The sequence below is a fragment of the Pontimicrobium sp. MEBiC06410 genome, assembly GCF_053601615.1.
The window spans coordinates 57,672-173,014 of sequence record NZ_JBSHNT010000147.1 but is presented as its reverse complement, the minus strand read 5'-3'; the positions used below and the strand labels follow the sequence as shown (position 1 = coordinate 173,014).

118 protein-coding genes, 1 other RNA gene and 1 CRISPR repeat array (2 of these 120 cut by a window edge) are annotated in these 115,343 nt (G+C 30.9%); of the genes, 55 read left to right on the top strand and 64 right to left on the bottom strand.

The features are described from left to right. Together ACVC08_RS08150 and prfA are read left to right on the top strand one after the other, a co-directional pair. On the top strand, positions 1-650 hold the 3' portion of the coding sequence (locus tag ACVC08_RS08150) for a hypothetical protein (protein WP_452601675.1). 49 nt of this gene lie to the left of the window's left edge; the window shows 650 of its 699 coding nt (coding positions 50-699); the start codon falls outside the window, past its left edge; it ends in the stop codon at positions 648-650. 395 nt (positions 651-1,045) lie between these two features. Then, entirely contained in the window at positions 1,046-2,122 is a 1,077-nt protein-coding gene (gene prfA / locus ACVC08_RS08145) for a peptide chain release factor 1 (RefSeq protein ID WP_452599927.1), read from the top strand. A gap of 90 nt (positions 2,123-2,212) precedes the next feature. On the opposite strand, the gene ACVC08_RS08140 is transcribed toward prfA, so the two are convergent. The 6 genes from ACVC08_RS08140 to ACVC08_RS08115 all read right to left on the bottom strand — a co-directional run bounded on the left by ACVC08_RS08140 (position 2,213) and on the right by ACVC08_RS08115 (position 7,923). Continuing rightward, entirely contained in the window at positions 2,213-2,947 is a 735-nt protein-coding gene (locus tag ACVC08_RS08140) for a DUF6733 family protein (RefSeq protein WP_452601674.1), read from the bottom strand. A gap of 13 nt (positions 2,948-2,960) precedes the next feature. Then, a complete protein-coding gene (locus tag ACVC08_RS08135) occupies positions 2,961-3,851 on the bottom strand; it encodes an alpha/beta fold hydrolase (RefSeq protein ID WP_452601673.1) in 891 nt (296 codons plus the stop codon). 2 nt (positions 3,852-3,853) lie between these two features. Then, positions 3,854-5,434 (bottom strand): class I adenylate-forming enzyme family protein, encoded by a 1,581-nt coding sequence (locus tag ACVC08_RS08130; protein ID WP_452601672.1) that lies wholly within the window; start codon positions 5,432-5,434, stop codon positions 3,854-3,856. Positions 5,435-5,664: 230 nt separating this feature from the next. Beyond that, complete coding sequence (locus ACVC08_RS08125) at positions 5,665-5,925, bottom strand: acyl carrier protein (protein ID WP_452601671.1); 261 nt, start codon at positions 5,923-5,925, stop codon at positions 5,665-5,667. Between the two features lie 10 nt (positions 5,926-5,935). Further along, the gene (gene lysA, locus ACVC08_RS08120) at positions 5,936-7,213 is read right to left on the bottom strand and encodes a diaminopimelate decarboxylase (protein WP_452601669.1); all 1,278 of its coding nucleotides are present in this window, start codon (positions 7,211-7,213) and stop codon (positions 5,936-5,938) included. 167 nt (positions 7,214-7,380) lie between these two features. Continuing rightward, on the bottom strand, positions 7,381-7,923 hold the full coding sequence (locus tag ACVC08_RS08115; RefSeq protein ID WP_452598363.1) for a YybH family protein: 543 nt from the start codon (positions 7,921-7,923) through the stop codon (positions 7,381-7,383). 683 nt (positions 7,924-8,606) lie between these two features. Between ACVC08_RS08115 and pyrF the strand changes: the two genes are divergently transcribed. Together pyrF and ACVC08_RS08105 are read left to right on the top strand one after the other, a co-directional pair. Beyond that, positions 8,607-9,428: an orotidine-5'-phosphate decarboxylase gene (pyrF, locus tag ACVC08_RS08110; protein ID WP_452601668.1), complete on the top strand. Its 822-nt coding sequence runs from the start codon at positions 8,607-8,609 to the stop codon at positions 9,426-9,428. Between the two features lie 24 nt (positions 9,429-9,452). Continuing rightward, positions 9,453-10,256, top strand: a complete 804-nt coding sequence (locus tag ACVC08_RS08105) for an ABC transporter substrate-binding protein (RefSeq protein WP_452598361.1) — start codon at positions 9,453-9,455, stop codon at positions 10,254-10,256. Here ACVC08_RS08105 and ACVC08_RS08100 read toward each other — a convergent pair. Continuing rightward, positions 10,239-10,436 (bottom strand): Lacal_2735 family protein, encoded by a 198-nt coding sequence (locus ACVC08_RS08100; protein ID WP_452598360.1) that lies wholly within the window; start codon positions 10,434-10,436, stop codon positions 10,239-10,241. The two genes, ACVC08_RS08105 and ACVC08_RS08100, sit on opposite strands and share 18 nt — an antisense overlap. 344 nt (positions 10,437-10,780) lie before the next feature. On the opposite strand from ACVC08_RS08100, the gene ACVC08_RS08095 reads away from it, so the two are divergent. The 3 genes from ACVC08_RS08095 to ACVC08_RS08085 all read left to right on the top strand — a co-directional run bounded on the left by ACVC08_RS08095 (position 10,781) and on the right by ACVC08_RS08085 (position 13,223). Further along, positions 10,781-11,284 carry a hypothetical protein gene (locus ACVC08_RS08095; RefSeq protein WP_452601667.1) on the top strand — a complete coding sequence of 168 codons (504 nt, stop codon included), beginning with the start codon at positions 10,781-10,783 and terminating at the stop codon, positions 11,282-11,284. 155 nt (positions 11,285-11,439) lie between these two features. Next, complete coding sequence (locus ACVC08_RS08090) at positions 11,440-12,435, top strand: sensor histidine kinase (protein WP_452601666.1); 996 nt, start codon at positions 11,440-11,442, stop codon at positions 12,433-12,435. A gap of 2 nt (positions 12,436-12,437) precedes the next feature. After that, positions 12,438-13,223 (top strand): LytR/AlgR family response regulator transcription factor, encoded by a 786-nt coding sequence (locus ACVC08_RS08085; RefSeq protein ID WP_452601665.1) that lies wholly within the window; start codon positions 12,438-12,440, stop codon positions 13,221-13,223. Positions 13,224-13,255: 32 nt separating this feature from the next. On the opposite strand, the gene ACVC08_RS08080 is transcribed toward ACVC08_RS08085, so the two are convergent. Next, positions 13,256-13,963: a DUF4197 domain-containing protein gene (locus tag ACVC08_RS08080; RefSeq protein WP_452601664.1), complete on the bottom strand. Its 708-nt coding sequence runs from the start codon at positions 13,961-13,963 to the stop codon at positions 13,256-13,258. 234 nt (positions 13,964-14,197) lie between these two features. Here ACVC08_RS08080 and ACVC08_RS08075 point away from each other — a divergent pair, with 234 nt between their 5' ends. Both ACVC08_RS08075 and ACVC08_RS08070 read left to right on the top strand, forming a co-directional pair. Further along, positions 14,198-17,614: a methylmalonyl-CoA mutase family protein gene (locus ACVC08_RS08075; protein ID WP_452601663.1), complete on the top strand. Its 3,417-nt coding sequence runs from the start codon at positions 14,198-14,200 to the stop codon at positions 17,612-17,614. A gap of 130 nt (positions 17,615-17,744) precedes the next feature. Next, positions 17,745-19,001, top strand: a complete 1,257-nt coding sequence (locus ACVC08_RS08070) for a zinc-dependent metalloprotease (RefSeq protein ID WP_452598146.1) — start codon at positions 17,745-17,747, stop codon at positions 18,999-19,001. A gap of 107 nt (positions 19,002-19,108) precedes the next feature. On the opposite strand, the gene ACVC08_RS08065 is transcribed toward ACVC08_RS08070, so the two are convergent. Further along, complete coding sequence (locus ACVC08_RS08065; RefSeq protein ID WP_452601662.1) at positions 19,109-19,504, bottom strand: hypothetical protein; 396 nt, start codon at positions 19,502-19,504, stop codon at positions 19,109-19,111. A 122-nt stretch (positions 19,505-19,626) separates the two neighbouring features. Here ACVC08_RS08065 and ACVC08_RS08060 point away from each other — a divergent pair, with 122 nt between their 5' ends. Next, the gene (locus ACVC08_RS08060; protein ID WP_452596490.1) at positions 19,627-20,067 is read left to right on the top strand and encodes an Lrp/AsnC family transcriptional regulator; all 441 of its coding nucleotides are present in this window, start codon (positions 19,627-19,629) and stop codon (positions 20,065-20,067) included. 84 nt (positions 20,068-20,151) lie between these two features. On the opposite strand, the gene ACVC08_RS08055 is transcribed toward ACVC08_RS08060, so the two are convergent. Further along, positions 20,152-20,895 carry a DJ-1/PfpI family protein gene (locus ACVC08_RS08055; protein ID WP_452601661.1) on the bottom strand — a complete coding sequence of 248 codons (744 nt, stop codon included), beginning with the start codon at positions 20,893-20,895 and terminating at the stop codon, positions 20,152-20,154. 135 nt (positions 20,896-21,030) lie between these two features. Here ACVC08_RS08055 and ACVC08_RS08050 point away from each other — a divergent pair, with 135 nt between their 5' ends. Beyond that, positions 21,031-22,965: a CocE/NonD family hydrolase gene (locus tag ACVC08_RS08050; protein ID WP_452601660.1), complete on the top strand. Its 1,935-nt coding sequence runs from the start codon at positions 21,031-21,033 to the stop codon at positions 22,963-22,965. 60 nt (positions 22,966-23,025) lie between these two features. Here the strand turns inward: ACVC08_RS08050 and ACVC08_RS08045 are convergent, their stop codons facing one another. Then, positions 23,026-23,406, bottom strand: coding sequence for a VOC family protein (locus tag ACVC08_RS08045; RefSeq protein WP_452601659.1), 381 nt, complete (start codon positions 23,404-23,406; stop codon positions 23,026-23,028). A 236-nt stretch (positions 23,407-23,642) separates the two neighbouring features. On the opposite strand from ACVC08_RS08045, the gene cas9 reads away from it, so the two are divergent. Then, positions 23,643-26,999, top strand: a complete 3,357-nt coding sequence (cas9, locus tag ACVC08_RS08040; RefSeq protein ID WP_452601658.1) for a type II CRISPR RNA-guided endonuclease Cas9 — start codon at positions 23,643-23,645, stop codon at positions 26,997-26,999. Positions 27,000-27,080: 81 nt separating this feature from the next. After that, positions 27,081-30,408: direct repeats of the CRISPR family, unit length 36 nt; unit sequence GTTGTGGTTTGATTAAAGATTAGAAAACACGATATT. 105 nt (positions 30,409-30,513) lie between these two features. On the opposite strand, the gene cas2 is transcribed toward cas9, so the two are convergent. The 3 genes from cas2 to ACVC08_RS08025 form a co-directional block, all read right to left on the bottom strand. Then, the gene (gene cas2, locus ACVC08_RS08035) at positions 30,514-30,843 is read right to left on the bottom strand and encodes a CRISPR-associated endonuclease Cas2 (protein WP_452601657.1); all 330 of its coding nucleotides are present in this window, start codon (positions 30,841-30,843) and stop codon (positions 30,514-30,516) included. Continuing rightward, positions 30,834-31,718: a type II CRISPR-associated endonuclease Cas1 gene (cas1, locus tag ACVC08_RS08030; RefSeq protein WP_452601656.1), complete on the bottom strand. Its 885-nt coding sequence runs from the start codon at positions 31,716-31,718 to the stop codon at positions 30,834-30,836. Before cas1 ends, cas2 begins: the two co-directional genes overlap by 10 nt. Before the next feature lie 145 nt (positions 31,719-31,863). Beyond that, the gene (locus tag ACVC08_RS08025; protein WP_452601655.1) at positions 31,864-33,066 is read right to left on the bottom strand and encodes an MDR family MFS transporter; all 1,203 of its coding nucleotides are present in this window, start codon (positions 33,064-33,066) and stop codon (positions 31,864-31,866) included. A gap of 328 nt (positions 33,067-33,394) precedes the next feature. On the opposite strand from ACVC08_RS08025, the gene ACVC08_RS08020 reads away from it, so the two are divergent. The 4 genes from ACVC08_RS08020 (at position 33,395) to ACVC08_RS08005 (ending at position 36,953) form a co-directional block, all read left to right on the top strand. Further along, complete coding sequence (locus ACVC08_RS08020) at positions 33,395-34,801, top strand: cytochrome P450 (RefSeq protein ID WP_452601654.1); 1,407 nt, start codon at positions 33,395-33,397, stop codon at positions 34,799-34,801. A gap of 27 nt (positions 34,802-34,828) precedes the next feature. After that, positions 34,829-35,455, top strand: coding sequence for a DUF1684 domain-containing protein (locus ACVC08_RS08015; protein ID WP_452601653.1), 627 nt, complete (start codon positions 34,829-34,831; stop codon positions 35,453-35,455). Between the two features lie 12 nt (positions 35,456-35,467). Continuing rightward, positions 35,468-36,316: a helix-turn-helix domain-containing protein gene (locus tag ACVC08_RS08010; RefSeq protein WP_452601652.1), complete on the top strand. Its 849-nt coding sequence runs from the start codon at positions 35,468-35,470 to the stop codon at positions 36,314-36,316. Positions 36,317-36,395: 79 nt separating this feature from the next. Continuing rightward, on the top strand, positions 36,396-36,953 hold the full coding sequence (locus tag ACVC08_RS08005) for a YbhB/YbcL family Raf kinase inhibitor-like protein (RefSeq protein WP_452601650.1): 558 nt from the start codon (positions 36,396-36,398) through the stop codon (positions 36,951-36,953). Positions 36,954-37,177: 224 nt separating this feature from the next. Here ACVC08_RS08005 and crcB read toward each other — a convergent pair whose 3' ends face one another. Both crcB and ACVC08_RS07995 read right to left on the bottom strand, forming a co-directional pair. Continuing rightward, on the bottom strand, positions 37,178-37,543 hold the full coding sequence (crcB, locus tag ACVC08_RS08000; RefSeq protein WP_452599203.1) for a fluoride efflux transporter CrcB: 366 nt from the start codon (positions 37,541-37,543) through the stop codon (positions 37,178-37,180). Continuing rightward, a complete protein-coding gene (locus tag ACVC08_RS07995) occupies positions 37,544-38,569 on the bottom strand; it encodes an SRPBCC family protein (protein WP_452601649.1) in 1,026 nt (341 codons plus the stop codon). Positions 38,570-38,687: 118 nt separating this feature from the next. Here ACVC08_RS07995 and ACVC08_RS07990 point away from each other — a divergent pair, with 118 nt between their 5' ends. After that, positions 38,688-40,736: a dipeptidyl-peptidase 3 family protein gene (locus tag ACVC08_RS07990; protein ID WP_452601710.1), complete on the top strand. Its 2,049-nt coding sequence runs from the start codon at positions 38,688-38,690 to the stop codon at positions 40,734-40,736. Between the two features lie 60 nt (positions 40,737-40,796). Here the strand turns inward: ACVC08_RS07990 and ACVC08_RS07985 are convergent, their stop codons facing one another. The 5 genes from ACVC08_RS07985 to ACVC08_RS07965 all read right to left on the bottom strand — a co-directional run bounded on the left by ACVC08_RS07985 (position 40,797) and on the right by ACVC08_RS07965 (position 46,170). Further along, the gene (locus tag ACVC08_RS07985) at positions 40,797-42,095 is read right to left on the bottom strand and encodes a hypothetical protein (protein ID WP_452601648.1); all 1,299 of its coding nucleotides are present in this window, start codon (positions 42,093-42,095) and stop codon (positions 40,797-40,799) included. A 64-nt stretch (positions 42,096-42,159) separates the two neighbouring features. Continuing rightward, positions 42,160-42,786, bottom strand: coding sequence for a response regulator (locus tag ACVC08_RS07980; protein ID WP_452599200.1), 627 nt, complete (start codon positions 42,784-42,786; stop codon positions 42,160-42,162). After that, entirely contained in the window at positions 42,783-44,507 is a 1,725-nt protein-coding gene (locus ACVC08_RS07975) for a tetratricopeptide repeat-containing sensor histidine kinase (RefSeq protein WP_452601647.1), read from the bottom strand. The genes ACVC08_RS07980 and ACVC08_RS07975 overlap by 4 nt, the downstream gene beginning before the upstream one ends. Further along, positions 44,507-44,977, bottom strand: a complete 471-nt coding sequence (locus ACVC08_RS07970; RefSeq protein WP_452601646.1) for a hypothetical protein — start codon at positions 44,975-44,977, stop codon at positions 44,507-44,509. The genes ACVC08_RS07975 and ACVC08_RS07970 overlap by 1 nt, the downstream gene beginning before the upstream one ends. A 17-nt stretch (positions 44,978-44,994) precedes the next feature. Continuing rightward, a complete protein-coding gene (locus tag ACVC08_RS07965) occupies positions 44,995-46,170 on the bottom strand; it encodes a hypothetical protein (RefSeq protein ID WP_452601645.1) in 1,176 nt (391 codons plus the stop codon). 450 nt (positions 46,171-46,620) lie between these two features. On the opposite strand from ACVC08_RS07965, the gene ACVC08_RS07960 reads away from it, so the two are divergent. Together ACVC08_RS07960 and ACVC08_RS07955 are read left to right on the top strand one after the other, a co-directional pair. Next, complete coding sequence (locus ACVC08_RS07960; RefSeq protein ID WP_452601644.1) at positions 46,621-47,343, top strand: SDR family NAD(P)-dependent oxidoreductase; 723 nt, start codon at positions 46,621-46,623, stop codon at positions 47,341-47,343. Positions 47,344-47,417: 74 nt separating this feature from the next. After that, positions 47,418-47,804 carry a pyrophosphohydrolase domain-containing protein gene (locus ACVC08_RS07955; protein WP_452601643.1) on the top strand — a complete coding sequence of 129 codons (387 nt, stop codon included), beginning with the start codon at positions 47,418-47,420 and terminating at the stop codon, positions 47,802-47,804. 90 nt (positions 47,805-47,894) lie between these two features. Here the strand turns inward: ACVC08_RS07955 and ACVC08_RS07950 are convergent, their stop codons facing one another. Further along, complete coding sequence (locus ACVC08_RS07950; RefSeq protein ID WP_452601642.1) at positions 47,895-48,950, bottom strand: branched-chain amino acid aminotransferase; 1,056 nt, start codon at positions 48,948-48,950, stop codon at positions 47,895-47,897. 117 nt (positions 48,951-49,067) lie between these two features. Between ACVC08_RS07950 and ACVC08_RS07945 the strand changes: the two genes are divergently transcribed. From ACVC08_RS07945 to ACVC08_RS07935, 3 genes are all read left to right on the top strand, one after another. After that, positions 49,068-49,583, top strand: a complete 516-nt coding sequence (locus ACVC08_RS07945; protein ID WP_452601641.1) for a DUF4920 domain-containing protein — start codon at positions 49,068-49,070, stop codon at positions 49,581-49,583. 1 nt (position 49,584) lies between these two features. Next, positions 49,585-50,268: a tRNA (5-methylaminomethyl-2-thiouridine)(34)-methyltransferase MnmD gene (mnmD, locus tag ACVC08_RS07940; RefSeq protein ID WP_452601640.1), complete on the top strand. Its 684-nt coding sequence runs from the start codon at positions 49,585-49,587 to the stop codon at positions 50,266-50,268. Between the two features lie 68 nt (positions 50,269-50,336). Next, entirely contained in the window at positions 50,337-51,239 is a 903-nt protein-coding gene (locus ACVC08_RS07935; protein WP_452601639.1) for a TIGR01777 family oxidoreductase, read from the top strand. A gap of 78 nt (positions 51,240-51,317) precedes the next feature. On the opposite strand, the gene ACVC08_RS07930 is transcribed toward ACVC08_RS07935, so the two are convergent. Continuing rightward, the gene (locus ACVC08_RS07930) at positions 51,318-51,965 is read right to left on the bottom strand and encodes a YceI family protein (RefSeq protein ID WP_452601638.1); all 648 of its coding nucleotides are present in this window, start codon (positions 51,963-51,965) and stop codon (positions 51,318-51,320) included. A gap of 161 nt (positions 51,966-52,126) precedes the next feature. On the opposite strand from ACVC08_RS07930, the gene ACVC08_RS07925 reads away from it, so the two are divergent. From ACVC08_RS07925 to ACVC08_RS07870, 12 genes are all read left to right on the top strand, one after another. Beyond that, complete coding sequence (locus ACVC08_RS07925) at positions 52,127-52,672, top strand: nucleotide exchange factor GrpE (RefSeq protein ID WP_452600029.1); 546 nt, start codon at positions 52,127-52,129, stop codon at positions 52,670-52,672. Between the two features lie 10 nt (positions 52,673-52,682). After that, positions 52,683-53,798, top strand: a complete 1,116-nt coding sequence (gene dnaJ, locus ACVC08_RS07920; RefSeq protein WP_452601637.1) for a molecular chaperone DnaJ — start codon at positions 52,683-52,685, stop codon at positions 53,796-53,798. 332 nt (positions 53,799-54,130) lie between these two features. Next, positions 54,131-55,057, top strand: coding sequence for an ABC transporter ATP-binding protein (locus tag ACVC08_RS07915; RefSeq protein ID WP_452601636.1), 927 nt, complete (start codon positions 54,131-54,133; stop codon positions 55,055-55,057). 5 nt (positions 55,058-55,062) lie between these two features. Next, a complete protein-coding gene (locus tag ACVC08_RS07910) occupies positions 55,063-56,379 on the top strand; it encodes an ABC transporter permease (RefSeq protein ID WP_452601635.1) in 1,317 nt (438 codons plus the stop codon). Positions 56,380-56,391: 12 nt separating this feature from the next. After that, positions 56,392-57,228, top strand: coding sequence for a mechanosensitive ion channel family protein (locus ACVC08_RS07905; RefSeq protein ID WP_452601634.1), 837 nt, complete (start codon positions 56,392-56,394; stop codon positions 57,226-57,228). A 3-nt stretch (positions 57,229-57,231) separates the two neighbouring features. Continuing rightward, entirely contained in the window at positions 57,232-58,125 is an 894-nt protein-coding gene (locus ACVC08_RS07900) for a DUF6268 family outer membrane beta-barrel protein (protein WP_452598499.1), read from the top strand. Beyond that, positions 58,125-59,288, top strand: a complete 1,164-nt coding sequence (locus ACVC08_RS07895; RefSeq protein ID WP_452598500.1) for a sigma-54-dependent transcriptional regulator — start codon at positions 58,125-58,127, stop codon at positions 59,286-59,288. The genes ACVC08_RS07900 and ACVC08_RS07895 overlap by 1 nt, the downstream gene beginning before the upstream one ends. Positions 59,289-59,433: 145 nt before the next feature. Continuing rightward, positions 59,434-60,312, top strand: coding sequence for a PPK2 family polyphosphate kinase (locus tag ACVC08_RS07890; protein ID WP_452598501.1), 879 nt, complete (start codon positions 59,434-59,436; stop codon positions 60,310-60,312). Positions 60,313-60,364: 52 nt separating this feature from the next. Further along, positions 60,365-61,768, top strand: a complete 1,404-nt coding sequence (locus tag ACVC08_RS07885) for a M20/M25/M40 family metallo-hydrolase (RefSeq protein ID WP_452601633.1) — start codon at positions 60,365-60,367, stop codon at positions 61,766-61,768. A 154-nt stretch (positions 61,769-61,922) separates the two neighbouring features. Continuing rightward, on the top strand, positions 61,923-63,227 hold the full coding sequence (locus tag ACVC08_RS07880; protein WP_452601632.1) for a DEAD/DEAH box helicase: 1,305 nt from the start codon (positions 61,923-61,925) through the stop codon (positions 63,225-63,227). 1 nt (position 63,228) lies between these two features. Further along, a complete protein-coding gene (locus ACVC08_RS07875) occupies positions 63,229-63,438 on the top strand; it encodes a DUF6500 family protein (protein ID WP_452601631.1) in 210 nt (69 codons plus the stop codon). Positions 63,439-63,440: 2 nt separating this feature from the next. Further along, positions 63,441-63,671 carry a VF530 family protein gene (locus ACVC08_RS07870; RefSeq protein WP_452598505.1) on the top strand — a complete coding sequence of 77 codons (231 nt, stop codon included), beginning with the start codon at positions 63,441-63,443 and terminating at the stop codon, positions 63,669-63,671. Between the two features lie 6 nt (positions 63,672-63,677). On the opposite strand, the gene ACVC08_RS07865 is transcribed toward ACVC08_RS07870, so the two are convergent. The 16 genes from ACVC08_RS07865 to ACVC08_RS07790 all read right to left on the bottom strand — a co-directional run bounded on the left by ACVC08_RS07865 (position 63,678) and on the right by ACVC08_RS07790 (position 76,673). Next, positions 63,678-63,905 (bottom strand): DUF6576 domain-containing protein, encoded by a 228-nt coding sequence (locus tag ACVC08_RS07865; protein WP_452598506.1) that lies wholly within the window; start codon positions 63,903-63,905, stop codon positions 63,678-63,680. An 18-nt stretch (positions 63,906-63,923) separates the two neighbouring features. Continuing rightward, complete coding sequence (locus tag ACVC08_RS07860) at positions 63,924-64,661, bottom strand: class I SAM-dependent methyltransferase (protein ID WP_452601630.1); 738 nt, start codon at positions 64,659-64,661, stop codon at positions 63,924-63,926. After that, positions 64,661-65,377 (bottom strand): glycosyltransferase family 2 protein, encoded by a 717-nt coding sequence (locus tag ACVC08_RS07855; protein WP_452601629.1) that lies wholly within the window; start codon positions 65,375-65,377, stop codon positions 64,661-64,663. The genes ACVC08_RS07860 and ACVC08_RS07855 overlap by 1 nt, the downstream gene beginning before the upstream one ends. A gap of 39 nt (positions 65,378-65,416) precedes the next feature. After that, positions 65,417-65,875 carry a tRNA (cytidine(34)-2'-O)-methyltransferase gene (locus ACVC08_RS07850; RefSeq protein WP_452596941.1) on the bottom strand — a complete coding sequence of 153 codons (459 nt, stop codon included), beginning with the start codon at positions 65,873-65,875 and terminating at the stop codon, positions 65,417-65,419. 132 nt (positions 65,876-66,007) lie between these two features. Continuing rightward, the gene (locus ACVC08_RS07845) at positions 66,008-66,472 is read right to left on the bottom strand and encodes a GNAT family N-acetyltransferase (RefSeq protein WP_452601628.1); all 465 of its coding nucleotides are present in this window, start codon (positions 66,470-66,472) and stop codon (positions 66,008-66,010) included. Positions 66,473-66,477: 5 nt separating this feature from the next. Then, positions 66,478-67,242: a tryptophan synthase subunit alpha gene (trpA, locus tag ACVC08_RS07840; protein ID WP_452601627.1), complete on the bottom strand. Its 765-nt coding sequence runs from the start codon at positions 67,240-67,242 to the stop codon at positions 66,478-66,480. Continuing rightward, positions 67,235-68,329: a family 10 glycosylhydrolase gene (locus ACVC08_RS07835; RefSeq protein ID WP_452601626.1), complete on the bottom strand. Its 1,095-nt coding sequence runs from the start codon at positions 68,327-68,329 to the stop codon at positions 67,235-67,237. Before ACVC08_RS07835 ends, trpA begins: the two co-directional genes overlap by 8 nt. Beyond that, positions 68,322-69,416 (bottom strand): carbohydrate-binding family 9-like protein, encoded by a 1,095-nt coding sequence (locus ACVC08_RS07830; protein ID WP_452601625.1) that lies wholly within the window; start codon positions 69,414-69,416, stop codon positions 68,322-68,324. Before ACVC08_RS07830 ends, ACVC08_RS07835 begins: the two co-directional genes overlap by 8 nt. Next, entirely contained in the window at positions 69,416-70,597 is a 1,182-nt protein-coding gene (gene trpB, locus ACVC08_RS07825; RefSeq protein WP_452601624.1) for a tryptophan synthase subunit beta, read from the bottom strand. The genes ACVC08_RS07830 and trpB overlap by 1 nt, the downstream gene beginning before the upstream one ends. A gap of 52 nt (positions 70,598-70,649) precedes the next feature. Further along, complete coding sequence (locus ACVC08_RS07820) at positions 70,650-71,294, bottom strand: phosphoribosylanthranilate isomerase (protein WP_452601623.1); 645 nt, start codon at positions 71,292-71,294, stop codon at positions 70,650-70,652. Between the two features lie 63 nt (positions 71,295-71,357). Beyond that, on the bottom strand, positions 71,358-72,140 hold the full coding sequence (gene trpC / locus ACVC08_RS07815; protein ID WP_452601622.1) for an indole-3-glycerol phosphate synthase TrpC: 783 nt from the start codon (positions 72,138-72,140) through the stop codon (positions 71,358-71,360). 58 nt (positions 72,141-72,198) lie between these two features. Continuing rightward, positions 72,199-73,194 carry an anthranilate phosphoribosyltransferase gene (gene trpD, locus ACVC08_RS07810; RefSeq protein WP_452596933.1) on the bottom strand — a complete coding sequence of 332 codons (996 nt, stop codon included), beginning with the start codon at positions 73,192-73,194 and terminating at the stop codon, positions 72,199-72,201. Between the two features lie 73 nt (positions 73,195-73,267). Then, a complete protein-coding gene (locus tag ACVC08_RS07805) occupies positions 73,268-73,834 on the bottom strand; it encodes an anthranilate synthase component II (RefSeq protein ID WP_452596932.1) in 567 nt (188 codons plus the stop codon). A 127-nt stretch (positions 73,835-73,961) separates the two neighbouring features. Further along, positions 73,962-75,359 carry an anthranilate synthase component I family protein gene (locus ACVC08_RS07800; protein ID WP_452596931.1) on the bottom strand — a complete coding sequence of 466 codons (1,398 nt, stop codon included), beginning with the start codon at positions 75,357-75,359 and terminating at the stop codon, positions 73,962-73,964. Positions 75,360-75,624: 265 nt separating this feature from the next. After that, positions 75,625-76,197 (bottom strand): YceI family protein, encoded by a 573-nt coding sequence (locus ACVC08_RS07795; protein WP_452601621.1) that lies wholly within the window; start codon positions 76,195-76,197, stop codon positions 75,625-75,627. 23 nt (positions 76,198-76,220) lie between these two features. Continuing rightward, positions 76,221-76,673, bottom strand: a complete 453-nt coding sequence (locus tag ACVC08_RS07790; protein ID WP_452601620.1) for a MarR family winged helix-turn-helix transcriptional regulator — start codon at positions 76,671-76,673, stop codon at positions 76,221-76,223. Positions 76,674-76,841: 168 nt separating this feature from the next. Between ACVC08_RS07790 and ACVC08_RS07785 the strand changes: the two genes are divergently transcribed. The 4 genes from ACVC08_RS07785 (at position 76,842) to ACVC08_RS07770 (ending at position 78,973) form a co-directional block, all read left to right on the top strand. Next, a complete protein-coding gene (locus ACVC08_RS07785; RefSeq protein WP_452596928.1) occupies positions 76,842-77,414 on the top strand; it encodes a TlpA disulfide reductase family protein in 573 nt (190 codons plus the stop codon). A gap of 69 nt (positions 77,415-77,483) precedes the next feature. Beyond that, entirely contained in the window at positions 77,484-78,104 is a 621-nt protein-coding gene (locus ACVC08_RS07780; protein WP_452596927.1) for a thioredoxin family protein, read from the top strand. A gap of 124 nt (positions 78,105-78,228) precedes the next feature. After that, complete coding sequence (locus ACVC08_RS07775; RefSeq protein ID WP_452596944.1) at positions 78,229-78,540, top strand: rhodanese-like domain-containing protein; 312 nt, start codon at positions 78,229-78,231, stop codon at positions 78,538-78,540. Between the two features lie 19 nt (positions 78,541-78,559). Next, positions 78,560-78,973 (top strand): rhodanese-like domain-containing protein, encoded by a 414-nt coding sequence (locus ACVC08_RS07770; RefSeq protein ID WP_452596926.1) that lies wholly within the window; start codon positions 78,560-78,562, stop codon positions 78,971-78,973. 84 nt (positions 78,974-79,057) lie between these two features. Here the strand turns inward: ACVC08_RS07770 and ACVC08_RS07765 are convergent, their stop codons facing one another. Further along, on the bottom strand, positions 79,058-79,480 hold the full coding sequence (locus ACVC08_RS07765; protein ID WP_452596925.1) for a hypothetical protein: 423 nt from the start codon (positions 79,478-79,480) through the stop codon (positions 79,058-79,060). A gap of 132 nt (positions 79,481-79,612) precedes the next feature. Here ACVC08_RS07765 and ACVC08_RS07760 point away from each other — a divergent pair, with 132 nt between their 5' ends. After that, positions 79,613-79,870 carry a hypothetical protein gene (locus ACVC08_RS07760; RefSeq protein WP_452596924.1) on the top strand — a complete coding sequence of 86 codons (258 nt, stop codon included), beginning with the start codon at positions 79,613-79,615 and terminating at the stop codon, positions 79,868-79,870. 377 nt (positions 79,871-80,247) lie between these two features. On the opposite strand, the gene ACVC08_RS07755 is transcribed toward ACVC08_RS07760, so the two are convergent. From ACVC08_RS07755 to ACVC08_RS07745, 3 genes are all read right to left on the bottom strand, one after another. Next, positions 80,248-81,324 (bottom strand): imelysin family protein, encoded by a 1,077-nt coding sequence (locus ACVC08_RS07755; protein ID WP_452601619.1) that lies wholly within the window; start codon positions 81,322-81,324, stop codon positions 80,248-80,250. A 15-nt stretch (positions 81,325-81,339) separates the two neighbouring features. Continuing rightward, entirely contained in the window at positions 81,340-82,740 is a 1,401-nt protein-coding gene (locus ACVC08_RS07750) for a di-heme oxidoreductase family protein (protein WP_452601618.1), read from the bottom strand. Positions 82,741-82,824: 84 nt separating this feature from the next. Further along, entirely contained in the window at positions 82,825-84,054 is a 1,230-nt protein-coding gene (locus tag ACVC08_RS07745; protein WP_452601617.1) for an imelysin family protein, read from the bottom strand. A 225-nt stretch (positions 84,055-84,279) separates the two neighbouring features. On the opposite strand from ACVC08_RS07745, the gene ACVC08_RS07740 reads away from it, so the two are divergent. Further along, complete coding sequence (locus tag ACVC08_RS07740) at positions 84,280-84,978, top strand: thioesterase II family protein (RefSeq protein WP_452601616.1); 699 nt, start codon at positions 84,280-84,282, stop codon at positions 84,976-84,978. 99 nt (positions 84,979-85,077) lie between these two features. After that, complete coding sequence (locus ACVC08_RS07735; RefSeq protein ID WP_452601615.1) at positions 85,078-85,575, top strand: RDD family protein; 498 nt, start codon at positions 85,078-85,080, stop codon at positions 85,573-85,575. 81 nt (positions 85,576-85,656) lie between these two features. Here the strand turns inward: ACVC08_RS07735 and ssrA are convergent. Continuing rightward, positions 85,657-86,052: a transfer-messenger RNA gene (gene ssrA / locus ACVC08_RS07730) on the bottom strand. A 189-nt stretch (positions 86,053-86,241) separates the two neighbouring features. Here ssrA and ACVC08_RS07725 point away from each other — a divergent pair. Continuing rightward, entirely contained in the window at positions 86,242-87,447 is a 1,206-nt protein-coding gene (locus ACVC08_RS07725) for an NAD(P)-dependent oxidoreductase (protein ID WP_452601614.1), read from the top strand. A gap of 78 nt (positions 87,448-87,525) precedes the next feature. On the opposite strand, the gene ACVC08_RS07720 is transcribed toward ACVC08_RS07725, so the two are convergent. The 10 genes from ACVC08_RS07720 to ACVC08_RS07675 all read right to left on the bottom strand — a co-directional run bounded on the left by ACVC08_RS07720 (position 87,526) and on the right by ACVC08_RS07675 (position 94,748). Further along, positions 87,526-89,415 carry a TlpA family protein disulfide reductase gene (locus ACVC08_RS07720; RefSeq protein WP_452601613.1) on the bottom strand — a complete coding sequence of 630 codons (1,890 nt, stop codon included), beginning with the start codon at positions 89,413-89,415 and terminating at the stop codon, positions 87,526-87,528. 131 nt (positions 89,416-89,546) lie between these two features. Then, positions 89,547-90,197: a DUF1361 domain-containing protein gene (locus ACVC08_RS07715; RefSeq protein WP_452601612.1), complete on the bottom strand. Its 651-nt coding sequence runs from the start codon at positions 90,195-90,197 to the stop codon at positions 89,547-89,549. Further along, positions 90,190-90,585: a ribosomal maturation YjgA family protein gene (locus ACVC08_RS07710; protein WP_452601611.1), complete on the bottom strand. Its 396-nt coding sequence runs from the start codon at positions 90,583-90,585 to the stop codon at positions 90,190-90,192. Before ACVC08_RS07710 ends, ACVC08_RS07715 begins: the two co-directional genes overlap by 8 nt. Then, positions 90,572-91,213, bottom strand: a complete 642-nt coding sequence (locus ACVC08_RS07705; RefSeq protein WP_452601610.1) for a SanA/YdcF family protein — start codon at positions 91,211-91,213, stop codon at positions 90,572-90,574. The genes ACVC08_RS07710 and ACVC08_RS07705 overlap by 14 nt, the downstream gene beginning before the upstream one ends. 21 nt (positions 91,214-91,234) lie before the next feature. Beyond that, a complete protein-coding gene (locus tag ACVC08_RS07700) occupies positions 91,235-91,519 on the bottom strand; it encodes a hypothetical protein (protein ID WP_452601609.1) in 285 nt (94 codons plus the stop codon). Between the two features lie 4 nt (positions 91,520-91,523). Next, on the bottom strand, positions 91,524-91,997 hold the full coding sequence (locus tag ACVC08_RS07695) for a Coq4 family protein (protein WP_452597153.1): 474 nt from the start codon (positions 91,995-91,997) through the stop codon (positions 91,524-91,526). Next, on the bottom strand, positions 91,984-92,364 hold the full coding sequence (locus ACVC08_RS07690) for a hypothetical protein (protein WP_452601608.1): 381 nt from the start codon (positions 92,362-92,364) through the stop codon (positions 91,984-91,986). The genes ACVC08_RS07695 and ACVC08_RS07690 overlap by 14 nt, the downstream gene beginning before the upstream one ends. A gap of 6 nt (positions 92,365-92,370) precedes the next feature. Next, positions 92,371-93,756, bottom strand: coding sequence for a DUF4153 domain-containing protein (locus tag ACVC08_RS07685; protein WP_452601607.1), 1,386 nt, complete (start codon positions 93,754-93,756; stop codon positions 92,371-92,373). A 54-nt stretch (positions 93,757-93,810) separates the two neighbouring features. Then, positions 93,811-94,104 carry a winged helix-turn-helix domain-containing protein gene (locus tag ACVC08_RS07680; RefSeq protein ID WP_452597150.1) on the bottom strand — a complete coding sequence of 98 codons (294 nt, stop codon included), beginning with the start codon at positions 94,102-94,104 and terminating at the stop codon, positions 93,811-93,813. Positions 94,105-94,139: 35 nt separating this feature from the next. Continuing rightward, positions 94,140-94,748: a hypothetical protein gene (locus ACVC08_RS07675; protein WP_452597149.1), complete on the bottom strand. Its 609-nt coding sequence runs from the start codon at positions 94,746-94,748 to the stop codon at positions 94,140-94,142. Positions 94,749-94,912: 164 nt separating this feature from the next. On the opposite strand from ACVC08_RS07675, the gene ACVC08_RS07670 reads away from it, so the two are divergent. Together ACVC08_RS07670 and ACVC08_RS07665 are read left to right on the top strand one after the other, a co-directional pair. After that, positions 94,913-95,272 (top strand): hypothetical protein, encoded by a 360-nt coding sequence (locus ACVC08_RS07670; RefSeq protein WP_452601606.1) that lies wholly within the window; start codon positions 94,913-94,915, stop codon positions 95,270-95,272. An 8-nt stretch (positions 95,273-95,280) separates the two neighbouring features. After that, positions 95,281-95,628 carry a DUF1801 domain-containing protein gene (locus ACVC08_RS07665; RefSeq protein WP_452597147.1) on the top strand — a complete coding sequence of 116 codons (348 nt, stop codon included), beginning with the start codon at positions 95,281-95,283 and terminating at the stop codon, positions 95,626-95,628. Positions 95,629-95,803: 175 nt separating this feature from the next. On the opposite strand, the gene ACVC08_RS07660 is transcribed toward ACVC08_RS07665, so the two are convergent. From ACVC08_RS07660 to ACVC08_RS07620, 9 genes are all read right to left on the bottom strand, one after another. Then, positions 95,804-96,421 carry an arsenate-mycothiol transferase ArsC gene (locus ACVC08_RS07660; protein WP_452601605.1) on the bottom strand — a complete coding sequence of 206 codons (618 nt, stop codon included), beginning with the start codon at positions 96,419-96,421 and terminating at the stop codon, positions 95,804-95,806. Between the two features lie 17 nt (positions 96,422-96,438). Next, positions 96,439-96,906 carry a DUF6428 family protein gene (locus ACVC08_RS07655; protein WP_452601604.1) on the bottom strand — a complete coding sequence of 156 codons (468 nt, stop codon included), beginning with the start codon at positions 96,904-96,906 and terminating at the stop codon, positions 96,439-96,441. Between the two features lie 48 nt (positions 96,907-96,954). Continuing rightward, complete coding sequence (locus tag ACVC08_RS07650; protein WP_452601603.1) at positions 96,955-97,287, bottom strand: ArsR/SmtB family transcription factor; 333 nt, start codon at positions 97,285-97,287, stop codon at positions 96,955-96,957. Positions 97,288-97,387: 100 nt separating this feature from the next. After that, the gene (locus ACVC08_RS07645; protein WP_452601602.1) at positions 97,388-97,558 is read right to left on the bottom strand and encodes a hypothetical protein; all 171 of its coding nucleotides are present in this window, start codon (positions 97,556-97,558) and stop codon (positions 97,388-97,390) included. Between the two features lie 365 nt (positions 97,559-97,923). After that, positions 97,924-98,160 (bottom strand): CDGSH iron-sulfur domain-containing protein, encoded by a 237-nt coding sequence (locus ACVC08_RS07640; protein WP_452597142.1) that lies wholly within the window; start codon positions 98,158-98,160, stop codon positions 97,924-97,926. 93 nt (positions 98,161-98,253) lie between these two features. Further along, positions 98,254-98,784, bottom strand: a complete 531-nt coding sequence (locus ACVC08_RS07635; RefSeq protein WP_452601601.1) for a hypothetical protein — start codon at positions 98,782-98,784, stop codon at positions 98,254-98,256. Between the two features lie 108 nt (positions 98,785-98,892). Then, positions 98,893-99,711 (bottom strand): 3-deoxy-8-phosphooctulonate synthase, encoded by an 819-nt coding sequence (kdsA, locus tag ACVC08_RS07630; RefSeq protein WP_452601600.1) that lies wholly within the window; start codon positions 99,709-99,711, stop codon positions 98,893-98,895. A 263-nt stretch (positions 99,712-99,974) separates the two neighbouring features. Then, on the bottom strand, positions 99,975-101,093 hold the full coding sequence (locus tag ACVC08_RS07625) for a T9SS type A sorting domain-containing protein (protein WP_452601599.1): 1,119 nt from the start codon (positions 101,091-101,093) through the stop codon (positions 99,975-99,977). A gap of 490 nt (positions 101,094-101,583) precedes the next feature. After that, on the bottom strand, positions 101,584-102,657 hold the full coding sequence (locus tag ACVC08_RS07620) for a ligand-binding sensor domain-containing protein (RefSeq protein ID WP_452601598.1): 1,074 nt from the start codon (positions 102,655-102,657) through the stop codon (positions 101,584-101,586). Between the two features lie 511 nt (positions 102,658-103,168). On the opposite strand from ACVC08_RS07620, the gene typA reads away from it, so the two are divergent. The 11 genes from typA (at position 103,169) to ACVC08_RS07565 (ending at position 115,342) form a co-directional block, all read left to right on the top strand. After that, positions 103,169-104,968, top strand: a complete 1,800-nt coding sequence (gene typA, locus ACVC08_RS07615) for a translational GTPase TypA (protein ID WP_452601597.1) — start codon at positions 103,169-103,171, stop codon at positions 104,966-104,968. A gap of 286 nt (positions 104,969-105,254) precedes the next feature. Continuing rightward, positions 105,255-105,497, top strand: coding sequence for a uroporphyrinogen decarboxylase (locus tag ACVC08_RS07610; RefSeq protein WP_452598201.1), 243 nt, complete (start codon positions 105,255-105,257; stop codon positions 105,495-105,497). A 29-nt stretch (positions 105,498-105,526) separates the two neighbouring features. After that, positions 105,527-105,736 carry a hypothetical protein gene (locus ACVC08_RS07605; protein WP_452598202.1) on the top strand — a complete coding sequence of 70 codons (210 nt, stop codon included), beginning with the start codon at positions 105,527-105,529 and terminating at the stop codon, positions 105,734-105,736. Further along, positions 105,726-107,105 (top strand): class I SAM-dependent methyltransferase, encoded by a 1,380-nt coding sequence (locus tag ACVC08_RS07600; RefSeq protein ID WP_452601596.1) that lies wholly within the window; start codon positions 105,726-105,728, stop codon positions 107,103-107,105. The genes ACVC08_RS07605 and ACVC08_RS07600 overlap by 11 nt, the downstream gene beginning before the upstream one ends. 1 nt (position 107,106) lies before the next feature. Beyond that, positions 107,107-108,591 (top strand): hypothetical protein, encoded by a 1,485-nt coding sequence (locus tag ACVC08_RS07595; RefSeq protein ID WP_452601595.1) that lies wholly within the window; start codon positions 107,107-107,109, stop codon positions 108,589-108,591. 17 nt (positions 108,592-108,608) lie between these two features. Beyond that, positions 108,609-109,478: a UbiA prenyltransferase family protein gene (locus ACVC08_RS07590; protein WP_452601709.1), complete on the top strand. Its 870-nt coding sequence runs from the start codon at positions 108,609-108,611 to the stop codon at positions 109,476-109,478. Positions 109,479-109,482: 4 nt separating this feature from the next. Further along, entirely contained in the window at positions 109,483-111,261 is a 1,779-nt protein-coding gene (locus ACVC08_RS07585; RefSeq protein ID WP_452601594.1) for a hypothetical protein, read from the top strand. A 3-nt stretch (positions 111,262-111,264) separates the two neighbouring features. Beyond that, a complete protein-coding gene (locus ACVC08_RS07580) occupies positions 111,265-111,858 on the top strand; it encodes an HAD family hydrolase (RefSeq protein WP_452601593.1) in 594 nt (197 codons plus the stop codon). Between the two features lie 108 nt (positions 111,859-111,966). Then, positions 111,967-112,944, top strand: coding sequence for a GNAT family N-acetyltransferase (locus tag ACVC08_RS07575; RefSeq protein ID WP_452601592.1), 978 nt, complete (start codon positions 111,967-111,969; stop codon positions 112,942-112,944). Then, entirely contained in the window at positions 112,941-114,041 is a 1,101-nt protein-coding gene (locus ACVC08_RS07570; protein ID WP_452601591.1) for a DegT/DnrJ/EryC1/StrS family aminotransferase, read from the top strand. The genes ACVC08_RS07575 and ACVC08_RS07570 overlap by 4 nt, the downstream gene beginning before the upstream one ends. Next, on the top strand, positions 114,041-115,342 hold the full coding sequence (locus tag ACVC08_RS07565) for an O-antigen translocase (protein ID WP_452601590.1): 1,302 nt from the start codon (positions 114,041-114,043) through the stop codon (positions 115,340-115,342). Before ACVC08_RS07570 ends, ACVC08_RS07565 begins: the two co-directional genes overlap by 1 nt. Here ACVC08_RS07565 and ACVC08_RS07560 read toward each other — a convergent pair. Then, positions 115,339-115,343: the final stretch of a glycosyltransferase gene (locus tag ACVC08_RS07560; protein WP_452601589.1), read on the bottom strand. 1,135 nt of this gene lie beyond the right edge of the window; 5 of the gene's 1,140 nt are visible here — the last part of the coding sequence; its start codon lies off the right edge, out of view; its stop codon occupies positions 115,339-115,341. The two genes, ACVC08_RS07565 and ACVC08_RS07560, sit on opposite strands and share 4 nt — an antisense overlap.

The window sequence follows — 115,343 nt, the reverse complement described above, 5'->3', positions numbered from 1 at the left end:
ATAACTGCGTAGGTATTTATTCTTTTAACTTAGAGTATACAAGAGTAATTAAATTAATAAGTACTCTTGTCCTCTTTATTGTATTCCTATTATTTAAAGGCTATAAAAAAAGAAACTTTTTAGTAGCATACATATGTTTTGTAATGGCAGATGGATTTATGCTTTTTTATGAAGAATTTTTCTTTGACAAGCTTACATTACTCATGATTGGGGTGGCCTATATAAGCATTTCCATTTATGTTTATCCCAAAATAAATTTCTTAAGTTTAAATAAGTATGTTATACTAGTACTACTTTTTTTAGTCATTATAAACCTATACTTGTATTTCGAAATATTAAACTTAATTAATATAGCGCATAAAAATATACTGCAAAATATAGTTATGGTTGTATTTGGAATAAGTGTAGTAACTATGGGGCTTTTTGCAAGTATTTATAATTATAAATACAATTCCATCCAATCAGTATACTATATTCTGTTCGTTTTTATGCTTATTTTAAGCATGATATTTAATGCTATTGCATATTACGGAGGTGTAAAAATATTTTTTTACCTTAATAGATCGTTTCATGTTTTAGCATTATCTACAATGTTATTGTATTGTATATTGCCGTTTAAAAAAGAATATAGAGGAGGACAAATTAAATAAATCCTTTAATTAAAAGTAAAAACGAACAAGTTATAAAGCAATCTAAAATATATAAAACAGTAATTAATTTAAAATTAGAAACACCTACCATTTTATAAAACTTCAACTTTTTACGCACTCTGGTATCGTTAATTAAAAACCAGAATAAAACCATTAAAAATAACTTTGTTAATAAAGCAAGAATAAGTTCTGGACCCACTATAGTTAATATAATAGTAACCAAAAAAGACCATAAAGCTAAAGGTCTATAATAATATAATATAGCGCGAAACTGGTTAAGCATATAGTTTATAACGAAAAATAATATAGAATATTTTTCATGTTAGCATAACAAGTTATAAATGCATACAGTTTGAGAAATTATCGTACTTTTGTTTTTACAATTTTATATATAGATGTTAGAAAAATTACAAATAGTTAAACAACGTTTTGATGAGGTAAGCGATTTAATAATTCAACCAGATATTATTACAGATCAAAAGCGCTATGTAGAACTAAATAGAGAATATAAAGATTTACGTATTCTTATGGATAAGCGTAAAGATTATATAGAATTCACTAATAATATTGCAGAAGCCGAAGAAATAATTGCAGATGGAAGTGATGCCGAAATGGTAGACATGGCAAAAATGCAACTAGAAGAAGCCAAAGAAGGCATTCCAAGATTAGAAGAAGAAATAAGAGTATTACTAATTCCTAAAGATCCAGAAGACGCTAAGAATGCAGTAGTAGAATTACGTGCAGGAACAGGAGGAGACGAAGCAAGTATATTTGCAGGCGACTTATTTAGAATGTATACTAAGTACTGTGAAGGTAGAGGGTGGAAAGTAAGTACCGTAGATTATAGTGAAGGAACTAATGGAGGATTTAAAGAAATACAATTTGAAGTTAGTGGAGAAGACGTATATGGAACGCTTAAATTCGAAGCTGGAGTACACCGTGTACAACGTGTACCGCAGACCGAAACACAAGGACGTGTGCACACGAGTGCCGCAACAGTAATGGTGTTTCCAGAAGCAGAAGAATTTGATGTAGAGATTGATCCAAAAGAAGTAAGAGTAGATTTTTTCTGTTCCTCAGGACCAGGAGGGCAATCTGTAAATACAACCTATTCCGCAGTACGTTTAACACACATACCAACAGGGTTAGTTGCGCAATGTCAAGACCAAAAATCGCAGCATAAAAATAAGGAGAAAGCTTTTAAAGTTTTGAGGTCAAGACTTTATGATATGGAGCTAGAAAAGAAAAATGCTGAAGACGCTGCAAAAAGAGGATCTATGGTAACATCAGGAGACCGAAGTGCAAAAATTAGAACGTACAATTATCCACAAGGACGTGTAACAGATCACAGAATAGGATTAACACTTTACGATTTGTCTAATATTATTAATGGAGACATTCAGAAAATTATAGACGAGTTAATGTTAGCTGAAAACACCGAAAAACTGAAGGCTAATGACGATGTAATATAAAATAAAAGCCTCTTTTTTTAGAGGCTTTTATGTTAAAAAGAAAGGCTTGAGAATTTAATTATTCTCAAGCCTTTTTCTACAAAAAAATAATTAAAAAGGAATAAAAGCAGATACTCTATAAAACTCGTCAGATAGCCCCACATCTGTATTTAAGTTTCTACCAGCAGAAATTCTAAAAGCGATACCTTTATCGAACTTCAATTTAACAGACCCACCTAGCCATTGATAAATTTGTAAATTATTTGGAGCATCTTCATTTCTGGTAATGTCTAAAGTTTCATAATAGGCACCAATAACTACCCGTTTTCCAGTTTTAATGCCAGGAGCAAACCAGTTTAATATAAAGTCTCTGGTCTTTATGTCATCATTACCTCTAATCGATTTGTAATATTCTAAAAAACCTTCAATATCAAAAGTAGCATCATTATAATTTACATAAAGACTAGGTATAAAACCCTCACCTACTTTTGTCCCTGTGTCATTAGATAGCCATTTACCAGATGCAAACCCAAGAGAAGGATTGAGGTATAGTTTATTATTCAATAATTTAAATCCTAGACCAGCTGCTACTTCAAATAAAAGGTCATTTCCATCCCCATTACCAAAGGCGCCATTGGTCCAGAAAATACTGTACATTGTAATATCGAAGTTTTTATTGGTTTCAAAGTTTCCAAAGAAAATGGGAAAAAAACCAGCAGCAGTATTTTGCACTATTTTAGTAGCAAAAGTGGCTTTTTTCTTTTTTTCTAATTTTTCAGTTTCTTGACTGTAAGCTAAGCTTATCGGAAGTGAAAGTACTAATAGTATTATAATTAATTTTTTCATTGTAATGTATATTTTAATATTTAAAAAATTGGTTTGTTAATTCGGCAATAGTTTTATGAGCCTCTTCTAAATGCAGGTGATGGTTACCATCTAGCCAATGCGTAGTTGCCTTTTTTAAAAGATTTAACCTAGAATGGAATAGATTGTTAGAAAAAAGACCTTGATTGCCTAATATTAGGAGCGTATCGCAATTTATATGCTTAATAAATTGCTGCGCTTGCGCTTCCGTTATGTTATGAAACTTTGGTAATGCTATTTTGGGATCGTGAGACCAACGATAACCGCCAGAAACTTCTATTACCCCACGTTCTATAAGTGCCTTAGATGCATTGTATGAAATAGGGCTAATAACATTATCCATTCTGTCTCTAATGGCATCTGCTTTAGTTTTAAAAGTTATAGTGTCCTTAGGAGAAAAACCATAAAGTTTGGTTTTTTTTGCCATTTTAAGTTGCTGAAAAGCAGTTTTAAAATCGAGAGCTATTTTCTTTTCTTTTGAAACAAAAGGAGCTCCTAAACCATCTATAAAAACGAGTTTGTCTACACGGTTAGGAAAAGCTCCAGCAATTATAGAAGCAACACCAGTACCTAAAGAATGCGCCAAGATAGAGCACGTTTTCCACCCTAATGTATCTATACAATTTAAAAGGTCTGTAGCGTAGTCCCATAAATAATAATTTCCATTATTTTCACGATGCTGAGACCAACCATGACCTGCTAAGTCTATAGCAACTATATATAAATTGTCATTTAATAACGGAGCAATTTTATTAAACGAATTAGCATTATCTAGCCAGCCATGAATGGCAAGAATAGGCTTGCCGTTAGGTTTTCCCCATGTTTTAGCCTTTAAACAAAATCCGTTAACGGTAATATCTAATCTATTAGAAATTAATGTATCCATAGCTAGATTTGAGTTTTAATATTACTGTTTAAAAATTCTAAAGCCATGGCTTTTAATGCAATAACATTAAACTTCCCGTTTGGTGTTTTGGGCATTGCTGGTATTATAGAAATATGCTCTGGAACTTTATATGCTTCAAGAGCCTTTTTACATTCAAGAATAATAGACATTTCGCTAATATTTTGAGCTTCTTTTAAAACAACAAAAGCAAATAAAGCTTCTCCATAATCTTTGTGTGGTATTCCTGTAATAACAACAGCATTTATTTCTGGAAGCGTTCCAATAAAATCCTCAACCTCTTTAGGACTTACTTTAATACCTCTTGAATTAATCATATGGTCCATTCTACCCTTAAAGTAAAGGTATCCATCCTCGTCTAGGGAGCAATAATCGCCAGTATAGAGTACTTGTTCTCCAGGATAAATTCCAGTTTTTAACTTTTCGGCAGTTTTGCTTGGTTTATTCCAATACCCTTTCATAACAGTAGCGCCTCTAATAACAAGTTGTCCAATTTGATGAGGTGTTGTTATTTTATTGTTATCATCATCTACTAGCCATAATTCGGTATTTGGTATAGCAATACCTACGCAATCTATTTTAGAGTCAATCTCTTCAGGAGGTAAATAAGTGCAGCGCTTACATTCAGTAAGCCCATACATAGAAAAAATTTTTGCATTGGTAAATAACGTTTTTATCATTTCAATATTTGTTCTAGTTAAAGCAGCTCCAGTATTGGTAACAGCTCTAACACTAGAGAGATCGAAATTTTTAACTTTATTTTGTTCATGCAGAAGCATAATCATAGTTGGTACTCCTGGTAATATGGTTATTTTTTTTGTAGCTATTTTCTTTAATAAAAAAATAGGCCATGTAAATTCCTTCTCCAATACCAATGTAGCTCCAGTTGAAATAGACATAATCATTTGGTATAAACCATAATCGAATGAAAGAGGTAGTGCGCAGAGCACCCTGTCTTTATAATTATAACTTAGATAAGTATTTAACGAGTGTGTTGCTGCAAGCATGCTATCGTGCGTATGCATGACACCTTTTGGCTCTCCTGTAGACCCAGAAGTATATATAATGGCAGCAAGGTCTATGCTTATTACCCCTGAAGGGATTAAAGTGTTAGAATTTGTAACTAAAGCATTTTCAAAAGCTTCCATCCAAGGTTCTGGTTGTGCTTTTGTAAGATTAGAAATAAGGACTTTCTTTAACCTATGAGCTTTAAAAATGGCTTTGTTTTCTAGAGCAATAGTTTCGTTTGTAATTAATATTGAAGCTCTAGAATCATTTAAAATATAATCTATTTTATCTGTTTTCATTTCTGTTCCAACTGGAATTACTATAGCGCCAACTTTTAAAATGGCCCAGAAGGAAATAATGGTTTCAATAGTATTACCTAATAAAATAACAATTCTATCACCACGCTGTATGCCCAAAGTTTGAAAATAACAAGCTAGGTTATTAGACTCATGCTCTATGGCTGTAAATGAATAGTCTTTTTTAGAAAAACTAATTGCAGTTTTATCTTGATATTTACTAGCACTTTGCTCTAGTAATTGTTGCATTTGAGTTATCATAATTATTTGTTTTGTAAGTTTGAATTAACTTCAGTTTATGCAATAAAAATCTATGCTATCTAGATATGTGTTTTTCGGTGTATCTAAAATAATCTAGTAGTTAATGCGTGTCTATACTTTATTTTATAGACTGAAGTTGCTTAATTAAATGAATAAAGTAAAGAGTATCTTGCACTATATATAGCAAAAGAACTAAACAGGAAGGCAAGTACTCTTTACTTCTTAAATGATTAAGTTAATTGTTTAACCTCTGATAAAAGATAATCATAAATAGTTTGTAATGTATTAAAATGTTTAGCTTCAATAGTATCTGCATTCACTTCAAATCCATTGATGTTATCTTCCAAATATGTTAAAAAGAACATAGAGGATAAAGAGTCAATTCCTAAATCATTTTTTAAATGCGATTCTAGAGTGATTGAATCTTTATTTAGGTTAGGGATGCTGTCCATTAACCCTTCTTTTATAGTGTTTAATATTGCTGTGTCCATGATGTCTTAATTAATTTAAAATTGGTGTTGGTGTTTTAAAGTCTACTAGTATTTGCATATCCATGATAGTCTTAGTAGTATCTTTTTTACGTATTAAATGAGTTTTACCTTTGTATAACAATACTTCGGCAGGAAACCCATGGCTATGGAAAAGACCTGGTGATGATGTAGGGCCATAGGCGCCTGAAGATTCTACTATTAAAATATCTGAAACTTTAACTTCTTTAAGCTTTATATTTCTACCAATAATATCATCTGGGCTACATAAAGGGCCGGCAACTTGGTATTCTTTTTCTTCTGCGTTTGTAGGAGCTGTAATATTTAACATAGGAAAATTACGCTTTACAACACGGCCTGAACCAGCTGCTGCCGAGTGACAATTTGTACCCCCATCTGTAACTACATAAGTTTTATTGTGGTTAATTTTAATGTTATTGACCTCTACAGCCATGTGGCCAGCTGTACCAATAATATAACGACCAGACTCCATTATAATTCGTGTTTCTGGAAACTCCTCATGGAAGGTATTACAAAGCGGCTTCATTAAATTAGCAAACTCATCAATGTTTAATGGTGTTTGGTTTTGGAAATAAGGAATCCCCATACCGCCACCAATATCTACCATTGTAAATTTTGTATTGTAACGCTTGGTTATAGTGCGGTATAAACCTAAAATATATTTAGTGTTTTCGTAGACAGATTTAGCATCTAATATGCTAGTTCCATTGTATACATGTATGCCTCTAATATTAACATGGGGTGTTTTTAAATAAGTTCCAAAGTTTTCAATAGCATGTTTTTCATCTATTCCAAATTGAGTTGGTCGTCCACCCATTTTCCAAGGAGAACCCTCAGCCGAAAAATCTGGATTTATACGTATTGCTATATTTACAGTTTTATTAGCTTCTTTCGCAAAGTTAGAAATACGAGTAAGCTCATCTTCAGATTCTACAACTAAGGCAAAAATATTGAGATCAATTGCTCTTTTTAGTTCGTAATCTTTTTTGCAGGGCCCTAGAAAAATAATGTCTTCTGGAGTAGAACCAGCTTTTAAAGCTATTTCCATTTCGGTAACAGAGCAAGCTTCTGTACATGCGCCTTTAGAACGTAATAGCTTTACTAAAGACATGTTTGGGTTAACCTTTAGTGCATAGAAAATGTCGACACAATTAGGTAAAGCATTTCTTAACATGTAATAATTGTTTACTAGTTTTTCTCCATCATATATGTATGCAGGTGTGCCATATTTTCTTGCAGCAGATGCAATTTTTGAGTGTTGTGTATTCATAATTGTTGTATTTGTACTAGTCTAATAGATCTTTAAAATTCTCAGTGTAGTCTGCTTTTGAGTAGAAAAAAAGCATAGAAAGTTCTGTGCTTTGTTTTTAAAACAAAACATATAATTGTTTCTTTTAACTGAAACTTTACCTAAAAACTAGTGTATTATTGTTGCTTTTAGTTGTCTGAATTAAACATGTCGTATTCAATAAGCCAATTATTCTTCTCTTTTTTCCAAAGAATAACATAAGAGCCTTCGAATACATGTTCGGTTTTAGAATTAACGTAACCTAGCATGTGGCAACGTTGAAATGCAACGTCCATATCACCAAAAAATTCTAGTTCATCTTGAAAGAATTCTACTCTATCTACAGCCTTTACACTTTCAGAAAACTCTTTTTCAATTTCTTTTCTGCCTAGTCTGGGTTTCTTACCAGGTTTCATAAAAACAGCATCTTTAGTGGTGTATTCTTCAGAGATGCCCTTTGCATCTTTGTTCTGCCATTTCGTTTCAAAACGTCTATCTGCAATATCTATAAGTTTAGCATTTTTTAGTAGCTCTTTTTCTGTTACCGTTTTAGAGCCATAATAGCTTACAATAGAGTTTTTGTATTTTATCTCTATGTTTTTTTTATTTGTAGATGTAGCCTTAAACGAATACATTACTATTATTACAAGCGTAGCAACTAAAATAGTTGCTTTATTTATAAAGTGTTTCATTGTTTTAATAAGTTAAATTAATGTTTAATTACGACAAAAATTTACATAAGCGATACCATTATATTTAGCATATAATACAATGTAAGTAATCTTAAATGTCGTTAAAAATAATAAGGAATTCTTCTGCTCAGTTAGGGAATGAAATATAACTGCATGTGTATTTACATACAATTAATTGGTTAAAGGGATTCCAATTTTAGTACTAAAAAAATCAAAATATTAATATTATTCTGAGTAGCTAAAACAGATAATAGTGAATATGTTGATATGTAAAATTTATTGTGTAGCTGTATACAAAATGTGTCTAGATCACATTTAAATTTTTATCTAGAAAAAACTCAAACAGTTACATCTATAAAATTACAAGATCAAATTTACATAACTCAAATTGCTTTTAATCGTTTAAATATGCGTTTTGTCGAATAAATTAGGTATACATTTTTTTATTTAATATAGTGTTAGCAAGCTGACAATTATGAATATTTAACGATAAAATAACATCAGCATAGAGTAGAGTAAAAGGCTTAAAAACAAAATGTTTTTTTGAAATTGTAAAAGGGTCAAAGTTATGAGCTATATTAAAGTATGATAGCTTGTTTAATACTAGTATATTTGTTTCCATGAATTTTAAAAAAAGAGAATCGTTTTTTTAATATATATAACTTTATATAGAAGCTTAAAATATGACTACTACAGATTTGGTTAACCAAATAAAAACAAAGCAATCTTTTCTATGCATCGGTTTAGATGTGGATTTAAATAAAATACCCAAACACCTTTTACAAGAAGAGGATCCAATATTTGCATTTAATAAAGCTATTATAGACGCCACACACCATTTATGTGTGGGCTACAAACCCAACACAGCATTTTATGAAGCTTATGGCTTAAAAGGTTGGAAAGCACTTGAAAAAACAATTAAATATTTAAATGAAACATATCCAGAGCAATTTACAATTGCAGATGCCAAACGAGGAGACATAGGTAATACAAGTACTATGTATGCTAAAGCATTTTTTGAAGATTTAGCATTCGATAGCGTTACTGTTGCACCATATATGGGGCAGGACTCTGTAGAACCTTTTCTAGACTTTAAAGATAAACATACAATTATGTTAGCTTTAACTTCAAATAAAGGCGCTTTCGATTTTCAAACCCAAACCATCGAAGGTAAAAAGGAAATGTATAAACAAGTATTAGAAACCTCAAAAACATGGCAAAATGCTGAAAACTTGATGTATGTTGTTGGGGCTACCAAAGCAGAATATTTTCAAGAGATAAGAGCTATAGTTCCAGACTCTTTTTTATTAGTCCCTGGTGTTGGAGCACAAGGTGGGAACTTACAAGATGTATGTAAGTATGGTATGAATAAAAACATAGGTTTATTAATAAACTCATCTAGAGGCATTATTTATGCTTCTAATGAAGTTGATTTTGCTGAAGCTGCTGCAGAAAAAGCAAAAGAACTACAACAACAAATGGAACTTATTTTAACAAAGAATTAATCTAGAATCTATTATTTTTTCTAAATGGAAAAAACTGTAAAAATAGTAGATCAAATAGGGAAGGAGCTTGTTTTGAAACAAGTGCCTAAGCGCATAGTGAGTTTAGTGCCATCTCAAACAGAATTGCTTTTCGATCTAGGATTAGAAGAGCAAATAGTAGGGCTTACAAAGTTCTGTGTACATCCATATCATTTAAAAAGTACAAAAGCTATTGTTGGAGGAACTAAAAATATTAAAATAGATAAAATTAAGGCGCTCAATCCAGATATTATTCTATGTAATAAAGAAGAAAATACAAAGGAAATAGTTGAAGCCTGTAACGCTATATGTACGGTACATGTTTCAGATATATTTACAATAAAAGATTGTATAGCGCTAATTACCCAATATGGTGTTTTATTTAATAAAAGAACTGAGGCCAATAAAATAGCCAATAAAATAACATTTAATCTTAATGATTTTCTTGCTTATATAAACAATAAACCATCGTATAAAGTGGCTTATTTTATTTGGAGAAACCCTTGGATGGTAGCAGGTAATACAACATTTATAAACTATTTGCTAACACTTAATAAGTTCGAAAATATTTATGGAAACTTAGAGCGCTATCCAGAAGTAGATATAAACAAAATTCAGTTAGAAGGAGATCCAGAATTAATACTACTGTCTAGCGAACCTTACCCTTTTAAAGATGAACATGCGTTTGAAGTTGGTCGAGTTTCTCACCATGCAAAAACAATATTTGTAGATGGAGAATATTTCTCTTGGTATGGTTCTAGATTAGTGAAAGCTTTCGATTACTTTAAAACTTTAAGAAATAGGCTGTGAATTCTCTCTAGAAAGAAATTTTAATTTATTTAACTTATTAAGCAGTTTCATTGCTTTATATTCAGAGTCATCGCTTAAAGCATGGTCTGTCTGCCTTAAATTATAAGCTTGCTCAACAAGTTGCTTGTAGCGCTTGTTAAGTTTTTGCTGGTGCTGTTTTAATAGATCTTTACGCTTCATTTATTTAGTTGGTTATATTGTATTAAATATACGTTATTTATTGATAATTAAAAAGTTAGCTTTATTTTTTTTTGCTATATGAGGCGCTTATTAGAAAAAGATATAATACTTAGTGTTTTTTTACTAGTATTAATTTTCATTAATATATTACCAAATACACAAAACCAATTCTAGATAGAATTGGTTTTATATTACTAAATTAACTAATTCAAGTAATATGTGAGAAAATCTACTTGCTGTACAAAAGTATATTAGTTTAGTTTTTATAATGTTATGTTAATGTTAGACTTATGTTATATCATTTATAATATTTTTATTAAAACAAACTAATCAAAATAAAACTTATGAAACCTATTATTATAACGTTGTTTTTATGCTTGACTGTAATGACTAGTAAGGCTCAAGAAAATTGTAAATGTTGCACAGAAAACCATAAAGCTTTCGATTTTTGGATTGGAACATGGGAGGTTACAAATCCAGATGGAACACTAGCAGGAAAAAATGTAATAGATAAAATACAGGACGAATGTATTCTTAGAGAGAACTGGACAAGTGCCAAAGGGAAGTATACTGGTACAAGTAATAACTTCTATAATGCCTCAAAAAAGCAATGGGAACAAATTTGGATAGATAATCAAGGCGGAAGCTTGCATTTAAAGGGGAACAGAAAAGGTAACCAAATGATTTTACAAACCGATGTGGCTAAAAACCCAAAAGGGCAACCTTTTATTCATCGGGTTACTTGGACTTTAAATGAAGATGGCTCAGTTCGTCAATTATGGGAAACCATTACCAATGGAACAGAAATTACTGTGGCTTTTGATGGATTGTATAAAAAAAACAGATAATAACGTAATCTATTTTATATAATTATAATATTTTTTAGTTAGAAAAAGAAAATATTTAGTCTGTTCTTTAAATTCTAAGTCATACAAGGCAAATTCTAATTTAAGTATAAGTTTAGGTAAGCTAAATGCTACATTTGTGTATTAACCTTTATAAAATGAAATATTTAAATGTAAGCTTTGTAATTCTAATATTTACCTTTAATGGATTAGAATCTCAGAACAAAATATTAAATACTGTAACTTTTAATCCTGCTGTAGATTTTATTAAGTATACAAAATATGATGCAACATTTACTTCAAAGGTTATAAGAAGTAAACGGGAATATCAAGTAAATAGCTTTAAAAGGGAAAAAGAAAGTATAAAAGACTTAAAAACAGTAAAACCAAAACCAGCATATAATCAATTAACAACAATATTATCTGTAGCATTAATAACAATACTTTTTTTACTTCTCTTTAGTTTATATAAGCTACATTATGATAAATTAAGGTTGCGCAATGAATTAATGACATACAAACAAAAGGCGTTGTATTTGCAAATGAATCCTCATTTTATTTTTAATTGCCTAGGCGCAGTTTCTGGTTTTATGATAAATAATGAAACAGACAGAGGGGTTAAATATCTAGCCAAATTTTCAAAATTAATGAGGTTGACTTTAGAATATTCACAAGAATCATTAATTCCTATAGAAAAAGAAATAGAAAGTCTTCAGAATTACTTAGAATTAGAAGCATTGCGTTTCGATGATAAGTTTTATTTTACAATTAAAAAATCTCAAGATATAGACGATGATATTATGATTCCGCCTTTATTAATTCAACCGTTAATAGAAAATGCAATAAATCATGGCATTATTCCTCAAGAAAAAAAGGGCATAATAGAAGTTAGTTTCACTTTAGATGATAAAAATAAAATTATCTGTAAAATACAAGATAATGGTATTGGTATTAATAATTCTATTGAAAATAAAAAAGAGTATGTTAATGTCCATAAATCTATGGCAATTAGTATTATTAAAAAACGACTAGAGGTAATAGCAAGAAAAACTAAAAGCATAGCAAAATTAGAGACAAATCAAATTAATGATGAGTTTAAAAATAGTAAAGGAACTATAGTAACTGTAATATTACCAATTCAATATACAAGTTAATTATGATTACTGCCGTAATAATAGATGATGATATAAACCTGCGTAATAGCATGCGAGGGTTATTATCTCGTTATGCACCAGATATAATAATTGTAGGAGAAGCAGATAATGTTATAGAAGGTGTAACAGAAATTATATCTAAAAAGCCATTAGCTGTCTTTTTAGATATACAATTAACAAAAGGAACAGGGTTTGATATTTTAGAAAGGATTTCAAAAATTGAAGGAGAAGTAAAAACGAATATTGTATTTGTAACTGCTTACGAAAAATATGCTATAAAAGCATTTCGTTTTAGTGCATTAGATTTTTTATTAAAACCAATAGATCCAGATGAACTAAAAGAAGTTATAAGAAAGCTTAAAAAACAAATTGCTTACACTTCGAATTACTCAAACATTAAGTTGCTTTTAGAAAATTTAAGCAGAAATACCAATACTTTTGAGCGTATAGCATTATCAACAGCTAATGGGATTCATCTTTTTGAAATAAAAAACATTATAAGATGTGAGAGTAAAGATAATTACACACAATTTTATTTTAAAAATCAAAAACCTATTTTAATCTCTAAAACATTAAAAGAGTATGAAGAGTTATTAACGGTTCATGGGTTCGAGCGTATACACCAATCTCATTTAATAAATTTAGCTTACTTAAAATCATATATTAAAAAAGATGGAGGTTATGTCTTAATGAGTGATGGGAGTAATTTACCAATAGCACAACGTAAAAAAGACAGGCTAAAAGAGCTGTTAAATATTAATTCGTTAAAAAAATATAAAGGCTTCTAGGCTGTCTTTTATTTATATAAGTAATAGTTAGCTTAATCCTGTAAAGCAAACACTTTCTTTAATAATGTAGTAGTACGAGACTCTAACTTGTTTCTAATTTTACCTTCTTCAACAGCAATCATTTTATAAACGCCATCTAAAGCCTCGGTAGTAACATAATCTGTTAAATCTGGGTTTACATTATTAGTAAAAGGAATAGAATTGTACTTGTTAATTAAATTTGCCCATATTTTATCGGCCCCAACTTTACTAAACGAGTTTTTAATAACAGGATTAAATTTTGCATATAAAGCAGTTTGTGTTTTTCCAGTTAAGTATTGTGTTGCTGCATCATCATTGCCTAATAAAATGTTTTTTGCATCAGCAAATGTAATATCCTTAACCGCGTTTACAAAAATAGGAGTCGCTTCCTTTACAGCGTCTTCAGCAGCACGGTTTAATACTTTTAAGCCATCGTCTGCCAAGCTGCCTAAGCCAATATCTCTAAGTGCTTTATCTACTTTTTGTAGCTCATCTGGGAGTAAAATTTTCACTAAGTCATTTTTATAAAAACCATCTTTTAAAGTAAGCTTACTTACTTGTTTGTCTATACCAAAATCAAGAGCTTCACGAAGCCCAGAAGCAATATCGGTATTACTTAAAACACCGCCACCTTGTGGTAATTGGTTTACAACCTGTTGTAATTCTGCACAAGCAGTTAAGTTAATAATTAAAAAGAAGGCTAAAAATTTACGTATCATAATTTGAGATTTATATGTTTATCAAAGATATATTATATAACGAAACTATTTCAAAAGACATACCAAAAAAATACTAAACAGAATTTAGTATGCAATTAAAAGTCAATAAACTAAAAATTAAGATTAAAAAAGAGAAAAGAGTTTATATAAGCATCATTAGATAATTACATATAATTCGTCTATTTTTTTGAATATTTCGTAAATTGCAACCTTAAAACGGATTAAAAATCACGAATGATACAAGCAAAACCATATAAGCCAAAGTACAAAGTAAGAATTGTTACGGCTGCAGCACTTTTTGATGGACACGATGCCTCAATTAACATAATGCGTAGAATTATTCAATCTACAGGAGTAGAAGTAATACATTTAGGGCATGATCGTAGCGTAGAGGAAGTTGTTAATACAGCAATTCAAGAAGATGCAAATGCAATTTGTTTAACCTCGTATCAAGGAGGACATAATGAGTACTTTAAATATATGTACGATTTGCTTAAGGAAAAAGGCGCAGGCCACATCCAGATCTTTGGAGGCGGAGGCGGTGTTATTTTACCTTCAGAAATTAAAGATTTAATGGATTATGGTATTTCACGAATATATTCGCCAGACGATGGACGTGAAATGGGATTACAAGGTATGATTAACGATTTAGTAGAAAAATCTGATTTCGCCATTGGCGATAAACTTAATGGAGAGGTAGAGCATTTGTCAGAGAAGAACCCAAAAGCTATAGCAAGAGTAATATCTTCAGCAGAAAACTTTCCAGAAGTGGCCAAAGATGCCTTAGATAAAATACATATTAAAAATGCAGATTCTAAAACTCCAGTTTTAGGAATTACAGGAACAGGAGGAGCAGGGAAGTCGTCTTTAGTAGATGAGTTAGTACGTCGTTTTTTAATAGATTTTCCAGAAAAAACTATAGGGTTAGTATCTGTAGATCCTTCAAAACGTAAAACCGGAGGCGCATTATTAGGAGACCGTATTCGTATGAATGCTATTAACTCCCCTAGAGTATATATGCGTAGTTTGGCAACACGACAATCTAACTTAGCCTTATCTAAATATGTAAATGAAGCCGTGCAAGTTTTAAAAGCTGCAGAATTCGATTTAATTATTTTAGAAACCTCAGGAATTGGGCAGTCAGACACAGAAATAATGGAGCACAGTGATGTGGCATTATATGTTATGACACCAGAGTTTGGAGCAGCAACGCAGTTGGAGAAAATCGATATGTTAGATTTTGCCGATTTAGTAGCAATTAACAAGTTCGATAAAAGAGGGTCGCTAGACGCATTACGCGATGTAAAAAAACAGTACATGCGTAACAATAATTTGTGGGATACACCACAAGACGAGTTGCCAATTTATGGAACCATAGCCTCACAATTTAACGATCCAGGAATGAATACGCTTTACAAAGCGGTTATGGATAAATTGGTAGAAAAGGCAGATTCTCAATTAAAATCTAGCTTTCATATTTCGGATGAAATGAGCGAAAAGATTTTTGTAATTCCTCCAAGCAGAACCAGATACTTATCAGAAATAGCAGAAAATAACCGTGCGTACGACAAAACGGCTAATGCACAAGTAGAAGTAGCGCAAAAACTATACGGAATCTATAAAACATTAGAATCTGTATTAGAAACAACACCAGGTTTAGATAAAGCAGGGATAAATTCAGAATCGCTAAATGAAAGTACAGAAGAAAATAAAGACTTTGTAAAACTATTAGTAGCAGAATTCGATCGCGTAAAGTTAAATCTAGATCCATATAACTGGGAAGTTATCATGGGTTGGGACGAGAAAGTAAACAAATATAAAAATCCTATCTATACCTTTAAAGTAAGAGATAAGGAAATAAAAATAGAAACACACACCAAATCATTATCTCAGTTAGATATCCCAAAAGTAGCATTACCAAAGTACCAAGCTTGGGGAGATATCTTAAAATGGTGTCTACAAGAAAATGTACCTGGAGAATTCCCGTATACATCAGGATTATACCCTTTTAAACGTACAGGTGAAGATCCAGCAAGAATGTTTGCAGGAGAAGGAGGGCCAGAAAGAACAAACAGACGTTTCCATTATGTAAGTGCAGGATTACCAGCAAAACGATTATCTACAGCATTCGATAGTGTTACATTATACGGTAACGACCCAGACCATAGGCCAGATATTTATGGTAAAATTGGAAATGCAGGAGTTTCTATTTGTTGCTTAGACGATGCTAAAAAATTATATTCAGGATTTAATTTAGCACACGTAATGACCTCGGTAAGTATGACGATAAATGGACCAGCACCAATGCTATTAGGGTTCTTTATGAATGCCGCTATAGATCAACAATGTGAAATTTACATTAAAGAAAACGGACTAGAAAAAGAGGTAGAAGCAAAAATAGCTAAACTATATAAAAATAAAGAACGTCCAGTATATAACGGAGAATTACCAGAAAGTAACGATGGTTTAGGTTTAATGTTATTAGGTGTAACAGGAGACCAAGTATTACCAAAAGATGTTTATTTAGATATAAAAACAAAAACCATAGCACAAGTACGTGGAACCGTACAAGCAGATATATTAAAAGAAGATCAAGCGCAAAATACCTGTATATTCTCTACAGAATTTGCTTTACGATTAATGGGAGATGTACAAGAATATTTTATAGATAATAATGTACGTAACTTCTACTCTGTATCTATCTCAGGATATCATATTGCAGAAGCAGGAGCTAACCCAATCACGCAATTAGCATTAACACTCTCTAATGGGTTTACCTATGTAGAGTATTATTTATCTAGAGGCATGGACATTAATAAGTTTGGCCCAAACTTATCGTTCTTTTTCTCTAATGGTATCGATCCAGAATATGCAGTTATAGGTAGAGTTGCTCGTAAAATATGGGCAAAAGCTTTAAAACATAAATATGGAGCCAATGCCAGAGCGCAAATGCTTAAATACCATATACAAACTTCTGGGCGTAGTTTACATGCACAGGAAATAGATTTTAACGATATACGTACAACCTTACAAGCATTATACGCTATATACGATAACTGTAACTCGTTGCATACCAATGCTTACGATGAAGCGATTACAACACCAACAGAAGAATCTGTACGTCGTGCAATGGCTATTCAATTAATTATAAATAAAGAATTAGGATTAGCTAAAAACGAAAACCCAATTCAAGGTGCCTTTATTATAGAAGAATTAACAGAGTTAGTTGAAGAAGCGGTGTTAATGGAATTTGATCGTATTACAGAACGAGGAGGTGTTTTAGGAGCTATGGAAACGATGTATCAACGTTCTAAAATACAAGAAGAAAGCCTGTATTATGAAACGTTAAAACACAATGGCGATTTCCCTATAGTGGGCGTCAATACATTTTTAAGCAGTAAAGGCTCGCCAACAGTAGTACCTAAAGAAGTGATTCGAGCTACAGAAGAAGAAAAGTTATTCCAAATAAAAACATTAGAGAATTTACATAAAGCTAACGATACGAGAGAGCTACTCAAAGAATTACAGCATAAAGCTATAAATAATGAGAATATTTTTGAAGCATTAATGGATGTATGTAAAGTTTGTTCTTTAGGAGAAATTACTTCAGCATTATTTGAGGTAGGAGGACAGTATAGAAGAAATATGTAAGCCATTTATAACATAGGAATAAAAATCCAAAATAGTATATTTTGGATTTTTTTATTTCTTAATAGTAGGGTAAACCATATATTAGCTGTTTTTATTATAATAAAATATAAACTATTAAAAATCATTGAATATGAATTTGAAAACTACTTTTTTATTAGCTTTCCTTTCTATAGGATTAGTTAGTTTTGCACAGCAACAACGTACATGTGGTACAGATGCTTACATGCAAGAACGATTACAAAATCCTGAATTTAGAGCTCAATATGAAGCACGCCAAGCTAAGTTTAAAGAAAACTTAGAATTAAGAGCCTCAGGTGTAAGTAATAGAAGTGCAATGGCCACTTTATTTATTCCCGTAGCTGTTCACTACGAATCAGGAAGTGAGGCAGACAGAGCTTGTTTAGTAGCCTTGGCACAAAGTCAAATAGACATACTAAATAATGATTTTGGAGGAACTAATGCAGATATAAACCAATGGGCAGCAGCAAGTGCTTTTTACCCAGGCGTTAATACAGGAGCTTTAGATGTGCAATTTACATTAGCAACACAAAATCACCCAGCTGGAACAGATCCAGATTTAGTAGAAGGTGAGCCAGCAGTAACTATTGGATATAATTTTGGAGGAGGAGCAGCTCCTGCAGATAACGATGCAAGTTGGGCTGGTTATATGAACTTTGTTGTAAGAAACCTTGGAGGTGGTATTTTAGGATACTCTCCATTAGGAGGTAGTCCAGCAGCAGGAGCAACTGTTGTAATGACAACGTCTGCATTTGGTTCTGGAGCAGGTTGCCCAGGAGTTGTACCTGGAGCACCATATAATTTAGGGAGAACATTAACTCACGAGCTAGGACATTTTTTAAACCTAGATCACACATGGGGTAATGGAGGATGTGGTTCTGATGATAGTGTAGCAGATACACCTAACATTAGTGGACCAAGTTATGGCTGTCCAGCTGTAGGAGGTGTTTCTATGTGTGGAAATACGTCATTGACAATGAACTTTATGGATTATGTAAACGATGCATGTATGTTTATGCTTACAGAGGGTCAAACAAATAGATCTGATGCTTATTTAGATACTATAGAAGGAGAATTTAATACAAATGTACTAAGTGTTGAAGAGTTTGATGCAGATAAAGTATTTGCTATTTATCCAAATCCAGCAGATAACGAAATTACAATTCAATCTACAAGTAATCTTTTAAAAGCAGGAGCAGATATTGAATTATATGATATGTTAGGAAGAAGAGTTATTAATGAAACATTAAACTCTCCAGTAGAAGAACAAAAAGTAAATGTAAGCAGCTTAAATGAAGGAGTATACATTTTAAAAGTGTCTTCTCAAAATGTATCTGCTACAAAAAGAATTGTAGTTAAAAGAAAATAAGATTATTAGATAAATTAATCTATAAATAATAAAAGGGCTTTCATTAATTTGAAAGCCCTTTTTATATTTGAATTAACATTAAAAATAAATAAAGTTTTAATCACTATTTAAAACTTTAAAGTCCATGTATGTTGTAGTTTTTTAAACTTATTAAGCTCTTTTCTTAAAATAGGTAAAAAATCTACTCCATCACTGTTAGATTGCTCTAAACGTTTACAGTTCTTATATAACCTATTAGTTAGTCTTTTTACAGACCTAATGTGTCTATGCTTTTTTTCGGAGTATCGCTCTAATTCAGCTTTAACAATCTCTGGAGCTAATGATTCAGATTGTTGAATAATATCTCCAGAAAAATAAATAGCTCTATCTTCTGTACCATCGTCTTTTAAAGGAGCTAAATCTTTATTCATATACGACGAGATGTGTCTGGATAAAACAAAAATATCCACTGCCTTTTTATAAATAGGAGATTCAGAGAGATGAGATGGGATATTTGGTAACATTTTAAATTTTCATGGATATATATACAAAAATACTCACAAGCTTTAGGAATCAAATTTAATATTTAAAGTAAAATGATATATTTGCTTTAATAATTAATTATTTTATTTAATTTTTGTTTAAAATGAGTATAGATACACTGAATTGGAAAATTTTAAAGTGCTTACAGCAAAATGCAAGGCTTTCAAATGCTGAAATAGGGCGCCAAGTTGGCATTACTTCTCCTGCGGTTTCCGAGCGTATAAAGAAAATGGAAGATTTAGGTATAATAGAAAGTTACAATACATTTATATCTTCATTAGAAGCAGGGTATCAATTAAAAGCAATTATAACATTACGAGCTTTTATGGGTATGTTAAAACCTTTTTTAGAAAAAGTAAAAACCTATGATGAGGTTATTAATTGTTATAGAATTACAGGGAATGAAAATATTGTAATGGAAGTTGTTTTAAAAAACCAAAAGCATTTAGAATCTTTTATAGACGAACTTATTGTCTATGGAGAAACAAAAACGCAAATAGTATTATCTCATGTAGTAAAAAATAATTCTATTACTAAGGTTTAGTCTATTTAATCTTGAATACCTGTATTAATATGCAATTGTAATTTTATAATTGGGTGATAATTAAAAAATGAAAAACAATACTTTTTACTCTATAATTAGATGAGGCACATTATTAATATCCCAATCTATTACTAAACCATTAGCTAATTGCTGAGCAATTTTTTTTCCATATAAATACTCGCATAAATACAAAGCAGCTTCAAAACTTTTAGCACCACCAGCAGAAGTAATATATTTTTTATCATGAACAAATAAAACATGATCTCTTATGTCTAAATCAGGAAACATTACTCTCATGGCATTTATATCGCTAGGGAAAGTAGTAGAAACAGAATGGTTTAATAGGCCCGCTTCTGCTAGAACAAAAGCACCATCGCAGTGAGAAGTAACAAATAAAGCATTTTTATCTACTTGTTTTACAAAATCTAACATTGCTTTGTCTTTTAAATCGCTATCTAAATGATGTTCTGCACTCGGTACAACTAAAATATCAATTTTAGGTAAAGTATCTTTTGTATAATTATAATCAGGTAAAATACGCATCCCTTCAAAAGATGTAATAGCGTTATCAGTATTAGCAACAGTAAAAACATTCATAGGTTTTATACTGTCTCTAAAAATAGTATGCTGAAAAATATCATAAGGAGCCGTTAATTCGGTATTGTAAGTACCATCCATAATTAAAAATGCCACATTATAACGATTAGGTTCTAATTTCGGAAATTGTTTTTGAGTAACTTCTGGTAATGTTGTTGTAACCTTAGTTTCCTTTTCTTTACAGCTTATTGTAAGTAACAAAACTGTTAAAAATATTACGATATGTTTCATAACGGCAAAATAAGTAATTGTTTTTTGTAAATTTAGTCAATCAAAAAAGATTAAAAAACGATTTGTTAAATACGTTTTTGCAAGAAGTAAAAACGAATAAAAACAATCTAATCAACTTTAAAATAAATACAATACATGAAACATCTTTTTAAATTCTCACTAGTATTAGTATTGCTATGTTTTGCTTGCGATAAAAAACAAAGCGAAACAGCAGAAGTAATAGAGAAACCAGAGGTAGATACTTATGTGCAAGACAACTACAATAAACAAGAAGTAGCTATAGAAATGCGAGATGGTATAAAACTACATACCACTATTTATTCTCCAAAAGATACAAGCAAAGAGTATCCTATATTAATGATGCGAACACCCTATAGTAGCAAACCGTATGGAGAAGGTAAATACAAAACAAAAATAGGACCTAACACACATTTAATGAAAGAAGGAAATATTATTGTGTATCAAGATGTTCGCGGACGTTGGATGAGCGAAGGTGTTTACGATAACATGCGTGCATACATACCAAATAAAAAAGATAATAATGATATTGATGAATCCTCAGATACGTATGATACTATAGATTGGTTAATAAAAAATGTAGATAATAATAACGGTAGGGTGGGAACATGGGGTATATCGTACCCAGGGTTTTATGCAACCTATTCCACTATAGATGCGCACCCAGCATTAAAAGCGGCATCACCTCAAGCCTGTATAGGCGATTTCTTTTTTGACGATTTTCATCATAATGGTGCCTTTTTATTAAGTTATTTTAGAGCAATATCTTTATTCGGAACATCAAAAAGTAAACCCACAGATTCAACATGGTATAAATTACCAGAGTTAGGAACACAAGATCAATATCAGTTCTTTTTAGACGCAGGGCCATTAAGTAATTTAAACAGCTATTTTCAATATGAAAAACCAGATGATAAATCAATTTCAAAATCAGACAAAATCGATGATGTATTTTGGAAAGAAATAGTAAACCACCCTAATTACGATACAGTATGGAAACCTAAAGGATTAATACAAAATTTAAAAAATGTAAAATCAACTGTTGCTACTATGATTGTAGGAGGTTTTTTTGATGCAGAAGATTTATATGGACCTTTGGAAACATACAAAACAATAGAAAAACAGAAACCAGACAATTACAATACTATTGTATTTGGCCCATGGGATCATGGACGTTGGGCAAGCTCTCAAACAGAAAACTATGTAGGAAACTATTATTTTGGAGACTCGATATCGTTAAACTTTCAAAAAGATATAGAAACCAAGTTTTTTAATCATTTCTTAAAAGGAGATGGAAGCAAAAATTCAGGATTACCAGAAGCTTATGTATTCGATTCTGGTAGGAAAACATGGAGTAGTTTCGAGTCGTGGCCACCAAAGGCAATTACGAAGCAAACTTTTTACCTTAACGACAAAGAAGTTTTGGCAACAGAGAAAAAAGGAACAACTAAAGAAACGTTTGTGAGCGATTTAGAACGCCCTGTACCATATTCTGAAGATATTAAAACAGTGTTTACACCTAGAAAATACATGACAGACGACCAGCGTTTTGCAGCAAGACGTCCAGATGTATTGGTCTTTGAAACAGATGTGTTAGAAGAAGATTTAACACTAGCAGGAGACATTCTAGCAAATTTAAAAGTAGCAACAACAGGAACCGATGCCGATTGGGTTGTAAAGGTTATAGATGTACACCCAGGAGATATTGAAGAGCAAGAAACAGGTATGCAAGACCATTTAAAATTAAGTAACTACCACATGATGGTGCGTAGTGAGGTCATGCGAGGGCGTTTTAGAAATAGTTTTGAAACCCCAGAACCATTTACACCAAATAAAAAAACAGATGTAACGATTAAATTACAAGATGTATACCATACTATAAAAGCAGGGCATAAATTACAAATACAAGTACAAAGCACATGGTTCCCTCTTATAGATTTAAACCCTCAAACATTTGTACCAAATATATATAAAGCTAAAGAAAGTGATTTTAAAAATCAAACACACACTGTGTTCAATGATTCTAATATAGAATTTTCAATTTTAAAATAAATTAAAAATATATTTTAAAGCGCCGCTGAAATAACCTTTTTCAACGGCGCTTTTTTAGTCTTAGTTTTTTATACGCCAAGGTGGATTTTTTCTGTTTTCTCCAGCGTTATATAAAATAATAGTATTACCATCACAATCTTTTAAATGCGCCTCTCGCCATAACCAAGGCTTATCCTCTGGTAATTGAGTAAAAGAAACCCCTTTTTTTATAAGTTTTTGTACCAATTCATCTAAATTATCATCTTCAAAATAAATGGTAATATTAGTATTTTGAGTCATAGTTTCTGTTTCATGAATTGAAAATGTGGCATTACCATCTGGACATTCAAAACGTACATATCTTGGCAAAGCATCTACTATAAGTTTTAAGCCAAGCGTTTTGTAGAACGCTACAGCTTTTTTTATATTAATAGATGCTATGGTGATCTGGTTTAAATTCATGATATATAACAAATTTAAGCTTAAAGGGATTAAATGAAGATGTAAAAAGTCCCACCGAAGCAGGACTAAAGATTTTCATCTACGGCATATAGCCTTATTGTGATAAGATTAAAGATTAGAAATTTTAATCTAAATCAAAGATACATAAAATTTATGTATCTAATTTTAAGGAAAACCGTAAAGAAACCTTATCCTGTTTTTATTATCTTTAAAATTATGAAATAATAATACATTATATGGAAAAAATATTGGGATTAGATATAGGAACCAATTCTATAGGTTGGGCAATTATACATAATAATAGAATTTTGGGAATGGGAAGCCGTATTTTTCCAATGGGAGTAGAAAATTTAGGAAAAGGAGATCAAGAAAAATCTAAAAACGCAAGCCGTACAGATGCAAGAGGAACAAGACGACAGTTTTTTAGAAAAAGATTAAGAAAGAAAATGCTTTTAAAGACTCTTTCTAAACATAAAATGTGTCCTTTAACTAATAAAGATTTTGAAGAATGGAAATGTACTAAGACATTTCCAGAAGATAAATTAAAAGAATGGTTTACTTTAAATCCCTATTATTTAAGACATAAAGCACATACAAGCGTGTTAACGTTAGAAGAAATTGGAAGAGTGTTTTATCACTTAATTCAGCGTAGAGGGTTTCTTAGTAATAGTAGAAAGGGGGGTAAAAATGATGGTGCTATTTTTAAAGGAGATTCAAAAACAGGGAAAATAGGAATACATGAGACTCAAAAAAATATACATGATAAAACGTTAGGAGCATATCTTTACACAATTCAGCCTAAAGAGAATTTTCCATTTCAAAAAGGATTAGAACGTATAAGGAATAGATATACTACTAGACAAATGTATATAGACGAGTTCGAAATAATCTGGGAGAAGCAAAAACAATTTCATAAAGAATTTTCGGAAGATTTAAAACAGCTTTTAGGGGGCCGTAAAGATGATAATTATAAAATTGATGGTATATTATTTCATCAAAGACCTTTACGTTCTCAAAAACATTTAGTAGGGTGTTGTACTTTCGAAACAGCAAAAACAAAATGTCCATTAAGTGCAATCCCTTTCGAGATGTTTAGAGTATATCAATGGGTAAATACTGTAGAGTGCAATGGAGAAAAACTAAATAAAGAAGAACGGGAAATAATTATTAATGTATTACTAACTAATGAAAAAATAGCGTTTTCGAAATTAAAAAAAGCAATAGATAAAACTAGCGCAGAATTTAAATTTAATTATAAAGGGGAAGATAAAATTGTAGGAACACATACAGTTTCAAATCTATCAAATAAAAAGTTTTTTGGAAAGAAATGGTTCGATTTGTCACATAAAGAGCAAGAAGATATTTGGCATGTGTTGTATTTTTTTGATAGCAAACAAAAAGTTAAAGAGTATGCTTTAAAACATTGGGGTTTTACAGAAAAACAAGCTATTGAAATTTCAAATTTTAATGTGAAAGATGGTTATGCAAACCTAAGTAGAAAAGCAATACACAATATTTTGCCATTTTTAAAATTAGGTTATACTTATAATTTTGCTACGGTTTTAGGAGGAGTTAAAAATGCTTTTGGCAGTCAATGGGAAGCTTTAAAAAATAAAAATGATATAATAGATACCCTTGAAAATATTGTAAACTCTAAAATAAAAGGAGGCTATATAGAAAGTATAAGAAGTTTATTAAAAAAGGAGTACGGATTAAATGCTAAAAAAATAAAAAAACTATACCACCATTCAGCTACTATAGATTCTAAAATGGTTTTAAGTAAATTGCCCGTAGATGAAAGAGCTAATAAAAAAAATCAAGCGATACGTAATCCCGTTGTTGTAACTGCCTTATTTGAATTAAGAAAACTTGTTAATGAACTTATATCAGATTATGGAACATTTAATGAAATAAAAGTAGAAATGGCTCGTGATCTCAAAAGTTCTAAAGCGACACGAAATAGAATACGAAGAGAGCAACAACGATTAGAACGTGAGAATGATAGAGTGAAAAAAGAAGTTGAAAACTATACAAGAGTTACTCATGATAGTATTTTGAAATTTAAACTTTGGGAAGAATGTAAGAAAATTTGCCCCTATACAGGAAAACAAATACCATTAGAAAAATTATTTACAGGAGAAGTACAGATAGAGCACATTCACCCTTGGAGTAGATCCTTAAATGATAGTTATGCGAACAAAACATTATGTTGGGCAGATGAAAATAGAAAGAAAGGAAATAAAACACCTTTTGAGTTTTATGGTGGAGACGAATTAAATTGGTTAGTAATAAAAGAACGCGCATTAAAACTATTTTCAGATACCAAAGAATACCCCAATGCTTACAATAAATTTAAACAGTTTGTAAAACAAAGTTTCGATGATGATTTTACATCAAAACAACTAAACGATACTCGTTATATTTGTAAAGAAGCTAAAGCGTACTTAACCCAAATATGTAGCAAAGTAATAGTCGCCCCTGGGCAAATGACTGCGGTTTTGCGTTATAAATGGGGGTTGAATTCTATTTTAAACGAAGCTAATATTAAAAACAGAGACGATCATAGACATCATGCTATTGATGCTTTAGTTATGGCATGCTCAAAACCTAGCTATTTGCAAGAGCTTTCTAAATGGAATAGATATAATAGAAATTCGCAATTAAAAGCATTTCCAATGCCATGGAGAACGTTTCAATACGATTCAGAAAGGATGGTTGAAACAATTTTAGTGTCTCATAAAAAAATAAATAAGACTATAACTATTAGAACACATAAGACTGAGAAAAATGGAGAAATATATAAAAATAAGGGAGTTGCAGCAAGAGGGAAATTGCATGAAGATACAGTGTACGGAAAACGAAAAGCACCTTTTAGTGAAGAGGCTTACCATGTTAGAAAATCTATAGAGAGTTTAACTACCAAAAAACAGTTAGAGAAAGTTGTAGACCAAACAATTAAACAATTAATACTAAAACGTATTCAGGTGTTAGGAGGTTTTGTAAAAGACAAAATACCTTTAAATACTTTTTTTATTGTAAATGAAAATGGAGAAAAAGTCCCACAAATTGTATTACCTAATAAAAATGGAGACTCTGTACCTGTTTTAAAAATAAGACTAAAAGAGAATATAGGAAGAGCAGAATCATTAAAAGAAGTAGGAAACGAATGGGTAAATCCTAAAAACAATCATCATGTTTTAATTTATAAAGATGAAAAAGGAAACTTAAAAGAAGATGTTGTTACGTTTTGGACAGTAGTAGAACGAAAACTAAAACAATTTCCAGTATATCAACTACCAATCGATGGAAAAGAAATAGTAACTACATTACAAAGAAACGATATGTTTTTATTAGGACTAAGTGAGGAGGAGATAAATTGGGAGCAACCCAATAAGGTTTTATTAAATACGCATTTATATAGAGTTCAAAAAGTAACACCTAAAGATTATTTTTTTAGAAAACATAAGGCTGCCAATCTCGAAAATGATGACTACAAGCAGATTAGAGGTTTTGGGACAGGAAAAACGGGTTGGTACAATTTTAATCCCATTAAAGTGAAAATTTCAGTTTCTGGAAAATTGGAAAGAATTTAGTATGGCAGTCATTAGCATATTAAAAAGAGTAAAGATTAGAAAACACGATATTGTATGAAAAAATATAATCATTACTATCAGGTTGTGGTTTGATTAAAGATTAGAAAACACGATATTTAGTAGAATGAGACGTGTTTATGACGACCCGTTGTGGTTTGATTAAAGATTAGAAAACACGATATTAATCCTTTTATTTTTTGGAATTCAACCTGGTTGTGGTTTGATTAAAGATTAGAAAACACGATATTAATAGGGATACATCTAAGGTTTCTAAGACTGTTGTGGTTTGATTAAAGATTAGAAAACACGATATTAAAACAAGATTTTTTAACTGTGCAACCCAAGTTGTGGTTTGATTAAAGATTAGAAAACACGATATTAGACGGTGTAATTGAATATGTAAGTATATAGTTGTGGTTTGATTAAAGATTAGAAAACACGATATTAAACTAAAGCCAATATCTACTTTGATACGTTGTGGTTTGATTAAAGATTAGAAAACACGATATTTCCGTTTCTAGTTTCTTTAACAGACTGTAGTTGTGGTTTGATTAAAGATTAGAAAACACGATATTTGTTAAGCCTAACCATTTTAGCACTAATAGTTGTGGTTTGATTAAAGATTAGAAAACACGATATTGGTAGCCCAGTGGGTATTGCAGGACGTTGCGTTGTGGTTTGATTAAAGATTAGAAAACACGATATTGACCCAGAACATTATAAACTAAGCGAAACCGTTGTGGTTTGATTAAAGATTAGAAAACACGATATTCTTTTGCACCCGCTAAGTCAAAGAGCTGTGGTTGTGGTTTGATTAAAGATTAGAAAACACGATATTGAAGACTCTAAAGTGGTGTCTTCATTAGCTGTTGTGGTTTGATTAAAGATTAGAAAACACGATATTTATAAATAACCTGTAAAAGATACGTAAATAGTTGTGGTTTGATTAAAGATTAGAAAACACGATATTGTATTGACTTTTATAAATTCTAATGAATTAGTTGTGGTTTGATTAAAGATTAGAAAACACGATATTTTATTAACTCAACATCATTAGGTGATGTATGTTGTGGTTTGATTAAAGATTAGAAAACACGATATTGTTCTTAACGCCAAAGAATACGGTGTGCCAGTTGTGGTTTGATTAAAGATTAGAAAACACGATATTAATGTTATTAGTAGGTCTGATTTACCACCTGTTGTGGTTTGATTAAAGATTAGAAAACACGATATTAAAGTTTAGCTGAATTGGTTGGCGAAACAGGTTGTGGTTTGATTAAAGATTAGAAAACACGATATTTGGAACAGCGGAGACTGGAACAGCGGAGACGTTGTGGTTTGATTAAAGATTAGAAAACACGATACTATAGCGGAAATTCAAATGGACACTTTAAAAGTTGTGGTTTGATTAAAGATTAGAAAACACGATATTAACTTCTGGAATAAATAACTCACTCACTTTGTTGTGGTTTGATTAAAGATTAGAAAACACGATATTAAACAAAATAGTTATTATCTAAGCAAATTAGTTGTGGTTTGATTAAAGATTAGAAAACACGATATTGAACATTTTGGAAGAAGCAATATACTAACAGTTGTGGTTTGATTAAAGATTAGAAAACACGATATTAAGCATAAAAAGAAATTGTGGAAGTTCAAAGTTGTGGTTTGATTAAAGATTAGAAAACACGATATTAATGGGAGTTGATTACAACTTTGCACAATAGTTGTGGTTTGATTAAAGATTAGAAAACACGATATTTATTTGGCTATGACTATGTGCCTTAAAACAGTTGTGGTTTGATTAAAGATTAGAAAACACGATATTGATTACGAGAAGAATACGAACAGAAGTTCGGTTGTGGTTTGATTAAAGATTAGAAAACACGATATTGGTGGTAATATAGAAATACAATACCAACCTGTTGTGGTTTGATTAAAGATTAGAAAACACGATATTAGCTACCATAAGCAATTGTTAACAAAAGTAGTTGTGGTTTGATTAAAGATTAGAAAACACGATATTATTAATTAAGTGGATAGATTCTTATTATCAGTTGTGGTTTGATTAAAGATTAGAAAACACGATATTAAATAAAAGAAAACACAAACAACTCTATTGGTTGTGGTTTGATTAAAGATTAGAAAACACGATATTTAAATGACAGAAGAAAATATTGCCGAGTAGTTGTGGTTTGATTAAAGATTAGAAAACACGATATTGTACCATATATTTTTGTCACATAACTTATTGTTGTGGTTTGATTAAAGATTAGAAAACACGATATTATTAATTAAGTGGATAGATTCTTATTGTCAGTTGTGGTTTGATTAAAGATTAGAAAACACGATATTAATTGGCTTAACTAAGTTTTTAGACGATCTGTTGTGGTTTGATTAAAGATTAGAAAACACGATATTTAAAAAATATTCCGTTCCAAAGCCAATGTAGTTGTGGTTTGATTAAAGATTAGAAAACACGATATTTTTTATAAAACATATAGTTTATGCTTAATAGTTGTGGTTTGATTAAAGATTAGAAAACACGATATTAAAATTAAGAAAAAGGTACGAGATTGTTTCGTTGTGGTTTGATTAAAGATTAGAAAACACGATATTTGCGTTTTACTCTTGTGTGTTCTTCATGTGGTTGTGGTTTGATTAAAGATTAGAAAACACGATATTACGCGTTGCGCAAATGAAGTATGACGACACGTTGTGGTTTGATTAAAGATTAGAAAACACGATATTATTAATTAAGTGGATAGATTCTTATTTTCAGTTGTGGTTTGATTAAAGATTAGAAAACACGATATTACTTTAGCTCAATTAAAAAAAGAAGATATGTTGTGGTTTGATTAAAGATTAGAAAACACGATATTTCTTTAACTCGATTAAAAGTCCTTTGGGTAGTTGTGGTTTGATTAAAGATTAGAAAACACGATATTCAAATGCAAATGTTATGTGCTAGTACTGAGTTGTGGTTTGATTAAAGATTAGAAAACACGATATTTCTTTGTGCTTCATGCTTTTATGATTGGATGTTGTGGTTTGATTAAAGATTAGAAAACACGATATTAATGTCAAGGACTACCAAGTTACCCAAATGGTTGTGGTTTGATTAAAGATTAGAAAACACGATATTAAGATATTAAATATCCATTCTTACTAAAAGGTTGTGGTTTGATTAAAGATTAGAAAACACGATATTTAATTGTAAAATGTTTCATAAGTAATACCTGTTGTGGTTTGATTAAAGATTAGAAAACACGATATTATTTATGAAACTGGTGAATTAGGAACTTTCGTTGTGGTTTGATTAAAGATTAGAAAACACGATATTACAACCTTCAAAGATTAGATTTATATAACAGTTGTGGTTTGATTAAAGATTAGAAAACACGATATTACGTTGCCTGTTATGTGTTGAAAATAAAAGGTTTAACGAGGTGTTGTGTTAAAAAAAATGCTTCTTTTTTGTAGTGATAAGCCAAGATTGAAGTGTTTTTTTAATTTAAAATAATTCTAATTGTGTAGGCTGTAGCAATTTGGGAGTAGCAACTCTACCCCAAAAGTTCATGATATTTCCAAATTGTTTATCTGTAATTCGTAAAATACTTACTTTTCCAAAAGGGGGAAGTAGCCTTTGGATGCGTTTTTCGTGTACATCTGCACTTTCGCTACTAGCGCAATGGCGCATATATACAGAGTATTGCATCATATTAAAACCATCCTTTAATAAGTTTTTTCTAAATCCAGCCGCATTTTTACGGTCTTTAGCAGTACTAGTTGGTAAGTCGAAAAAAACAAATAACCACATAATACGATACCCGTTTAATTCCATAAGTTAGGATAATTAATCTTTTTTCGTGAACCAGCATAGCATTGTTGTAGAGAACTAGCTGTTTTCTGTAGCGCTACCATGAGTGGACTTTTTTCTTCTTTATAAAAAACTGTTTGGGTAAGGATGTTTAAAAGCTCTGCTTTTATAGTCGTATTTAACTCTTGTTCATTATAATGTTGTGTAATGTAAATGACTTTTTCATCTACAATAGGTCTAAAGGGTTCCATAATATCATCAGCGAGAGCAAAAGCATTATATTTATTTTTATGGTGTATACCTAAGGTATTAAGTAGTCCGCTACCAGATAAAGCTCTTGCCGTAGCAGCTCTTAAAATGGAATAGCCATAGTTTAAAAAAGAATTGGGGTAATTGCCAAAACGTTCACGTTTAAATTGGGTAGCAAAAATAAGTTTCCAATAGGCACTAGCAGCAACAGCCTCCATATTGCTTGTGTCTCCACTTAAAACTTTACTAGCTAAAAAATCAAAATGATTTTTAGTACCTGTTGCTTGTTCTAGTAGTAAACCTTGATTTTTAATTTTTTCAATAATAGTTTGTTGCCATAATTTTTTTCTTAAAGGTAAACTAGCATCAATTTGAACTTTAAAAATTTGTTGTTGTATGTGGTGGCTATTAAGGTTTAAAAACAGTCCATTTGGTAAGTGAGATGTATTACAAACAATTACAGCAGTATTATTTTGTATTAATAAGTTTAAAGCGGGTAAACTAATGTAGATTTCTGGATGATCTAAAACGATAAAACCAATATCTTCTATAGGAATATTGCCTTCTCTAGAATCATTTTTAATGACTAACTGTAAGTTCTTGCAAGTAATACTACTCTTTTTTTCTACTAAAATAGATTTTTTTAACATACTTTTTTGTTCTAAAGTATATATAATCAGTTAAATATAGATATGGAAAACCATAAGGGGCCAATTTTTATAAAGAGTTAAATGATTAATTTTGTTAATAAACCTTACTCTTAATGTAGGTATTTTAAGAGTAAGACTTATTATACTATTTTTTAGCTTTCATATATAAATTCAATCCCAAAAGTAAAATGGCACATAAGGTACTCACAGCAGTCATAATAAGCCAAGTATCATCAAAACCAATACCTTCAGCTAATTGTAAACCAGCATTATGGGCAAATATACCTGCAAAAGAAAATGTCATAGCATATAAGGCCATGTATTCTCCTTGATTTCCTTTTTTTGCGCGTTCCATAGCAAATGCATTGGCAAAGGGGAAGGCTATCATTTCTCCAAAGGTCATTAAAAACATACCAATGATAATAACACCTACCCAACCGCTAACAATAAGAATTAAGAAACTTAATCCAGTAAGTATTGCTCCAAATAATACATAACCAATTTTAGAAAAAGATTTACTCTCTAGCCATTTTATTAAAGGCATTTCAAATAGAAAAATAAGAAAGCCATTAGCCCCTAATAATAAACCTACTTGCAATTCACTGAGTAAATGTGTTTTTCTGTAATAAATTGGCATGGCTGAGAAGTATTGAAAAAATATAAAGCCAAATAACACTAAAGCTAAACAGAATAAAATAAAAGGAATATCTCCATAAGCCGATTCTGGGTTACCATTTTTAATATCGTCTTGCACTTTTGCCTTCTTTGGGTTTAAAACATTTATTAAAAGTAAAGTAGCCGCAATACACGTAATACCATCTACCCAAAATAAGCCTGCATAGCCAAGAGTAACAATAATTAAACCACCTAAAGCTGGCCCAGCAGAAAACCCTAAGTTTATAGCTAAACGAATTAAAGTTACACTTCTAGTTTTATTTTCAGGTTTGCTATAAGCACTTAGCGCTACAAACATGGCGGGTCTAAACATATCTGCAAATAGCGTAAGTATAAAAACCCCAATACATAACAATTTAAAAGAGGTAAGGTACTGCAAGCCTATAAATAAAAAACCAGTAAGCAATAAACTAAATACCATTATCTTGTAATACCCCATTTTGTCGGTTAGCTTGCCGCCAATCCATGTGCCAACTAACGAGCCTATACTAAAGCTAGTCATAATCCAGCCAACATTAGAAAAAGATAAATTTAAATCTTCTGTTAAATAAATAGATAAAAATGGAATTACCATAGTGCCGGCTCTATTTATTAAAGTAATTAAAGCAAGCCACCATACTTCTCTAGAGAGTCCTTTAAAAGAATTAAAGTAATTGTTAAATAACGTTTTCATTGGTTTGTTTGTTTTTTTTGATTGATTTTGGTTAAGTCATATTAAAAAGTTTAATTCGTTATGGACTAAAAATAAAAAAGTCCAACTGCGAAGTTGGACTTTTAATATTGTATTAATTGATATTTACATCATCATAAAATATAATAAGTCCAACTCACCGTATAACGAGAAGTACATTGCTTATAATTTTTGATGACTAAATTCATTTTATTCTTTTTTTGATTCCCCAAAACTAAACAAAAAAAGTATTAAGTTGTATTTTTGAATAGAAAATATTTTAAAATTTCAAAAATAAAACCTTTTCCAGTATATAAAATCGCTATATCATATGTCTGAAAATGAAATAATTACAATTAAAGATTTAAAATCACCCAAAGGTGCTTTTTTATTAGGTCATTTACCACAGTTTAATACCTATAATAAACATCAGGTGTTAGAGCGTTGGGTTGAGGAAAGTGGCGAATTGTTTAAAATTCATTTTGTAGGAAAAGAATTTGTAGTGTCCGCTAACCCCGATTTTAATAATAAAATATTGAGATCTAGACCAGAGACTTTTAAACGATTTTCTAAAATAGATGAAGTCTTAAAAGAAATGGGAGTAGATGGGGTTTTTAATGCAGAAGGTGTAAACTGGAAACGCCAAAGAAAGCCAATAGCCGAAGCATTAAGTGTAAAAAATATAAAGTCCTTTTACCCTATTATATTAAAAAAAACAGAAACCTTATTAGATAAGTTTAAAGCATATTCTAAAACTAAAACTATAGTAAATGTGCAAAAGGAATTTATGGCGTTTACCATAGACATAACAACAGAGATTGCATTTGGACATAAGTTAGATACTATTAATAATAAATCGAATAGTTTTCAGAAGCATTTGGAAGTTATTTTTCCAATGATTAATGAGCGTGTTACAGCACCAATTCCTATTTGGCGGTATTTTAAAAGAAAAAAAGACAAGGCGTTGGATGAAGCTTTACATGCTATTGAAAAGGTAATCTATAAATTTATAGAAGAAGCCAAAGTTAGAATAGAAAACACTCCAAAACTAAAAGAGCAACCTTCTAATTTTTTAGAAGCCTTACTAGTAGAAAATAAAGATGCTAATTTTACTAAAGAAGAAATTTACGGAAACGTTTTTACTATATTATTGGCGGGAGAAGATACCACTTCTAATTCCTTATCATGGACTTTATTCTACTTAGCTCAGCATCCTGAAGTTGTTGCTAAAGTTAGAGTAGAAGCAGAGGCAGCATACAAAAATAAAGACGTACCAGATGCATACGACGTTGTTGAACAATTAAAATATGCTAATGCAGTGGTGCAAGAAGCTATGCGTTTAAAACCAACAACTCCGCAACTATATTTAGAAGCAAATACAGATACAGTAATAAATAATATTGCCATACCTAAAGGCACTAGTATAATTTTACAAAATAAAGTGGCACAAACACAAGACGCTTATTTTTCTAACCCAAACACTTTTGAGCCAGAACGTTGGATGATTAATCGTTGTCCAATGCACGAAAACCACTCACCAAATACTATGAGAGCATTTGGAGGTGGCGCCAGATATTGTCCAGGAATGCACTTAGCAAAAACAGAAATGATAGTTTTAATTTCTACATTGTGCAAACATTTTAATTTTGAGTTAGAAGTAACACCAGAAGAAGTAAAAGAACGCTTTGAGTTTACAATGTATCCAGAACCTTTAAAAGTTACTTTTAAGTCTGTGTGATAATACTAATTAATAAAACCCTAATGAATGGGAATAAAAAACGTTATGAAAATAAAAACAATACTTTTCGTTTTACTTTTTAGTTCTTTGCTAAGCTGTGGGCAAGAAAAAACACCAATACAAGGAGAAACAGAGTTTCAACGCACTATAAATGCAGAATATAAAGATGCCAGTAAGTCTCCATTAAAAGCTAAAGATTTAAAAACATTTAAAGGGTTGGACTTCTTTACATTCGATTCAACTTATGTCGTTACTGCAAAATTAAAATTAACACCAGATACCAAGTACTTTAATATGCGCACAACAACAAGTAGAGTCTCTCAAGAGCGCATATACGGTGTGTTATCTTTTAAGCTAAAAGGGAAGCCATTTCAATTAAATGTATACCAAGGTAAAGATTTAATGAAAACAGAGGGCTATGAAGACTATCTGTTTTTACCTTTTTTAGATGATACAAATGGCGAACTTACCTATGGAGGCGGACGCTATATAGATTTGCGTATCCCAGAAGGAGATACAATAATTATAGATTTCAATACAGCTTATAACCCTTACTGCGCATATAACAGTAAATATTCATGCCCGATAGTGCCAAGAGAAAATTATGTAGATATTGCTGTTGAGGCCGGAGTGAAAAAATTTAATAAACACTAGTAAAGGCTTATAATGGAGGTTTATACGCTACCAGACTATTTCCAAATTGAAAATGCTAGTACATTTAAGGTTTTCGATTACAAAACCACTGGAGAGTGTTTAAAACAAATGGTAGCATTAAAACAAAATACATTTAGTTTTTTAGTAGAAGGACATAAAGAGGTTTTTGCAGATAATACTTCGGTAGCTATTAAAAACTCAAGTTTTCTGTTAATGAAATCTGGACACTGTTTAATGACCGAAAAACTAGCCAATAGCATTACTAATTACAGAAGTATTTTATTTTTCTTTTCAGAAGCATCAGTTTTAAAATTTATTCAGAAGCATAAAATAGTTAAACCTAAAAATGAAAATAAGTTTTCTGTTTACGCTTTTAAATATGACGAATTTTTAAAAACCTTTGAAAAAGGGCTAGTAAACATAAGCAAGCTAAAGCCAGAATTGCAAAACGCATTATTAGAACTGAAGTTTGAAGCGTTAATGCTGTATTTAAAAGAGACCAGAGGTGTTGACTTTTTATTTTCTTTATTAACAAATAACAATAGTAAACAACAACATTTTGTAGATATAGTAGAATCTAATAAACTAAATAAATTAAGTTTAAGCGAGTTGTCCTTTTTGGCCAACATGAGTGTGTCTACATTTAAGAGAGAATTTAAAAAACAGTTTAATGTACCGCCAATTAAGTGGTTTCAGGATAAACGATTAGAGCACGCTGCGTATTTATTACAAGATAAATCAAAAAGACCTTCAGATGTATTTGAAGATGCTGGGTACGAGAGTTTATCGAATTTTATACAAGCCTTTAAAACAAAGTTTAAAATAACTCCAAAACAATACCAATCTAATTTGACCTTTTAGCAATGCTTTTTGAGCTAAATTAGATATCCCTTTTTACAATTAGCAGCTAAATTTGTCGTCATAATTAAATCTATAAATTATGAAAAAATCAAGTTTTATTTTTGCAATGTTATTAGTAGTCTCAAGTATATTATATGCTCAAGATACATTTACGTTAACAAGTAAAAGTTTAGGAGGGCAAGCTACAATTAACGAAGAGTTTAATGGTTTTGGTTGTGTAGGCAAAAATCAATCGCCACAATTATCATGGACAAATGCTCCTAAGGGAACTAAAAGTTTTGCAGTAACTATGTACGATCCAGATGCACCTACAGGAAGTGGTTGGTGGCATTGGGTGGTATTCGATATCCCAAAAAACACAAATGAACTCGTTTCTAATGCAGGCAATGTAGCCCTTAATTTAATGCCAAAAGGAGCCATACAAAGTATTACAGATTATGGTGCAAATGGCTATGGAGGGCCTTGTCCACCAGAAGGACACGGGTTACATAAATACATTATTACTGTATACGCATTAAAAACAGATAAGTTAGGGTTAGCGGCCAATACAAATCCAGCGGTTGTAGGTTATTATCTATGGAGTAATACATTGGCTAAAGCAACAATAGTGGCGTATTATAAACGAGAGAAAAAATAATTTTAATGTCCGTATCATAAAGTCTACCATCTACCTGAACTAGTTTCAGGCTCTCACTAAGAAGCGTTTCAGTTTTTAGATGTTATGCGATGCAGAAACAAGCTATACATACCGCCATAAACAGCATTATGATACAAAACAGAGAATTAGAAAAATAATAAAAGAGACTGCTTAAACTAAAAACAGGTAAAGCTATTTAAAAAATCATATAGCTTTACCTGTTTTTATTTCGCTAAATATAAACCTAAGAAAACAGCTAAAAAACCAAGCACAATACTAGTAATAGCATAGATAGCAAAACTAGTAAAATCTCCAGATTTTAAAAACATAGCCTTTTCGTAAGCAAAACTAGAAAAGGTAGTAAAACCACCACAAAAACCGGTAGCAAGTAATAGTGTTTGGTTCTGGGACAAGGCATTATTTTTTGCAGCCAACCCTAGAATAATACCAATTAATAAACTCCCTATAATATTAGCCGCAAATGTGCCATAGGGAATTCCTGTTTCAGGACTATTTAATTGTTTTCCAATAATGTATCGTAATACACTACCAAAGCCTCCACCTATAAATACAAGTAGTAATTGTTTCATTTAGTCTTCAATAGGAATGTAAACCTCTGTTACCCAATTTGCAGGATTTGGAACAATCATTGGGTCGTTGGTATATATTTCAAAAGGCTTAATTTCGGTAGATTGTTTAATATTATTTTTCTTAATATGCTCCATGGCAGTCTCCCAAGCTTTAGGTAAATTAGTATAATTTCCGTTTAAAGTTACTTTTAATGCTTTTGTTTTTGGTGTATAGCCACATAGTACTTGGCTTTCTTTTTCGACTTCAACCTTATTTCTTACAGGTATGGCATTACTCATAATAATATTACCATCCTTAGACGCAACATCATCATAAATGGTAAATGGCATTCCAGTAGAGATGATATTGTTTTTTGCCATGTAACCCATAATTTCTCCATACTGTTTGTCCATAATTTGGCTAATGTTGGCTCCAGTAGCAGCAGTAGTTTTATACATGTAAAAACCGCCGCCATATTCGGTAATACCATTTACAGTTATCTTATAAGCTTTCATACTGTTTATAACAATACTATCTAATTTTTCTAAACTACGCTCATACTCAGGTCCAATTTGTTTTTCCATACCACCCATAAAAGCAGTAAAAGCCTTAAAACCAAAAGGTAAGTCTTTTCCAGAAATATCCCATGTTACATCTGTAGAACCATCTGCATTTTGGTTAAAAGCCCACGAAACATCAGAGGATGGAAATTCTGCATATTGCATTTCTTGTGTAATACTTTCATTAGCTTTTAAAGCTATTGTTTTCATGGTTCCTATACCATCTTCATCTTCCCATGAGTACGATCCTCCTATGCCTTTTGTTTGCTCTGCTAAAGTAATAGACATATCAGGGTCTTTTTCGGCCCACGAAGACCACGCTTCCCAGTTTTTAAAGTCGCTAACATTATCGTAAATAACGGCAGCGGGAGCTTGTATGGTTCGTGTTCTAGAGACTTTAAATTCATTAGGTTGTACAGCAATAAAAATAGCTAGAGCAATAATTGCTATTAACAGTAAAAAGAAAATGTATTTTACAGCTTTCATGATTGGGAATATTAATAAAGTTTAATAGATTTATTTGGCTACTAGCTTCAAAGATAATGAAAATTTAAAGTTTGATAAATAATCTTATTTTTGTTACAAACTAAAATAAAGTATAATGATGAAACTAAAACCATTATTAGGAATTGCTTTAACGGCAACATTTCTATTGTCTTGTGGTAATGACGCAAAAAAAGCAGAAGATAAAAAAGAAGAGAAAACAGAAGCTATACAAGCAAAACCATTTAACTACAATGTAGAAGAGTTTGCAGATATAAAAATATTACGCTATCAAATTCCTGGGTGGGAAAAACTAACACTAAAAGAGCAAAAATTGGTGTATTATTTAACACAAGCAGGTTTAGCAGGTAGAGATATTATGTGGGATCAAAACTACAGGCATAATTTACAAATTAGACGTGCTTTAGAAAATGTTTATACTAATTACAAAGGCGATAGAACAACAAAATTATGGGGAGATTTTACAACCTATTTAAAGCGTGTCTGGTTTTCTAATGGAATTCACCATCATTACTCTAACGATAAAATAAAGCCAGAGTTTACCATAAAGGAACTAAGTGGATTATTAAAGGAAACGAATACTGTAATAGATATTGATGCTTTTGAAGTTATTTTTAACGATAAAGATGCTAAAAAAGTAAATCAGGCCAAAGGAGTAGATAACGTAGCATTATCGGCTATAAACTTCTATGGATCTAATGTAACAAATAAGGATGTCGAGTCTTTTTATAAAAAAATGAAATCTCCTAACCCAGAGAAACCATTATCGTATGGACTTAACTCGCAACTAGTAAAAAAAGATGGCGTTTTAAAGGAGCGTGTGTATAAATCTGGAGGTTTATATGGTTCTGCAATAGACGAGATTATAAAATGGCTAGAGTTAGCTAAAGGCGTAGCAGAAAATGAAGCACAAGCTAATGCATTAGGTTCATTAATTAAATATTACCAAACAGGAGACTTACAAACATGGGATGATTATAATGTAGCATGGACAGCAGCAACCGAGGGTAATATAGATTATATAAACAGTTTTATAGAAGTTTATAACGATCCGTTAGGGTACAGAGGATCTTATGAAACGATTGTGCAAATTAAGGATTTCGATATGTCTCAGAAAATGGCTGTGTTATCTGAAAATGCACAATGGTTTGAAGATAATTCGCCATTAATGGACGAGCACAAAAAGAAGAATGTAGTAGGGGTAACATACAAAGTAGTAAATGTAGCAGGAGAAGCTGGAGATGCCTCGCCAAGTACGCCAATAGGTGTAAATTTACCAAACGCTAACTGGATTCGTGCAGCAGTAGGAAGTAAATCTGTATCCTTAGGAAACATTATTCATGCATACAATAATGCAGGAAGTACAGGACGCTTAAAAGAGTTTGTACATGATGAAGAAGAGTTAAAACTTGAAGAAGAGTTTGGGCAATTAGCAGATAAATTGCACACAGCATTACATGAAGTTATTGGGCATGCCTCTGGACAATTAAATCCAGGAGTTGGAGAAACAAAAGAAACACTTAAAAATTATGCTTCTACTTTAGAAGAAGGACGTGCAGATTTAGTAGGGTTATACTATTTATACGATTCTAAATTACAAGATTTAGGTTTAGTAAAAGACTGGAAAAAAGTGGGAATGGCTGCTTACGATGGCTATATCCGTAATGGATTAATGACACAATTAATTAGGTTAAACTTAGGGGATGAAGTAGAAGAAGCACATATGCGTAACAGACAATGGGTAAGTGCTTGGGTTTTTGAAAAAGGACAAGCAGATAACGTTATAGAAAAAGTAACTAGAGACGGAAAAACCTACTTTAATATAAACGATTACGATAAATTGCATGAGTTATTCGGGCAATTACTACGCGAAACACAACGTATAAAGTCGGAAGGCGATTATAAAGCAGTAGAAGCTTTAGTAGAAGGTTATGGCGTAAAAGTAGACCAAAAGATACACGCAGAAGTTTTAGAACGTAACAAGCAGTTTCCATCACCACCATATAGTGGTTTTGTAAACCCTGTATTAGTACCAGAAACAAATGAAGCAGGTGAGATTACTAAAATTAGAGTAACACAGCCAGAAACATTCGATAGCCAAATGTTATATTACAGTAGATTATATAACTTCTTACCAGAAAAAAATTAATGTAAAATATATTTTGTACTTAAAAGCCTTAATCTTTTACTGGATTAAGGCTTTTTTTTATTAATCTTCTTTATTGGAATCTAATAAAGCATCTAGTTTTATCCGTTTAGAAAGGTTTACTACAATAAAAGGGTCTTGGTTAGCATTAAAAAACTTTCTTATTTCTCCATTTAATTTGATACCATGTTTTTTTTCAATAATATGAAATTGAAATAAACCGAAGAATTTATTTGACTTATCACTCCTTCTAAATGGAGCGGCGTCCCCCATCCCTATAACTGGGTTAAAAAAAATCTCTACTCCTTTATTATTATAAAAGGTAGGTAACCCTAAGCCAAAATACGAGTTGTAATATTTTACAGTACGTTCTCTATTTAAAGCTAAAAGTGATCTAATAGTTCTATCGTTTAAGCTATCTCTTGGTATAGTTTCTGTTCCAAAAGATATAAAATCTTCAACATCGTAACTAGTTGTTTCTATTCGTTGTATTACCTCGGCTCTAGGAGCAAGAAACATTTTGAAATCATGATTTTTAGATTTGTATATTTTTAATAAAAGTTCTGCATAAAAACCAAGGTTATCGTAAGATGTTTTTGGAGTTCTAATAATTCTTTTGTTTTCAATAGTAACAGAATCACTTTCAGGAGAATTTTCAATAATTTCAATAAGAGGTGTGTCTGCTGTTCTTTCTTTTGAGGTACTTAAAGATCTGTTTTTATACATTCCGGCTCTAATACCCCCAAAATAGTTTCCTTTTTTATTTTTAAAAAATAGGTCAGGTAAATAGGCATCAATTTCAGAATAAAAACTATTAGCCTTTATATTATTTTCTAAATCAAAATTAGTTCCTAAATAAAAGTTGTAAGCACTGTTAAATGTTTCTTTTTCAAGTTTTAACAGGATATGCTTTTCAGGAGAAACTAAATTTATGGAAATAGTATTACCATTTAAAGCAAAGCTTTTTTGTTGTACAGGTTTAATAATTAATGATAAGATGCCTTTTTGAGTTCTAAATGATTCTACTAAGCTTTTAAAATTGGCAATAAGTGGGTTCGAATCGTTTATAAATAAGAGGTTATCTTCTAGTTTTGAACTAGATATAATAAATTTGTTCTTTTTCTTATCTAAAAATAAGTTGAGTTCGTCATTATTAGAGATGATTTCTACTTCAATGTTGTCTGACTTACTGGGTATGTAGTTTCCTTTAAGTTGAATAGAAAAAGGAATGCTGAGCGTGTCGCTTTCCTTATAAGAAACAATTTCAGAACTTTTCTCAAATCCTAAATCGATACTTTGCGCTTTAGATAGTAGACAAAGAAGAAAAAATAGCGGTAGTAAAATACTTTTTTGCGTTTTCATATTTAGATGGTAATTATGTTTTATCAAAATTAATTACCAGTCTCTAGTGAAAACATACCCAATATTAGGTAAATGTGTACTTCTTTTCTAGAGCATAACGTAGTAATTCGCCTTTACCTTTTAAGCCTAAAATACGGACCATGTTTTTTCTATGGGTGTCTACAGTATGTACGCCAATAAAGAGTTGTTCTGCAATTTCACGAGAGGTTTTACCTTGAGCAATTAAGCCTAGAATTTGAGTTTGACGTTTGGTTAGTACCCCTTTTTTTGAAGATTTAGCAGAAGCTTGTAAGGCATTAGTATCTATATTAGCATCATAATAGGTTTCGCCACGTTTTACAGCTTCTATAGCTGCTTTCACTTCTGTAAGCGATGAGTTTTTAAGTAAATAACCAGAAGCTCCAGCTGCAAGCATTTGCTCAACAGCATCGTTTTGATCGAACATCGTAAAGGCTAATACTTTTATTTCTGGGAACTCTTTTTTTATGTGTTGGGTTGCTGTAATACCATCCATTTTTGGCATTCTAATATCTGTAATAACAATATTAGGGCGTTTTAAACGTACAATGTCTAATAGCTCTTCTCCATTATTTGCAGTCCCTACAATAGAGAAGCCTTCTTCATATTCTAAAAGTAATTTAATACCATCTATTAACGATTGATGGTCTTCTGCAATGGCTAGTCGTATCATAATGGAATATCTATTATTATGGTAGTACCTTGGTTAATTTGCGATTCTATTTTAAGTTCGCCTTCTAAATGCTCTACACGTTTTTCAATACTATGTAAGCCCATACCATTGTTTCTAACCACTTTATTAGCATTAAACCCCTTGCCATTATCTTCTATCATAATGTTTAAACTATTTTCATGATTGGTTAAACTAATAGTTGCATGAGTAGCTTCGGCATGTTTTATAATATTGGTAGTAAGTTCTTGTATTATTCTAAAAATACTGAGCTCTAAACTGTTTTCTAATCGGCTTTCTAAACCAAAATCTGTAACTTCTATGTCAATGACATTAGCAGAAGACACATTATGCGCCATATTTTTAACCGCCTTTAATAATCCTTGTTTAGCAATAACTCCTGAGTTTTTTGCATGAGCTATAGAACGTATTTTATTATAAGCTTGGTCAAGAAGATTATTGGTTTTATTAAATAAATCTGGTGTTTGTTGCTCTTGTAGAGTGTTAAACTGTAACTTTATTGTAGCCATTAAACCGCCTAAATCGTCATGTAAATCGTTAGCAATACGTTGGCGCTCTTTTTCTTGACCTTCTATCATAGCGTTTATATTATTGATTTCTTGGTCTTTTAATAATGTGGCTACTTTTTGGTTTTTAATTTCTTGTTTTCTTTTGTTATTTTTTTGGATTAAGATGAAAAGTATAATGCCAAAAAGTAAAGAAATGCCTAGTCCAATTGCTATATTTCTATTAATGATTTTTTGTTTTTCTTCTTCTGATAAATCATATTTTTCTTTTATTTCTGCGATTTTTAAATTCTGACTAATATCGTTAATACTATCTTTTAATTCATTTGCTTTTTTTAGGTAAGTGGCTGCGTTTTCGTAATCCCCTGTTTTATAATATAAATCAGAAATATTATCATAAAATATAATTTTTGTTTTTATTTTATTATCTTTTAAGTCTATTGAATCGGCTTTTTTATAATATTTAAGAGCCTCTTTAAAATTAAAAATGGCTTTATATTGTTGCGCTTGATTATTGTAGTTTGCGGCGAGAGTGTTGTAGTCGTTACGATTTTTAATTAAGGGTACTGCTTTTTTGTAGTAATATAGTGATGAGTCTGGGTTTTTGATAATTGAGTAATATACAGTGCCAATGTTTGTGTATGCTTGCCCTACTTTCAAAGTGTCTTTTTTTGCTAAAGCTATGGGGATTGTTTTTTTAAAATATTTAAAAGCATTTTTATCATCGTTAATGTCTAAAAATGTAGCTCCTATATTATTATAAGTAGTGATGAGTGCGCTTGAATCATTATATTTAATAGCATCTTTCTCTAATTGATTTAGAAAATCATTTAGATTAATTTTAAGGTTATTTTGATGACTAAGAATTCTTATTAAAAGTAAATTACAGTCAAAAACATCACTTTTTTCATTTAAAGATTCAAATATTTTTTTTGAATCGATTACGCTCTCATAAGCATTATGTTGATTATCTATTTTCATTTGATAATCAGCAAAATAAAAAAGCCAAGTTGCTTTATCGTAATTGCTTACTGCTGAAGTGTCTATTTTTTTTAACTCCGCTCCAACTTTTTCATAATTTTTAGATTGAAAAGCATCTAATAAATTATTAAAGTTCTGATTTTGAGAAACGCAAAAACCAGTAACGAAAAACATTACTGGGAAAAAGCAATTTATGGTTATATTTCTTTTAATCATTAGGTTCCTACAACTATTGCTCCGTCTTTTGTTTTTGGTGTGCCCATTTGCATTGTACAATCTAAATCATTTTGTTCTTGGGGAACACTTAATAAATATTCTTTAAAGAAGAAAATGGTAACGCTATTTTTCTTGAAATCAAGTTTTCTTATAAGATTTGCATTATAATTTGCATCAATTTTAAAAGATATGTTACCATCTGGTATCCCAGTTTTATCGATATGAATTAAAAACCTATCACCCCAGTCAAAATTATTACTTTTACAATATGTTACATGTTTAATTGTATAACGATTACCATTCTTGTTATGACCACTAAATATCATATTTTGAATATTAGATTGTGAATCATATGTAACTTTGGATTCTATTTTTATAGTAGAGTCTTCAAAAAGTAAAAATCTATTTCTGCCTTGATTTTCACATAATAAGATTTCAATATTTTTATTGAACATTAATTTGTTTGCCATAATCTATGTTTTAAATTTTAATAAAATGTATTTTTACTTAGTGTAAATTGATTAGTTAAATAGGTTTTTTTTAAGTTTTCAGTAATCTCTATAAATACCTCTTGTTTTTCATGAAACCTCTTGTTAAAAATAAAATTAAGGTTGTTAGCTACAGATATAGATGTGTACTCAGATGAATTAATCGGTTTAGAATTACGTACAGCAAATAATAAACCTACCGCAGTCTTTTTAATTTCTCCTTCTCTTTCCGTAATTACTAAAGCTCCAGAATCTCCATCTTCAGAAAAATTTTTTATTAAAAGTTGATTTTTAAATATTCTCATATTGTTTTCAAATGCATCACAATATGTTTTTATTGTAGCGTTATTAGAGTGTATTTTAGACCTTTTATTTAAAAGATTGTTTATTCTATAGCTGCCATACCCTTTATGGAAAACCATATCACCAATTTTAGGTGTTCCAAGTGACCAAAGACTATTCTTATACTTACATTTTAATTTTTTTGACACTTCTGGAGTAAATTTAAGAAAAGCACTTTCAGAATATATGTTTAACTGTTGCCAAAAAGCTTCCCCAATTTTTTCTCCATTGTTAGAATAAACTGAAACACCTAAGTCTCTCTCTACAGTTAAAATATGCCAATTTGAAATTCCGAAAAGTGAATTAGGAAACTCATCCAATTCAAAAAAACCACCTAAAGTTCCTGTACATCCATTTAAAGTTTTAATAGGTTGCCTTCCATAGTCATAACTATACCAATCTTTCTCTTCTAGTAATATTTCTTCTTGTTTATTAGGATCGATATTAATGTCAATACCATCAAAAGTTACGAGTTCTGTTTGTACAGTGCTTCTCGTATTACTAAATAAATTTTTAAATTCTTTATCTGTTAAAATGTTTTGAGAAACATATTCTGAACCTTTACTATATATTGAAGGTATTGGAAGATATTCTGGGATAGAATTCTGAGGAAAATCATGGTTAAAAGCTCTTTCTTGAGTAATAAATTTATCTATATGTACATTCTCATAATTTGACATTATACCAATTTCTAGCCCATAACATTCATTGTCACAGCTTTTTTTTACAACGGCCACATAAAAAACATCGATGGATCTCATCAATAAATTTTCATAATATTCTAGAGCTTCAGTTGCATGAGCTTCAGTAGCGTATTTCCAAAGTGAACTCATTAATTAATTGTGTTAGAATAAAAAATAAATGCATAGGTTATAAAGTATTGGTGAAATCTCATATCAGACATAGTTATTGGTTAATAGCTCAAAATTCAACAAAAAAGCAAAGTAGAGACATACCCAATACTAGGTATATTTACTAAAATGTTGAAATTTCTGATAGAAAGTTAAGAAAAAACCTTGTTTAAAAACAAAAAGACTATTTAAAAATTAATTTTATAGCAACGATAAAACCAATAAAAGCTAAAAAAGCTAAAAGTACCCAAAGAACCCCTTTATAGTTTTGTTTGTGGAGTTTTAAATCTTTTCTATAAGTATAAGCAATGATTATAATAAAAGCAATAGCAAATAAAACGGCAAAAACTAATTGTCCTGTAGAAAACATATACTTATTTTTAGAATCTAAATCATGTGCTAAATTTTTAGCGCCACAAAAATAAGTATAATATGCCTAATGCCATAATTTTTGGAGCCACATCTGGAATAGGAAAACAATTAATACAGTACCTTGTAAAAGAGGGCTATACAATAGCTATTACAGGACGCAGACAAGAGTTGTTAGAGCAAATAAAAAAGGAACATCCTAATAGTATTTCAATATATAAGCATGATGTGCAAGACATAAATGCTTCGTTTGAGGTATTTAATACCATTGTTTCAAGGTTAAAAAACATAGATTTAGTAATACATAGCTCGGGAGTGGGTTACGAAAACCCAGAGCTTGAATGGGAAAAAGAACAAGATACTATACAAACTAATGTATTAGGAGCAACCAGAATTTACGATTTAGCCTTTAATTTATTTAAAACACAAGGCTATGGGCATTTAGCAGCCATATCATCAATAGCTTCTTTACGAGGTAATCGAGAATCACCAGCTTATTTTGCATCAAAAGCCTATCAAGTTAATTATTTAGAGTCTTTATATTTAAAAACCAAAGAAATAAAAGGAGGGAAGGTATATATTACAGACATTCGTCCAGGATTTGTAGATACTAAAATGGCATTGGGAGATGGTATTTTCTGGATGGCATCATTACCAAAAGCAACACGTCAAATCTATAAAGCCATTAAACGAAAAAAACGACGTGTTTATATTTCTAAACGTTGGATCTTAATAGCATGGGTTTTAAAAATCGTCCCGTCTTGGTTAATTAAAAAAGTAATGTAAATTTGGGGTTTAGAGAATATTAAGAAGACTAACCTTATAAAATATGAGATTCCCGTTTTTACGGGAAATATATTATGAAAAATAAAATAGAAGCAGTAAAAGCATTTCATACCGCCTTTAAAATTGGCCATAGAGAAACACCAAAAGCAGATTTAGGGAGCGATAAAAACACGCTACGTTTTAACTTAATGAAAGAAGAAAACGAAGAGTATTATGAAGCAGCCAATAATAACGATTTAGTAGAAGTTGCAGATGCCTTAGGAGATATGTTATATATATTGTGTGGTACTATTATAGAACACGGCATGCAACATAAAATAGAAGAAGTATTTAACGAAATACAACGCAGTAATATGAGTAAATTGGGAGACGATGGCGAGCCTATTTACAGAGACGATGGCAAAGTGTTAAAAGGCCCTAATTACTTTAAACCCAATATTGCAGGAATTTTAGAAGAGTAACAAAAACAAAAAAGCAACCAATTAGGTTGCTTTTTTAATATATGTATATTTGCTAACTGCTAACTGCTAACTGCTAACTGCTATGCTAACTTATACTTTGTATCTCCATCCATGAGGATCTTCGGCAGTATTATACTGTATAGCGTTTAATTTTGATTTAAACATAGAAGCATAAGTGCCTTCTAATTTAGGTAACTCATGTTTAAAATCTTGATGCTTAAACCCTAAAATAGGATTGATAACAGCAGCAGTACCAGAACCAAAAATTTCTTTTAAACTCCCATTTTTAGCAGCCTCTTTAAGCTCACTAACTTTAATAGGTCTAACCTCTACAGGAATTCCGTTGTCTTTAGCCAATTGTATAACACTTTTACGAGTAATACCATCTAAAATTCTATCACTAGTAGGAGCCGTAACTAAGGTGTCATTAATTCTAAAAAACACATTCATCGTACCAGCTTCTTCTAAATACTCATGCGTACTAGAGTCGGTCCAAATAATTTGTTGGTAACCTTCATCATTTGCCAATGCAGTTGGGTAAAACTGAGCCGCATAATTACCAGCAGCTTTAGCATAACCAACACCACCACTAGAAGCACGACTAAATTTTTCAGCAATTTTAACACGAACCTCACCTGCATAATACGATTGCGCTGGAGATAGTATAATCATAAACTTATACTCAGCCGCAGGCGATGCAGAAATAGCAGGTTCTGTAGCAATAACAAAAGGTCTAATATACATAGAGCTTCCTTCTGTGTTTTTAATCCATTGGTCGTCTAACTTTAATAAAGAAGTTAAACCATCAAAAAAGAGGTCTTTAGGAAAAGCAGGCATAGCTAACCTAGAAGACGATATGTTAATACGCTCTAAATTATCTTCAGGTCTAAATAACCAAACATCATTTTGTTGGTCTTTATACGCTTTCATACCTTCAAAAACAGCTTGTCCGTAATGGAATACTCTAGCCGAAGGATCTATAGATAAGGGACCATAAGGCATGATTTTTGGCGTTTGCCATTCACCATTTTTATACTCGCATGAAAACATGTGGTCGGTAAAAACCTTTCCGAAATTTAAATTGTTAAAATCTACGCTGTTAATTTTAGAGTTTTCAGCTTTTACAATGTCTATTTTAGTATCCATTTGATTAGTTTCTTTTTCAGGGTGCAAAAGTACAGAATTAAGACCGATTAAATGCTAAATTAAGCTTAAAATACTATCTTTGTTTATATAATTCACCAACTAATAAAAAATAAAACAATGAAAAAATACGTCGTATTACTTGTAATAATTATTGGACTATTATCATGTAAGAATGAAGAGAAGAAAGAAGAAGTAAAAGCAAAAGCAGAAATAGAGACTGTAAAAAATGTAGAGTACAAATCTTTTGGAAAAGAAATTATAGCAGATGATGCAGTTGCAGCAAAATCAATGATACAACATTATGAAGGATTAAAAGTAGGAGACAGTTTAGATACTAAAATGGTAGCGAAAGTAGAGGAAGTATGTAAAAAGAAAGGCTGCTGGATGAAATTAAACTTAGATAATGGAGAGCAAGTAATGGTTAAGTTTAAAGATTATGGATTTTTCATGCCAAAAGATATAGCAGGAAAAGAAGTTATAGTTAATGGAAAAGCCTTTGTAGAAGAAGTATCGGTAGATGAGCAACGCCACTATGCAGAAGATGGAGGAGAAAGTAAAGAAGCTATAGCAGCCATTACAGAGCCAAAACGTACGTATTCTTTTGAGGCCGATGGAGTGCTATTAAAACAATAGTTTGAAACGCGAAATAATAACAACGCAGGATGGCTCTAAAACCATTCAAATTACAGAATGGAATGAGCAATACCATTCCAAACATGGTGCAATACAAGAAGCCAATTATGTCTATTTAAGTAAAGGACTTCAGTATTATGTTGAAGAAACAAAACAAGAAAGCATTCAAAATGTATCAATCTTAGAAATAGGATTTGGTACAGGATTGAATGCTTTTTTAACATTGTTACAAGCAAAAGCTTTAAATATAAATGTAACATACGTTGGTGTCGAGGCTTACCCTATTGCTCCAGAAGAATTGGAAGCATTAAACTATATAGAAGCCTTACAAGCACAAGCACATACCGAAACATTTAAAACACTACATTCTTGTGATTGGGGAACAGAACATCAAATCTCAAAACAGTTTAAGTTAAAAAAGGAGCAAAAATTGTTTTCTGAAATAACACATATAAACAGTTTTGATATTATTTATTACGATGCCTTTGGACCAAGAGTACAACCAGACTTATGGACAGAGCAAATTTTTGAAATAATGTATAAAGCATTAAAATCTAAAGGCGTTTTGGTAACTTATTGTGCACAAGGCAATGCTCGAAGAGCTATGATTAGTGTTGGGTTTACAGTAGAAAAATTACAAGGGCCACCAGGAAAACGACACATGCTTCGTGCAGTAAAACAGTAATAATGTTAAAGCTTACTTAAACCACTTGAGAAGCGGTTTACTATTTTGTAAATTTAAATAAAAAAGAAATGCGTGTTTTAATAACAGGAGCAACAGGTTTAATAGGAAAGGAGATTGTAGAAAAATGCCACAATAAAGGTATTGCAGTTAACTATTTAACAACCAATAAAAGTAAAATCTCTAAAAAAGAGAATTATAAAGGATTTTATTGGAATATAGAAACAAATACTATTGATGTAGACTGTATAAAGGATGTAGATGTTATTATCCATTTGGTAGGAGCCAGTATTTCTAAACGTTGGACAGACAAACAGCGGAAAGCCATTTTAGATAGTAGAATAAAAACAACAGCACTATTACACAATACACTTAAAAATAACGAACACAGTATTTCGCACATAATATCTGCAAGTGCTATAGGGTATTACCCAGACTCTTTAACAAAGTATTATACAGAACAAGATAAAGACGTAAATACTTCTTTTTTAGGAGAAATAGTACAAAAATGGGAAGCAGCGGTAGATGATTTTAAAACGTTAAATATTGCAATTGCTAAAATACGAATAGGTATTGTATTTTCTAGTAAAGGAGGAGCATTTCCTCAGTTATCTAAGCCTATAAAATATGGTGTTGGAGCAGCTATGGGAACAGGAAAACAATGGATGTCTTGGATACATATAGCAGATTTAGCCAACATATTCATGCATGTTTTAGAGCATAAATTAGAAGGCGTGTATAATGCAGTAGCACCTAACCCTTCAACCAATATGGAAGTAACCAAAGCTATAGCAAAACAAGTAAAACGCCCATTGTTGCTTCCAAACATACCAAGATTTATAATGGCATTAGTGTTGGGAGATATGCATGCTATTTTATTTCAAAGTCAAAGAGTAAGTTCTCAAAAAATTGAAGAGAATGGCTTTAATTTTAAATATTATACATTAAATACCGCTTTAAGCGAGTTGCTCTAGTAAAGTAAAAGAAGTACTTAAATAAAAACGCCATATTTAATTATAAATATGGCGTTTTAAATTGTAGTGAAAATGCAATTAAGCTTTCTTAGCCTTAACAGATATTTTAATTTCTATATCATCCTTAATCATATAATCTCCAAGCTCTGCAGGATCCATAAACTTACCAGAGTTATGTTTTATATCCCATTCTGTTCTATCTATAGTAAAAGTATCACTAGTAATAGAAAGGTCATCACCCATAACAGCTACCTTAGCATTAAAAGTTACATTCTTTTTAATTCCTTTTAAAGTTAAATTACCACTTATTTTATTACCAACAACAGATGTTATTTCAAAAGTAGCATTAGGGAACGCTTCAGCATTAAAAAAATCAGGGCTTAATAAATGCTTAACTAATTTAGCATTACCTTCATTTTCGGTAGGAATATCTGTGTTTTTTAGAGTATTTATATCAAAAATAAAAGTACCACCCACTAATGTTTCTCCCTTTAATTTCGCTTTTCCTTTAGAAACGTTAATTGTTCCCTCATGTCCACCTACAACTTTATTTGCTTTCCATGAAATCATAGATTCTTCAGGAATTGCATTGTAGCTAGATTCGCTAACCACTACTTTTACTTCTTTAGCTTCCTGTGTTTCTGCTTTTTTTACATCGTCCTTACATCCATTTGCAGCAATAGTTATAGCAACTAAAACAAGACTATTTAATACGCATTTTTTCATGTTATATTTATATTTAGGTTAAGAATTTCAAAAATAAAGAATTTCAATAATTAAATAGGGGTAAAAAAACTTTAAAAATTATGTGTGACATTTTGACATTTTTATAATATTGGCAGTACTTTTGCCAACATTTAAATGTATTTAAAATTATAAGATACAAAATGAGCAAAGCAAAAGATAATAAGGAAAACATAGTAGAAGAACAAGTTGACGCTACACAAACAGAAACAACAGAAGCTACAGAAACAGTAGAAATGACCGCCGAAGAAAAGCTAAAAGAAGAATTAGGACAGGAAAAAGATAAGTTTTTACGGTTATTTGCTGAGTTTGAAAACTATAAGAAAAGAACGTCTAAAGAACGTGTAGAATTATTTCAAACGGCAAGTAAAGATGTCATGGTGTCTTTATTACCCATTTTAGATGATTTTGACAGAGCATATTCTGAGATTTCTAAAACTAAAGAAAAAGAACTTTTAAAAGGTGTTGAATTAATAAGTCAAAAACTTAAAACAACATTAACTCAAAAAGGACTTTCGGAAATGGAAGTAAAAGCAGGAGATGTTTTTGATGCAGATTTTCATCAAGCTGTAACCCAAATCCCTGCACCAAGCGAGGACTTAAAAGGTAAAATTGTAGATGTTATAGAAAAAGGATACAAATTAGGAGAAACGGTAATACGTTTCCCAAAAGTAGTTACAGGTCAATAAGGCAGACAAGATGGCAAAGAAAGATTTTTACGAAATATTGGGGCTAAGCAAGAATGCTACAGCGGCAGAAATAAAGAAAGCTTACCGAAAAAAAGCAATAGAATTTCATCCAGATAAAAACCCAGATGATAAAAGTGCAGAAGGTAAGTTTAAAGAAGCTGCAGAAGCTTATGAAGTATTGAGGGATCCAGATAAAAAAGCACGATACGACCAATTTGGACACCAAGCTTTTGAGAATGGAGGCGGTGGTTTCGGCGGAGGCGGAATGAATATGGATGACATATTTAGCCAATTCGGTGATATTTTTGGAGGCGGCTTTGGAGGCTTCGGCGGAGGAAGCCGAGGTGGCGGAGTTAGAAGAGTAAAAGGAAGTAACCTACGTATTCGTGTAAAATTAACATTAGAAGAAATTGCTAATGGTATAGAGAAAAAAATAAAAGTAAAACGTAAAGTTCAAGCCGAAGGTACAACTTACAGAACATGTTCTAGTTGTAATGGTTCTGGGCAAGTAACACGAGTTACTAATACTATTTTAGGAAGAATGCAAACAGCAACCACTTGTACAACATGCGGTGGAGCTGGGCAAACTATAGATAAAAAAACATCTAACGCAGATGCGCAAGGATTTATAACTAAAGAAGAAACCATTGCAGTAAAAATACCGGCAGGAGTAGTAGATGGTATGCAACTTAAAGTCTCTGGTAAAGGAAACGAAGCACCAGGAAATGGTGTCTCTGGAGATTTATTAGTAGCAATAGAAGAAGAAGCACACCCAACATTACAAAGAGAAGGCGATAATTTACATTACGATTTATATGTAAGCATATCTGATGCCGTTTTAGGAGGCTCTAAAGAAATTGATACCGTTACAGGAAAAGTACGTATTAAAATAGAAGCAGGGATGCAGTCTGGTAAAATATTACGCTTACGCGGAAAAGGAATTCCAAGTATTAATGGTTACGGAAAAGGAGACCTATTAGTCCATGTTAATGTTTGGACACCAAAAACCTTAAGTAAATCTCAAAAAGAATTTTTTGAGAGCATGAGAGAAGATGAACATTTTGCGCCAAAACCAGAACGTTCAGATAAATCATTTTTTGAAAAAGTAAAAGACATGTTTTCATAGAAAACACTCTAATAAAGACCAAAATCCCGCTTTTTAGCGGGATTTTTTGCAATAAATAGAAGTTATTTAGGGTCATTTTATGATTGTCTCATAAAAAAGAGTATATTTGATTTATCGCTAATGAAAGTTAGCGGTAATTTTTCTTTTTCATAGCAATTTTTTCCCATCCTTAGTTTACTAAGGGTGGGTTTTGTTTTTTTATCTATTGTTAAAATAAATGCAAAGAGAGAAAGTTCTACACATTACATTTTTTATATTTACACGATTTTCACTATTATATTACTTTACCTAAAATTACTTAAGGTAAAAGAAAATAATTCTAATAATAAACTATGAGCAATCTGTTAGAAACACATTTGGTTTCTAAAAAATTCGGAGATTTTACAGCACTAAATAATGCGTCTATAACTGTGCCAGAAGGTAGTGTTTTTGGACTCTTAGGGCCCAATGGAGCTGGTAAAACAACACTAATACGTATAATAAATCAAATTACAATGCCAGATACAGGGCATGTATTATTAGATGGGAAACCATTGCAACCTCACCATGTAAAAGATATAGGATATTTACCAGAAGAAAGAGGATTGTATAAATCAATGAAAGTAGGAGAGCAAGCCTTGTATTTAGCGCAATTAAAAGGCATGCAAAAGGCAGAAGCAAAAAGACGATTATTACAATGGTTTGAGCGTTTGGAAATAGGAGACTGGTGGAATAAAAAAATACAAGAACTCTCTAAAGGAATGGCTCAAAAAATACAATTTGTAGTTACTGTATTACATGAACCTAAACTACTTATTTTCGATGAACCATTTTCAGGATTCGATCCTATTAACGCCAATATTATTAAAGATGAAATATTAAGATTAAAAAATGAAGGTGCTACAGTTATTTTTTCTACACACAGAATGGAATCTGTTGAGGAGTTATGCGATCATATAGCATTAATACATAAGTCTAATAAAATCTTAGAAGGAAAATTAACAGATATAAAAAAACAATATAAAACTAATACTTACGAGGTAGGACTTAATACAAATAATCATCAAGTAGTAGAGCAAGCTTTATCTGAAAAATTTATAGTTTCTCCTGCAGATTTTAGAACCATAGGAGACGAACTAAAATTAAATATAAAACTATCAGAAACAGAATCGGCTAACGATTTATTGCAATATTTAACAACACAAGGGCAAGTATCTCATTTTGTAGAATTAATACCAAGTGTAAACGATATTTTTATTCAAACAATAAAGGATAATTAAAGACTATGAATCATTTACCACTTATTATAAAACGAGAATATTTAACAAAAGTTAAAAATAAATCGTTTGTTATTATGACATTTTTAAGCCCGTTAATTATGATAGGGCTTGTACTTTTAGTTAGTTATTTGTTTCAATTAAATAATAATAAAGTTAGAACCATTTCAATTTTAGATGAGTCAGGACAAGTTAAAGCATTTTTTAAGGACAGTAAAAAAACAAAATATCATATATTAGATGATAATATTACTTTAGAAAATGCTAAAAAAATCTCATCAGAAAGCGAGTATTACGGTTTATTGCATGTCGATAATTTTTCAAATTTAGATAGTCTTTCTCAGCATATAAGTTTTTATTCAGAAGACTCACCATCATTAACCTTAATGTTCGATTTAGAGTCTAAAATAGAAAAAGAACTTACCAATATTAAAATGCGTAATCAAGGCATAGATATTAATAAAATAGAGAATTCTAAAATAAGTATAAATATAAACCAAGAAAGTTTTAGTGGAGAAAAAACATCAAAAATAGATGGTTATACTAAAATAGCGTTTGGTGTTGCAACAGGTTATTTACTTTTTATGTTTATAATTATTTACGGGAACATGATTATGCGGTCTGTAATAGAAGAAAAAACAAGTAGAATAATTGAAGTTATTATTTCCTCTGTAAAACCAGTACAATTAATGCTAGGAAAAATAATAGGAACCTCTTTAGCCGGAATTACTCAGTTTACTATCTGGATTATTGTAGGAGGTGTTTTAATAATAGTGCTTCCCTTAATACTAGGTATAGATATGTCGCAGATGCAATCGCCTCAACAGCAATTAATGCAACAAGCCATTACAAACCCCAATAGCGGTTTAGAAATGCAAAATATATTATTAGCTATAAGAAGTTTACCTTTAGCAAATTTGGCATTAGCTTTTATATTATTCTTTGTAAGTGGTTACTTATTATATAGCTCATTGTATGCAGCCATTGGTGCGGCAGTAGATAACGAAACAGATACACAGCAATTTATACTGCCAATAATAATGCCTTTAGTAATAGCAGTATATGTAGGTGGTTTTACAGTAATAGAAGACCCGCACGGTACAGTATCTACTATATTTTCTTTTATACCATTTACATCACCAGTAGTTATGTTAATGCGTATTCCGTTTGGAGTTCCAATTTGGCAACAAGTAGTATCTTTAGTAATACTAATAGGTACATTTACATTTACAGTATGGCTGGCAGCAAAAATATATAGAGTAGGTATTTTAATGTATGGTAAAAAGCCGAGTTATAAGGAATTAATAAAATGGATTAAATATTAATAAAATTAGGCAATGTTAGAGAAAATAAAATCGTTTTTAGCTTACAGTTTTGAGCCAACTAAAGATATTAAAATAACAATTTCTGCTATATTAATACTATTAACAACACTAGTAATAACGCATTTTATATTACGATTTATTAGGCAAATAGCCAGTAGAAAACTTAATGAATACGATAGAAATCGCTTTAAAACAGTATTTACTTTCGTAAAATATATTATCTTTTCTATTGTAATAATAGGTACTCTAGATGCATCAGGAGTAGAAGTTACTACACTGTTAGCAGCATCCACAGCTTTTTTTGTAGCTCTAGGGCTAGGAATGCAAAAACTAGTACAAGATGTCATTTCAGGAATTTTTATTTTAGTAGATAGAACGATTACTGTTAACGACATTATAGAAGTGAGTGGTAAAGTAGGAAAAGTAACTAAAATTAGCCTTATAACCACCAAAGCCATTACTAACGATAATAAAATATTAATTATCCCTAATCATAAATTTTTAAATGAAGTAGTTTATAATTGGACTCAAAATAGCGATATAACACGAGAGTATGTAGATATAGGTGTTGCTTATGGCACAGATATTGAATTACTAAAGACGTTATTATTAAATATTGCAGACGAAGATAATCGTATTTTAAAAGAGCCTACTCCTGGGTTATTATTTTTAGAATTTGGAGATAACGCATTACAGTTTAGATTGCATTTTCATGTACAAGATAGTTTTGCAGTACCATTATTAAAAAGTGATTTAAGATATAAAATATATAACGAGTTTAAAGACAATGCTATTAATATTCCGTTTCCGCAACGTGATATTCATATAATATCTAACCCAGAAAAGTAATCTATGAAAGAAAATACCAAAAGAGTTTTTAAAATAAGTGCTTTAGTTGTATGCTGCCTTATAATGAATACAATACAAGCACAATTAACCGATTTGGCTAGATTAGAGTATTCTTTTATTCCCAAAAGCAATTCTGAAGATGAGTATACTAGATTTAGAGGAAGTTTTAATATTCCGCTACAAACTTCCGAAGATTGCTATTTTATAGTAGGAGCAGAATATAATCGTATTATCTTAGAGTTAGAAGATCAATACCCCTTTTCTACATCGGCATTAAGGCGCGTACATGTAGCAGACTTAAATTTGGCTTATACATTTAAAACAAGCGAAAATTGGAGATTAGGGCTTCGTTTTTCGCCACGTATAGCCTCTACATTAACAGGAAGCTTAAGTATGGACGATGTATTCTTTAATGGAGGTGTTTTTGCTATTAACGATAAAAGAAAAGATACAACACTTAAAAGACCATACCGTTTAATTTTAGGATTAACATATAATAGTACAACAGGACTTCCTTTTCCTTTACCCTTTATAAGTTATTTTAGGCAAGTAAATGAGAAATGGTCATTTAACTTAGGAATCCCAAAAATAAATCTAAAATATTACGTTAACGAGAAGAATAGCATACAAAGTTTCTTCTCTATAGATGGCTATTATGCGCACATACAAGATAGAATTACTATAAACGGTAAAGAAGCGCAACATGTTTCTTTATCTGCAATTGTTGGAGGATTAGGTTATGAATATGCCTTTACAAAACATTTAGTAGCATACGCATACACAGGTTATACTTTAAGGTTAACAAATATAATACGAGATAATAATCGCGATAAATTATTTAACTTAGACAATGTGAATGCGTTTTATTTAAGAACAGGACTAAAATTTAAAATATAATGTCAAAAATATTAGTAATAGAAGATGAAGCTGCGATAAGAAGAGTATTAGTAAAAATACTTTCTGAAGAGAGCGATAAATACCAAGTAGACCAAGCAGAAGACGGTTTAGCAGGAATAGATAAAATAAAGAAAGAAGATTTCGATTTAATACTATGCGATATTAAAATGCCAAAAATGGATGGTGTTGAAGTATTAGAAGCAGTAAAGAAGATAAAACCAGAAATTCCAATTGTAATGATTTCTGGACACGGAGACTTGGATACAGCCGTAAATACCATGAGGTTAGGGGCTTTCGATTATATATCTAAACCGCCAGATTTAAACCGATTATTAAATACGGTACGCAATGCTTTAGATAGAAAAGAGCTAGTAGTAGAAAATAAAAAATTAAAGAAAAAGGTTAGCAAAAAGTATGAAATGATTGGAGAAAGCGATGCCATTTCTCAAATTAAAGATATTATAGATAAAGTCGCGCCAACAGATGCAAGAGTATTAATTACTGGCCCAAATGGAACAGGTAAAGAGTTAGTAGCACATTGGTTGCATGAAAAAAGCGACCGCTCTAAAGGCACAATGATAGAAGTAAACTGTGCCGCAATACCTAGCGAATTAATAGAAAGTGAGTTGTTTGGGCACGTAAAAGGAGCATTCACCAGTGCGGCAAAAGACAGAGCAGGAAAATTTGAAGCAGCAAATGGCGGTACCATTTTTTTAGATGAAATTGGAGATATGAGTCTATCTGCACAAGCTAAAGTATTAAGAGCCTTACAAGAAAGCAGAATTCAGCGTGTAGGAAGCGATAAAGATATAAAAGTAGATGTACGTGTTATAGCGGCAACAAACAAAGACTTAAAAAAAGAAATAGCCGATGGTAAATTTAGAGAAGATCTATACCACAGACTAGCAGTTATATTAGTAAAAGTACCAGCGCTTAACGATAGAAGAGAAGATATACCATTATTAGTAAAACATTTTTCTAAAAAAATAGCAGGAGAACAAGGTACAATACAAAAATCATTTTCAGATAAAGCCATTAAGTTATTACAAGAATATGATTGGACAGGAAATATTAGAGAACTTCGTAACGTAATAGAACGTTTAATTATTTTAGGGGGCAATGAAGTAAGCGAGCAAGATGTAAAACTATTTGCATCTAAATAACAATAAAAACCAGCTACATAGCTGGTTTTTTTTATGAATTTATTTAGCTAAATATCGTTTTGTAAATTAAGATTATTATTGTGTAATACAGAACTATAATACATAAAAAATGAATTTGTATATTTAGCATTATAACAAAACAATAATGAAAGAAATAGAAATAAAAGACTTTAAAATAACCTCTAAGATTACTATTGCTAAACAAGCTACCAAATATAATCTTGACGTTGAAGAAGAAGATGTAGAAAAAGAATTAAAGCGTGTACGAAAAAAGCTAGGAAAACTACAAGATACCATGTATGCACACGGTAAATACGCAGTTTTAGTATGCTTACAAGGTATGGATACCTCTGGAAAAGATAGTTTAATAAGAGAAGTATTTAAAGATTTTAATGCAAGAGGAGTAGAAGTACAAAGCTTTAAAGTACCAACAGAATTAGAGCTAAAACACGATTACCTATGGCGTCACTATTTAAAACTACCCGCAAGAGGTAAATTTGGTGTACATAACCGTACCCATTATGAAAACGTGTTAGTGACAAGAGTGCATCCATATTATATTCTTGGAGAAAATATACCAACAGTAACATCGGTAGATGATGTAAATGACACCTTTTGGGATAAGCGATTCGAACAAATAAATAATTTTGAAAAACATATAGCAGACAACGGCACTATTATATTTAAGTTCTTCATGAACCTATCAAAAGAAGAACAAAAAAACAGATTATTACGACGCCTAGAAAAGAAAGAAAAGAACTGGAAATTTTCAGCAGGAGATTTAAAAGAACGAAAACTATGGGATAAATATCAAGATTGTTACGAAGATGCTATAAATAGAACCTCTAAAGCACATGCACCATGGTATAACATTCCAGCAGACGATAAGCCAACCGCTCGTTACATAGTAGCAAAAATACTGTACGATACCTTAAAAGAATATGCAGATATAAAAGAGCCTGAGTTGGACGACGAAACAAAAGCTAATTTAGAGTTGTATAAACAAGAATTAAATAATGAGTAATGTTTCATAATTACTAAAATAATTATCCGTAAAAACATCAAAATATAACGTAATGAAAAAACTAATACTACTAGGAACATTGTTGTGTTCATTTGCTATCCATTCGCAAACAGACGAAGAAGTAGTAAAAAAAATATATAAAACATCATTAACCAATGGTAAAAGTTACGAGTGGTTAGATCATTTGTCTAATAAAATAGGAGGCAGACTGTCTGGATCATTAAATGCAGAACGTGCTGTAAAATGGGGGAAAGCAGAATTAGAAAAATTAGGTTTAGATAGAGTATGGTTACAACCCGTAATGGTTCCTAAATGGGTAAGAGGAGCAAAAGAATATGCTTATTTCGAAACAGCTTCTGGCCAAACAACAACAGTTAATATATGTGCATTGGGAGGTTCAATCGCAACAAAACCATTAGGAGTAAAAGCAAGTATAGTAGAAGTTCAAAACTTTGAAGAACTTAAAGCATTAGGAAGAAAAAATATAGAAGGTAAAATAGTGTTCTTTAACAGGCCAATGCAGGAAGATTTAATAGAAACCTTTAATGCTTATGGAGGATGTGTAAACCAACGTTATGCAGGAGCAATGGAAGCAGGTAAATATGGTGCAGCTGGTGTAATAGTACGTTCTATGAATTTACGACTAGACGATTTTCCACATACAGGAAGCATGAGCTATGGAGATTTACCAAATAATCAACGTATACCATCGGCAGCCATAAGTACCAATGATGCAGAAAAACTATCTAGTATGATAAAACTAGACAAAGACCTTAAATTCTACTTCAAACAAAACTGTAAACAATTAGACGATGTACTCTCATATAATGTTGTGGGAGAAATTACAGGAAGTGAATTTCCAAAAGAGTACATGGTTGTTGGAGGGCATTTAGACTCATGGGATTTAGGAGATGGCTCACACGATGATGGAGCAGGAGTAGTACAGTCTATGGATGTATTACGCTTATTAAAAGAATCTGGAATAAAACCAAAACGAAGTATTCGCGTTGTGTTATTTATGAATGAAGAAAATGGATTACGAGGCGGAAATAAATATGCAGAAGAAGCTAAAAAAAATAACGAAAAGCATGTTTTCGCATTAGAAAGTGATGCAGGAGGGTTTACACCAAGAGGCTTTAGTTTCGATTGTAGTGATGCTAATTTTAACCAAGTATTAAGCTGGAAACCATTATTTAAACCCTATTTAATACATTACTTCGAAAAAGGAGGAAGCGGAGCAGATGTTGGCCCATTAAAAAGCGATAGTAATGTTTTGGCAGGATTACGCCCAGATTCGCAACGCTATTTCGATCATCATCATGCTAGTAATGATACGTTTGATGCGGTAAATAAACGAGAGTTAGAATTAGGAGCAGCAACCATGACAGCACTAGTATATTTATTCGATAAGTATGGGGCAAACCCAATGCCAGTTGATAAAAAAATTAAGGATTAATATCTCTAAAATATAAAAAAATCTATAAGGCTTCTCATTGATATGGGAAGCCTTTTTTATAAACATAAGTTTTAACGAATAAATTAGATGTATCTTTGGCTTTTAATAAAAAATGACACTAAACACATAGATTGTCATTTACCAAACAATTTATATGTCATTTAAAGCATTAGGTTTATCTGAAGCCATACTAAAAGCAATTAGTAAAAAAGGATACGATACGCCATCCCCAATACAAGCAAAAGCCATTCCACCAGTTTTAGAAGGAAAAGATGTATTAGCATCTGCCCAAACAGGAACAGGAAAAACAGCAGGTTTTACTTTACCATTATTGCACCTTTTATCTCAAGGGCAGACCTTAAGAAAACGACCAGTAAGAGCATTAATTTTAACACCAACGCGAGAATTAGCAGCGCAAGTATATGCTAATGTAAAAGAATATAGTGAATTTTTAGAGTTACGTTCTGCTGTTATTTTTGGAGGAGTTAACCAGAAACCACAAATAGCAAATTTACGCAATGGTGTAGACGTTTTAGTGGCTACTCCAGGTCGTTTACTCGATTTACATGGACAAGGTGTGTTATCTTTATCTAAGGTAGAAATATTTGTTTTGGACGAAGCCGATCGTATGTTAGATATGGGGTTTTTAAGAGACATAGAACGGGTTATAAAACTAATGCCAGAACGTAGACAAAATTTAATGTTCTCTGCAACGTTTTCAAAAGACATAAAAAAGTTAGCACATGGTATTTTACAGCACCCAGTACAAGTAGAAGCCCAACCAGAAAACTCTACAGTAGATGCTATAAACCAAAAAGTGTACAGAGTAGCAAAAGGTAAAAAAACAGGACTGGCAATTAAACTAATTTCTGAAGGAGACTGGAAACAAGTACTTGTATTTACAAGAACAAAACACGGTGCCAATAAATTATGCAAAAAAATGATAAGTGCTGGTATAACAGCAGCTGCTATACATGGTAATAAAAGTCAAGGCGCAAGAACAAAAGCTTTAGCTGGTTTTAAAAATGGAAGCGTTCGTGTTTTAGTTGCTACAGATATTGCAGCAAGAGGCTTAGATATTCCGTTATTACCACATGTAATTAATTTTGAGATTCCTAATATCTCTGAAGATTATGTACACCGTATTGGTAGAACAGGACGAGCAGGAGCTAAAGGAGAAGCTATATCTTTAGTGAGCGCAGATGAAACATCGTATTTAAAAGCCATTCAAAAATTAGTGGGAATAAAAATTCCAGCAGAAGTTATTGAAGGTTTTGAGCCAGATCCTAATGCTTCAACAGAACCTATTAAACAAGGACAAGGAAGGCAAAAGCAACAACGACGTTCTAAACCTAAACAGTCTAATGCAGAAGGCTCAAATAGAACGAGTAGAACTAAGAATAATAGGTCTAGAAAACCAAGACGCAATAATAGAAGAACTAAAAATAACAAAGACTAGAGTGACACCAATATTAAAGGAAAAAATAATTGCAGTTTGTAATAAAAAAATAGCACAGAAAGGTCATAATGTAGGCGTGTCATTTTATGCCTTTTTCTCTAATAAAAATGATAATCCAGAACTTTTAATGGAAGCAGCTACATGGTGGATTATGACCCACAAATTAGATCATTTTGAAAAGGCTATAAAAATAAAACAATTAGTAAGCTAATTATGGAAACGCAGCCTAATAATCTTTTACATGGTATAAAGCTAGCGCAAATAGTAACAGAATTGCAGGAGCATTATGGATGGGAATATCTAGGATACACCATAAATATAAGATGCTTTACACATGACCCATCTGTAAAGTCAAGTTTAAAGTTTTTGCGACGGACACCATGGGCTAGAACAAAAGTGGAAAATTTGTATTTAAAGATGCTAAAAAATAAAAACAGAGACTAGAAGGTTTTATTTAGAAAGTTCATCTAGGCGTGCTTTCTCTTTTTTAGACAAACTATTAATACCTTTTTTATTTATTTTCTCTAACAATTTATTTAGCTCTTTTTCGTTTTTTACACGCTTTTCATTGTATTTGTCATCTATAGTTAAATGTTTCTTTTTAGGAGAAACAGGTGTTTTTTTTGTTAAAAAATAAACAAAAACAGCAATGAGTAGTATAACAAGTATAATAGCCATATTCTAATTAATTTTTTTCTATTTTCTACCTACAATTATAGTTGATAATCCAGCTTTATTTAAAATAACTTTATCTATTATTTTAAAGATAGGGACTAAAATGTTGTATAATTTCATTTGATTTCCTGGTATTGTCTCTCGTTTTAACAAGTTACCAGTTACATACCAGCCAAAAATCCCCATAAAGTTAAAGTACTGCTTATGTATAACTTTAAAGTTGGTTTTAGAAAAAACACGAGATAATGTAGATTTCGTATATCTACGATAATGCCCTAATTCTTTATCGAAGGTATTGAAAAGTTTTTTATAAGAAGGTACTAAAATTATGACTTGTCCATTTTGTTTTAATAGCTTATAACAATTATTTAAAGCCAAGGTGTCATCATAAATATGTTCTACAACATTTAATGCAAAAACAGTGTCGTATTGATTAAAGTAGTTGTTAAATTTAGTATCGAAATCTGGATCTGTTAAGTTAATTATTTCAGTCCCTAAAAAACAAGGGCTATGTTTAAATTTTGTTTCTAATTTAGAGCAGTAGCCCTCTCTTATATCTGTAAGTAATATTTCGAATTTATCTTTAATAAAAAAGTGAGAGATATTACCTAAACCACTGCCAATTTCTAAAACTTTACCCTTACAGAATGGTTTAATAGTTTCATACATCCATTTATTAAACTTGTCAGCATCAGCAATTACGTTTAATGTGCTTTCTCCTATAACATCATTCTCTTCAAATTTTATTTGAGTAGGCATTAGGCAAAGAGATTATATTTTAAAATACAATAAATGGCTCTAAAACCATCTTTCCATCCTATTTTTTTTCCTTCTTTATATGTTCTTCCATAATATGAAATACCAACTTCATAAATCCGGATATCTTTTATTTTCGAGATTTTTGCAGTAACCTCTGGTTCAAACCCAAATCGATTTTCCTTTAAAGTCAAACTTTTAATATGTTCTGCTTTAAAAAGTTTATAACAAGTTTCCATATCTGTAAGGTTAATTCCTGTAAGAATATTAGAGAGTGTTGTTAAAAATTTATTCCCAATAGTATGCATAAAAAAGAGAACGCGATGCGGGTTTGCTCCTACAAAACGAGAACCATATACAACATCTGCAAACCCTCTTTCTATAGGCTTTAAAAGTAAATTATATTCTTCAGGATCATACTCTAAATCGGCATCTTGTATAACAATATAATCGCCAGAAGCTTTAGCTATCCCTGTATGTAAAGCTGCTCCTTTTCCTTTGTTTTTTTCATGATTATACAACGATATGGGCATGTTAGGGTGCGCTGTTTGGTATTTTAAAATAGCTGCCTTTGTATTATCGGTAGAGTAATCGTTTACAATAACTATCTCTTTCCTAATGTCGTTAATTAATTGAACGTCTTGTATTGCATTTAATATTAAATGTATAGTATCTTGTTCATTATAAACTGGTATTATTATGGAGAGTGTTTTGGACATTGTCTATTTTTAAAACGAAGCGAAGTTAACTCTTTTTAGTTAAAAATGTTGCATCTGTTTTAATCCTTCATAAACCACAATACTAACAGCATTAGCAATATTTAAACTTCTAATGTGTTCACTGTATAATGGTATTTTATAGAGTTTATCTGTGTTTTGTTCTGTAATAGATTTTGGTAAGCCTACAGATTCCTTTCCAAAGATTAGAAAAATGTTATCCTTGAATGGAATATCCCAATGTTTTTTTGTTCCGTGACTAGATAGGAAAGCCATATCTGCATTTTTGTTTTTATTGAAAAAGGCTTCGGTATTATCATAATAACGAATGTCTAAATGTTTCCAATAATCTAGACCTGCACGTTTTAATCTAGCATCTGTAATTTCAAAACCAAAAGGTTTTACTAAATGTAAAATAGAACCTGAAGCCAATGTTAGTCTTCCTATATTTCCGGTATTATTGGGTATTTCAGGCTCTATTAATACTATGTTTAATGGCATTTTAACTATATTAGTTTTGAAGCTATAAGTCTTTAGCTTCCGTTTCAAAAATAAAGCTTAGTGATTGTAAAAAATCAAAAAGAAATATTAAAATTTTAATTTTAACAAAAGAGAACATTAAAAGATTATTAATTAGGAAATGTTTACACGCATTTCTATCATATGTTTTTTAAAACCAGATTTTTCATAAGCTTTAATGGCTGGAGCATTATCGTTATAAACCTCGAGCCTCACTTCAGAAATAGATTTGGACTTAGCCCAAGATATTAACGTATCTGTTATGTTTTTTATTATTCCCTTACCTCTGTATTCTGGTTTAACATACATAAACCCCAAATAAGCGTAATTATCATGTTTATGATATGCTTTGCCTTTTATAATTTTAGCATAACCAGAAGCAATTACTTCTAGACCATTGTGCGCAACCATGACTTCTACTTCATTAGATAAAATAAAAGCTTTAAGATCGTAATAGCTTATAGGGTCTGGTTTTAAGGTTGGATCAAAAGGGCGTTCTGCAGTTATAATACCTTGCTCAAAGGAATATAATGTTGGCAGGTCTTCTAGTGTTGCTTGTCTATATTGAATACTATTCATAAGTATTAATTTAAAATACTTTTTACAAATTGAGAGCTATTATTAGCACCTGTGCTCGTTAAGTGTTTTATAAAAGCACTTCCTATTATTGCCCCTTTTGCATATTGCGTGGCTTGTGTAAATGTTTCATTATTAGAAATACCGAAGCCAACAATTTGTGGGGTTTTTAAGTTCATGTCTGCAATGCGTTTAAAATAGGCTGTTTGCTCGTCTCCAAATCCAGATTTACTTCCAGTAACACTTGCACTACTTACCATATAGATAAAACCATTAGAGATAGAATCTATAAATTGAATCCGTTCAACAGAGGTTTGTGGTGTTATTAAAAAAACATTAATAAGGCCATATTTTTCAAAAGTAGCTTTATAATGTTCATTATAAACCTCTACAGGTAAGTCAGGTATAATTAAACCGTCTATACCAATGTCTTGGCAGGTTTTGCAAAAAGCTTCTACGCCATATTGTAACATTGGGTTAAAATACCCCATTATTATTAAAGGGATAGATACGGTTTGTCTAATATTCTTTAATTGATCGAAAAGTAATTGTGTTGTCATCCCATTTTTAAGAGCTTTTGTAGAGCTATCTTGTATTGTAGGACCATCAGCTAAAGGATCGCTAAACGGGAGGCCTATTTCTATCATATCTACACCACTTTGTTCTAAATTTTGAATAATAGTAGAGGTATCATTAAGGTTTGGGTACCCTGCTGAAAAATAGATAGATAATAGTTTCTTGTTACTTTGTAATGCTTTGTTTATTCTATTCATTGCTAAACTCTTTAGTCAATTTTATAAATATGTCTTTTTGTGCTTTGCTAAGATTATCTGCTGTAAAAATAGAAATGCCTGTTGCGCCTTTTTCTTTTGCTAAACGAATTGCTTTTTCTAAATCTTTAGGGTCTTGTAATGCTGGAGCGTATAACCCCGTGTTTATTGGGAAATCGACATCTTTTACACCTTGCTCGGTTGCAAAACCTATCCAGTTAACATTTTCTCTATAAAAGTTATTATAAATCATTGGGTATGCAGCATCTAGATTCCAATCGTTCCAAGCTTGTCTAACCATTTGTCTTGACATTTCTGGAAACGGAAAAACAGCAGCCGTGACGTTTTGATTTTTTTCGTGGGCTATATCTACTATTTCATTTACTAGAGTAGTAATAGCGTTTAGACGATATTGCCTCCATTCTGTACTTAATTCTGGGTGTTCAAAGCCTTGTGGGTCTTTATTAAAAATAGCTTTAAATCCTTCTCTAGCAATAGGGTGATAGCCATAATCGTACTCAGGCATTTCGGTAGTTTGTACAAGATTGTATTTGGGTTGTAAGTCTGCACCGAGTATAACATCTACATAGCGCACATAGTCTAAATGAATAGAGGCTAACCCTTTTACTTTTGTTAATTGTCTAACATTATTTTTTATGTGCTCTCTAGCTTCAGGATGAAAAGGACTTAACCATTGGTAATAGTCTACATAGGCTCTATATTCTAAAGAGTTTTTTCCAGCTCTATTTACTGCATACCATTCTGGGTGTTTATTCGCTATTGTATCATTAGGGCGATTTAAGGTCCACATCCAAGCATGGATTTTTATGTTCTTTTTAGTCGCCAATGGTACTAATTGAGCTAAAAATTCTGGACTACCACCAACTAATGCTTCGGTAATTCCTAAAGAGTCATAAAGAGCTAGTTTTGTTTCCCATTTGTCTTTGTTAAATACACCTCCAGCGTGCGTCCATGTTGCGAATGTAAAGGACGCTTTTGGAGACTCAATAATTGTTTCTTTAGTTTTGTTATGTTGTTCTGCACAAGAAAATAATACTATAGCTAGTATATATATAAATACCTTATTCATAATATTTTAATGCTCCTTCGTTATTAATGATGTAAGTTTTATTTACAGTTTTTATTTTATATTCAAACCCTATATTAGTTTTATAAAAGCTAACAGGAATTGTTTTGTTTTTTGCATAAGTTACATGTAACGGTTGTGTAAATCCATAATCATGCTCTAAAAGGTGTTTTAAGTCTCCATATCTAGTTTTTCTAAATAAAGCAAACAGGGTTTGTTTAATGTCTAGGTCTTTATCTTCTATAAATATAATGTCTTTAGAAGATGGAGCTTCTGTAAATTGAAGATATCCCCATTTTTCTGGTTCGTGCATGTTAATTACTTTTTGATTACTCCATACCCAATTGTACTCTCTTAAATACGTATTATTTTCTTTTTTACGGCTGTAAACTCCATTTGTAATATCGTGATCCCATTGTACGCGAGAGAAATTAATACGCCATTGTTCTCCTTCTGTAGGTTTTCTTTTTGGGTTGTTTTTTAACCTAATAAAAGGTTTCAGTGGAATGGCCATTTCAACAGCCCAAAGGGAGTCTATATCTTTAGGGTTATTTACTGTACCATGTATTTTTACGTCAGTTTTTAATTGGTTTAGATTCCATTCAAAATTTGCATTTCCACCTATACGATAAGGCTTATCTAAAAACAAATCCCATACGGTATTTAAGGCATTAATTTCAATTTCTCCGTATCCAGTTCCGTTTCCAGAGGGGTCTATAAAAACTTCAAAATCGTTATTATAATAAATAATAGCATCACGTTGTGTAATGTCTCCCCAAATATGAGGCTCTTCTAATTCTGAATAGACATAGAGGTAATTATCGTCCCAAAGCATTTTTACTTTAGTATTGTATTTTGGTGTTTTAATGCCTTCAATATCTATAAATTTATCGGTGTATAATGCAGTTTTCCATGCCGCTTCGTTAGCGTTTCCATCTATAGTTATATTGGCTTGTGTTTTTGAAACAATATAGTGTTTTGGAGACACAATATCTTTTGATACGTCTACAGATAAAATAGGCTTCGTTTCTTTTTTCTTAGTGCAAGAAAAACAAACAAATAGAATTAATAGAGCGATTAGCTGTTTCATTATAATTTAAAATAATCGATATAATTTTGTAAATCTTTATCACCACGCCCAGATAAATTAATAACTACAATATCTTCTGGTTTAAAGTTTTTTTGATGGAAAACAGCTAGTGCATGTGATGTTTCTATGGCAGGGATAATACCTTCCAATTTACTTAACTCTAAACCTGCAGCCATGGCTTCATCATCTGTAATAGAAATAAATTCTGCACGACCAGTTTTGTACAAATGGGCATGCATTGGGCCAACTCCAGGATAATCTAATCCCGCAGATATTGAATAGGGTTCTGTGATTTGGCCATCATGGGTTTGCATTAATAGTGTTTTACTACCATGAATTATTCCCTCTTTTCCTAGTACCGAAGTCGCTGCACTCTCGCCAGAATGTATGCCTTTTCCTGCTGCTTCTATTGCAATTAAATTGACATTGGTATTTTCTAAATAGTGATAAAAAGCTCCTGCCGCATTACTTCCGCCACCAACACATGCTATAACATAGTCTGGTGTGTTACGACCTTCTTTGTCTTGTAATTGCCATTGTATTTCTTCTGAAATTACTGCTTGAAAGCGAGCAACCATATCTGGATAGGGGTGAGGGCCAACCACGCTACCAATAATATAATGGGTATCTACAGGGTTATTAATCCAATCTCTAATAGCTTCGTTTGTAGCATCTTTTAGGGTGCGACTTCCAGATAATGCAGGGATGACTTTAGCTCCTAACATTTTCATTCTAGCCACATTTGGCGCTTGCCTAGCAATGTCTATTTCGCCCATATAAACAATGCACTCCATACCCATTAATGCGCAAACAGTTGCTGTTGCTACACCGTGTTGTCCTGCGCCTGTTTCTGCAATAATTCGTTTTTTACCTAAACGTTGCGCCATTAAAATTTGCCCAATGGTGTTGTTTACTTTATGCGCTCCTGTATGGTTTAAATCTTCTCTTTTTAAGTAGATTTTAGTATTGTATTTTTCACTTAAACGTTTTGCAAAATAGAGTGGAGAAGGTCTACCAACGTAATCTTTTAATAATTGATTGAATTCTTCTTTAAAAGAAGGTTCTGCCATTATTTTTAGATAGTTTTTACGTAATTCTTCTACATTGGGGTATAACATTTCGGGAATGTATGCACCTCCAAACTCTCCGTAATAGCCTTTGTTGTTAATATTATATGTCATAATCTTAATTCCTAAATAGTAAGATTTTTTTTAATTAAGTTTTAAAGTTCTTCTAATTTTGTTGAACTATGTACCCGTGTTTTACTAATTGATATTTAAAATCTTTTAGTTTTTTTAGGTCTTTAAATCCTGATGCGGTTTCAAATTTGCTGTTTAAATCTAAAGTGCAACATAAATCGGACTCTGGTCTTTTCAAGAATAATAATAAAGTATCGAGTTCATCTGGTCCTATGCCTCCACTTAAAAAATAGGATTTATTAGATTTATATTTTTTTAATACATTCCAGTTAAAAGTATAACCATTTCCTCCTGGTTCTTTACCTTTTGTATCGAATAAATAATATTTACATACGTCTTCGTACGGCTCTAAAACTTTAAAATCGAATTGATTTTTAATAGAAAATACTTTTATAACAATTAAGCCTTTGTCTTGCAATTGCGCACACAGCTCTGGTGTTTCATTACCATGTAATTGTACGCCTTGTAAATTATATTGCTCTACTTTGCTTAATATAAAATCGAGTTTTGAGTTAACAAAAACCCCAATTTTTTCAATGCTATCAGGTAAGTCGGGCATCTCACCGTTAAAATTACGGGGAGATCGTTCGTAAAAAATGAATCCTAAGTAATCAGGTTGTAATTCTGCAACATCTAAAATGTTGTTTTCAAGCTTCATTCCGCAGACTTTTAGTTTCATAGAAAATTTATTTTTAATATTATTTATGTGATGCTGAAACTAGTTCAGGCATGACGACTATTTTTACTGTAATTGTTTTATAAATTGCTTAGCGCTTTCTCCGGCATTATCTGTTTTCATAAAGTTTTCACCTATTAAAAAACCTTGATATCCATAGGGTTTTAATGTGTTTATAGCATCTACGCTACTAATACCACTTTCGGAAACTTTTACAAAATCGTCAGGGATTAATTTACTTAATGTTTTGCTAGTTTCTAAGCTAACTTTAAAAGTTTTTAAATTTCTGTTGTTTACGCCTAACATATCTAGGCTTGGCATTATGGACTTATGTAATTCTTCTTCGTTATGTACTTCTAGTAAAACCTCTAAATCTAGCTGTTTTGCTAGTTCTGAAAACTGTTTTATTTCGGCTTTAGTTAAAATGGCTGCTATTAATAAAATAACATCTGCACCATAAGCTTTGGCTTCTAATATTTGATACTCGTCTATAATAAATTCTTTTCTTAAAAGGGGTAAATTGCAACTGGCTCTTGCGGTTAATAAATCGTCTAAAGCACCTCCAAAATATTTTGTATCGGTTAAAACAGACATGCCACTTACGCCTGCATTTTCGTAGCCCTTTGCTACATCGAACACATTAAAATTTTGATTTATTATGGCTTTAGATGGTGAACGGCGTTTATGCTCTGCAATAATTCCTGTGTTACTAGACCTTAATCGTTTTGCTAACGATATTGTTGTTCTGTTAAACAATACGGAAGCTTCTAATTGTTTTACAGGAATAAGCTCCTTACGAAAGTCTACCTCTTTACGTTTATCTATTACTATACGTTTTAATATGTCCATTTTTTGAAGTTTGCAGTTTTTAGTTAGTAGCCTACAGTGGATAATACTAAGGGCTAATTTATTTCCTGCTTAATTGTATTAATGTATTTAAACTTTTTTTTGCATTTCCGCTTATTAAAGACTCTTTTGCTAATTTAAAACCTTCTTTATGCGAGATTTGTTTTGCTGTTGCTATTGCTAAGCCTGCATTTGCGAAAACCACATTGTTTTGTGCTTCTGTTCCTTCTCCGTTAATAATATCGATAAATATTTTTGCTGAAGATTCTACTGTATCTCCTCCAAAAATATCACGTTGTTCTATTTGATCAACTTTTAAATCTTTTGGGCTTAACATGGTTTCTTTAGCATTAGAGATTATTTTAGTATTTCCTGTTAATGAAATTTCATCATAACCATCTAGCGCATGTACTATACTATAGTTTTTATCTGTGTTTTGGTATAGGTAGCTATATAATCGTTGCAATTCTAAATTAAAAACACCTACCATTTGGTTTTTAGGAAACGATGGGTTTACCATAGGCCCTAGCATATTAAAAAATGTTTTTACGCCTAAAGCTTTTCTAATTGGTGCAACATTTTTCATAGCTGGATGGAATAAAGGAGCGTGTAAAACGCAAATACCAGCTTTGTCTATAGATTTCTGTAAGAAGCTTTTGTTGTTGGTAAACTTAATACCTAAGTGTTCCATTACGTTAGAGGAGCCACAGGTAGATGAAACACCATAATTACCATGTTTAGTTACTTTTACACCTGCGCCTGCCGTTACAAAAGAGGATAGTGTTGAAATATTAAAAGTGTCTTTACCATCTCCTCCGGTTCCGCATAAATCTATAGCGTTAAACTCGGAAAGGTCTACAGGAATGCATAATTCTAATAGGGCATCTCTAAAGCCCTGTAATTCTTCTAACGTAATGCTACGCATCATAAATACAGTAAGAAACGAAGCTATTTGACTTTGGTTATAATCTCCTTTTGATATGTTTACTAAAATGTTTTTAGCTTCTTCACTAGAAATATTTTCTTGGTTTATAAGCCTGTTTAATATGTTTTTCATTAAAAACTAGTTTTTGTTTCCTTAACAGGAAAAATATTTTTCAAAATATTAAGTTTCTTAAAAGTTATATTAACTATGAGTTTACCCAATTTTCTAATATTTGTTTACCATTTGGGGTTAATACAGATTCTGGATGATATTGCACGCCACGCACATCATAAATTTTATGACGTAGGGACATTATTTGTCCATTACTATCAAAAGAGGTTGCTTCTAACTGTTCGGGTAAATTAGTATTTACTACCCAAGAGTGATAGCGCCCCACCTCGATAGTTTTGTCTAGATTTTTAAATAATATTTCGTCATCTACTGTAATATTTACTTTAGTTGCTACGCCATGAAATACCGTGTCTAAATTTACTAATGTACCTCCAAAAACTTCACCAATAGCTTGTTGCCCTAAACAAACTCCTAAAATACTTTTTGTTGGTGCATAGTGTTTTATAATAGTTTTTAGTAACCCTGCTTCATCTGGAATTCCTGGGCCTGGTGATAATACTATTTTCTCGAAAGCGTCTACTTCGTCAAGCGTTAGTTTATCGTTACGTTTTACAGTGACTTCGCAGTTTAAATCTTCTAAGTAATGTACCAGATTGTATGTAAAACTGTCGTAATTATCTATTACTAATATTTTTTTCATAATATCTTGCTTTTGCGTTAAGGATTACTCGTTCACTTTTATTTTTTGGAACTCATCATTGTTTCACAGTTGAGGCATGGTTGGAGCTCCTTGAAAAGAGCGACTGCCGAAAGCCTGACCCTTAATTTTATATCTCTTTTGCTAGTTCTATAGCTTTGGTTAATGCTCCTAATTTATTGTATACTTCTTGTAGTTCATGTTCGGGATTAGATTTTGATACCAATCCAGCACCAGCTTGCCAATGTAGCTCATGGTTTTTACTTAAAAAGGTTCTTATCATTATGGCGTGATTGTAATTACCATTAAAATCCATAAATCCTATAGCTCCGCCATAAAATGCTCTACTCGTTTTTTCGTACTGCTCTATAAGTTGCATGGCTTTATGTTTTGGTGCGCCGCTTAATGTTCCTGCTGGAAAAGTGTCGGCAACAACTTGCATAGTCTCTGTATTATCATGTATTTTTCCTGTAACTTTACTAACAAGATGTATAACGTGAGAGAAAAACTGTGCTTCTCTATAGGTTTCTACTTGTACTTGGCTTCCATGTCTACTTAAATCGTTTCGTGCTAAATCTACGAGCATAACATGTTCTGCATTTTCTTTATCGTCTTGTGCTAGTTTTTTTGCAAGTTCTGCATCTTGTTCGTCGTTTCCTGTTCGTTTAAACGTACCAGCTATTGGGTGTATTTCGGCAATACCATTTGAAACTACTAATTGCGCTTCTGGTGAGCTACCAAAGATTTTAAAATCGCCATAATCGAAATAGAAAAGGTAAGGTGATGGGTTTATACTACGTAGGGCACGATAGACATTAAATTCATCGCCTTTAAATTCTTGAGAGAATTTTTTAGATAATACTAATTGGAACACATCTCCTCTGGCACAGTGTTTTTTTGCTAGTTCTACATGCGATTTGTATTCGTCATCTGTAAGATTAGATGTTATGTTAGAGTTTGTAGAAAACTCATAAGAGGCAAAGTTTTTAGATTTTATAAGGTGTAAAACATCGTCTATATTACTTGCATTATCGTTAAAACAGTGTGCAAAAACATAGGCTTCATTTTTAAAATGATTGATGGCTATTATGTTCTGGTATACGGCATAATAAATATCTGGGATTTCTATAGAATTTGGTTTTTTAGAAATTTCAACATCTTCAAAATACTTTACTGCATCATAAGCTGTGTAACCAAAAATACCATTATTAATAAATTTAAATTTCTTTTCGGAGGTTACTTTAAAGCGCTGTGTGAATTTATGAATTCTATTGGCTACGTTTTTTGTTCTATTGGTTAATGTACTACCATCTGGAAAGGTTTCGTAAATAGACTTTTCTGTTACTTTTATAGAGGCTATAGGGTTAAAACAGATATAAGAGAAACTATTATCGTTAGCATGATAATCGCTACTTTCCAGTAGAATACTGTTTGGGAATTTATCTCTTATTTTTAAATAAATACTAACAGGCGTTATTGTATCTGCAAGTATTTTTTTGTAGTGTGTATATAGGCTAAATGTTTTCATTTTGCAAAAGCGTAATTTTTTTAAATTAAAAAAGGCTTGTCGTGAATGACAAGCCTTTTTTGTATGTTAATGTTAAATATACTTATAGGTTTAGATTCACGAATGTTGTTTTCGAGAATTCCACCACCAAGTTGTATTTAATTTTGTGTTCATAATTATAAATAAAGTTCAAATATATAAATGAAATTTTAGTTTACAAAACCATTTAATAAAAAACCTCTTAAATTAATTTAAGAGGTTTTTCTGCTATTAATGAAATCCTTAATTAAAAAGATAATTTAATGTCTAAGTCGAACTCGTCTGATATTACTTTGTCTTTTAAGTTATCGTAAAAGCTAGAAGAACCGTACTTAACTTTGTATTTAGCTCTATTTACTTTTAGTTTAGCTGTAGCTGTATGCTCTGTTACATTCATATTAAACGTAATTGGGTGTGTAATGCCTTTAATTGTCATGTCTCCAGTTACAGTATAATTACCTTCTTTTCCTTTTAAGGATACTGCTGTAGTTTTAAATGTGGCTGTAGGGAACTCATTAACATTGAAAAAGTCTCCAGATTTTAAATGTCCATCTAAATTTGCTTTTTGTTCTCCTTCTAGATCTGTTGTGTTAATAGAAGTCATATCTATAGTAAAATTAGCTGCTACTAATTTTTTTGCATCTAGAGTTAAGGTGCCTTCTTTTAAGTTAATTGTTCCTTCATGCTTTCCTGTTAATTTATGACCAGTCCATGTTATTGTACTGTTTTTTACTTTTACCTCTTTATTGACTAGGCCAGTAGTAAATGATACTAATGTTAAAGCTAATGCTATTACTAAAGTGTTTTTAATTGTTTTCATTTTTTATTAATTGTTATTTAATTTTAAAGTCTAATTTTATCTAATAAGTTGTTTAGTGTTTCTAGTTCGTTGTTAGTTAGGTTTTTAGTAAGGTTGTTTTCTTTTATATCTAATTTATCATCAATCTGCTTCATTATATTTAGCCCCTTGTTGGTAATTAAAATTTCTATTTTTCGTCTGTTACTAGGGCAAGTATTTCTGGTTACTAACTCTTTTACTATTAATTTGTCTACTAATCGAGTTGTATTGCTCATTTTATTAATCATACGCTCCTGAAGTGTACTCATGTTTGCAGGTGTTCCTTTTTGCCCACGTAAAATTCTAAGAACATTATATTGTTCCATAGATAAACCATAACTTTTAAAGAAGCGACTAAAATCCTCTTTAATAGAATTACTGGTATAAAAAATATTAATAACGGTCTTTTGTGGGAGCGGTATTGGCTTTGTACTTTTTATAGCGTGTTCTATTTTCATTTGTTGTTACAATATTTGTATATACAAATGTATGTTTATTTTTATACTGAAACTATAATTTTGTGTTAAATTTTAATTTTGCTTGAAAGGAGTGTAATAACTTTATAAAAATAAAGATAGTATGGCCTTTAAATTAATAGGAACTAATACTAAATACAATTATATTTTATGAAACAACTAGTTTTAATGTTATTACTAACAGTGATAGTTTCCTGTAAAAATGAAGAAAAAGATATAAAAATTGTTGAAGCCGAAACCAAGGAATTATTGGCTAATGAGGTAATCTCTGAAGAACTTGTAGCAGAAGATGTGTCTAACTCGATAGAATTTCCTATATATAATTTTAAAGAATTAGAACCTTTACTAAATAAGGAAGATGATAAAATATATGTTATAAACTTTTGGGCAACTTGGTGTGCTCCTTGTGTTAAAGAACTTCCTTATTTTGAAAAGTTAAATACAGAATACAAGTCTAAAAATGTAGAGGTTATTTTAGTTAGTTTAGATTTTCCTAAACAGTACGAAAAAAAGTTAAAACCTTTTATACTAAAACACAAATTGGCATCTAAAGTTGTAGCACTAAATGATACAGACTCTAACACGTGGATACCTAAAGTTAATAAAGATTGGTCTGGTGCTATACCTGCTACTATAATATATAATAAAGAGAAGCGCCAATTTTATGAACAGTCTTTTAATTATAAAGAATTACAAACAGAAGTAAGTACGTTTTTAAACTAACCTTTTTTATATGCTATAGCGGTTAGGTTTAATACAAATAAATTATTAATAAAAATAAAACAGTTAGTCATGAAAAAAATAGTACAATTATTATGTGTTGCCGTTGTAATATTAGGTGTTAGCGCTTTTACAAATGGAAATAAAGAAGATAATACGGGTTATAAAGTAGGCGACATTGCTACAGATTTTAAATTAGAAAATATAGATGGTAATATGGTATCTTTATCAGATTTTAAGGACGCTAAAGGGTTTATTGTAACCTTTACTTGTAATACATGTCCTTATGCAGTTGCTTACGAAGATAGAACTGAAGCTTTAAACAAAAAATACGCAAAACTAGGTTATCCTGTAATTGCTATTATGCCTAACAATACAGAGGTTAAACCTGGTGATAGTATGGAAAACATGAAAGCTAGAGCAAAAGAAAAAGGGTTTACATTTCCATATTTAATGGATAAGGGACAAAAAGTATATCCGCAATATGGAGCAACTAAAACGCCACACGTTTATGTTTTAGAAAAAACTAAAAAAGGTAATGTTGTAAAATACATTGGAGCTATAGATGATAATTATAGTGATGCAAGTTTAGTAAAAGAAAAATATGTAGAAAATGCAGTAGATGCATTATTAAAAGGGAAAGCTGTTAAAGTAAAAGAAACACGAGCTATAGGGTGCTCTATTAAAGTGTAGTTTCTTTAAATATTAAATAAAATTTTAAAAAAAGAACCCGAAGTGTGTAACACTTCGGGTTTTTTATCGTCTATTTCTTAAAGAAAAGTTAATTTTGATTAACTTTGTACATAAAAACTTAAAAATGGCAGATTTATCTCAGGACGCTTGGGCAGAGCAACTTAAAAACGACGACAACGCTTTTATATTGGATGTTAGAACGGAAGAAGAGGTTGCAGATGGACATATTCCTAATGCTAAAAATTTGAATATATTTAAAGGTCAGGCTTTTATATATGAGTTAGAAGAACTAGACAAATCAAAAAACTATTATGTGTATTGTAAGTCTGGTGGAAGAAGCGGACAAGCCTGTGTTATAATGAATCAAATGGGGTTTGAAAACACTTATAACCTTGCGGGGGGATTTTCGCAATGGAATGGGGAGAAAACCCAGTAATTAAATAACATCATCAATCATGAAACAATTATCAATTACATTTAGTCTTTTGTTAGTACTGTTTTTATCTAGTTGTTCAGATCAAGCAGCTGGAGAAATAACAGTAGTTTCTACAGAAGAAATGGAAACACTATTAAAACTGGACGACGTTCAGTTAATAGATGTTAGAACAGAGAGAGAGCACAAAAATGGGCATTTGGCTTTGTCACAAAATATAGATTTTAACTCTCCTACGTTTGAAGAGGATATTAAAAAGTTAGATAAATTAAAACCGGTAATATTATATTGCCAAGGTGGCGGAAGAAGTGCTAAATGTGCAAAAAAACTTAAAGATGCTGGTTTTGTTAAAATTTACGATTTAGAAGGTGGTTTTTCTAAATGGCAACACCATAATTTAGATCTTAAATTAAAAAAGAAAGCTAAGACCTCTTAAATAAAACAAAACCTTTAAAATAGTACTATAAAAAAGCCTTGTAATTAATCACTACAAGGCTTTTTATGTTAAATAAGTTTAGTTTTATTTATCTACTTTCTTTTTTATGTCGTTTATACTCTTCTTAATATCTGAAATGGCTTCGCTTAAGTCTGTTAGCTTTTTATCTTGAGCTTCTATAAAACTATGCATTTTTTCTTCAGCTAATTTTTCTATAATTTCTTCAATTGGCCCCGTTTCTTTAGTGATATAATGAGATCTACCTTCACTAACTTTGTTAACTTCTACACCTTTGTTGTACCGATCTCCTTTTCCTGTCATAATCCAATTAAGATTATATTCTGGATATATTTCAATTATTTTAAGAATTAAATCTACTCCGGGCGTACTTTTATTTCTTCTTATTACATTAAAATAACCACTAGTTTTACCTATGCTTAATTCAAAAGAACGCTGACTTTTAGTGACTTCTTTCTGTATTTCGAGTATTCTATCTACTATTTCCATTTACAAGGTTTACGTATAGTTATTCTATTTTGTGTGTATAATATTTTACATTACAAAATATTATTTGTATTTTAGTAAAACGGTACACCTCAAATGTACCAAATATTTACCTAGAAATCAATAATACATTTTATGATAACCACAGAAGAGACGAGAACGTTAAAGGTTCATCTTAAAACGAACTATATAAAAGATGTTTTAAAAGAGTTAGAGAGTAAAAATATAACCAGTAAAAGTGGAGAGCCATTTAGCGATACTTACATAAGTGCTGTTTTAAATGGTAGAAAGGAAAACCTTGATATAGAGGACGCCATTTTTATGGTATATCAAAAAAGAGTTTATGAATTTAATAAGCGTGAAAAGGCTAAAAGTAGATTATTATCTAAATAACAATACTATAACTATCTAGTTATTGGTATGCTGAAAACAATTAATGATAGGTTGATAAATTGTTTTTTAAGTTTGAGGCCGCCTAGATACCCAAAAGTTTAGGTAGCCTCTTTTTAACTTATTTATGCTAAACCCTTTAAAAAAATATTTTATGTTGGTTTGGTAATGCTTTTACATCCTTGTATTAGTATGTTTGGTATAACAATTATATTAACGAATATTGTGGCAAAATTTAATTTTTTGAGCACAAGTTATAGTTTCTCGAAATTGATAGTGTAGAAGGCATAGTAGTTACAGTAATATTGCTATTTCGGTATGTAATAATTAACCTCTGTAATTACTTGGGGTAATCCCTCCATGTCATTTAAAGAATTTTTTTAATCACCATCGTTATCTGTAGTAGTAATAATTATAGATAATATACTACGTACGTCTACACTAAATAAAATTTCTAGAGCTTCTATTTCATTATACAGAGCTTCTACTTCTGTAGGGTGAGTACTTATTGCATTGTATAAAGGTACAGGTATGGCATTTATAGCAGTTTTAATATCGTTTAATTTATTTTGTACGTTATTATTTAAAATAGAATTATTAGTAATAGAAAACACATAATCGTCTATGCCAAGACCATTAGGGTTAAAATAAGTGTTTTCTACACTATTAATATTTTCCATTAAAATATTTAAAGATAACTTACTAAAGTAGGCTTGTAATAACTCTGGGTTTGTGTTTGTAGAATTTTCTAAACCAGCAGGTTTTCCTACTTTTTTAATTTTAGCGGTATCTATAAGGTTATATAAACCATTATATAGTTTATTAAAAGAGCCTTGAATACCTTCAGCATTATTATTTATAAATGTATTAGCATAATTTTCTGGAGTTGTCCATATACCATTAAGTCTTTCGGCTTGTGCCTTAAATTCCAGAGCTGTATATTTTAAATAATTTTTTCTTTTTTGGGAAGTAAAAAACTGAGTGTTAACGGTTGTTACATCATTATTAAATAATAAATATTCTAAAGCAGAAAGTGTTTTTATTTGTGGACTTAAACTAGAGACTAATTCTTCTGTAATTTCAGTATTGTTAATCATTACATTTTCTAAAGCATTAGGTAATGTTGGCCAGTTGTATAAGGCTTGATGCATAAATTGATCTCTAACAGAGCCTATATTAAAAGCGTAAATATTTGCGTAAGCAAGAGCGGTTTGTTGCCATTGGTTTTGTAAAGATGCTAGGTTGGCTTCGTTTGTAGAAGTTAAGTAATTTTCAACTTTTAGATTAAGTGTATTGGCTTGGTTTTTAAACTCTAAAACTGCTGGTAATATTTGCTGATTTGTAAGCTCATTTAAAAGTGCTTTAACTTGAAAAGTAGAGGGTTCTGTAGTATTGTCTGTTTTAGAATCGCAAGTAAATAATAACAAGGCGATTAGTATTAAATTAATTTTTTTCATTTTCATTTTCATTTTTTAGAGAGAGTTTACAAAAGCAATAACCTGTTGGCGTTTATTTAAAGGAAGGTTTTTAAAGGCTTGTTTACTATTTTCTGCTTCACCACCATGCCATAATATGGCTTCTTCTATATTTCTTGCTCTTCCATCGTGAAGTAAGTTTGTATGTCCGTTTACAGTAGCAATTAGTCCTATACCCCAAAGTGGTTGTGTACGCCATTCGTTTCCGTTAGCGAGAAAGTCTGTTCTATTATCGGCCAGTGCATCACCCATATTGTGCAATAAGAAATCGGAATATGGTTTTATTGTAATGTCGTTAAGAAGCGAATTGTTTGTTGTTTCTGTTTTTTGATTTATTGCATGGCAGCCAATACAGTTAAGATCGTTAAATAATACTTTTCCTTTTAATACTTCTTCGTCTTTAAAATTACGGCGATTGGGTACGGCTAAATGTTCTTGATAAAATACAATTTTATCTAATTGAGTATCTGTTACCTCTGGAGTTCCACCATTAGGAGCGTCTATGCAGTCTTGTTGAGGAGAAGGACAATTATTATCTGGAAAAAGACTTGTTGTTAACCCCATGTCTCCATGAAAAGCTCCTGCTACTTGTTGTTTTAGTGTTGGTGCATTAGCTTTCCACCCATATTTTCCTAATTGAGTTGTATTTGTTTCTTGGTTGTAAACATAATTGGCACGCCCAGAAATTCCATCATTATTACTATCATTAACGTCTTCATATTTAATAATTTCAATATCTGGTAAAGCGCTTATTAAACCTAAGCCTATTGTTTGTTGTGCTACTCTAGGTGACGTTTTAACTCCAGATAGAGAACCAAAAGCTTCTTGCTCAAAACTATAAATAGGGTTTTGTAATTGGTATGTTGTTCCATCTGGATAACTCTCTGTAATAGTTTCGTATACAACTTTAACTTTTGCTTCAAAAGGAATGCCGTTATTTGCTCTATTTTGAATTTGTGCGCCATAACCAGGAACTGGTATTGCATTGCCATTACTATCTTGCCCAGGTAAACTTACCCGCATTAAAAAACCGCTAGAGCCCACATTATTTACTAGTGGCTTGCCTCTACCATCTTTAAAATGGCATGTAGCACAAGCTCGGGCGTTAAATGTTGGACCTAAACCATCTCTTGCTGTTGTAGAAGCAGGAGAGGAGACCCATGTTTGGTTAAATAAAGAATTACCTGTAGCAAATTGTGCTTGTTCTTGAAAAGTTAATCCATCAATTTCAAAGCCAAATGCATTTTGGCTTGTTGAGAAAACTCCTAAAGGTCCAGTTAATAATTCTTCTCCTTCTTCATATAATGAAGTAGTGTTTACAGGCTCATAATCGTCTTTACTACAATTAAAAAGAATTATGCTTATTAAACTAAATAAGAGGATAATGTTATGTTTCATTTTTTATTTCAATGTGAAAATCCCGATATAAAAAATAGCGGGATTTTCTAAAAAAAATTAAGAAAAATATGTAATATTTAAGTACTATAAATTAATTCCTATTGCTGTTGCCGAAGCACTAATTTCATCTGCTAAATCTTGTAATGCTTTTACACTTTGCATAACAACACCAAAAGTAGCATCTGTTGAGCTTTCTTGAGTTATTAAATAATCGAAAGGTTGCGCATTATTTGCTATAGCATTAACTTTATTCATAGCATTATTTGCAGCAGTTTTTAATGTTTCTGCTTGTGTAGGATTAGCTTGTTTTACTAAATCGTAAAAAGAGGCTCCAGAGATGGTATTGTATTCTCCAAAAATAACATTGTAAACTCCTTTGGCATTTGCATAAATGTCTCTATGTGTATTGTCGCTAAAGCAAGAATGCTCATCTTCTTGTCCCAATCCATTAATTCCATCTGTAGAATCTACAGGAGCAATAATACGCTCAGAACTTAACTCATCTCCAGCTATAAAAAAGGCTCCATTTATTAATTGGCGTAATGCAACATTTTCGTCTAAGTTATTAAATACAGTTCTGTATGCTCCATTAGTATTCCATGTGTTTACTAATGCTTGTAAATCGTTTATTAGTAATGTTGTTGCTACTTGTAAGTATTGTGTACGTCTATCTGCATTAGTTGCCGTTGTATAATCGGTATATGCTCTTAAACCCGCTTTATCTTCGTTAGGTAAAGTATTGTCTTGTCCCCAAAGTAAAAATTCTATTGCATGCCAACCAGTACTAATGGATTTATCGTTTTGTTCTTCATTTAAACTTGCAATAGTAGCAGCATCTATAGTTACACTTGTGTCTGCTATTATACTAGAGTAACTACCTGCATAAGGCTCTGTCCCAGAAGCAACATAATCTATATAACTTTCATCAATTGGCCATGCATTCATTTGCCCTTCACTACCAAGTGCCCAAGATGGGCCTCCTGCTGTAGCTTCTGTATCTACAGGACCATTGCATTCTCTATAAGCCTCAGTTTGTCCATAAGCTTCTCTTGCAGCTAACCATGCTTCTTTTGCAACAGTAAAGTTTGCGTCATTTGGCGTTGCAATAAATGTATTAATAGCTGCTTGTAAGGATACAGCACCATTATAACTATCTAGGTAAGATTGATAAACAATGTTTGCGTAATTTTGTATTACTGCAGATTTTGTAACAGTGTTTGTTGTTGTTGGTGTGCTATCATCGTCTGATGAACACGAAATAAATACTAAAGCTAATAGAGCAAAAGCACTTAAAAATTTAATTGTAGATTTCATTATATTTTATTTAGACTAATTATAAATAGATGGCAAATGTATTTTTTAGATTTGTAAAAAACAAGTTTATTTTTATTTATTCTAAATAAGAATAATGTATTTTTTATTTAAGCGTTGTTAATCAGTATTTTATTTGTTTTTTTTAAAATGAATAGTGTATACCTTTTTAAATGTATTTGCAGGTATTATCTTTGAAGTAATTAATCGATATAAAATAACCCTCTTATGAATGCCTATTTTTTGCCCTTTGCAGGCGGTAGCGAAATTTCTTATACACCATTAACCAAATTACTATCTCTTAAACAAATTGCATGTTACCAATGTAGTTTGCCAGGGCGAGGGAAACGAATTAGAGAGCCTTTACTGGAAAGTGTTGAAGATATGGCAGAAGATATTTTTAAACAGCTACAAGATCGGTTTTTTAAGGGTGATTATGTGCTTTTTGGACATAGTATGGGAGCGCTATTAACGGTACATTTATTATCTTTAATAGAAAAATACAAGGCACCAATGCCTAAACATGTTTTTTTATCGGGTAGAGGAGGAGAAATAAAAATGCCTGAGCCTCCACTTAAAAGTGAAATGGATTCTAAAACATTTAGAGCTGCTTTAAAAGCCTTTGGTGGTTTACCAGATGAAATTTTAAAAGAAGAGGCAATAATGTCTTTTTTTGAGCCAATAATTAAAGCCGATTTTAAAGCTATTGAGCATTATTTGCCTATAGATGTTAGGTTACAAGGTTTACCAGTTACTGTTTATTATGGTACGGAAGACGATTTTAATTTACAGCAAATAGAATGTTGGCAACGTATTACCGATAAAAAAATTACAACTAGAGCTTTTAATGGAGGACATTTTTTTGTTTTAAATAAGCATGAAGCTATTGTTGAGGATGTTTTATTTGAAGTTATACAATTGACTTGATAAATAATACAGTTCATCCTTAAAAATAGACTGTTCGGTAACTCTCTTTTTTTAATTAATAATTAGCCATAGATATTTGGTAAGTAATTAAAAAGAGATATGATAAAAAAACGGATCATTGCCTATATTGTTGATTATCTGGTTATAATGTGCTATGCAATAATTTTGTTTTTAGTAACTTATACAATTCACGCTGTTAATAATAGCCCTTTAGAGCCTCAAGATCCAATTACGGGTAATATAATTAGCTTTTTAACATTAACGCTTCCAGTATTCTTGTATTTTTATTTTTACGAAATTGGTAGTGAAAGGGGGACATTAGGCAAGCAGTTACAAAGTATATATGTAGAGAATAATACTCGAAAAAACATATTTGTTAGAGTCTTTTTTAAAATAATACCATGGGAAATTGCTCATTTTGGAATTCACTGGTCTGTTCATTATTCTACAAATAATATAGAAATTCCTATGTGGAATTTAATTGTAAGTGTTTTTCCAAACATTATTGTAATAGCTTATTTTATAAGTATTGTGGTTACAAAAGGAAAGTCTAGTCTCTATGATAAAATAGCCTGTACTTCTGTAATGTTAAAATAAACAATAGCATATTAATTATTAATTTATAAATACAAAAAGAAATAAAAAAACGCCCTAAAGAAAATTCTATAGAGCGTTTTTTTGTGGAGTCGCCGAGAATCGAACTCGGGTCCAAACAAGTAATCAAAGGGCTTTCTACACGTTTAGTTTTCGATTAGGTTTTCGATAATAAGCTGGCCAAAAACAGCCTACTTATTACTTATCTTTTTTAGTTTCGATGGTGTACCAAAGCATTACACTATCTATATTGACATTTACGATGCCTCAAAATGGAACGCCGTCAATCAAGGCTTTCCGGAGACATAAAGCTTGTACACCTTGTGTACCGAGGCTTAATCCTACTATAATTCAGATTAGGCAGCTAAAGCGTAGTTATTCTCGCCGTTTAAAAAGTTGACTTAGCGTTTTACGAGTTCAAAATCATTACTCGACGTGCTTACCGTTTCATTAATCTCGCTGTCAAAACCAGTCGACCCCGTTTTTAATGCAAATGATTTGCTTTTGTAGTATGCAAAGTTACCAAAAAGTTTGTATAAGCTTGCAATTCCTACTATTTTCGTGCAAAAATTATTCCATACCATTGCTTTGTCAGTCGTTGTCAGTAATTTAGAACAAGAAATAACATAAGATTTCCGTTGTAACGGAATGAAAAATAAACCATTTTTTATGAAATTTGCACTAATAAAAGAACGTAAGAACCCACCAGATCGCCGAGTTGTATTTTCTCCACAAGCTCTAGAAAAACTAAAAACTGATTTTCCTGAAGCAGAATTAGTTATAGAATCTTCAGATATTCGTGTGTTTAAGGATTCGGAATATTCTAATTTAGGGTTTACAGTTTCTAACGATGTCACAGATGCAGATGTAATGCTAGGTGTTAAGGAAGTGCCTATTTCAGCTTTAATACCTAATAAGTCGTACTTTTTCTTTAGTCATACTATAAAAAAGCAGCCTTATAATAGAGATTTATTGCGTGCTATTTTAGATAAGAATATTACAATGTACGATCATGAAACTATTGTAAATGAAAAGAACAATCGTTTAATTGGTTTTGGATATTATGCAGGAGTTGTTGGAGCATATAATGGTTTTAGGGCTTATGGGCTTAAATATGGTAGTTTTAACTTACCTAAAGCAGAGACATTAAAAGATAGAGATGCTTTAAATGCAGAGTTAGACAAGATAGAGGTCCCTAAAATGAAGATTGTTTTAACTGGAAGTGGAAAAGTAGGAACGGGTGCTAAAGAAATTCTAGATCATTTAAAGATTAAAGAGGTTTCTGTTGATGATTATTTAAATAAGACTTTTGACGAGGCTGTTTATGTGCAAATAGATGTATTAGATTATAATATTCGTAAAGATGGACAAGATTTAGGAAAGTACGATTTTTATAATAATTCTGAAGACTACAATTCTAATTTTATGCGTTTTGCAAAGGTTAGCGATGTCTTTATAGCTGGTCATTTCTTTGGTGATGGGGCGCCTTATTTATTTACTAGAGAAGATGCTAAATCACCAGATTTTAATATAAAATTAGTTGCAGATATTAGTTGTGATATAGATGGGCCAGTGGCTAGTACTATTAAACCATCTACAATAGCAGACCCTATATATGGGTACGACCCACAAACAGAACAAGAAACAGATTATAAAAACGATAATGCTATTGTTGTTATGGCTGTAGATAATTTACCATGCGAGTTACCTAATAATGCAAGTCGTGGTTTTGGATTTATGTTTTTAAAGTATGTTATTCCTGCTTTTTTTAATGGCGATAAGGATGGTATTTTAGATAGAGCAAAAATGACAGAAAATGGAAAGTTAACAGAGCGTTTTGCGCATTTACAAGATTACGTAGACGGTAAAGAATAAGTTTAATAAAGGTGATAAAATAAAAAACGTTTATAGTAACATACTATAAACGTTTTTTGTTTTGGAATAATGTGTTTCTTATGGGTTTAATAGTCCTACCATTAAATCTATTTCTCTCATCATTTTATCATTTTGTCCACTAAAACCAACAACTTTAAAGTTCATTTTTCCATCTGGACCAATAATTACTTTGGTTGGAATACCATCTACTTTATAACTAGACGCTATATCAAACTCATCTGTGTCTTTATTTTTAGTATCGAAAATGACATTAAAATCGTATTTGTTTTTAGCAATAAAGTCTGCTACTTTTTGCTCTCTGTCTTTTCCATCTTCCATAGTGTCTACAAATAATAGTACAACATTTTCATTGTCTTTATATTTTTCAACAACTTTTTGCATACCTGGAAAAGAGGCTTTACAAGGGCCACACCATGTTGCCCAGAAATCTAAAATTACTGTTTTTCCTTTTAAAGATGCTAGCGTTACTTCTTCACCTTCAAGGTTTTTAAGAGCAAAGCCAGGAGCGTCTTCATTTAACATTGTTTTTTTAAGATTAGCCAATTCTTTTTCATGGGCTTTCTTTTCTATTTCTGCAATAACAGCATCGAAGTCTCCATCTTTATTGGTTTCTGTATATGCTGTTTTGTAATAGTCTACCATTTTTTCAGAGCCTTTTCCATCGTTTAAAAAGGCATTAGCTTCGTCTGCAGCTAATTTATATTGCTTATCTGCAACTAAAAATTGAATGTAACGTTCGTTTATATCTGCATTATTTCCTTCTCCTACAGCTACTTTTTGGTACTTAATAGCGTCTTTTAATTTATCTTGTTTAAATAAAATTAGGGCATAAGTATCTGCATACATATTATAAGAACTTTCTATGTTCTTTTTGTACTGGTTAGGTGTTAAATATTGAGGTTTATCATCTAAAGAATTCTCTGATTTTTTTAATAAATCTAAAGAAGATTTAGAAATTTTTGCTGCAAAATCTAAGTCTTTACCATCTTCGGCTAAAGGCCAAGCTATACTGTTATATAAACCAGCTTTATCTTGTGGTTTAGTCATCATAGCAGCATATTTTTCAAAGGCCTCCATGTTTTTAGCTTTATAACTTGCAGAGGCTAAGTTACTAGTAAAGTACCCTAAATTAGGGTTTTTACTATCCATGGTTTTAATGTCTGTGAATATTTTTTCTTTTTCAGCAAAATCTTTAGCTTCAAAAAAAGAGTTCATTAAAGCGCTTGCTTTCATTTTTCCATTAGGAAACTTTTCTAAAGCAACAGTTCTAACAGAATCGGCTAGCTTTCTCTTTTTAATCATTCCGTAAAGGTTTGATAGTAAAGAGTAATCTTCTTCTGTTAACGATGCTTTTCCTTTTAATTCTTCTATTTGCGATAATGCAACGGCTTTTCCTTTTGCTTTATCATTTCTAAATAATGTACGTAAATAGTTATTTCCCCATGCCTCTTTTAATTCTGGATTAGCTTTAATATCTGCCTCCATAGCTGCAATTAATGCAGCTTTATCTCCTTCTAGTCCATACTGGCCTCCATAAGTGGTTGGATAATATGCTACACTTGTGTTACTTCCTTTTACAGGATTACCTTCTGCATCATGTACTTTTAATATGTAGCCTTTTTTATTATTGTCATCAAATTTACCATCTATGTTAAAGTTAAATGCAATGGCCGAAATAGAATCGGGAATTGTTATTGTTGCTTCTTTATTAGTAAAATTAATGTCATACGGGTAAGCTTTTAATTGATTGATTTGATGGTAAAAGCTTTCCATCTTTTCTGCATCTCCATTATATTTAATGGTAAAGGGTTCGTTTTGTGTAACCTTATCTGTAGAAATTTCGAAATCTCCAAGAGTAAGGGGCGTTGTCACAGGTGCTTTGTTTTCTTCTTTACAAGAAAAAAACGCTAAAACTGTAACCAATGCGCAAAGTGTTAGTTTTTTCATTGAATGAGAGTTTATATGTTTATTAGCTTTAAAATTAGTGAATACTTTTTAAATAGGCTAACTATTTGATAGTTAGGATTAGTATAATCCTGCTTTTTGAACGTTTAATGTGTTAAAAAATTATATAACTCCTACTTTTTATCTTTAAATATAAGAAAACCAATACTTAAAGCTAAACCAAAGCACAACGTAAATAACCACGCATTATAATGTTGGAAAGGGTGTGCTATAATGTTTATAACATCATTAAATAGATGTTTGGGGTTGCTTAATATTTCCCAAGAGTTATAGCGAAGAAAGCGACCTAAGTACATGCCAAAGCTAGTTAAAAAGAATACTGCAAAAATTATAACATAACTTATGGTGGAATTAAAGTGTTGTTTTAATAGGGTTTTAAAATCTGAAAGCGATAGGTAAAATAATAAGAGTCCATTTATTGCGAAAAAAGAAATCATTAAAACGTCTAGCCATAACATTGTAGAGCCGCTAGTTTTTAAATGTAATAAATCGGTAATAATATACGGTGCATTGGGTAAAAATAACAACCAAATAATAAAGTACACCGAGAGCTTTAACAAGTTTATTTTTTTTAAACTTACTAAATAGGTTGTAATGGTATAAGGCACAATAGCCAAAAACAAATTCCACATTAAAAAACGATAATACATGGTTTGTGTAATTTTCATTCTAATATATAATAGCGCAATACAGAAGCTTAATGATAAAAATAAAAGCGATAGTATTTTAAATCGTTTTTGAAATAGTGTTATTATATTATGCATGTTTACTTAGTTTTTTATCTATTAAAAAAGAGCAAATAACTCCTAAGGTATAGGCTATTAAATCTTGGATGCTAAAATGGCTACCTAGTATTAAATTTGCTAATAGATTATCTCTTAGGTTTAAATAATCTAAGAGGTTTGCAAGTTGTAAAAACTCAATACTAAAAGCAATTATTAAAACTGCTAATGCTATATATAGAGATTTAGTTTTTAGAATACTTTTTATTAAAGTATAGAGTAAAATAACAACTAAAAAGTCTCCAAAAGTATGCCTTATAAAACCACTTTTTAAGAAAGTAGCTATAAGTATTTCTATAATTAATAGAATGAGAAATAGTATAGAATAAATGATATTAAAGCGAAACACCATAAGCTTAAATGATTTCAATTTTTTTGCCTAAAAATTTAGGGTCTACATTAAAAATAATATCTGTTACTGCTTTTGTTTTTGCAATGTATTCTCGTAATCGAGTCTTTAATCCATAACGTCCAGTAACGTCTTTTGCATTAAACCCAATAGCTTTAATGCCATGGTGTTTTGCCAAATAAATAGCTCGTTGATTATGAAATTCTTGTGAGATTACAATAAAAGCATTTAAACCAAAAACTTCTTTAGCTCTAACAACAGAATCTAAGGTTCTAAAACCAGCATAATCTAAATAAATCTTAGACTCTGGAACACCATGTTTAATAAGATCTTCTTTAAAAGTTGAAGGCTCATCATAGTTTTTTCTACCGTTATCTCCACTAACTAAAATATAATCTATTTTATTAGCTTTATATAAAGCAACTGCCGCTTCAACTCTATACTTATAGTATAAGTTTAATCTACCATTAGAGAGTGTTTTTACAGCTCCTAAAACTAAGCCAACTTTATGCTTTTGTACTTGAGAGACTGTATTAAAGGTCTTATATTCTGCACTATGTTTTACAATGTTATTAGAAAGAATAATAAAACCAAACCCTAATATTGCTATAAAAAATAATCGTTTTAAGTATTTTATAATACGTTTCATGTAATGTAGTGTTTTAAGTGTTTATAAGGAGTCTATAACCATTTGAAAGTAGACAAAAGCTATAGGGATATTTAATGTGAGTACACCAATAGATTTTAATGTTTCTAGTTTTTCTTTATCTATAAATAAAGCAACGATGAGTATAATTAAAAGAATACTATTTATAACTATTGCTAGTAATACATACATATAACCTAACCAAATAATAAAGTTGGAAGTGTTAAATATAAAATGTAGTATTAATAACAACGTACCTATTGTAAAAAATAGAAGCGCAATTTTTATAGTTGCTTTTAATCTGTTCATAATTTTAATAATTAAGGTTTATAAATATGGCGCCTCTTATATCGCTAATAGAAACATGAAGCATATTTTTAAAGTTTAGATTATAAAACGTATTAGCATTTTTACCAATACGATATGATTTTAGATAGTATTTAATATAATCTGGAAGTAAAATTGTACCTAAAATAATGGCTCCGTATAAATAGGGGCTATGTTTTCCATTGCCAAGACTTAAATATTGTAATGCTATTTCATCTTCTACCTTAGTACCATAACCAGTAAGAACATGGTAAGCATCATGGCGTTCTACTTTTGGAATTAGTTCAAAGTTGTTTTTTTCTAAAAATAAACCTAAATGTTTTCCAAAAGATGTGTCTGGATAGGTTAGCAATTCTGCTTTATAAATTCCCCATGGTTTATGGTTTTTAAAAACATAGGTATATAGTGTTTTTGATACCTCAAATAGCCATATAATAAGTTGTTTTCTATATTTTTTCATGAGCGTTTAGTTTAGAGTACCATACCCAAGTTTGTAATAGTGTGAAAAAAGCAGATGCAAAAAAGGCTATAGCAAATAACTCATAGTTAAATAGATTTATAGCAAATAAACAGATGCTAAAAATTAATATCGCGTAGTAAGGAAAGTATGTTTTAAAAACCTGTTTTTTGCCCAGAGTATCTTCAAAAAACCAAAAAAATGGAAACACGGTAAATACTATTGTAAGTAAACAACAAATAAATATGGGGATTAGGGACAATAGTATAGATATAATTATTGAAACGGTAGGATATTCTGGTAATAGAATGATCCAAAATATACTAGTGGCTAAACCTGTAGCTTTTATTAATGTGTTTCCAATATTCATAATAAATTATTTTAAAGTCATGTTATCGTATACATACTCTTGCCAAGAATTATCTTCTAGTCTTTTTACATAATCTGCATGTTTTCTATAAATAGCGTGTTGTTGTGTTTCAGAAAAAAGTGGGGAATTTACAGAGGCTTTTAATAGCACAGTATTGTTATCTGATAGTGATATTAAGTAATTTGTATCTGTGCGTTCTGCATAATTTAGATTGTAATGCGTAATTGCTTTATCCCAATTAAAAGTGCTAGATATAATTAAAATAGCAAATGCTATTTGGGTATTTAACCTTAATAAATACCATAGATTTTTTATGTTTAGTACTTTAATAAAAGTGGTACATAAACCAATAAGCGTTAGTAGTAAATAAATATTAAGTCCAATGCGTTTATAGGTTAAACCGAAAGAGGTGATGTATTGGTAATTTTTAATACAAATAATAATAACCAATAAACTATTTAACATAATCCAAACATAAGTAAGTCGTTTTAAGCTTTTGCTTTTTTTATAAAAGTTTAAATCTCCTCTAAAAAAGTAAAGAATAATTATAATGGCTAGTAGTATTGAAGCAATTAAAGCATTAACACCACTATGTACTATATTAGAGAATTGCGAGGCAGCTGTAATATTGGTTTTAAGTACATATACAATATCGGTAATTAAAAAAAGAATAATTAATGTATTTAATAAACTCATTAAAACAACACCCAATTGTTTTTCGCTTTCTAATTTTTCTTCTAAAGAATTACTAGTTTCTATTAAATTATTCCCTGTTGCCAAATCTGAAGCCGTTAAAGGCTCTATTGCTATAGGTTGCGAAATATTACTAAAAAGATAGTAACCAAGTACGCTAAACAAAAGCCAGTGTAAATTGATAAAGCTAAAATCTATTTTAGAAATTAAATCATCAAACACTGGGTTTCCATTTCTATACAAACCAATAAATAAAGTAATAACTATAGCAGGAATCCCTATAATTTTAATCCAGTACCAATAATCAATTTTCTTTTTTGTGTTAGAATCTTCAATAGGTCTAGACTGTATGTTTTGGTTATAACGGTAAAAAAAAGCAGCGATAGTAGTGTAGCAACCATTTAACCAATTAACATAAATAGAAGCTTTATGTTCTGAAACTGTACCAATAAGAATAAAAAAGGACAATAAGTTAGCTATAATGGCTAAGTCAGACTGGTATAAAAACACTGCGATACTGCTTATTAAATAGCCCAATGCGATTACTACAATATTAACTTTAAAAAAAGCTTCCTTTTTATTAATATATAAAATGATTATAGTTAAAAGGCTAAATAATACAAGGTTTAAACCTAATCCTTGTTTATAAAATAAGGTGCTAAATCCTATAGCGGCAATACTATTGACTATTTGTTTCATATTTGTGTTTATAAAGTACTTTGAATTTCAAAGTAAATGATTAAAAAAAATGTGCTATTGTTTATTTATTAATTTTTCTAATGCGTTTATGTGTTTTTTAAATTCTATTTTACCTAAAGATGTAGCACTATAGCGTGTATTAGGTTTACGGCCAATAAACTGTTTCTCTACAGCAATATACTCAGCTTTTTCAAGCGCTTTTGTATGGCTTGCTAAATTGCCATCTGTAGCACCAAGCAATTCTTTTAAAGTCTTAAAATCGGCATATTCGTTAACCATTAAAACAGACATAATGCCTAATCTTATACGATGATCGAATACTTTATTTATGTTATTTATTATACTCAAAACAATAATTTAAGTTACTATTGTGCAATGCATTTCTATTTTGCATCGTACTTAAAATGCATCCATGTACCATAAACAATATGCATAACACCAAAGCCTAACGTCCATAGCCAAAAACCATAACCTGGGTACGCCGCACATATTAAACCTAAAACTATTTGAATAAATCCTAAATAACTAATATCTCCAATACTAAATTTAGAGGCGTTAACTAAAGCTAAACCATAAAAAATAAGCATTAAAGCAGCGGTTTGCCCATATTTATGTTGATTTAGAATGATAAGTATATATAAACCTCCCGTTATTAGCGGTACTAAAAAATTAAAGATTAAACGTTTGGATGAACTATCCCAAAAATTTTCACCATTTTTTTTAGCCTTTCTAATGGTTAAGTAAATACCTGTAACGATACTAAAAAATGCAATTAATATTAAATCTAAGACTACTAAATTAAAAACAGTACCATCTAAAAGTAATTTACCATAACTATAGTTATCTACTAGCCAATAAGCAACAGCCGCGCCAATTAGAGCATAAATTCCAGCTAGTATACCAGATAAGCCACTAAGAGAAATAAAACGCGATGATTTGTTCATCAGGTTCTTAATTTCACTTATATCTTTTAAATAATCTTGCTCACTCATAGTTAAAGTACTTTGAAATACAAAGTAAGTTAATTTTACTAAAACTAACAAGTTAAAATTTTATTAATTTTATGAAACATTATTTATTGTTATAAGACTAATATATTGAGCGCATTTTTATATGGAGTAATAAAGGTGTTTAACCAATTAAAAAATAAAAGAGAATGATAACATTATTATTAAATATAGCAAACGTAGCTGGTGGCATTTTACTAGGGTTAGCTACATTAGACAAGTGGGATGGCGAAAGTAATTTTTTTAATAAAATTGCAGGTGTTTTAGCACCATTTCAAACCATTATTGGTGGTACTTTAACTATATTAGGTATTATGAGACTTCTAGGAGGGCATGGTATATTGTTTAATATAGCAAGTATATTAGGTGGCTTTTTATTGCTAACACATGTTATAGGAAAAGCACCAGCGTTTGGAGACTCATTACAAAAACTATCGGATAAATTAATGCCTTTTAAAGCTATTATTGGTATTGCTTTAATTATAATAGGTTTAATAGGAATTTTTTAAAGTAGTAAATGAATCCGGCTGAAAATTACATAATAAATCAACCCGAACCTTACCGTTCTATATTATTGCATATACAAGTTATAATAGAACACACGGTTCCTGAAGTAGAATTAAAATACAAATACAAAATACCGTTTTATTATATAAACAATAAACCTTTATGTTACCTTAATGCAAGTCATAAAAAGCAATTTGTAGATGTTGGTTTTTGGATGGGAACGAAAATAAAATGCCATAAAGAGCATCAAGTTACCGAGAAGCGAAAGCAAATGTTTTCTTTACGATATACAAGTCTAGAAACTATAGACGATACTGTATTAATAGAAGTACTACAGGAAGCTATTACATTATATTAAAACAAAAACTGCTTATATAGAGTAAAGAGAGGGTTTAAATAGTAATTTTTTCGTTAAACCAAACTTGTTTCGGTATTTTATAATAGTTTGAAAACGTCATTCTTAAATAAATTCAGAATGACGTTTTTAATATTTTTCAGACAGCCTTTGTATTTTTAGTATAGATTGTTTTTGTTTAAGCACATGCTTTCGAGAATACATAAAACATCTCTGTGGCTATTTGTAAACTACGTTCCTTATATTTTTCTGCTTGTTGGGGTGTGTTATCGAAAGCTTTTGGGTCTTCAAATGTAATAGGAATACGTTTTTCTGCACCCACTATAAAAGGACAACCGCCATCGGCTTGTGAACAGGTCATAACTGCAGCAAATTCAGATTTTGGATTAAAATTATTGTCTAGTTCTTTAGAAAAACCAATAATTGGGTGCGCATTATCTGTATATTTTATACTGTATATAGGGTTATTACCTTCAGCAATGGTTTCTACTTTAAAACCAGTTTGTTCTAGTGTTTTTGCTACCATAGGAAAAAGAGCAGTAGACTCTGTACCTCCCGAATAACAGAATACATCTTTTATATTAAAATGAGCAGCTATAGTTTGCGCCCATATTTGAGACAAATGGCTTCGTCTAGAATTATGTGTACAAATAAAATTTATGCGTATAGCTTGGTTGGATGCTATTTTGTCTTTAATAAAATCTATTAAAGGTTGTAAGACCTGTTTACGCTCATCCGTAATAGTTTCTGGTTTTAAAATAGAAATTACTGTATTAATTTTCTTGTAGGTTTTCATCTGTTTATAATTTTAGTTTAGCAACAACCACTCTCTGGAGTACAACAACTAGATTCTTGTAAACTAGACATTTTTATTTTAGGTTTCTCTGTAGGAATACCACATTGGTCTTTTGCTAAACAGTCTGTTTGTTTTGTAGTTAGTATAAAATTAGTACCATCGAAATCTAAGCCAAACTTACCTATAGTTTCTGCCTGATATTCTACTTCTATTTCTAGATCTTCAATACCTAACACTTTCTCAGATAATTCTATAATATCAACTAGTTTTTCTGGGTGTAATCTATGGTCATAATCATTGGCATTCCATAGTTGAAAATTTACAACATCTTCTCTACGAACAGTTCCACCACAATCTATAAAGTGTTTTGTTATTTTACCAACTTCGGTAACGTGAAAATGATTAGGAACTAAATCTCCATTAGGTAATTTAAAAGTAATAGTCTCTAATGTACTTAAAGCTGATTTTATTTCTGATAATTTCATAACTATATTGGTTTATTGCAATTTAACGATTAATTGTTTCAAATTTTTTTAACAGCATTCTTCTTTTTTATGATTATCTAAATTTAGAAATTGAGACATAACGTTTTTCATAGTTATCCAATTTTCTTTATTTATACAATAGCAAACACTGGTGCCTTCTACACTTCCTTTTATTAAACCAAGATGCTTTAATTCTTTTAAGTGTTGCGAAATGGTAGGTTGTGCTAAGCCAATTTCGTTTACTAGATCTCCACAGAAACAGGTGTTAATTTTAAATAAGTGTTGCAGGATAGCAACTCTTGCTGGGTGCCCAAAAACTTTTGCATAGCCTGCAATTTTGTTTTGTTGATCTGTAAACATTTCTGTTTTTGCTAATCCCATTTTTATTTATGTATTTGTACATTGCAATATTACGATTAATGATTTTAATATTATAATAAATTCAAAAAAATATTAAAAGAGGTTTTTTTTTATCTGTATGTTAGCCTTTTACCTTAATAAGTCTTTTGCTATTTTCTAGTTGTTCAAACCAAATAGCGCCATCTAATTCTAGCTTTACCGTTTCTAGAAGGTAACATTCTCTTCTGGTTTTATCATCATTATAGGTGTAGAATAGTTCTTCTTCTACATCCATAATATAACCTAATTGCAAATTTTTATCAGCGAAAATACGGTACACTACTTTTTCATCTAAAGTAAATGGGCGTGTGTATATTATGTTTTTAATTTCTTTTTTAATGGTATCGAAAACAACAGGTTCGCTTTCAACCCAGATGTTTTTTATTATGATTTATGAAGACATTGATATGAGAAAATAGGTTGTTCTTTAATCGATGTTTGAGAGAATAGAAGATTAAATGTTAGAACGAAAAGTGAAAATTATAGTTTTTTGATGGTTAATGTAATTTTAATTTTTTGATTGATGATGTTAGTATTATTGTAGCAACCAAATACTAAAAATAACACTAGACAATATTGTCTAGTGTTATTTTTATAATACTTTAAATAGAATAATAGTTAATTATGAGATCCATCGCAATAGGGTGGATTTTTAGTTTGTTTGCAAGTGCATAAGTATACCGTTTTATCTTCTTCTACTGCAAAACGCATAGATGGTGTTGCTTCTGCTTTTCTGTGCGAACCGTTACAAAATGGTTGGTCTTCGCTATGGCCACAGGTACACCAAGCATATTTTTTACCAGCTTCTAATTCGCATTTTATAGGAGCGTCTCCGCCTCGTACATTATTTTCCATAGTATTTATTTTTGTGTTATAAATACTAAAATAAAAGATATTAGAGACTATTAATAACCTTTCTAATAGAAACAAGGTTAGTTAATAATGATTCTAAATTGTTAGATGTATACCTTCTATATTAGAATTGGCTTGTGCTGCGTAAAAAGGTTTGCCGTTTCTATAGTTGCCTTTTTTTAAAATGCGGTATTCTTGCGCAAGTTTCCAAATATAATCATAGCCGTCGTCTCCTATTTCTTTTTTCCTTTTTTCTATTGTTGTGTTACTATTAGAAACAAGATTAGCAATTATAGGGTGTACTACTGTCCACATGCCAAAATTATCTTTACCTGGAATTAAATCAGATTGTAATTCTGGAGCATCTCCAAATGTATTAACGCAGATAAGTCGGTCTTTAATTTTAAAATTATATTTGTTTTGAATTTTCTGTTCAAACATTAACATTACAACACAATCAATATCTTCATTATAAGCCGCAATTAAAAGGGGGTAAGTGGCTACAACTATAGCGCCTTGACTATCGCCAAACTTTATATGTTCTTCAATACGTTCAATGTAAGAAGCTATTCCCCATCTCCTCAATTTATATTTAAGCCTTTGTATAAGATTTAATAGTTCAGGCATGAGAAACTTTAACTTCTTTAAGTCTAGTGCAATCGCAATCGAATTGCTAGCAATAGTTGAATCGTCATGATATTTCGTACCCATTTATTAGTGCTAAAAGATGAAATATTAAAGAGTATTAACAACCTTTCTAATAGATACCAAATTCGTTAGCAATGATTCTAAATTATCTAAATGTAGCATATTAGCGCCATCACTTTTTGCATTTGCAGGATCAAAATGCGTTTCTATAAATAAACCATCTACATTATTTACTACTCCAGCACGTGCAATAGTTTCTATCATGTCTGGTCTGCCTCCTGTAACCCCAACTGTTTGATTTGGTTGTTGTAACGAGTGTGTAACATCTAGAACCGTTGGTGCATATTCACGCATGGTAGGAATGCCTCTAAAATCTACAATCATATCTTGGTAACCAAACATAGTACCACGGTCTGTTATCCAAGCTTTATCACTTCCAGAATCTTTAACCTTTTGTACTGCATGTTTCATCGCTTCCGGACTCATAAATTGCCCTTTTTTTAGGTTTACTACTTTTCCTGTTTTTGCAGCAGCAACTACCAAACTGGTTTGGCGTACTAAAAATGCAGGAATTTGTAAAACATCTACATATTGTGCAGCAAGAGCCGCATCGCTACTTTCGTGAATATCGGTTACGGTTGGCACGTCAAATTTTTCAGAGACTTTAGCTAAAATTTCTAATGCTTTTTCGTCCCCAATGCCTGTAAAACTATCTATACGACTTCTATTTGCTTTTCTAAAACTACCTTTAAATATGTAAGGGATTTCTAATTTGTTCGTGATTTCTATAACACGTTCGGCAATTCTGTAAGCCATATCTTCTCCTTCTATAGCACATGGGCCACATAACAAAAAGAAATTATTAGAATCTGTGTGTTTTATTTTAGGAATGTCTTGAAGTTGCATGTATAGTGTATTTCAAAATTAGATTGCAAAGATACTATTAATTCGGAGTTTATATTATGAAATAGAAATTATAGAAGGTAAAGTAATAGTAATTTTTAATATGGATGTTGTCTTTTAAATACAAACTAACCTCTCAAAAAGCTTGTAATAGATATTTGCAAAGAGACTCAACTAGCAATAATATGTACGACTTAAGTTATTATTTAATTCTTATTTCTGATATGGTTAATCGTATTTTATTGAGTTATTTAATATTTCTATAGTCATGATTTAATGATTTTTTTTACATCATTAAAATTTTTAGCTTTAAACTGTATAAAATAGATTCCAGATTTATAATTGCTTAAATCAATTGTTTTTTCATGGGTCGAGTATTTTTTTATAGCTTTTCCAGATATATCGAATATACTAATTTCTGTTAAAGAATCTATTCCTGAAAAATTAAGTTTGTTTTTTACAATTGTAGGATAAACAGTAACTTTTTTTATTGTAAATTCATCTACAGACAAAGAGTTGCAAGTTGAGTTTATTTGAGTAATACTGTTACAGCCATTACTATTATTTGTTACAGTAGCGGAGCCACCATTACTCAAATGAGCACAAATGTTATCTGTAGAACAAAATGCCAAGTTAGGGTTATATTGCATTTCTATACTTAAAAAGCTTTCAACATTTTGAATTCCGTTGAGAGTTTGAATATTGTCATTTAAATTAACTTCTAAGCGACTTAAGGAGTTTAAGTTTTCAAGCCCTTCTAAAGAAGTTAATTCATCATTATTTATAATATATAATGTTGAAGCAATAGAGTTTAGAGAAGAGAGTCCATTAAGGTTTAAAATAGAAGAAGTAGTTATTTCTAAATTACCACCGATATTAACAATATTATGAAGCCCATTTAGATTTTGTAAAGAAGGTTGTTCTCCTAAAATTTTCACATTACTATTTATTGAAGTAATTTGACTCAAAGCCGAGATATCATTTAATGAGTTATTATAAATTAATTCAAGAAACCCACCAATACTACTCAATGAGTTGAGGCCTGTTAAAGAAGTTAATACCACATTATTAGCAATATATAAATTACCACCAATAGTCGTTAAAGAGTTTAGGGCAGTAAGGTCATTTAAGTTATTATTAAATGAGATGTTTAAATTCCCATTTATTGTGTTAATATTATTTAACCCATTTAAATTTACAATATCATTTCCACTGATTTCTACACTCCCTAAAATTTGAGTGCAATTAGGATAATTTAATGGGAAATCATCGATTTGTAACTGGCTGGAAAAACTCACACCTCCTGATAAACATGTTTGTGAAAAAAACAAACAAGGTGAAAGTAATAGAGCTACAAATAAAATAAAATTAAAATGTTTTTTCATTATCCAAATGTTTTTAACATGCATATGCTTTTTAATCTTCAAGTGGTATCTTTCTGAGTTCGTTTCATACAATCACACTAGAAACATAGCCTAAAGGCAAAAGTACAACCTTTAAATTAACTTAATATAAATAGGAACTACAATAATTTAATAAAAACAGTGTTCATAGTTTTTGCAAATTCTTAACCAAGGTTTAACTGCAAAATGTAAGTCGTATAAAAAGACGGTCATGAATAAGCAAAATATGAAATCCTTAACTTATAAAATCACTATTTATACATAGTTTTACACCTGTTATTATAATCGAGTATAGAAGTATTTTTCGAGTAGCATCAAAAGAAAAAGTAAGAAGTTTAAACTAATAGCAGAGTAAAATAATACTATTAAAAAGCAGAATACCTCATGATGATGGTTAAAAAACACTTTTTTAATAAACTGTAAATTAGTTCTATTTGTCTATCACCTCATTTCTCTGCCAGCCTTCGTTATTTTAATCCCAAGGTCCATTTGTAGTCACATTTTTTGCTTTCCTATTCTTGTCAATTTTGTATAAACCGCCTGCACATCCTAACCAAATGGTTCCTTTTGTATCTTTTAAAAAAACCATTGTTGCAGTTGGTACTTTATAATTTACAAATTTATTATCTATATAATTGTAAACACCATTACTTGTTGTACTAATCCATAAATTGTTTGAGTTGTCTTTGTAAATCGTAAAAACATCATTTTGGTTCAATCCTTTCATTTTTGGGAAACTAATGAATTTGTGGTCGTTATATATGTTTAATCCGCCGTTACCAAATCGTTTTTTGGTATCAGAGTTATCTTTTTCTGCTACTCTTGTTCCAATCCAAATATGTCCTATTTTGTCTTCCACAATTGATTGAACATTATTAGAACTTAGTCCTTCTTTTGTTGTTAAATGTATAAATGTGTGTCCGTTAAATTTACTGGCTCCGTAACCATCTCTTCCAAACCACATATTTCCTTTTTTATCTTCTGTAATAGCAGTTATCCAATCTTTTGTGTCTGGGTTGACTTTAGTTTCTATTTTGGGGTAAGAAATAGGAAATTTTTTAAATCGAGTGCCGTTAAACTTACAAACTCCATTCCATGTCCCAATCCAAAAAGATCCTTTACTATCAATAAATAAATTGCTTATCATATTGCTGCAAAGCCCATCTTTTTCAGAATAATTTGTAAAATGGTCTCCATTAAATTTAGATAATCCCGCACCAGTTCCAAACCATAAGTTTCCTAAATTATCTTCAATAACGCTCGTTATTCGATTACTAGGTAAACCATCTTTTGTTGTTAAATATTTCAGATTGTTTCCATCAAATCTTGCAACTCCTTTTTCTAAAGTTCCAAACCAAATGTTACCCTTAGAGTCTTGAAATATTTCTACAACATATTCGCCAATTTGCGAACCTATGTTTTTAGGTAGCTTATTAAAGATATTATCATTGTCGTTATTTGAGTGAGATTGTCCTCTACATGAAGTTATAAAAGAGATAACGAAAATTAATAAATAGACTCTTAAAAATAAATAGGATTTTTTCATATTCGTTTTTTTCTCAAACTTAAGACGAAAGATGCTCTTTTGTTATTATGAAATGTAAAATTATGTCAAAGAAGTGTGAATTTTTTAATAAAGGAACTCGATTTGAAAGATTGTAACCAAATAAAAACTAGTTGTCTCAAAATTTTACAGTTGAATAATTAAAATGCACTCCTTAAAATCTAAAAGAAGTATAAAAAAGTATACTCAAAATTATTGTTAGTTCGGCTGCACTCTATCAATATCTTCTACAGTTTGCGTGCCTCCGTAAATAGTATTCATTTGTGCTTGAGTTAGTGGTTTAAATGTCTTTAACATGATATTATAGATTTATAATTAATAATAGAGAAGGTATAAAAATAAATTGAGTATCGTTATTGTTAATGAGAGACTTAGCTTAATTTTAACAGTAAATAAGCGTTGTGAAGTAAGAGAATATTCAAAAAAAAGATAAAATCTTATAAATCCATAAAAATTAAGTACCTTTGCACGCTTAAAATAAGGCACAAAGATTATGGCTAATATTAAAAACATCGCAATTATTGCGCACGTAGACCACGGTAAAACCACTTTGGTAGATAAAATTATGTACCACTGCCAGTTATTTCGTGAGAATGAAAATACTGGAGATTTAATTCTAGATAATAATGATTTAGAGCGTGAGCGTGGTATTACTATTACATCTAAAAACGTTTCTGTAATATATAAAGACACAAAAATTAATATTATCGACACACCTGGTCACGCCGATTTTGGTGGAGAAGTAGAGCGTGTATTAAACATGGCCGATGGTGTTTTATTATTAGTAGATGCTTTTGAAGGGCCAATGCCACAAACGCGTTTTGTATTACAAAAAGCGATAGACTTAGGGCTTAAGCCTTGCGTTGTTGTAAACAAAGTAGATAAGGAAAATTGTACACCAGACGAAGTACATGAGAAGGTATTCGATTTAATGTTCGAATTAGGAGCAGAGGAGTGGCAATTAGATTTCCCTACAGTATACGGTTCTGCTAAGAACAACTGGATGAGTGACGATTGGCAAAAAGAAACAGAGAATATCGAGCCATTATTAGATATGGTTATAGAGCATATTCCTGAGCCAAAAATTCCTGAAGGAAACACACAGATGTTAATTACATCGTTAGATTTCTCTTCATTTACAGGACGTATTGCTATTGGGCGTTTAACTAGAGGAGAATTAAAAGTAGGGCAGCAAATCTCTTTAGTAAAAAGAGATGGTTCTATAGTAAAAAGTAAAATAAAAGAACTTCATATTTTTGAAGGATTAGGCCGTAAAAAAGTAGACGAAGTACAAACAGGAGATATTTGTGCAATAGTTGGTTTAGAAGGGTTTGAAATTGGTGATACAGTTGCCGATATTGAAGCACCAGAAGGTTTAAAAACCATTGCTATCGATGAGCCAACAATGAGTATGTTATTTACAATTAACGATTCGCCTTTTTTTGGAAAAGACGGAAAGTTTGTAACATCTCGCCATATTAAAGACCGTTTAACTAAAGAACTAGAAAAAAACTTAGCATTAAGAGTTGAAGAAACAGGAAGTGCAGATAAGTTTATGGTCTTTGGTCGTGGAGTATTACACTTATCGGTTTTAATAGAAACGATGCGTCGTGAAGGTTACGAATTACAAATTGGACAACCACAAGTAATCATTAAAGAAATTGATGGTGTAAAATGTGAGCCAGTAGAAGAAATGACAATAGATTTACCTGAGCACGTTTCTGGTAAAGCCATTGAAATGGTAACACTTCGTAAAGGAGAAATGCTAAGTATGGAAGCTAAAGGTGAGCGTATGGTTTGTGAGTTTATAGTACCATCTAGAGGTATTATTGGTTTACGTAACCAATTACTAACAGCAACTGCAGGAGAGGCTATTATGGCACACCGTTTTAAAGAATACCAACCGTTAAAAGGAGGGATTCCAGAACGTCAAAACGGATCATTAGTCTCTATGGAGAAAGGAACAGCAATTCCTTATTCTATAGATAAATTACAAGATAGAGGAAAGTTTTTTGTAGATCCAGGAGAAGATATTTACGAAGGTCAAGTCATTGGAGAAAACTCTCGTGGAGATGATATGACAGTGAATATTACTAAAACGAAAAAATTAAGTAATGTCCGTTCATCTGGAGCAGACGATAAAGCGAAGATTGTACCAGCAATTAAATTCTCTTTAGAAGAAGCTTTAGAATACATCCAGAAAGATGAGTATGTAGAAGTAACACCAAACTTCTTAAGATTACGTAAAATATACTTAACAGAAGTAGAGCGTAAAAGAAATAAAATTATCTAAAATAAAAATACGTTTATAGTTTATTTTATACTATAAACTTTACACTATAAAAAAAGAGAGATACTGAAAAGTATGTCTCTTTTTTGTGAAAAGTAATACTAGTTTTTTTAGTTTAAAATATATCTAAGACGACTATTAGTACTTGAAATTCCGATGCAATTTCCTAATTTTGATTTGATTTTTTTGCTTGGTTTATCCTGAGCGAAGTCGAAGGGTTTTGTATCAAGACAAAATGAACAGAATTAAATAAATTAAACTAAAAGATTACCGCCTTCGCGGCAACAAGATGGAATTATTTGGAATCACTGGAACAGAATACATTGGCTACTTAGCTTCTTTTATGGTATTACTATCGTTTACCATGAAAGATGTTAAAAAACTAAGGTTAGTAAACATGACGGGTTGTATACTATTTATAATTTATGGGTTTTTAATGCCAACATTACGTATTGGTTTACCTATAATTATTGCAAACGCAGCAATTTTACTAGTAAACGTCTACTATTTATTTTTTAAGAAAGTCGCTTAAGTTTTTCTATATTTACAAAAAAAATAATAATGCACTTTCTATATTTCGATCCAGGATTAGGCGCTATGATAATTCAAGCTGTAGTTGCAGCGGTAGCAGCAGTTGTTCTGTTTTCTAAAAATGTAATGTATAAAATAAAACTATTTTTAGGACTTGTTAAAGAAAGTGATAATGAATTATTTGACGATATTAACGTTGAAGATTCCGATATAGAAAATAAAACAAATAGTGACGAATAGAAAAGCACACTCGTCGTCGTTTAGAGATCCTTCTGGCTATATTTTTACAGAACAAGGCTGTATTAAACGTGTTATAAACCCTATTTACTTTAAACAATATCAAAAATTAAAAGACTCTGGAGTTTTTAATACTCTGTTTAAAAGCGGGTTGTTAATTCCTCATAAAGAGTGTTCCGCATCCAATGAGGCTATTATTATTCAGCCAGAAACTATTCCATTTATAACCTATCCTTACGAGTGGAGTTTTAATCAATATAAAGCAGCAGCCTTACTAACGTTAAAACTTCAAAAGTTTTGTTTAGAAAAAGGGTTTTCTCTTAAAGATGCATCTGCCTTTAATGTTACATTTCATAAAGGAAAGGCTATTTTTATAGATACTCTATCTTTCGATTTTTATGAAGAAAACACGCCATGGCGCGCATATAAACAGTTTATAACTCACTTTTTTGGCCCTTTATTATTAGCACATTTTCATGGTTCGGAAGTACTAAAACTAATAAGCAATTTTATAGATGGTATTCCTGTAAAAACGATAGCATCTATGCTACCATTTAAAACAAAATTAAATCCGTTTTTATACTCTAATATCCATTTATTAGCAAAGTTTGAAGCAAAGCATAACGAAGATTATAAGGGAGAAACACAAACAAGGGCACTATCTAAAAAAGGGCAACTAAATATTATAACGAGCCTCTATAATTATATTAAAAAATTAGAGTTAAAGGAGCAGAGCGAGTGGGGAGAATATTATAATAAAACTAATTATTCTGATGCAGCTTTTAATATAAAAGCAGATATAATAAATAACTGGATAACAAAGTTAAATGCCAAAACAGTTATAGATGTTGGAGGAAACGATGGTACCTTTGTACGACGCATAAAAACTAATTTAGTACAAGCTTTAGTATGCGATATAGATAACAATGCTGTAGACTATAACTATAAACAGATAAAACAAAACAAAGAGCAGTTTATAACACCATTTGTTTTAGATGTTTTAAACCCATCGGCAGCAGTAGGATTTAATAATGCCGAGCGTTTTTCATTTTTAAAACGAATTCAAGATTTTGCTCCAGATGTTACTTTAGCGTTGGCAGTAATACACCACATGTCGTTATCAGGAAATATAACCTTTAAAATGTCGGCTGCATTTTTTGCCTCTTTTTCAAAGCAACTTATTATAGAATTCCCGAAGCGAGGAGACTCATGGGTAGAACGCTTGCTAAATAGTAAAGGAGAATTTAAAGACCACTTTAATTTTTATAATATTGAAACCTTTGAAGAAGCCTATCTGTCGTATTTCGATATTGTAGGAAAACAAGATATTGGCGATTCTAAACGTGTACTATACCTTTTAAAAACGAAATAAATTGCGTCAAAAAATTATTCAATTTGTAAATAATAAAAAACAATACCCAATTATTACAGGGGTTGCTTCAGGATTATATCCTATGTTATATTATTACAATTCTAATTTTACTTACATTAATTCATTAGAGCAATTTTTATTCTGTTTACTTACATTTTTAGTTATTCCTATAGTTGGGTTTTATATAATAACAAAGCTTGTTAATCAAATTAAAATTTTAAATAAACTGGCAAAATTTAGTTTACCAATATTAAATGCATGCTGGTTTAGCCTATTAATGTTAGTAAGTAGCTATGGTATAAAACGAAGAACTTTACTGTTATTAGTATTAATGATTGCAACAGGAGTAGCCATTGTAGTGCATAAACATTATAAAAAAATTGTTGTTCTACAATTTTTAATGGCAGTTACGGTTTTGGTTACTTTATTACCACAAGTATTTAAATATGCTACAGCATCTAACCAATGGATGGAACAAACAGATGGTATTACGTCTGCAGTTTTTAAAGCAAAGCCAAATATTTACGTAATACAAGTAGATGGTTATGCAAATAAAGAAGAATTAAAGAAAGCACCATATAATTTTGATAATAGTACTTTTGAAAAAACGTTAGAAAATAAAGGCTTTAAATGGTATGCTAACTACCGAAGCAATTATTATTCTACACTAAGCTCTAACACTTCGTTTTTTGCAATGCGACACCACTATCATCAAAAACCAAATAAACCCTATCAAGAGTTAATAAATTCTAGAGAGATAATAGTGGGTGAAAACCCTGTAATCTCTATTTTAAAAAAGAATAATTACAAAACACATTTACTGTTAGAAAAGCCTTATTTTTTAGTAAATAGACCAAAAATAGCTTACGATTATTGTAATATTAGTTTAGATGATGTAGACTACTTAGGAAGAGGGTTCGAAATTAAAAAAGACTTAGAAACTGAATTAAACAAACTTTTAGAAACTAATAAAACGTCAGAAAATTTCTATTTCATTCAGAAGTTATTACCAAGCCATATAACAAATGCTACTGACTCTTCAAAAGATAAGGAAACGGAAAGAACGTTATATTTAAAACGATTAAAAGAAGCTAACGTTTGGCTTACAGAACTTATAACTAATATTGAAACAAAAGATAAAAATGCACTAATAGTAGTATCGGCAGATCATGGTGGATTTGTAGGATTCGATACAACTAAAGAAAGTACCGTAAAACAAGAAGCCGAAGCGTTAGTAAAAACAATTTTTACCTCTACATTAGCAATAAAATGGAGCACCAAAGCCCCAGAGTTTGATGATGCTTTTAAAACACCGGTAAACTTTTTTAGAATTTTATTTGCACACTTAAGCGAAAATAGAAGTTACTTAGAACATCTGCAAGACGATAAAAGCTATATTATAATAAGCAAAGGCGCACCTTTTGGCGTGTACGAATATATAGATGAAAACGGGCACGCCGTTTTCAATGCTATTGCTAACGATTAACCTGAGTATGGGAAAACATTATAGTAAATGTATTTACTTTAATTCGCATTAATCAATGGATTAAAAATGCGTTTGTTTTTCTGCCTATATTTTTCGATCAGCAGTTTACCTCTTTTTCAGCATTACTAGATGGAGGTATTGCTTTTTTAGGCTTCTCATTAATAGCCAGTGCTATATACTGTTTTAATGATTACATAGATGTTGATTTCGATAAAAATCATCCTGAAAAGAAGCACAGACCTATTGCAAGCGGTGCTATTAAAAAACAACAAGCTATTGTATATATGTTGTTGCTGCTATTAAGTAGTATACTAATAACATATTGTTTTAATGGTATGAAGTTAACCACTGTTGTACTTATTTACTTTGTGTTGAATATATTATATACTTTAATACTAAAAAAAATAATAATTATAGACGTTATTACTATAGCTTCAAGCTTTGTGCTACGTATTGTAGCGGGTGGAGTAGCAGCTAGTATAGTATTATCGCATTGGATAGTAATTATGGTGTTTTTACTGGCCCTTTTTTTAGCACTAGCCAAACGTAGAGATGAAGTGTTGATTTATAAAGAGACAGGAACAAAAGTTAGAAGCAATATAGAAAAGTATTCGTTGCCACTAATTAATACAATACTAATAATTATAGTTATCATAATTACGGGAGCTTATATATTATACACCCTATCTCCAAGCATTATTGCGCAATTTGAAAGTAAGTATATTTATATTACATCAATATTTGTTATTTTAGGATTTTACAGATATTACAAACTAATTCAACAAAGAGTGAGTTATGCAAATCCAACAAAAATTCTACTAAGCGATTTAAAAATGCAGCTTATAGTTTTAGGATGGCTTGTTTGTTTTTATGTGTTAATCTATTAAAAAAATGACAACCTTGTTAAAAAATATTGTTACAATTTGGAATAAGTATGCACTAGGTATTACTGTGTTTTTTGTTGTATGCCTATTAAGTTTGTTATCCTTTCAAGGATTCGATATGTGCGACGAAGGTTGGTATATGACGTTCTACCAGCAAATATTTAATGCGCCAGAAACAGTAGAGTATAATTTTGCATTTTGGTTAACAGGAATTGTGGGTGGTATTTGGTATGAGCTATTTTCAGAAGGCGGTATACTATCTTTTAGAGTGCTAAGCATAGTAATAATAGTAGCTACAATAATAATAGCCTATATGCTACTAAGTCGATACATAAAAAAAGAGTATGTTATCGTTGGATTACTAATGGTTATGTTAGTTAATGATTTTGGTTATCTCGCTTTTTATTACAATCACTTATCTGGGTTTTTAGCAGTATGTATCGTCTATTTTATAGATAAAGGTTTAAGAAAACAAAGCCTATTAGAACTAGCTATAGCAGGACTTTTAACAGCAGTTAATGTCTTTTCTAGATTGCCTAACGTCACGCTATTTGTGCTATTATTAGTATTTCCTGCTCAATATTTTTTCGATACAACAACGACTAAAAAGTACATTCTAAAACAAATAGTCGCTTTTTTAGGCGGGTCAATACTAGGATTCGTAATCGTGTATTTAGTTATGCTAAGTTTAGGACATATAGACGTTTTTAAAAACGCCGTTTCTGGGATTATTAATAAAGGTAGCAATGCAGACAGTAATCATAATATTACGCGATTACTAGGCTTTTATGCTAAGGAATATATTAAAATAATAAAATTTAGCCTTAATATTATACCCATAGCAATTGTAATTGCTATAATGAGTAGTTACTCAAAACGAGTTTCCTTTTTAAAACCACTTGCATATATTATTGGTGTTGGAATCATTGCCTTCTTATTTAGAAAAGATGCAGTTTACAGTTTGTACTGTTTAGGACTAATGGGAGCAATCTATTTAATACTAGCAAAAACTATAACACCAGCAATTAAAAGTATTGCCTTTTTAGCATTAGTAATTGCTGTATTATTACCAATGGGTAGTGATGGCGGTATACATAATGCAGGTTATGTTTGTATTTGGTTAATATTACCTGTTTTTATGCATGCATTTGCAACATTACAAAGAGCAAACATGCAAATAAGTTTAAGCCATGGAGATGTAAAATTAAACGTTTCTAAACATGACTTTAATACATTTTTAATAATACTAGTCATTTCGTTTTTTATAGTTAAAGGCTATAAAATTTCTAAAGAAGCTTACTTTGATGCGGGCAGCCGTTTACATAAAACATATACTATACATAATACATTAGCTAATGTGTACACAACAAAAGAGCGAGCAGATATAACAAATGCTGTTTTGCAAGCACTAAAGCCACATGTAAAACCTGGCGATTATCTTTTGGCTTACGATAATATACCAATGCTTAATTATTTAACAAAAACAAAACCCTACATGGGTATTTCGTGGGTTTGGGTATACGATAGTAAAACGTTTGAAACTAAAATAAAACAAGCGGAGGAAACTATTCCCTATTTACCAATAGTTGTGCAACAAAAATTTAGAACTATTGTGTCGTTTACAGAGCCAGATGAAAACTATATGAGTGAAACCAAAGAAGAAAGTTACATTTATAAAAGAGGACGCGTAATAGCTATGAATAACTTCTTAAAACGAAATAATTACGAAGTAATATGGAGTAACTCTCATTTTAATATTTTAAAATCAAATCCATCAAAATACTAACTAATGACTACTATTGTTGCTTTTGATTTTGATGGAACACTAACTAAAAAAGACTCTTTCCTTAGATTTATAGCATTTAGTAAAGGAAAAGCAAGTTTGTATTTAAGCTTACCCTATATTTCAATTTTGTGGGGATTATTTAAATTAAAAATTTTAAAAAGACAATACGCTAAAGAAGCTATTTTTAGTTATTTCTTTAAAGGAATGTCTATTGATGATTTTAATACAGCAGGTGTAGCATTTTCAAAGGATATTGATAACATGTTAAGGGCAGATGTAAAAAACAAAATAGCATCGTATGTAAAAGCGAACTATAAACTAGTTATAGTAAGTGCCTCTATACATAACTGGATTGCACCCTGGGCCAAACAAAATAATATAGAAACCGTTATTAGTACACAAATAGAGGTAGATGGTTCAGGATTAATTACAGGAAAGTTTAAATCCTTAAACTGTGTAGGACAAGAGAAAGTAAACCAGTTTCTAAAAATGTTTCCAGACAGAACCGATTATAAACTTATTGTTTATGGCGATACAGAAGGAGACAAAGCATTAATGGATTTAGCCGATGCAAGTTATTTTAGGTATTTTGAGTAAACTGTAATGTCTATTTTTGTATTGTAATAGAATAATTAAAAAGCAATAGTGTTTTTTTTAATAAAAGAGTTATATTTCAAATTCTATAATCAATAGATTAAATCAGTATTGATCTACACCATTCAAAAATATAAAACGGACCACAAACAACTTTGGAATACATTCGTTTCCGAAGCCAAAAATGCTACGTTTCTATTTCAACGTGATTTTATGGAATACCATAGTGATCGTTTTGTAGATTATTCCCTGTTAATTTTTAAAGCAGAAACTTTAGTCGCAATATTGCCTGCAAATAAAGAAGGAGAGACGATACATTCGCATCAAGGTCTAACCTATGGCGGCTTGGTAATAAAGGATGATTTAAAACTAAAAGACACCTTAGAAGTTTTTAAAAGTTTATTACAGTTTTTAGAAACCGAAAAAATTACAAAGTGTAACATAAAACTATTACCACCTATTTACACAACAGCGCCAAGTGAAGCACTAGAGTATTTATTGTTTATTCTGAAAAGTGATTTATATAGAAAGGATGTATTATCTGTTATCGATTATAATGCTTTCCCAAAAACGCTATCTAAAGTTCGTAAACGCGGTTTAAAACGAGCTGAAAAGCATGGTTTAACAATAAAAGAAGAACCAAATTTTGAAGGGTTTTGGAATACCGTTTTAATACCAAACCTAGAAAAACGATTTAATAGAAAACCTGTACATAGTTTAGCAGAAATAGAAAAATTACATCAACAATTTCCAAATAATATTAGACAATTCAATGTTTACTATAATGGAACTATAGTAGCAGGAACAACTATTTTTGAAACCAAAACTGTTGCACACGCACAATACATTTCTGCAACCGAAAATAAACAAGAATTAGGAAGTTTAGATATGTTATTTTATCATTTAATACATGCCGTTTTTAAAGAGAAACACTACTTCGATTTTGGAATTTCTAACGAAAACCAAGGAAAAAATATAAACGAAGGCTTATTATATTGGAAAGAAAGCTTCGGTGCTAGAACAATAACACAAGATTTTTATAGTTTAAATACTACTAACCATAACCTTTTAGATGGAGTATTGCTATGATAAAGTTTCTAGATTTACATAAAGTCAATGCGCGTTTTGAAGCCGAATTTAAAAATCAGTTTCAGCAATTTTTAGACTCAGGATATTACATTCTAGGAAAAGGTGTATCTACATTCGAAACCAATTACGCTAACTATTGTGGAACCAAACACTGCGTAGGCGTTAGTAATGGTTTTGATGCTTTGGTATTAATCTTTAAAGGCTATATCGCATTGGGACTATTAAAAAAAGGAGATGAGGTTATTGTGCCCGCCAATACTTTTATAGCTTCAGTTTTAGCCATTTTAGAAGCAGGCTTAATTCCTGTTTTTGTAGAACCCAATACTAAAACATATAATTTAAACCCTTTAGAAATAGAACAGCACGTTACTACTAAAACAAAAGCAATTTTAGTAGTACACTTGTACGGCCAGTTAGCAGAAATGAAGGCCATTAAAAATATAGCAGATAAACATAATTTAATACTAATTGAAGACGCCGCACAAGCTCATGGAGCAACAAATGCTAATGGAAAGCGAGCAGGAAATTTAGGAGATAGTGCAGCGTTTAGTTTTTATCCTGCTAAGAATTTAGGCGCATTAGGAGACGGAGGAGCCATAACAACAAATAATGATGCATTAGCAGCTATTATAAAACAGCTACGTAATTACGGAACTGTTTCTAAATATGAAAACGAACGAATAGGAGTTAATAATCGTTTAGACGAAATACAAGCCTTGTTTTTAAATGTAAAACTAAAGCAATTAGATAAAGATAATTCTATAAGACAAACCATAGCAAAAGGGTATATAAAAGGTATTGAAAACGATAAAATAACATTACCATTTTATAATGATTCTAAAAATCATGTATTTCATCAATTTGTAGTTTTAGTAGATGATAGAATAGCCTTTATAAACTATTTAAAATCAGAAGGCATAGAAGCATCAATACACTACCCAATACCACCACATAAGCAAAAAGCCTTACAGCAATACAAAAGTTTAAAATTACCCATAACAGAGCAGATTCATAGTACATGCGTAAGTTTACCAATTAGTCCTGTATTGTCGTTAAATGATGCTACCAATATTGTTAACGTAATTAATAATTTTTAATGGCCTTTAAAAAATTACTTACGTATTTTAAACAGCACACATTACTTAAGATAACATCGCTTAACTCTATAGTTATAGCTATTAGGTTAGTTATTTCTTTTTTCATACAAAATTTATTAGCAGAAACTATAGGAGCAGCAGGAATTGCTAAAGTAGGACAAATTAGAAGTGTTTTAGCAATGTTAACAAGTGCTTCTTCCTTTGGTATTTTTAATGGGATAGTAAAATATACAGCAGAGTTAAAAGACGAAAAAGAGCAATTACAGAAAATGTTCTCCATGGCATTTATATTTCTACTGTTAGGAACTATAATTTCGGCCTTTATTTTATTTGCGTTTTCAGAAAGTATTTCTGTATACCTTTTTGGCAATAATAACTATGTGTCTGTTATAAAAATATTAGCTTTTATAGTACCGGCAATAGCATTAACAGTTCTATTTAAAGGTATTTTAAATGGCTTAACAGCCTATAAAAAGTATGCGAAGATAGAACTCGTTTCCTATTTACTATCTAGTATTTTATTAATAGCCTCTTTGTTAAAATTTAGCTTATTGGGGGTTTTAATAGCTATAGCACTAACACCATTATTACAGTTGTTAGTTATTGTGTTTGTTTTTGGAAAAACATTAAAACAACATATAAATTTTAAAGGAGTAAAATGGAATACCCCGTTTGCTAAAGCATTATTAACTTTTACCATAATGTCTGTAATCTCTACAATACTATTAAACTATATAGAGATTGATATAAGAGCGCAAATTACAGATAAAATAAACGAAGCCGAAGCGGGGTATTGGACAGCAATGTTGTTTATCTCTAAAAACTATATGGTATTTTCAACAGGATTATTTACGCTATATGTAATGCCTAAATTTGCAGGAATATACGATGGGAAGACTTTTAAAAAACAGGTTATTTATATTTATAAAACCCTATTGCCATTGTTTGGGTTAGGGATGTTACTAATCTACTTGTTTAGACATTTTTTAATAGCTATAATATATCCAGGTTTTGAAGCCATGGAACCATTATTTAAATGGCAATTATTAGGAGACTTTGTAAAACTAATAGCTGTGGTATTATCATATCAATTTATTGCTAAAAAGATGTTACTTAGTTTCGCTATTACAGAAATTACATCATTATTAGTATTTTATTTTTTATCGATGCATTTAGTCGATTCGCATGGAACAGAAGGTGTTGCAATGGCTCACTTATATAGGTATATTGTGTACTTTATACTTGTTTTAATAGCTATTTGGTATCATTTTAAAAATAACAATGTTTTAGAGCATAATTAAT

Bases quoted from the DNA above. Each gene is read 5' to 3' on its own strand.
- ACVC08_RS08105 (WP_452598361.1), top strand. From the start codon at position 9,453: ATGGAAAAAACTGTAAAAATAGTAGATCAAATAGGGAAGGAGCTTGTT.
- ACVC08_RS07910 (WP_452601635.1), top strand. From the start codon at position 55,063: ATGAATCATTTACCACTTATTATAAAACGAGAATATTTAACAAAAGTT.
- lysA (WP_452601669.1), bottom strand. From the start codon at position 7,213: ATGAATACACAACACTCAAAAATTGCATCTGCTGCAAGAAAATATGGC.
- ACVC08_RS08115 (WP_452598363.1), bottom strand. From the start codon at position 7,923: ATGAAACACTTTATAAATAAAGCAACTATTTTAGTTGCTACGCTTGTA.
- ACVC08_RS07955 (WP_452601643.1), top strand. From the start codon at position 47,418: ATGAAAAATAAAATAGAAGCAGTAAAAGCATTTCATACCGCCTTTAAA.
- ACVC08_RS07865 (WP_452598506.1), bottom strand. From the start codon at position 63,905: ATGGCTATTATACTTGTTATACTACTCATTGCTGTTTTTGTTTATTTT.
- ACVC08_RS07705 (WP_452601610.1), bottom strand. From the start codon at position 91,213: ATGAAACGTATTATAAAATACTTAAAACGATTATTTTTTATAGCAATA.
- ACVC08_RS08055 (WP_452601661.1), bottom strand. From the start codon at position 20,895: ATGAAACATATCGTAATATTTTTAACAGTTTTGTTACTTACAATAAGC.
- ACVC08_RS07915 (WP_452601636.1), top strand. From the start codon at position 54,131: ATGAGCAATCTGTTAGAAACACATTTGGTTTCTAAAAAATTCGGAGAT.
- ACVC08_RS08010 (WP_452601652.1), top strand. From the start codon at position 35,468: ATGGAGGTTTATACGCTACCAGACTATTTCCAAATTGAAAATGCTAGT.
- typA (WP_452601597.1), top strand. From the start codon at position 103,169: ATGGCTAATATTAAAAACATCGCAATTATTGCGCACGTAGACCACGGT.
- ACVC08_RS07835 (WP_452601626.1), bottom strand. From the start codon at position 68,329: ATGAATAAGGTATTTATATATATACTAGCTATAGTATTATTTTCTTGT.
- ACVC08_RS07700 (WP_452601609.1), bottom strand. From the start codon at position 91,519: ATGAACAGATTAAAAGCAACTATAAAAATTGCGCTTCTATTTTTTACA.
- ACVC08_RS08085 (WP_452601665.1), top strand. From the start codon at position 12,438: ATGATTACTGCCGTAATAATAGATGATGATATAAACCTGCGTAATAGC.
- ACVC08_RS07755 (WP_452601619.1), bottom strand. From the start codon at position 81,324: ATGAAAAAAATTAATTTAATACTAATCGCCTTGTTATTATTTACTTGC.
- trpA (WP_452601627.1), bottom strand. From the start codon at position 67,242: ATGAATAGAATAAACAAAGCATTACAAAGTAACAAGAAACTATTATCT.
- ACVC08_RS07790 (WP_452601620.1), bottom strand. From the start codon at position 76,673: ATGAAAATAGAACACGCTATAAAAAGTACAAAGCCAATACCGCTCCCA.
- ACVC08_RS07950 (WP_452601642.1), bottom strand. From the start codon at position 48,950: ATGGATACTAAAATAGACATTGTAAAAGCTGAAAACTCTAAAATTAAC.
- trpC (WP_452601622.1), bottom strand. From the start codon at position 72,140: ATGGACATATTAAAACGTATAGTAATAGATAAACGTAAAGAGGTAGAC.
- ACVC08_RS07800 (WP_452596931.1), bottom strand. From the start codon at position 75,359: ATGAAAACATTTAGCCTATATACACACTACAAAAAAATACTTGCAGAT.
- ACVC08_RS07675 (WP_452597149.1), bottom strand. From the start codon at position 94,748: ATGAGTGAGCAAGATTATTTAAAAGATATAAGTGAAATTAAGAACCTG.
- ACVC08_RS08015 (WP_452601653.1), top strand. From the start codon at position 34,829: ATGGGAATAAAAAACGTTATGAAAATAAAAACAATACTTTTCGTTTTA.
- ACVC08_RS07740 (WP_452601616.1), top strand. From the start codon at position 84,280: ATGAATGCCTATTTTTTGCCCTTTGCAGGCGGTAGCGAAATTTCTTAT.
- ACVC08_RS07655 (WP_452601604.1), bottom strand. From the start codon at position 96,906: ATGAAATTATCAGAAATAAAATCAGCTTTAAGTACATTAGAGACTATT.
- ACVC08_RS07650 (WP_452601603.1), bottom strand. From the start codon at position 97,287: ATGGGATTAGCAAAAACAGAAATGTTTACAGATCAACAAAACAAAATT.
- ACVC08_RS07830 (WP_452601625.1), bottom strand. From the start codon at position 69,416: ATGAAACAGCTAATCGCTCTATTAATTCTATTTGTTTGTTTTTCTTGC.
- ACVC08_RS07905 (WP_452601634.1), top strand. From the start codon at position 56,392: ATGTTAGAGAAAATAAAATCGTTTTTAGCTTACAGTTTTGAGCCAACT.
- ACVC08_RS07855 (WP_452601629.1), bottom strand. From the start codon at position 65,377: ATGTCCAAAACACTCTCCATAATAATACCAGTTTATAATGAACAAGAT.
- ACVC08_RS07580 (WP_452601593.1), top strand. From the start codon at position 111,265: ATGACTACTATTGTTGCTTTTGATTTTGATGGAACACTAACTAAAAAA.
- trpD (WP_452596933.1), bottom strand. From the start codon at position 73,194: ATGAAAAACATATTAAACAGGCTTATAAACCAAGAAAATATTTCTAGT.
- ACVC08_RS07695 (WP_452597153.1), bottom strand. From the start codon at position 91,997: ATGAAAAAATATAGAAAACAACTTATTATATGGCTATTTGAGGTATCA.
- ACVC08_RS07785 (WP_452596928.1), top strand. From the start codon at position 76,842: ATGAAACAACTAGTTTTAATGTTATTACTAACAGTGATAGTTTCCTGT.
- ACVC08_RS08065 (WP_452601662.1), bottom strand. From the start codon at position 19,504: ATGTTACCAAATATCCCATCTCATCTCTCTGAATCTCCTATTTATAAA.
- ACVC08_RS07660 (WP_452601605.1), bottom strand. From the start codon at position 96,421: ATGAAAACCTACAAGAAAATTAATACAGTAATTTCTATTTTAAAACCA.
- ACVC08_RS07780 (WP_452596927.1), top strand. From the start codon at position 77,484: ATGAAAAAAATAGTACAATTATTATGTGTTGCCGTTGTAATATTAGGT.
- ACVC08_RS07640 (WP_452597142.1), bottom strand. From the start codon at position 98,160: ATGGAAAATAATGTACGAGGCGGAGACGCTCCTATAAAATGCGAATTA.
- ACVC08_RS07625 (WP_452601599.1), bottom strand. From the start codon at position 101,093: ATGAAAAAACATTTTAATTTTATTTTATTTGTAGCTCTATTACTTTCA.
- ACVC08_RS07665 (WP_452597147.1), top strand. From the start codon at position 95,281: ATGAATCCGGCTGAAAATTACATAATAAATCAACCCGAACCTTACCGT.
- cas9 (WP_452601658.1), top strand. From the start codon at position 23,643: ATGGAAAAAATATTGGGATTAGATATAGGAACCAATTCTATAGGTTGG.
- ACVC08_RS07565 (WP_452601590.1), top strand. From the start codon at position 114,041: ATGGCCTTTAAAAAATTACTTACGTATTTTAAACAGCACACATTACTT.
- ACVC08_RS07965 (WP_452601645.1), bottom strand. From the start codon at position 46,170: ATGAGTTCACTTTGGAAATACGCTACTGAAGCTCATGCAACTGAAGCT.
- ACVC08_RS07925 (WP_452600029.1), top strand. From the start codon at position 52,127: ATGAGCAAAGCAAAAGATAATAAGGAAAACATAGTAGAAGAACAAGTT.
- ACVC08_RS07960 (WP_452601644.1), top strand. From the start codon at position 46,621: ATGCCTAATGCCATAATTTTTGGAGCCACATCTGGAATAGGAAAACAA.
- ACVC08_RS07670 (WP_452601606.1), top strand. From the start codon at position 94,913: ATGATAACATTATTATTAAATATAGCAAACGTAGCTGGTGGCATTTTA.
- ACVC08_RS07975 (WP_452601647.1), bottom strand. From the start codon at position 44,507: ATGATTAAAAGAAATATAACCATAAATTGCTTTTTCCCAGTAATGTTT.
- ACVC08_RS08005 (WP_452601650.1), top strand. From the start codon at position 36,396: ATGAAAAAATCAAGTTTTATTTTTGCAATGTTATTAGTAGTCTCAAGT.
- ACVC08_RS07845 (WP_452601628.1), bottom strand. From the start codon at position 66,472: ATGAATAGTATTCAATATAGACAAGCAACACTAGAAGACCTGCCAACA.
- ACVC08_RS08025 (WP_452601655.1), bottom strand. From the start codon at position 33,066: ATGAAAACGTTATTTAACAATTACTTTAATTCTTTTAAAGGACTCTCT.
- ACVC08_RS08075 (WP_452601663.1), top strand. From the start codon at position 14,198: ATGATACAAGCAAAACCATATAAGCCAAAGTACAAAGTAAGAATTGTT.
- ACVC08_RS07850 (WP_452596941.1), bottom strand. From the start codon at position 65,875: ATGCCATTAAACATAGTATTAATAGAGCCTGAAATACCCAATAATACC.
- ACVC08_RS08125 (WP_452601671.1), bottom strand. From the start codon at position 5,925: ATGGACACAGCAATATTAAACACTATAAAAGAAGGGTTAATGGACAGC.
- ACVC08_RS07860 (WP_452601630.1), bottom strand. From the start codon at position 64,661: ATGCCTACTCAAATAAAATTTGAAGAGAATGATGTTATAGGAGAAAGC.
- ACVC08_RS07605 (WP_452598202.1), top strand. From the start codon at position 105,527: ATGCACTTTCTATATTTCGATCCAGGATTAGGCGCTATGATAATTCAA.
- ACVC08_RS07890 (WP_452598501.1), top strand. From the start codon at position 59,434: ATGAAAGAAATAGAAATAAAAGACTTTAAAATAACCTCTAAGATTACT.
- ACVC08_RS07885 (WP_452601633.1), top strand. From the start codon at position 60,365: ATGAAAAAACTAATACTACTAGGAACATTGTTGTGTTCATTTGCTATC.
- ACVC08_RS07685 (WP_452601607.1), bottom strand. From the start codon at position 93,756: ATGAAACAAATAGTCAATAGTATTGCCGCTATAGGATTTAGCACCTTA.
- ACVC08_RS07820 (WP_452601623.1), bottom strand. From the start codon at position 71,294: ATGAAACTAAAAGTCTGCGGAATGAAGCTTGAAAACAACATTTTAGAT.
- ACVC08_RS07935 (WP_452601639.1), top strand. From the start codon at position 50,337: ATGCGTGTTTTAATAACAGGAGCAACAGGTTTAATAGGAAAGGAGATT.
- ACVC08_RS08070 (WP_452598146.1), top strand. From the start codon at position 17,745: ATGAATTTGAAAACTACTTTTTTATTAGCTTTCCTTTCTATAGGATTA.
- ACVC08_RS07985 (WP_452601648.1), bottom strand. From the start codon at position 42,095: ATGAAAACGCAAAAAAGTATTTTACTACCGCTATTTTTTCTTCTTTGT.
- ACVC08_RS07795 (WP_452601621.1), bottom strand. From the start codon at position 76,197: ATGAAAACAATTAAAAACACTTTAGTAATAGCATTAGCTTTAACATTA.
- ACVC08_RS07720 (WP_452601613.1), bottom strand. From the start codon at position 89,415: ATGAAAAAACTAACACTTTGCGCATTGGTTACAGTTTTAGCGTTTTTT.
- ACVC08_RS07770 (WP_452596926.1), top strand. From the start codon at position 78,560: ATGAAACAATTATCAATTACATTTAGTCTTTTGTTAGTACTGTTTTTA.
- ACVC08_RS07970 (WP_452601646.1), bottom strand. From the start codon at position 44,977: ATGGCAAACAAATTAATGTTCAATAAAAATATTGAAATCTTATTATGT.
- ACVC08_RS07900 (WP_452598499.1), top strand. From the start codon at position 57,232: ATGAAAGAAAATACCAAAAGAGTTTTTAAAATAAGTGCTTTAGTTGTA.
- ACVC08_RS08095 (WP_452601667.1), top strand. From the start codon at position 10,781: ATGAAACCTATTATTATAACGTTGTTTTTATGCTTGACTGTAATGACT.
- ACVC08_RS07735 (WP_452601615.1), top strand. From the start codon at position 85,078: ATGATAAAAAAACGGATCATTGCCTATATTGTTGATTATCTGGTTATA.
- ACVC08_RS07760 (WP_452596924.1), top strand. From the start codon at position 79,613: ATGATAACCACAGAAGAGACGAGAACGTTAAAGGTTCATCTTAAAACG.
- ACVC08_RS07870 (WP_452598505.1), top strand. From the start codon at position 63,441: ATGGAAACGCAGCCTAATAATCTTTTACATGGTATAAAGCTAGCGCAA.
- ACVC08_RS08140 (WP_452601674.1), bottom strand. From the start codon at position 2,947: ATGAAAAAATTAATTATAATACTATTAGTACTTTCACTTCCGATAAGC.
- ACVC08_RS07620 (WP_452601598.1), bottom strand. From the start codon at position 102,657: ATGAAAAAATCCTATTTATTTTTAAGAGTCTATTTATTAATTTTCGTT.
- ACVC08_RS07880 (WP_452601632.1), top strand. From the start codon at position 61,923: ATGTCATTTAAAGCATTAGGTTTATCTGAAGCCATACTAAAAGCAATT.
- ACVC08_RS07610 (WP_452598201.1), top strand. From the start codon at position 105,255: ATGGAATTATTTGGAATCACTGGAACAGAATACATTGGCTACTTAGCT.
- ACVC08_RS07725 (WP_452601614.1), top strand. From the start codon at position 86,242: ATGAAATTTGCACTAATAAAAGAACGTAAGAACCCACCAGATCGCCGA.
- ACVC08_RS08130 (WP_452601672.1), bottom strand. From the start codon at position 5,434: ATGATAACTCAAATGCAACAATTACTAGAGCAAAGTGCTAGTAAATAT.
- ACVC08_RS07570 (WP_452601591.1), top strand. From the start codon at position 112,941: ATGATAAAGTTTCTAGATTTACATAAAGTCAATGCGCGTTTTGAAGCC.
- ACVC08_RS07995 (WP_452601649.1), bottom strand. From the start codon at position 38,569: ATGAAAGCTGTAAAATACATTTTCTTTTTACTGTTAATAGCAATTATT.
- ACVC08_RS08050 (WP_452601660.1), top strand. From the start codon at position 21,031: ATGAAACATCTTTTTAAATTCTCACTAGTATTAGTATTGCTATGTTTT.
- trpB (WP_452601624.1), bottom strand. From the start codon at position 70,597: ATGACATATAATATTAACAACAAAGGCTATTACGGAGAGTTTGGAGGT.
- ACVC08_RS08020 (WP_452601654.1), top strand. From the start codon at position 33,395: ATGTCTGAAAATGAAATAATTACAATTAAAGATTTAAAATCACCCAAA.
- ACVC08_RS08135 (WP_452601673.1), bottom strand. From the start codon at position 3,851: ATGGATACATTAATTTCTAATAGATTAGATATTACCGTTAACGGATTT.
- ACVC08_RS07750 (WP_452601618.1), bottom strand. From the start codon at position 82,740: ATGAAACATAACATTATCCTCTTATTTAGTTTAATAAGCATAATTCTT.
- ACVC08_RS08080 (WP_452601664.1), bottom strand. From the start codon at position 13,963: ATGATACGTAAATTTTTAGCCTTCTTTTTAATTATTAACTTAACTGCT.
- ACVC08_RS07990 (WP_452601710.1), top strand. From the start codon at position 38,688: ATGAAACTAAAACCATTATTAGGAATTGCTTTAACGGCAACATTTCTA.
- ACVC08_RS08060 (WP_452596490.1), top strand. From the start codon at position 19,627: ATGAGTATAGATACACTGAATTGGAAAATTTTAAAGTGCTTACAGCAA.
- ACVC08_RS07745 (WP_452601617.1), bottom strand. From the start codon at position 84,054: ATGAAATCTACAATTAAATTTTTAAGTGCTTTTGCTCTATTAGCTTTA.
- ACVC08_RS08045 (WP_452601659.1), bottom strand. From the start codon at position 23,406: ATGAATTTAAACCAGATCACCATAGCATCTATTAATATAAAAAAAGCT.
- ACVC08_RS07715 (WP_452601612.1), bottom strand. From the start codon at position 90,197: ATGCATAATATAATAACACTATTTCAAAAACGATTTAAAATACTATCG.
- crcB (WP_452599203.1), bottom strand. From the start codon at position 37,543: ATGAAACAATTACTACTTGTATTTATAGGTGGAGGCTTTGGTAGTGTA.
- ACVC08_RS08100 (WP_452598360.1), bottom strand. From the start codon at position 10,436: ATGAAGCGTAAAGATCTATTAAAACAGCACCAGCAAAAACTTAACAAG.
- ACVC08_RS07945 (WP_452601641.1), top strand. From the start codon at position 49,068: ATGAAAAAATACGTCGTATTACTTGTAATAATTATTGGACTATTATCA.
- ACVC08_RS07585 (WP_452601594.1), top strand. From the start codon at position 109,483: ATGACAACCTTGTTAAAAAATATTGTTACAATTTGGAATAAGTATGCA.
- dnaJ (WP_452601637.1), top strand. From the start codon at position 52,683: ATGGCAAAGAAAGATTTTTACGAAATATTGGGGCTAAGCAAGAATGCT.
- ACVC08_RS07635 (WP_452601601.1), bottom strand. From the start codon at position 98,784: ATGCCTGAACTATTAAATCTTATACAAAGGCTTAAATATAAATTGAGG.
- kdsA (WP_452601600.1), bottom strand. From the start codon at position 99,711: ATGCAACTTCAAGACATTCCTAAAATAAAACACACAGATTCTAATAAT.
- ACVC08_RS07930 (WP_452601638.1), bottom strand. From the start codon at position 51,965: ATGAAAAAATGCGTATTAAATAGTCTTGTTTTAGTTGCTATAACTATT.
- ACVC08_RS07765 (WP_452596925.1), bottom strand. From the start codon at position 79,480: ATGGAAATAGTAGATAGAATACTCGAAATACAGAAAGAAGTCACTAAA.
- ACVC08_RS07775 (WP_452596944.1), top strand. From the start codon at position 78,229: ATGGCAGATTTATCTCAGGACGCTTGGGCAGAGCAACTTAAAAACGAC.
- ACVC08_RS07805 (WP_452596932.1), bottom strand. From the start codon at position 73,834: ATGAAAAAAATATTAGTAATAGATAATTACGACAGTTTTACATACAAT.
- cas2 (WP_452601657.1), bottom strand. From the start codon at position 30,843: ATGGAATTAAACGGGTATCGTATTATGTGGTTATTTGTTTTTTTCGAC.
- pyrF (WP_452601668.1), top strand. From the start codon at position 8,607: ATGACTACTACAGATTTGGTTAACCAAATAAAAACAAAGCAATCTTTT.
- cas1 (WP_452601656.1), bottom strand. From the start codon at position 31,718: ATGTTAAAAAAATCTATTTTAGTAGAAAAAAAGAGTAGTATTACTTGC.
- prfA (WP_452599927.1), top strand. From the start codon at position 1,046: ATGTTAGAAAAATTACAAATAGTTAAACAACGTTTTGATGAGGTAAGC.
- ACVC08_RS07980 (WP_452599200.1), bottom strand. From the start codon at position 42,786: ATGATACGACTAGCCATTGCAGAAGACCATCAATCGTTAATAGATGGT.
- ACVC08_RS08090 (WP_452601666.1), top strand. From the start codon at position 11,440: ATGAAATATTTAAATGTAAGCTTTGTAATTCTAATATTTACCTTTAAT.
- ACVC08_RS07895 (WP_452598500.1), top strand. From the start codon at position 58,125: ATGTCAAAAATATTAGTAATAGAAGATGAAGCTGCGATAAGAAGAGTA.
- ACVC08_RS07690 (WP_452601608.1), bottom strand. From the start codon at position 92,364: ATGAATATTGGAAACACATTAATAAAAGCTACAGGTTTAGCCACTAGT.